At 44.1% G+C, this 115,343-nt stretch carries 116 protein-coding genes and 2 pseudogenes (1 of these 118 running past the window's edge); 93 read left to right on the top strand and 25 right to left on the bottom strand.

Features of this window, described 5'->3' with window-relative positions; all coding sequences use genetic code 11:
* Together GQF01_RS03980 and GQF01_RS03975 are read left to right on the top strand one after the other, a co-directional pair.
* Window positions 1-3,370: the 3' portion of a beta-L-arabinofuranosidase domain-containing protein gene (locus tag GQF01_RS03980; protein ID WP_161405573.1), read on the top strand. The gene continues 605 nt to the left of window position 1, outside the view; the window shows 3,370 of its 3,975 coding nt (coding positions 606-3,975); the start codon falls outside the window, past its left edge; its stop codon occupies window positions 3,368-3,370.
* 26 nt (window positions 3,371-3,396) lie between these two features.
* Window positions 3,397-4,899 (top strand): cohesin domain-containing protein, encoded by a 1,503-nt coding sequence (locus GQF01_RS03975; RefSeq protein ID WP_161405572.1) that lies wholly within the window; start codon window positions 3,397-3,399, stop codon window positions 4,897-4,899.
* Between the two features lie 127 nt (window positions 4,900-5,026).
* Here the strand turns inward: GQF01_RS03975 and GQF01_RS03970 are convergent, their stop codons facing one another.
* Genes GQF01_RS03970 through GQF01_RS03960 form a run of 3 tightly spaced genes read right to left on the bottom strand, consistent with a single transcriptional unit; the run spans window position 5,027 to window position 9,394 of the window.
* Window positions 5,027-6,004: a sugar ABC transporter substrate-binding protein gene (locus GQF01_RS03970; RefSeq protein WP_235958920.1), complete on the bottom strand. Its 978-nt coding sequence runs from the start codon at window positions 6,002-6,004 to the stop codon at window positions 5,027-5,029.
* Window positions 5,988-7,637, bottom strand: a complete 1,650-nt coding sequence (locus GQF01_RS03965) for a response regulator (protein WP_161405570.1) — start codon at window positions 7,635-7,637, stop codon at window positions 5,988-5,990. Before GQF01_RS03965 ends, GQF01_RS03970 begins: the two co-directional genes overlap by 17 nt.
* A complete protein-coding gene (locus GQF01_RS03960; protein ID WP_235958916.1) occupies window positions 7,637-9,394 on the bottom strand; it encodes a sensor histidine kinase in 1,758 nt (585 codons plus the stop codon). Before GQF01_RS03960 ends, GQF01_RS03965 begins: the two co-directional genes overlap by 1 nt.
* Window positions 9,395-9,709: 315 nt before the next feature.
* Between GQF01_RS03960 and GQF01_RS03955 the strand changes: the two genes are divergently transcribed.
* The 10 genes from GQF01_RS03955 (at window position 9,710) to GQF01_RS03910 (ending at window position 20,400) form a co-directional block, all read left to right on the top strand.
* Window positions 9,710-10,744 carry an ABC transporter substrate-binding protein gene (locus GQF01_RS03955; RefSeq protein ID WP_161405568.1) on the top strand — a complete coding sequence of 345 codons (1,035 nt, stop codon included), beginning with the start codon at window positions 9,710-9,712 and terminating at the stop codon, window positions 10,742-10,744.
* 120 nt (window positions 10,745-10,864) lie between these two features.
* On the top strand, window positions 10,865-12,373 hold the full coding sequence (locus tag GQF01_RS03950) for a sugar ABC transporter ATP-binding protein (protein WP_161405567.1): 1,509 nt from the start codon (window positions 10,865-10,867) through the stop codon (window positions 12,371-12,373).
* A 6-nt stretch (window positions 12,374-12,379) separates the two neighbouring features.
* On the top strand, window positions 12,380-13,411 hold the full coding sequence (locus GQF01_RS03945; protein ID WP_161405566.1) for an ABC transporter permease: 1,032 nt from the start codon (window positions 12,380-12,382) through the stop codon (window positions 13,409-13,411).
* A complete protein-coding gene (gene yjfF, locus GQF01_RS03940; RefSeq protein WP_161405565.1) occupies window positions 13,401-14,372 on the top strand; it encodes a galactofuranose ABC transporter, permease protein YjfF in 972 nt (323 codons plus the stop codon). The genes GQF01_RS03945 and yjfF overlap by 11 nt, the downstream gene beginning before the upstream one ends.
* A 169-nt stretch (window positions 14,373-14,541) precedes the next feature.
* Complete coding sequence (locus GQF01_RS03935; RefSeq protein ID WP_161405564.1) at window positions 14,542-15,582, top strand: ABC transporter substrate-binding protein; 1,041 nt, start codon at window positions 14,542-14,544, stop codon at window positions 15,580-15,582.
* A 151-nt stretch (window positions 15,583-15,733) separates the two neighbouring features.
* Window positions 15,734-17,185 (top strand): MDR family MFS transporter, encoded by a 1,452-nt coding sequence (locus GQF01_RS03930; protein WP_161405563.1) that lies wholly within the window; start codon window positions 15,734-15,736, stop codon window positions 17,183-17,185.
* A 172-nt stretch (window positions 17,186-17,357) separates the two neighbouring features.
* Window positions 17,358-17,720, top strand: coding sequence for a zinc ribbon domain-containing protein (locus GQF01_RS03925; RefSeq protein WP_235958907.1), 363 nt, complete (start codon window positions 17,358-17,360; stop codon window positions 17,718-17,720).
* Between the two features lie 63 nt (window positions 17,721-17,783).
* On the top strand, window positions 17,784-18,548 hold the full coding sequence (locus GQF01_RS03920) for an FHA domain-containing protein (RefSeq protein ID WP_235958904.1): 765 nt from the start codon (window positions 17,784-17,786) through the stop codon (window positions 18,546-18,548).
* Between the two features lie 18 nt (window positions 18,549-18,566).
* Window positions 18,567-19,859 (top strand): UDP-N-acetylglucosamine 1-carboxyvinyltransferase, encoded by a 1,293-nt coding sequence (gene murA, locus GQF01_RS03915; RefSeq protein WP_161405562.1) that lies wholly within the window; start codon window positions 18,567-18,569, stop codon window positions 19,857-19,859.
* Window positions 19,860-19,944: 85 nt separating this feature from the next.
* A complete protein-coding gene (locus GQF01_RS03910; RefSeq protein ID WP_161405561.1) occupies window positions 19,945-20,400 on the top strand; it encodes a GNAT family N-acetyltransferase in 456 nt (151 codons plus the stop codon).
* Window positions 20,401-20,660: 260 nt separating this feature from the next.
* On the opposite strand, the gene GQF01_RS03905 is transcribed toward GQF01_RS03910, so the two are convergent.
* Window positions 20,661-21,203, bottom strand: coding sequence for an NAD(P)H-dependent oxidoreductase (locus GQF01_RS03905; RefSeq protein WP_161405560.1), 543 nt, complete (start codon window positions 21,201-21,203; stop codon window positions 20,661-20,663).
* Between the two features lie 251 nt (window positions 21,204-21,454).
* Here GQF01_RS03905 and GQF01_RS03900 point away from each other — a divergent pair, with 251 nt between their 5' ends.
* Window positions 21,455-21,799, top strand: coding sequence for a winged helix-turn-helix transcriptional regulator (locus GQF01_RS03900; RefSeq protein WP_161405559.1), 345 nt, complete (start codon window positions 21,455-21,457; stop codon window positions 21,797-21,799).
* A 118-nt stretch (window positions 21,800-21,917) separates the two neighbouring features.
* Here GQF01_RS03900 and GQF01_RS03895 read toward each other — a convergent pair whose 3' ends face one another.
* Window positions 21,918-22,346, bottom strand: a complete 429-nt coding sequence (locus tag GQF01_RS03895; RefSeq protein ID WP_161405558.1) for a MarR family winged helix-turn-helix transcriptional regulator — start codon at window positions 22,344-22,346, stop codon at window positions 21,918-21,920.
* Between the two features lie 119 nt (window positions 22,347-22,465).
* On the opposite strand from GQF01_RS03895, the gene GQF01_RS03890 reads away from it, so the two are divergent.
* Window positions 22,466-23,053, top strand: a complete 588-nt coding sequence (locus tag GQF01_RS03890) for an NAD(P)H-dependent oxidoreductase (protein ID WP_161405557.1) — start codon at window positions 22,466-22,468, stop codon at window positions 23,051-23,053.
* A 26-nt stretch (window positions 23,054-23,079) separates the two neighbouring features.
* Here the strand turns inward: GQF01_RS03890 and GQF01_RS03885 are convergent, their stop codons facing one another.
* Complete coding sequence (locus GQF01_RS03885; protein ID WP_161405556.1) at window positions 23,080-24,510, bottom strand: hypothetical protein; 1,431 nt, start codon at window positions 24,508-24,510, stop codon at window positions 23,080-23,082.
* Between the two features lie 151 nt (window positions 24,511-24,661).
* On the opposite strand from GQF01_RS03885, the gene GQF01_RS03880 reads away from it, so the two are divergent.
* The 3 genes from GQF01_RS03880 to GQF01_RS03870 are packed head-to-tail and all read left to right on the top strand — an operon-like array spanning window position 24,662 to window position 28,090.
* Window positions 24,662-25,975 carry a spore germination protein gene (locus GQF01_RS03880; RefSeq protein ID WP_161405555.1) on the top strand — a complete coding sequence of 438 codons (1,314 nt, stop codon included), beginning with the start codon at window positions 24,662-24,664 and terminating at the stop codon, window positions 25,973-25,975.
* Window positions 25,972-27,051, top strand: coding sequence for a GerAB/ArcD/ProY family transporter (locus GQF01_RS03875; protein ID WP_161405554.1), 1,080 nt, complete (start codon window positions 25,972-25,974; stop codon window positions 27,049-27,051). Before GQF01_RS03880 ends, GQF01_RS03875 begins: the two co-directional genes overlap by 4 nt.
* Window positions 27,038-28,090: a Ger(x)C family spore germination protein gene (locus GQF01_RS03870; protein ID WP_161405553.1), complete on the top strand. Its 1,053-nt coding sequence runs from the start codon at window positions 27,038-27,040 to the stop codon at window positions 28,088-28,090. The genes GQF01_RS03875 and GQF01_RS03870 overlap by 14 nt, the downstream gene beginning before the upstream one ends.
* 75 nt (window positions 28,091-28,165) lie before the next feature.
* On the opposite strand, the gene GQF01_RS03865 is transcribed toward GQF01_RS03870, so the two are convergent.
* Window positions 28,166-28,438: a hypothetical protein gene (locus GQF01_RS03865; protein ID WP_161405552.1), complete on the bottom strand. Its 273-nt coding sequence runs from the start codon at window positions 28,436-28,438 to the stop codon at window positions 28,166-28,168.
* 187 nt (window positions 28,439-28,625) lie between these two features.
* Here GQF01_RS03865 and GQF01_RS03860 point away from each other — a divergent pair, with 187 nt between their 5' ends.
* From GQF01_RS03860 to GQF01_RS03740, 26 genes are all read left to right on the top strand, one after another.
* The gene (locus GQF01_RS03860) at window positions 28,626-29,381 is read left to right on the top strand and encodes a cyclase family protein (protein WP_161405551.1); all 756 of its coding nucleotides are present in this window, start codon (window positions 28,626-28,628) and stop codon (window positions 29,379-29,381) included.
* A gap of 38 nt (window positions 29,382-29,419) precedes the next feature.
* Window positions 29,420-29,581, top strand: a complete 162-nt coding sequence (locus GQF01_RS35840) for a hypothetical protein (protein ID WP_202556065.1) — start codon at window positions 29,420-29,422, stop codon at window positions 29,579-29,581.
* Window positions 29,582-29,776: 195 nt separating this feature from the next.
* Window positions 29,777-30,301, top strand: coding sequence for a P-loop NTPase family protein (locus GQF01_RS03855; RefSeq protein ID WP_161405550.1), 525 nt, complete (start codon window positions 29,777-29,779; stop codon window positions 30,299-30,301).
* A gap of 101 nt (window positions 30,302-30,402) precedes the next feature.
* The gene (locus GQF01_RS03850; protein ID WP_157320653.1) at window positions 30,403-30,732 is read left to right on the top strand and encodes a PadR family transcriptional regulator; all 330 of its coding nucleotides are present in this window, start codon (window positions 30,403-30,405) and stop codon (window positions 30,730-30,732) included.
* 12 nt (window positions 30,733-30,744) lie between these two features.
* Window positions 30,745-31,611, top strand: a complete 867-nt coding sequence (locus GQF01_RS03845; RefSeq protein ID WP_161405549.1) for a pentapeptide repeat-containing protein — start codon at window positions 30,745-30,747, stop codon at window positions 31,609-31,611.
* Between the two features lie 13 nt (window positions 31,612-31,624).
* Window positions 31,625-32,869 (top strand): serine hydrolase domain-containing protein, encoded by a 1,245-nt coding sequence (locus GQF01_RS03840; protein ID WP_161405548.1) that lies wholly within the window; start codon window positions 31,625-31,627, stop codon window positions 32,867-32,869.
* Between the two features lie 383 nt (window positions 32,870-33,252).
* Entirely contained in the window at window positions 33,253-33,618 is a 366-nt protein-coding gene (locus tag GQF01_RS03835; RefSeq protein ID WP_161405547.1) for a DUF2089 domain-containing protein, read from the top strand.
* A gap of 12 nt (window positions 33,619-33,630) precedes the next feature.
* Window positions 33,631-34,062 (top strand): hypothetical protein, encoded by a 432-nt coding sequence (locus GQF01_RS03830; RefSeq protein ID WP_161405546.1) that lies wholly within the window; start codon window positions 33,631-33,633, stop codon window positions 34,060-34,062.
* Window positions 34,063-34,068: 6 nt separating this feature from the next.
* The gene (locus GQF01_RS03825; protein WP_161405545.1) at window positions 34,069-34,413 is read left to right on the top strand and encodes a hypothetical protein; all 345 of its coding nucleotides are present in this window, start codon (window positions 34,069-34,071) and stop codon (window positions 34,411-34,413) included.
* Between the two features lie 207 nt (window positions 34,414-34,620).
* A complete protein-coding gene (locus tag GQF01_RS03820; RefSeq protein WP_161405544.1) occupies window positions 34,621-35,082 on the top strand; it encodes an MEKHLA domain-containing protein in 462 nt (153 codons plus the stop codon).
* A 31-nt stretch (window positions 35,083-35,113) separates the two neighbouring features.
* Window positions 35,114-36,469, top strand: coding sequence for a dipeptidase (locus GQF01_RS03815; protein WP_161406419.1), 1,356 nt, complete (start codon window positions 35,114-35,116; stop codon window positions 36,467-36,469).
* 180 nt (window positions 36,470-36,649) lie between these two features.
* Window positions 36,650-38,350: a peptidase G2 autoproteolytic cleavage domain-containing protein gene (locus GQF01_RS03810; RefSeq protein WP_235958902.1), complete on the top strand. Its 1,701-nt coding sequence runs from the start codon at window positions 36,650-36,652 to the stop codon at window positions 38,348-38,350.
* 189 nt (window positions 38,351-38,539) lie between these two features.
* Window positions 38,540-38,965 (top strand): NUDIX hydrolase, encoded by a 426-nt coding sequence (locus GQF01_RS03805; protein WP_161405543.1) that lies wholly within the window; start codon window positions 38,540-38,542, stop codon window positions 38,963-38,965.
* Between the two features lie 139 nt (window positions 38,966-39,104).
* A complete protein-coding gene (locus tag GQF01_RS03800; RefSeq protein ID WP_161405542.1) occupies window positions 39,105-39,692 on the top strand; it encodes a TetR/AcrR family transcriptional regulator in 588 nt (195 codons plus the stop codon).
* Window positions 39,693-39,846: 154 nt separating this feature from the next.
* A complete protein-coding gene (locus GQF01_RS03795) occupies window positions 39,847-40,275 on the top strand; it encodes an organic hydroperoxide resistance protein (protein WP_161405541.1) in 429 nt (142 codons plus the stop codon).
* A gap of 55 nt (window positions 40,276-40,330) precedes the next feature.
* The gene (locus tag GQF01_RS03790) at window positions 40,331-40,759 is read left to right on the top strand and encodes an organic hydroperoxide resistance protein (RefSeq protein WP_161405540.1); all 429 of its coding nucleotides are present in this window, start codon (window positions 40,331-40,333) and stop codon (window positions 40,757-40,759) included.
* A gap of 12 nt (window positions 40,760-40,771) precedes the next feature.
* Window positions 40,772-41,224 (top strand): peptide-methionine (R)-S-oxide reductase MsrB, encoded by a 453-nt coding sequence (gene msrB / locus GQF01_RS03785; protein WP_161405539.1) that lies wholly within the window; start codon window positions 40,772-40,774, stop codon window positions 41,222-41,224.
* Window positions 41,225-41,355: 131 nt separating this feature from the next.
* A complete protein-coding gene (locus tag GQF01_RS03780; RefSeq protein ID WP_161405538.1) occupies window positions 41,356-41,880 on the top strand; it encodes a GrpB family protein in 525 nt (174 codons plus the stop codon).
* A 74-nt stretch (window positions 41,881-41,954) separates the two neighbouring features.
* Window positions 41,955-42,242, top strand: coding sequence for a hypothetical protein (locus GQF01_RS03775; protein ID WP_161405537.1), 288 nt, complete (start codon window positions 41,955-41,957; stop codon window positions 42,240-42,242).
* Window positions 42,243-42,693: 451 nt separating this feature from the next.
* On the top strand, window positions 42,694-43,389 hold the full coding sequence (locus GQF01_RS03770; RefSeq protein ID WP_235958900.1) for a YjgB family protein: 696 nt from the start codon (window positions 42,694-42,696) through the stop codon (window positions 43,387-43,389).
* Window positions 43,390-43,569: 180 nt separating this feature from the next.
* Window positions 43,570-44,874, top strand: a complete 1,305-nt coding sequence (locus GQF01_RS03765; protein WP_235958897.1) for an epoxide hydrolase family protein — start codon at window positions 43,570-43,572, stop codon at window positions 44,872-44,874.
* A 168-nt stretch (window positions 44,875-45,042) separates the two neighbouring features.
* Window positions 45,043-47,199, top strand: a complete 2,157-nt coding sequence (locus tag GQF01_RS03760) for a hypothetical protein (RefSeq protein WP_161405536.1) — start codon at window positions 45,043-45,045, stop codon at window positions 47,197-47,199.
* Window positions 47,200-47,285: 86 nt separating this feature from the next.
* Window positions 47,286-47,597: a DUF1806 family protein gene (locus GQF01_RS03755; protein ID WP_161405535.1), complete on the top strand. Its 312-nt coding sequence runs from the start codon at window positions 47,286-47,288 to the stop codon at window positions 47,595-47,597.
* The gene (locus GQF01_RS03750) at window positions 47,594-48,298 is read left to right on the top strand and encodes a PIG-L family deacetylase (protein WP_161405534.1); all 705 of its coding nucleotides are present in this window, start codon (window positions 47,594-47,596) and stop codon (window positions 48,296-48,298) included. Before GQF01_RS03755 ends, GQF01_RS03750 begins: the two co-directional genes overlap by 4 nt.
* The gene (locus tag GQF01_RS03745; RefSeq protein WP_161405533.1) at window positions 48,288-49,166 is read left to right on the top strand and encodes a MerR family transcriptional regulator; all 879 of its coding nucleotides are present in this window, start codon (window positions 48,288-48,290) and stop codon (window positions 49,164-49,166) included. Before GQF01_RS03750 ends, GQF01_RS03745 begins: the two co-directional genes overlap by 11 nt.
* A 53-nt stretch (window positions 49,167-49,219) precedes the next feature.
* A complete protein-coding gene (locus GQF01_RS03740; RefSeq protein ID WP_161405532.1) occupies window positions 49,220-50,125 on the top strand; it encodes an NAD-dependent epimerase/dehydratase family protein in 906 nt (301 codons plus the stop codon).
* A gap of 1 nt (window position 50,126) precedes the next feature.
* Here the strand turns inward: GQF01_RS03740 and GQF01_RS03735 are convergent, their stop codons facing one another.
* Window positions 50,127-51,005: a LysR family transcriptional regulator gene (locus GQF01_RS03735; RefSeq protein WP_161405531.1), complete on the bottom strand. Its 879-nt coding sequence runs from the start codon at window positions 51,003-51,005 to the stop codon at window positions 50,127-50,129.
* A gap of 110 nt (window positions 51,006-51,115) precedes the next feature.
* On the opposite strand from GQF01_RS03735, the gene GQF01_RS03730 reads away from it, so the two are divergent.
* The 13 genes from GQF01_RS03730 (at window position 51,116) to GQF01_RS03670 (ending at window position 68,527) form a co-directional block, all read left to right on the top strand.
* Window positions 51,116-52,396: an adenylosuccinate synthase gene (locus GQF01_RS03730; RefSeq protein WP_161405530.1), complete on the top strand. Its 1,281-nt coding sequence runs from the start codon at window positions 51,116-51,118 to the stop codon at window positions 52,394-52,396.
* A 265-nt stretch (window positions 52,397-52,661) separates the two neighbouring features.
* The gene (locus tag GQF01_RS03725; RefSeq protein WP_161405529.1) at window positions 52,662-53,618 is read left to right on the top strand and encodes an ABC transporter permease; all 957 of its coding nucleotides are present in this window, start codon (window positions 52,662-52,664) and stop codon (window positions 53,616-53,618) included.
* An 18-nt stretch (window positions 53,619-53,636) separates the two neighbouring features.
* Window positions 53,637-54,512, top strand: coding sequence for a carbohydrate ABC transporter permease (locus tag GQF01_RS03720; protein ID WP_202556061.1), 876 nt, complete (start codon window positions 53,637-53,639; stop codon window positions 54,510-54,512).
* Window positions 54,513-54,619: 107 nt separating this feature from the next.
* The gene (locus tag GQF01_RS03715; protein WP_161405528.1) at window positions 54,620-55,444 is read left to right on the top strand and encodes a hypothetical protein; all 825 of its coding nucleotides are present in this window, start codon (window positions 54,620-54,622) and stop codon (window positions 55,442-55,444) included.
* Window positions 55,445-55,477: 33 nt separating this feature from the next.
* Entirely contained in the window at window positions 55,478-57,040 is a 1,563-nt protein-coding gene (locus GQF01_RS03710; protein WP_161405527.1) for an extracellular solute-binding protein, read from the top strand.
* 22 nt (window positions 57,041-57,062) lie between these two features.
* Window positions 57,063-57,974: a hypothetical protein gene (locus GQF01_RS03705; RefSeq protein WP_161405526.1), complete on the top strand. Its 912-nt coding sequence runs from the start codon at window positions 57,063-57,065 to the stop codon at window positions 57,972-57,974.
* 100 nt (window positions 57,975-58,074) lie between these two features.
* A complete protein-coding gene (locus GQF01_RS03700) occupies window positions 58,075-60,372 on the top strand; it encodes a helix-turn-helix domain-containing protein (protein WP_161405525.1) in 2,298 nt (765 codons plus the stop codon).
* A gap of 20 nt (window positions 60,373-60,392) precedes the next feature.
* Window positions 60,393-61,448: a tartrate dehydrogenase gene (locus GQF01_RS03695; RefSeq protein ID WP_161405524.1), complete on the top strand. Its 1,056-nt coding sequence runs from the start codon at window positions 60,393-60,395 to the stop codon at window positions 61,446-61,448.
* Window positions 61,449-61,516: 68 nt separating this feature from the next.
* The gene (locus GQF01_RS03690) at window positions 61,517-62,737 is read left to right on the top strand and encodes a mandelate racemase/muconate lactonizing enzyme family protein (protein WP_161405523.1); all 1,221 of its coding nucleotides are present in this window, start codon (window positions 61,517-61,519) and stop codon (window positions 62,735-62,737) included.
* 289 nt (window positions 62,738-63,026) lie between these two features.
* A complete protein-coding gene (locus GQF01_RS03685; RefSeq protein WP_161405522.1) occupies window positions 63,027-64,865 on the top strand; it encodes a right-handed parallel beta-helix repeat-containing protein in 1,839 nt (612 codons plus the stop codon).
* A gap of 136 nt (window positions 64,866-65,001) precedes the next feature.
* Complete coding sequence (locus GQF01_RS03680; RefSeq protein ID WP_161405521.1) at window positions 65,002-65,640, top strand: GOLPH3/VPS74 family protein; 639 nt, start codon at window positions 65,002-65,004, stop codon at window positions 65,638-65,640.
* A 293-nt stretch (window positions 65,641-65,933) separates the two neighbouring features.
* Window positions 65,934-67,283, top strand: a complete 1,350-nt coding sequence (locus GQF01_RS03675) for an ABC transporter substrate-binding protein (RefSeq protein ID WP_161405520.1) — start codon at window positions 65,934-65,936, stop codon at window positions 67,281-67,283.
* Between the two features lie 122 nt (window positions 67,284-67,405).
* Window positions 67,406-68,527: a glucuronyl esterase domain-containing protein gene (locus GQF01_RS03670; protein ID WP_161405519.1), complete on the top strand. Its 1,122-nt coding sequence runs from the start codon at window positions 67,406-67,408 to the stop codon at window positions 68,525-68,527.
* A gap of 108 nt (window positions 68,528-68,635) precedes the next feature.
* On the opposite strand, the gene GQF01_RS03665 is transcribed toward GQF01_RS03670, so the two are convergent.
* The 3 genes from GQF01_RS03665 to GQF01_RS03655 form a co-directional block, all read right to left on the bottom strand.
* Window positions 68,636-68,854 carry a hypothetical protein gene (locus tag GQF01_RS03665; protein WP_161405518.1) on the bottom strand — a complete coding sequence of 73 codons (219 nt, stop codon included), beginning with the start codon at window positions 68,852-68,854 and terminating at the stop codon, window positions 68,636-68,638.
* Window positions 68,855-69,014: 160 nt separating this feature from the next.
* Entirely contained in the window at window positions 69,015-69,779 is a 765-nt protein-coding gene (locus tag GQF01_RS03660; protein WP_161405517.1) for an AIM24 family protein, read from the bottom strand.
* Between the two features lie 118 nt (window positions 69,780-69,897).
* A complete protein-coding gene (locus GQF01_RS03655; protein ID WP_161405516.1) occupies window positions 69,898-70,386 on the bottom strand; it encodes a DUF6022 family protein in 489 nt (162 codons plus the stop codon).
* 153 nt (window positions 70,387-70,539) lie between these two features.
* Between GQF01_RS03655 and GQF01_RS03650 the strand changes: the two genes are divergently transcribed.
* From GQF01_RS03650 to GQF01_RS03640, 3 genes are all read left to right on the top strand, one after another.
* A complete protein-coding gene (locus tag GQF01_RS03650) occupies window positions 70,540-71,247 on the top strand; it encodes a MerR family DNA-binding transcriptional regulator (protein ID WP_161405515.1) in 708 nt (235 codons plus the stop codon).
* Between the two features lie 46 nt (window positions 71,248-71,293).
* Complete coding sequence (locus GQF01_RS03645; RefSeq protein ID WP_161405514.1) at window positions 71,294-72,100, top strand: class I SAM-dependent methyltransferase; 807 nt, start codon at window positions 71,294-71,296, stop codon at window positions 72,098-72,100.
* 106 nt (window positions 72,101-72,206) lie between these two features.
* Window positions 72,207-72,764, top strand: a complete 558-nt coding sequence (locus tag GQF01_RS03640; protein WP_161405513.1) for a hypothetical protein — start codon at window positions 72,207-72,209, stop codon at window positions 72,762-72,764.
* A 110-nt stretch (window positions 72,765-72,874) separates the two neighbouring features.
* Here the strand turns inward: GQF01_RS03640 and GQF01_RS03635 are convergent, their stop codons facing one another.
* From GQF01_RS03635 to GQF01_RS03620, 4 genes are all read right to left on the bottom strand, one after another.
* Entirely contained in the window at window positions 72,875-73,615 is a 741-nt protein-coding gene (locus tag GQF01_RS03635) for an SDR family oxidoreductase (protein ID WP_161405512.1), read from the bottom strand.
* 145 nt (window positions 73,616-73,760) lie between these two features.
* A complete protein-coding gene (locus GQF01_RS03630) occupies window positions 73,761-74,873 on the bottom strand; it encodes a GerAB/ArcD/ProY family transporter (protein WP_161405511.1) in 1,113 nt (370 codons plus the stop codon).
* Window positions 74,873-75,934, bottom strand: a complete 1,062-nt coding sequence (locus GQF01_RS03625) for a Ger(x)C family spore germination protein (protein WP_161405510.1) — start codon at window positions 75,932-75,934, stop codon at window positions 74,873-74,875. Before GQF01_RS03625 ends, GQF01_RS03630 begins: the two co-directional genes overlap by 1 nt.
* Window positions 75,935-75,960: 26 nt before the next feature.
* Entirely contained in the window at window positions 75,961-77,499 is a 1,539-nt protein-coding gene (locus GQF01_RS03620; protein WP_235958894.1) for a spore germination protein, read from the bottom strand.
* Between the two features lie 169 nt (window positions 77,500-77,668).
* Between GQF01_RS03620 and GQF01_RS03615 the strand changes: the two genes are divergently transcribed.
* From GQF01_RS03615 to GQF01_RS03595, 5 genes are all read left to right on the top strand, one after another.
* The gene (locus GQF01_RS03615; protein WP_161405509.1) at window positions 77,669-79,072 is read left to right on the top strand and encodes an ABC transporter substrate-binding protein; all 1,404 of its coding nucleotides are present in this window, start codon (window positions 77,669-77,671) and stop codon (window positions 79,070-79,072) included.
* 222 nt (window positions 79,073-79,294) lie between these two features.
* Complete coding sequence (locus GQF01_RS03610) at window positions 79,295-79,882, top strand: TetR/AcrR family transcriptional regulator (protein WP_161405508.1); 588 nt, start codon at window positions 79,295-79,297, stop codon at window positions 79,880-79,882.
* 21 nt (window positions 79,883-79,903) lie between these two features.
* Complete coding sequence (locus GQF01_RS03605; RefSeq protein WP_161405507.1) at window positions 79,904-81,136, top strand: serine hydrolase domain-containing protein; 1,233 nt, start codon at window positions 79,904-79,906, stop codon at window positions 81,134-81,136.
* Between the two features lie 40 nt (window positions 81,137-81,176).
* Complete coding sequence (locus tag GQF01_RS36815) at window positions 81,177-81,506, top strand: MazG nucleotide pyrophosphohydrolase domain-containing protein (protein ID WP_328803389.1); 330 nt, start codon at window positions 81,177-81,179, stop codon at window positions 81,504-81,506.
* Window positions 81,507-81,531: 25 nt separating this feature from the next.
* Window positions 81,532-82,443, top strand: coding sequence for an aminoglycoside phosphotransferase family protein (locus GQF01_RS03595; protein WP_161405506.1), 912 nt, complete (start codon window positions 81,532-81,534; stop codon window positions 82,441-82,443).
* A gap of 108 nt (window positions 82,444-82,551) precedes the next feature.
* Here the strand turns inward: GQF01_RS03595 and GQF01_RS03590 are convergent, their stop codons facing one another.
* Window positions 82,552-82,722, bottom strand: coding sequence for a hypothetical protein (locus GQF01_RS03590; protein WP_161405505.1), 171 nt, complete (start codon window positions 82,720-82,722; stop codon window positions 82,552-82,554).
* Window positions 82,723-82,974: 252 nt separating this feature from the next.
* Here GQF01_RS03590 and GQF01_RS03585 point away from each other — a divergent pair, with 252 nt between their 5' ends.
* Genes GQF01_RS03585 through GQF01_RS03575 form a run of 3 tightly spaced genes read left to right on the top strand, consistent with a single transcriptional unit; the run spans window position 82,975 to window position 83,963 of the window.
* A complete protein-coding gene (locus tag GQF01_RS03585) occupies window positions 82,975-83,283 on the top strand; it encodes a PadR family transcriptional regulator (RefSeq protein ID WP_328803418.1) in 309 nt (102 codons plus the stop codon).
* Window positions 83,280-83,627 carry a DUF1048 domain-containing protein gene (locus tag GQF01_RS03580; RefSeq protein WP_161405503.1) on the top strand — a complete coding sequence of 116 codons (348 nt, stop codon included), beginning with the start codon at window positions 83,280-83,282 and terminating at the stop codon, window positions 83,625-83,627. The genes GQF01_RS03585 and GQF01_RS03580 overlap by 4 nt, the downstream gene beginning before the upstream one ends.
* A gap of 9 nt (window positions 83,628-83,636) precedes the next feature.
* Entirely contained in the window at window positions 83,637-83,963 is a 327-nt protein-coding gene (locus tag GQF01_RS03575) for a DUF1048 domain-containing protein (RefSeq protein ID WP_161405502.1), read from the top strand.
* A 20-nt stretch (window positions 83,964-83,983) separates the two neighbouring features.
* Here GQF01_RS03575 and GQF01_RS03570 read toward each other — a convergent pair whose 3' ends face one another.
* Window positions 83,984-84,343 carry a MerR family transcriptional regulator gene (locus GQF01_RS03570; RefSeq protein WP_161405501.1) on the bottom strand — a complete coding sequence of 120 codons (360 nt, stop codon included), beginning with the start codon at window positions 84,341-84,343 and terminating at the stop codon, window positions 83,984-83,986.
* Window positions 84,344-84,447: 104 nt separating this feature from the next.
* On the opposite strand from GQF01_RS03570, the gene GQF01_RS03565 reads away from it, so the two are divergent.
* Together GQF01_RS03565 and GQF01_RS03560 are read left to right on the top strand one after the other, a co-directional pair.
* Window positions 84,448-85,158, top strand: coding sequence for an SDR family NAD(P)-dependent oxidoreductase (locus GQF01_RS03565; RefSeq protein WP_161405500.1), 711 nt, complete (start codon window positions 84,448-84,450; stop codon window positions 85,156-85,158).
* A gap of 171 nt (window positions 85,159-85,329) precedes the next feature.
* Window positions 85,330-86,046: an NAD(P)-dependent oxidoreductase gene (locus tag GQF01_RS03560; protein ID WP_161405499.1), complete on the top strand. Its 717-nt coding sequence runs from the start codon at window positions 85,330-85,332 to the stop codon at window positions 86,044-86,046.
* Between the two features lie 87 nt (window positions 86,047-86,133).
* Here GQF01_RS03560 and GQF01_RS03555 read toward each other — a convergent pair whose 3' ends face one another.
* Both GQF01_RS03555 and GQF01_RS03550 read right to left on the bottom strand, forming a co-directional pair.
* Window positions 86,134-86,604 carry a heme-degrading domain-containing protein gene (locus GQF01_RS03555; RefSeq protein WP_161405498.1) on the bottom strand — a complete coding sequence of 157 codons (471 nt, stop codon included), beginning with the start codon at window positions 86,602-86,604 and terminating at the stop codon, window positions 86,134-86,136.
* Window positions 86,605-86,706: 102 nt separating this feature from the next.
* Window positions 86,707-87,927, bottom strand: a complete 1,221-nt coding sequence (locus tag GQF01_RS03550) for an MFS transporter (RefSeq protein WP_202556059.1) — start codon at window positions 87,925-87,927, stop codon at window positions 86,707-86,709.
* A gap of 399 nt (window positions 87,928-88,326) precedes the next feature.
* Here GQF01_RS03550 and GQF01_RS03545 point away from each other — a divergent pair, with 399 nt between their 5' ends.
* Window positions 88,327-89,367: an NAD(P)-dependent alcohol dehydrogenase gene (locus GQF01_RS03545; protein ID WP_161405497.1), complete on the top strand. Its 1,041-nt coding sequence runs from the start codon at window positions 88,327-88,329 to the stop codon at window positions 89,365-89,367.
* 112 nt (window positions 89,368-89,479) lie between these two features.
* Here GQF01_RS03545 and GQF01_RS03540 read toward each other — a convergent pair whose 3' ends face one another.
* Window positions 89,480-90,355 (bottom strand): LysR family transcriptional regulator, encoded by an 876-nt coding sequence (locus GQF01_RS03540; protein ID WP_161405496.1) that lies wholly within the window; start codon window positions 90,353-90,355, stop codon window positions 89,480-89,482.
* A 114-nt stretch (window positions 90,356-90,469) separates the two neighbouring features.
* Between GQF01_RS03540 and GQF01_RS03535 the strand changes: the two genes are divergently transcribed.
* Window positions 90,470-91,693, top strand: a complete 1,224-nt coding sequence (locus GQF01_RS03535) for a YbfB/YjiJ family MFS transporter (RefSeq protein WP_161405495.1) — start codon at window positions 90,470-90,472, stop codon at window positions 91,691-91,693.
* Window positions 91,694-91,730: 37 nt separating this feature from the next.
* On the top strand, window positions 91,731-92,561 hold the full coding sequence (locus GQF01_RS03530) for an alpha/beta fold hydrolase (RefSeq protein WP_161405494.1): 831 nt from the start codon (window positions 91,731-91,733) through the stop codon (window positions 92,559-92,561).
* Window positions 92,562-92,654: 93 nt separating this feature from the next.
* On the opposite strand, the gene GQF01_RS03525 is transcribed toward GQF01_RS03530, so the two are convergent.
* The 3 genes from GQF01_RS03525 to GQF01_RS03515 form a co-directional block, all read right to left on the bottom strand.
* Window positions 92,655-92,960 (bottom strand): hypothetical protein, encoded by a 306-nt coding sequence (locus GQF01_RS03525; RefSeq protein ID WP_161405493.1) that lies wholly within the window; start codon window positions 92,958-92,960, stop codon window positions 92,655-92,657.
* Between the two features lie 116 nt (window positions 92,961-93,076).
* Complete coding sequence (locus GQF01_RS03520) at window positions 93,077-93,508, bottom strand: hypothetical protein (protein ID WP_161405492.1); 432 nt, start codon at window positions 93,506-93,508, stop codon at window positions 93,077-93,079.
* Window positions 93,505-93,711, bottom strand: a complete 207-nt coding sequence (locus GQF01_RS03515; RefSeq protein ID WP_161405491.1) for a helix-turn-helix transcriptional regulator — start codon at window positions 93,709-93,711, stop codon at window positions 93,505-93,507. Before GQF01_RS03515 ends, GQF01_RS03520 begins: the two co-directional genes overlap by 4 nt.
* Before the next feature lie 223 nt (window positions 93,712-93,934).
* Between GQF01_RS03515 and GQF01_RS03510 the strand changes: the two are divergent.
* From GQF01_RS03510 to GQF01_RS03480, 7 genes and pseudogenes are all read left to right on the top strand, one after another.
* A pseudogene (locus tag GQF01_RS03510) lies at window positions 93,935-94,651 on the top strand (ABC transporter ATP-binding protein); the annotation flags it as partial.
* 56 nt (window positions 94,652-94,707) lie between these two features.
* Window positions 94,708-96,222: an ABC transporter permease/substrate-binding protein gene (locus GQF01_RS03505; RefSeq protein WP_161405489.1), complete on the top strand. Its 1,515-nt coding sequence runs from the start codon at window positions 94,708-94,710 to the stop codon at window positions 96,220-96,222.
* Window positions 96,223-96,344: 122 nt separating this feature from the next.
* Entirely contained in the window at window positions 96,345-97,070 is a 726-nt protein-coding gene (locus GQF01_RS03500) for an N-acetylmuramoyl-L-alanine amidase family protein (protein ID WP_161405488.1), read from the top strand.
* Window positions 97,071-97,319: 249 nt separating this feature from the next.
* On the top strand, window positions 97,320-99,599 hold the full coding sequence (locus tag GQF01_RS03495) for an Ig-like domain-containing protein (protein WP_161406411.1): 2,280 nt from the start codon (window positions 97,320-97,322) through the stop codon (window positions 99,597-99,599).
* Between the two features lie 155 nt (window positions 99,600-99,754).
* Entirely contained in the window at window positions 99,755-100,315 is a 561-nt protein-coding gene (locus tag GQF01_RS03490; protein ID WP_161405487.1) for a TetR/AcrR family transcriptional regulator, read from the top strand.
* 81 nt (window positions 100,316-100,396) lie between these two features.
* Complete coding sequence (locus GQF01_RS03485) at window positions 100,397-101,143, top strand: 3-oxoacyl-ACP reductase family protein (RefSeq protein WP_161405486.1); 747 nt, start codon at window positions 100,397-100,399, stop codon at window positions 101,141-101,143.
* Window positions 101,144-101,304: 161 nt separating this feature from the next.
* Window positions 101,305-102,174, top strand: coding sequence for an aminoglycoside phosphotransferase family protein (locus tag GQF01_RS03480; RefSeq protein WP_161405485.1), 870 nt, complete (start codon window positions 101,305-101,307; stop codon window positions 102,172-102,174).
* A gap of 18 nt (window positions 102,175-102,192) precedes the next feature.
* On the opposite strand, the gene GQF01_RS03475 is transcribed toward GQF01_RS03480, so the two are convergent.
* Window positions 102,193-102,597 carry a VOC family protein gene (locus tag GQF01_RS03475; RefSeq protein ID WP_161405484.1) on the bottom strand — a complete coding sequence of 135 codons (405 nt, stop codon included), beginning with the start codon at window positions 102,595-102,597 and terminating at the stop codon, window positions 102,193-102,195.
* A gap of 201 nt (window positions 102,598-102,798) precedes the next feature.
* On the opposite strand from GQF01_RS03475, the gene GQF01_RS03470 reads away from it, so the two are divergent.
* From GQF01_RS03470 to GQF01_RS03435, 8 genes are all read left to right on the top strand, one after another.
* Complete coding sequence (locus tag GQF01_RS03470; RefSeq protein WP_161405483.1) at window positions 102,799-103,896, top strand: FAD-dependent monooxygenase; 1,098 nt, start codon at window positions 102,799-102,801, stop codon at window positions 103,894-103,896.
* Between the two features lie 186 nt (window positions 103,897-104,082).
* A complete protein-coding gene (locus GQF01_RS03465) occupies window positions 104,083-104,895 on the top strand; it encodes an MOSC domain-containing protein (protein ID WP_161405482.1) in 813 nt (270 codons plus the stop codon).
* Window positions 104,896-105,084: 189 nt separating this feature from the next.
* Window positions 105,085-105,375, top strand: coding sequence for an ArsR/SmtB family transcription factor (locus GQF01_RS03460; RefSeq protein ID WP_161405481.1), 291 nt, complete (start codon window positions 105,085-105,087; stop codon window positions 105,373-105,375).
* A gap of 94 nt (window positions 105,376-105,469) precedes the next feature.
* Window positions 105,470-105,931 carry an RrF2 family transcriptional regulator gene (locus GQF01_RS03455; protein WP_161405480.1) on the top strand — a complete coding sequence of 154 codons (462 nt, stop codon included), beginning with the start codon at window positions 105,470-105,472 and terminating at the stop codon, window positions 105,929-105,931.
* Window positions 105,932-105,949: 18 nt separating this feature from the next.
* Window positions 105,950-107,134, top strand: a complete 1,185-nt coding sequence (locus GQF01_RS03450; RefSeq protein ID WP_161405479.1) for an MFS transporter — start codon at window positions 105,950-105,952, stop codon at window positions 107,132-107,134.
* A 16-nt stretch (window positions 107,135-107,150) separates the two neighbouring features.
* Window positions 107,151-108,416: an ISL3 family transposase gene (locus tag GQF01_RS03445; protein WP_161405478.1), complete on the top strand. Its 1,266-nt coding sequence runs from the start codon at window positions 107,151-107,153 to the stop codon at window positions 108,414-108,416.
* Window positions 108,417-108,479: 63 nt separating this feature from the next.
* Window positions 108,480-109,136, top strand: coding sequence for an FMN-dependent NADH-azoreductase (locus GQF01_RS03440; RefSeq protein WP_161405477.1), 657 nt, complete (start codon window positions 108,480-108,482; stop codon window positions 109,134-109,136).
* 96 nt (window positions 109,137-109,232) lie between these two features.
* A complete protein-coding gene (locus GQF01_RS03435) occupies window positions 109,233-109,928 on the top strand; it encodes an alpha/beta fold hydrolase (protein ID WP_161405476.1) in 696 nt (231 codons plus the stop codon).
* A gap of 135 nt (window positions 109,929-110,063) precedes the next feature.
* Here the strand turns inward: GQF01_RS03435 and GQF01_RS03430 are convergent, their stop codons facing one another.
* The gene (locus GQF01_RS03430) at window positions 110,064-110,900 is read right to left on the bottom strand and encodes an amidohydrolase family protein (RefSeq protein WP_161405475.1); all 837 of its coding nucleotides are present in this window, start codon (window positions 110,898-110,900) and stop codon (window positions 110,064-110,066) included.
* A gap of 216 nt (window positions 110,901-111,116) precedes the next feature.
* Here GQF01_RS03430 and GQF01_RS03425 point away from each other — a divergent pair, with 216 nt between their 5' ends.
* From GQF01_RS03425 to GQF01_RS03400, 6 genes and pseudogenes are all read left to right on the top strand, one after another.
* Entirely contained in the window at window positions 111,117-111,560 is a 444-nt protein-coding gene (locus tag GQF01_RS03425) for a cell wall hydrolase (protein ID WP_161405474.1), read from the top strand.
* Between the two features lie 187 nt (window positions 111,561-111,747).
* A complete protein-coding gene (locus GQF01_RS03420; RefSeq protein ID WP_161405473.1) occupies window positions 111,748-112,785 on the top strand; it encodes a phosphotransferase in 1,038 nt (345 codons plus the stop codon).
* Between the two features lie 18 nt (window positions 112,786-112,803).
* Window positions 112,804-113,313 carry an AAA family ATPase gene (locus GQF01_RS03415; RefSeq protein WP_161405472.1) on the top strand — a complete coding sequence of 170 codons (510 nt, stop codon included), beginning with the start codon at window positions 112,804-112,806 and terminating at the stop codon, window positions 113,311-113,313.
* Window positions 113,314-113,404: 91 nt separating this feature from the next.
* Window positions 113,405-113,683, top strand: a complete 279-nt coding sequence (locus GQF01_RS03410; protein ID WP_235958892.1) for a PQ-loop domain-containing transporter — start codon at window positions 113,405-113,407, stop codon at window positions 113,681-113,683.
* 292 nt (window positions 113,684-113,975) lie between these two features.
* Window positions 113,976-114,320, top strand: coding sequence for a hypothetical protein (locus GQF01_RS03405; RefSeq protein WP_161405471.1), 345 nt, complete (start codon window positions 113,976-113,978; stop codon window positions 114,318-114,320).
* A gap of 21 nt (window positions 114,321-114,341) precedes the next feature.
* Window positions 114,342-115,343, top strand: a pseudogene (locus GQF01_RS03400) (collagen-like triple helix repeat-containing protein); the annotation flags it as partial.

The following is a 115,343-nucleotide window of genomic DNA, read 5'->3' as shown; positions in this document are numbered from 1 at the left end:
CGAAAATACTTCGTTAACTTTGACGCCGGCAAGTCTTGGCGCAACGACAGCTAACTATATTGGGAAAGGACAGTTTGCTGATCCTACGATCAATGCATTGTTCTCAGATTTTCGTATCTATAATAGAGCCCTTGGTGCTTCCGAGGTTGCTGGGTTAATCAATAAGCCTGACAGCGAATTAGTGTCTGCTGACATGGCCGCCCTTCTTGCGGGGGTTAATCTTAGAACCGTGGACACCGATCTATCATTAATAAAAAAGGGGCCATACGGTTCCGATATTGCCTGGCAATCCAGTAATACGAGTGTCATTGCGACAGATGGCAAGGTAACTCGCCCAGCTCCAGGTCAATCTGACGCAGCGGTTACACTAACAGCAACAGTGACGAAGGGAGCTGCGCATGATTCTAAAGTGTTTGAAGCTATCGTGCTCGCTCAATTATCTGATCAACAGAAACTGCAATTAGATAAGGAAGCTATCAGTCTTGGGAGCATAAGCGCAGTAACCAGAAATTTGGATTTGCCAACGGAAGGGCGTAATGGCTCCGTTATAACTTGGCAATCCGGCAATACGAGTGTGATACACAATGACGGAACTGTCGTCCGACCAGCGGCTCGGACTGGCAATGCGGTCGTTAACCTCACAGCTACGATCAAGAATGGGAGCGCGACGGATACGAAAACTTTCGTCGTGACCGTGCTGGAAGAGCCATTCGTGCTGACGTTAAGCAGTATTGAAGCAGTAAACATCGACACGGTTGTTGGCACAGCCCCAGTCCTGCCGAGTAATGTCATTGCAGTTTACAATGACGAGGAAACGACCAGGCAACTGAGCGTAACTTGGGATAATGTTAACCCAACAGAGTATGTTGCTGAAGGTTCTTTCACTGTTCAAGGGACAGTAGAAGGAACAAGCATCAAAGCAGTTGCCCATATCAAAGTGAGATCACTTAGTTTTCAATCAGCGTTCAATATGAGCAGTTTGAATGGCAGTCAAACACTTACTGCAACTGTAACTGGAACAAATAAGGGCAGTACAGATGTTGCTTCTTTGGTAACACTCGCGCTTTATGATGCAGCTGGCAAATTGGTGGATAAAACGCAAGTGAGTAAAAGTGTGACCAAAGGTGATCCCGTCACCTTAACCGCAAATCTGACTTTACCTGCTGATGTAACAGGTTATTCTGCCAAAGTGCTTGTTTGGGATGGAACAGATTTGCAAACTTCGCATTTGCAGCCCCTTAGCGGCGTAGCGGAATTGACAAGCACACCAGGCATTCCGCTGGGATTAACCGCTAAACCCTCAGAGACCATTCCACAGATTGAGATTGCCTGGCAGCCTACTTCCGAGGCAGCAAGTTACGACCTGGAGATGGATGGAACAACCATTAATAATGTTACAAGTCCATTTATCCATCAGGGATTGCTGTATGGCTCCAAGCATACGTACGCAGTAAGAGCGAAAAACAGCACTGGCACCAGCGCTTGGAGCAAATCCATCAGCGCACAAGTGACATCGACTCCAGGTGAAGCAAACCTTATCGTTCAGCCATTTGGTTTAAGTGATGTTACTCTACAAGACAGTATTTTTACAAAGTTAAGAGACAGTGAATATTTATATCTGGACGGCTACAATTTGGATAAATTGCTGTTCGCCTTCCGAGCTGCTGCAGGACTTGATACCAAAGGAGCCACAGCAATGGGCGGTTGGGATTCGGCAGCGGGCAAATTAAGAGGTCATTCCACAGGTCACTTCTTGTCTGCCTTTGCTCAGGCATACGCCAGCAGTGGCGAGGCAAAATGGAAAACGAAAATTGATTACATGATCGATGAATTGGCAAAAGTCCAGGATGCGTTGGCAACACAACCTAATGGCATGGAGAAATCAAACCTCGGGAAAAATAATCCTGCCTTAGTGGGGAATAACTCACCTGGCTACCTAAGTGCTTACGGGGAATGGCAATTCATTTTATTGGAGAATGGTGCTGTATACAATGGGAATGAGTCTGATTTCAACACGATCTGGGCTCCTTACTATACACTGCACAAAATTATGGCAGGCTTACTTGACAGCTACAAAGCGACTGGAAATGCAAAAGCCTTGAGTATGCTTGTTAAAATGTCGGATTGGGTGGATAGTCGATTGAGCAAATTGCCACAATCCACACTAAACAGCATGTGGGGCAGATACATTGCTGGCGAGTTTGGTGGTATGAACGAAGTTTTAGCAGAAATTAGTACAATTACTGGTAACACGAAATATTTGGGAACAGCCAAATTGTTTGATAATTCCAAGCTGTTCACGCCAACGGCCAATAATCAAGATACGTTAAACGGTATTCACGCTAACCAACACATTCCACAAATTATTGGCGCATTGAAAGTGTACGATCAAACAAATGACGCTTCCTACTATAAAGTGGCTCAAAATTTCTGGGGCATGGTGACGAATCATCGCCAATTCAGTAACGGCGGCAGCGGTGTAGGCGAGTTGTTCAAGGAATCAGACAAAATTGGTTCTTATATTGTGGAAGGTGGAACGAGCAAAAACAGTCAAGCCGAGGATTGTGCAACATATAACATGCTGAAGCTGACTAGAGAGCTCTTCTTCCATAATCCGGATGCGAAATATATGGACTATTATGAAAGAGGTCTGTATAACGGTATTCTTCCTTCCAAAGATCAAAGCGCTTCTAATAGTGGTGTGGTCTATTTCATGCCATTAGGTCCGGGCAGCACGAAGGGATATGGCCGTACTAGCTTTACCTGCTGCGCAGGAACGGGATTGGAAAGCCAAACTAAATATCAGGATTCTATCTATTTCCGCTCAAGTGACAAGAAATCTTTGTACGTCAACTTATATATGCCATCAACGTTGAATTGGGCTGAAAAAGGAATATCCGTTGTTCAAACAACGAACTTCCCAAGTGAAGAAGGCAGCACGCTAACCGTTAAGGGCAGCGGACAGATGGATATTAAGCTTCGCGTACCGTACTGGGCTGTCAAAGGCTTCACGGTCAAGGTAAATGGTGTAACGCAAAACATAACGGCAACACCAAGTACGTATGTCACGATAAGCAAAGTATGGGCTGACAATGACAAAATTGAGATTTCGATGCCGTACAGCTTACGTGTAGAAAAAACGCCAGATGATCCTGCAATGGGCAGTATTTTCTATGGACCGCTTCTCATGGTCGGCAAAAACAGCAGCACGAAGTTTATTAATTTGAATTTGAACGAAACCGATCTTTCCCAGTCCATAACTCCAGTGGCAGGCACTCCTCTGAATTTTACAACAAACGGAGTTACGTTAGTGCCTATGTACACGGCTTACAATTTTGCTTATCATGCTTATTTCAAAATTAATCAGTAATGAGTTATCGAGAAGGAGGGGAACGTGTGTCTAAAAGAATCATTTCTGTTGTCGCAACATTGGCTATGCTCATCTGTATGTTGGCTATTATTCCAGCACCTAAAGCAGCAGCTGCCGGCACAACGGCTGAGATCAACCAGGTAGAAACCACGGTCGATCAAACAACACAAAAGGTCACCTTTCATGGAGTAATCAGTCTTGGCATGGGCAAGGATGTCACGATGATTGTCAACAATCCTCAGGGACAACTCGCGTATTTGAATCAAACCAGCAGTGGCGAGGGTGGCCATTTTGCCTTTACGTACGCACCAAACGATTGGCTAGGGGGTACGTACAACTTCAAAATAGGTGGCGAAGGTGTTGCGCTTCCCTATTCCGGAAGCTTCCAACTTTCAAGTACATCATCGCCAGCGGCAACATTGACAGGACCTGCTTCTGTCTTAGGCGGTCAGCCGGTCGATTTGAAGCTGGGTGTAAGTAATCATACATCATCTTTCTCCGTTTTAAATGTCGTGCTCAATTACGATCCTAATCTGTTGCAATTTGAAACAGTGACGGATAATGGACTTATCTCTTTGGCGGATGCGTCTATTGGTTCACTGAAAGAGAACTTTAAGGTGCTAGTTACAGGAGTTAAGCCGGATAAGGGTCAGATTTTAATCCTAATGTCCAGTATTGGCTCAGGGAACGAGGTAGCTGGCGGAGATCTGCTTAGCCTGCATGCGAAAGCAAATCTCGTTACCACTTCCGTTACCAGCAATGTCTATCTGTCTGATGCTGCCGTATCTTCGGGAGGGGCAAAGGTAGATTTGGACGGAGCTTCCTTAACACTTCAAATTCATGCTTTGGATAAAGAAGCGTTAAGCTCCTTGATTGCTTCGGCTCAGAGCTTGCATGATGCGGCTGTTGAGGGCACTCAAGTCGGTCAATATCCAAGCGGTTCCAAACATACGTTATTACTCGCTATTAACGATGGGAAAGTTGTTCGTGACAACGCTGGAGCAACAGAAGCGGAAGTGCAAACAGCTTTGAGCAATTTGGATGCTGCTTTAAGAACATTCATCAAATCGGTAAATACTTCAACGGGTCCTGGTCCAGGTCAAGCAGACAAAGAAGCACTCGGCGCATTGCTTGTTAGCGCTCAGAGTAAGTTGGATGCTGCTGTCATTGGTACTAAGGTTGGTCAGTATGCTAGCGAATCGAAAGCTGCATTGCAGGCATCGGTTACAAGTGCAAAATCCGTATTCAATAACTCGTCAGCTACACAAGGTCAAGTAGATGCTGCGAAAGATGAGTTGGCTGCAGCGCTGAAGCTGTTCACGAACAGTATCATTACCTTGATTCCTGGTGCAACGAAAATTACAATTAATGACTTGTCTATGATTGCGAAATTCTATGGAGCTACTTCGACAGACGCGAACTGGAGTCAAATCGAGAAGGCAGATATTAACGCTTCTGGTACGATTGACATTCAAGATCTGGCAGCAGTTGCTAGAATGATTATCGACGAGTGGCTTACAGAAGAATAAGCATGAAAAAAGCTGTCCCGGCGCTGTATGTGGCTGGGGCAGCCCTTCTTTGCTGCAACATGTTCACCAGCTTATGCTTAACAGCAAAAACATCCCTTCCTGCAGTCTTCTGCGGGAAGGGATGTTTTTATCTTACTTCTAGTGAATCCTTCGTCATCTCTTTATTTCCGGTATCCATGTATACCGGAATCGTTTCTCCACGTGCTGCGCGAAGCAGTTGTGCAATAATATCATCTCCCCATACTTGCTCGTTCTGAGAGATAACAGAGGTTATCTGGCCGTTGATAAGGGCTTCTTTCACATTGGGCATCATCCCGAAAGACAAGGCATTTCGTTTCAATCCTTTGGCCTTCCATAAGAGGATCGAGGCGGAACTGGACAAAATATCAAGGGTGATAAGTGTGTCGAAGTGAGGGTGGTCATCGATCATACGCTCCAAGTCAGACAGAGCTTTATCGGAGGAGCCCTCGTTATAACCTACTTCAAGCACTTGAATAGCCGTATTCCGAGATAAGTAGTCGAGCATGCCGGAAAGCCGGTTTTTCTGAATAGGAGTGCTAGACATTCCCGATTCAACAAGCACCATGCCTTTTCCTTTCATGAGCTTGCTAACGACTTCCCCCATTAAAGCGCCGCCTTTGTAATGATCAGGGCCGATGTAGGATAGGCGCCGGCTTAATGGTGAGTCGGTTTCGAAACACACAACGGGTATCCCAGCTTCGACAGCTTTGTTGATAGCAGGGACAAGAGCATCTGGATCAATTGGAGCAATCGCAATCCCGTCTACCTTTTGTTTAATCATGGTTTCCATCATGCGAATCTGCTGTTCTAAACTAACCTCTTCCGGTGCTTTGACGATTAACTGAACGGAATTGGAGGCAGCTGTTTTTTCAGCTAATTGTGTAATAACTTCATAAAAAGAATGTGCCATTGGATAAATAATCCCAAATGTATAAGCGGGAGGATGTTCACTTTTTTGTGAAGAAGATGGCGTTACCGTAGAGAACAAAGGACCAGTCGTATGATTGGAATCCTGGCAGCCCACGGTTGTAAAGAGTGAGAAGAACACTAAGATTAGAAAGGATTTCCTAAGAGTAACTGACAAAGCCCTTATGCTCCTCTCTCTCAGGTGTAGGCAAGTCTTTGTTATATTGGCCATTTTTGCGGAACTGCCTAGTCGTCATACCGGTTACTCGCTTAAATAGATTTGAAAAATAATGAGCATCGTTATAGCCAACAAGGAAAGCAATCTCATAGGATTTGGCTTGAGTTGTCTGAAGCAGTTCCATCGCCTTGCGGATTCTTGTTTGGGTTAAGTATTCAATGAACGTTTGGCCATTTTCTTGGCTGAACACTTTACTTAAATGACCTGAGCTTAAATTGACATGGTCTGCAGCATCTTGAAGAGAAAAGTAGTCTTTATCATAATGCTCATGGATGTATTTCTTTACTTTAAGCAACATATCTCCATGTTTATCAGATGCTCCTGACCGCCACTGCCAATATTGTTCGGCCAGCTTAATCAAGTAGGAGCGCGCTTCATCCAATGTCCGAATCGATTCTATGTCCTTCTGCAGCTCATAAAGTGTGATATCGAAGTTCGCGATATTAGGGTAAGAATCCCTTGCTGATCGAAATACTTCCAACGTCAAATCGTTTAATATGTAGTAGCCAATAAGTGAAGAGTGCCAATCTGTATGCTGAAGGATGGAGGCAAATGAATGAATGAACGTTTCTGTATGAGCCGGAGAGCCAATCTTCAGAAATTCTACAAATTTTGCCCGGTCTAAGAAGACGGACTGCTCGAAGGAACCGTTTCTTGATTCCAGCATCGCATGGCGATTCTGCCTTGATAAACGGCGCCAGTGCATGTCTTCCATGGCTTCAAGGAATGAAACATGAATGCCCTGCATCCGATCTTGAACACTTCCGATCCCAATGGATATGGAGTAGGAGAGATGCTCCATTGATTGATTTTGAGCTTGCTGAACCGTATCTAATGCCTGTTTGGTTTGTTCTGGTGAGTCAAATTTCAAGATCCATACCCATTCCGTTTTACTGCGTTTGAACACCAAGTGGTTGCTGCCATCTAGCTTGAGATTCAGTTTATGTTCGGCTTGCTTCATGTCGTCTAAGAAGTTCTCCTGAAAGGAATCCGAGAGAGTTAGTTTTCGGAAATCGGCGGTTACGACAACATAGTAACGTGAGAGCAGATTCAAGTTCAATTTGGAACTTAAATGAACAGCCTCGGAAGTTGTAATAAATCCGCTGCACAAATCATTCAGCAGCTTACTTTGGGTTAAACTGGCTTGCCTTCTTTCTTCCAGCTTTAATTGCTCGATCTCCAATTTCTCCTGACGTGCAGCATCTATCTTGTCGCTAACCTGACGGAGTGTTACGAGCAAATCTGCCGAGCTGATCGGTTTTGTGCAATATTCCTCTATGCCAAGACGCAGGGCGGTTCGCGCATATTCGAAATCGCCATGCCCACTTAGGATCACAATTTTGATATCGGGCATATTTTTCCTAACAAATGAACTGAGTTCCAAGCCATCCATGAAGGGCATTTTAATATCTGTAATGAGAATATCAGGTTGATACTGCTCTATCATTGGGAGGGCAACTTCACCGTCTGAAGCATCTCCGCAGTAAATAAAGCCTTCCTTTTCCCATTGGATTGTATCACGAATTGTTTCACGGATTAGAATCTCATCGTCAACCAGTAACACTTTTTTCATTACATATTACCTCCTGTCATGGGTATTCGAATCGTAACTTTCGTCCCCTCATTTTGAATACTGTCGATACTCACACCATATTTATTCCCATAATACAGTTTGATTCTTTGTTGAACATTATGCAGGCCGAACCCTCCGGACACTTCATTGCCGGTTTGCTCAGGAGGTTGATCATTCGTTAAATATTCGCGCATCTGTTCAAGCTTCTCCGGTGACATTCCAATGCCGTCATCTTCTACAAGTAGTACAATGTCTTCCTCGTTCTCAATCAGGCCGATGATTCGAATCATACCTTTTCTGCGCTTGTTCTTTAAGCCATGATATAAAGCGTTCTCGACAATAGGCTGAAGGATCATTTTCAAGATCGGATAAGGGTTCAATCGGGCGTCAATCTCAATCTCATAATCCAAAATATCGCGGTAGCGCATTTGTTGAATGACTAAATAACTATGCACATGCTCGATTTCTTTATTAATAATAATCCAGTCACGTCCCTTGCTTAAAGAAATTCGGAACAGCTTGGATAGCGATTGAACCAACTGAATGACTTGACTATTCTTGCCCGCCTCCGCCATCCATACGATGGAGTCCAGTGTGTTATACAGAAAGTGGGGGTTAATTTGTGCTTGCAGAGCCCGCAATTCCGCCTTTTTAATTTCCTCTTGCTCCTTAATGCTTTGTTCGAGCAGTTTACGAATTTTACTAAGCATGATGTTAAAGCTTTTGCCGAGCAGCGCGACTTCATCGTTGCCCTTTGGAACGACTTTGGCTTCCAAGTAACCTGAAGCGGCGAGCTGCATTTTACTTTTTAAAAGATGAAGAGGATGTATCAAACGGTTTGAAATGAAAAAATGAAGGGAAACGGCAAAGACAAAACTTAAAACAACGGTAATGATGATGAGCTGTCGAATGGAATTCGCTTCTTCAACAATTTCTTGAAGGGGAACGTAGCCTACAATACTCCAGCCTGTCATCAGCGAAGGCGCAACGTAGACGAATTTCGGCTTGCCTTCGGATGAATCTATGTAATTCGTGTCAGTTCCGTTTAGTATGTGTGATAAATCTGAGGGGGGCGGGAGCTTGACAGTTGCTTTCAGTGTTGATGGCTTAAAGATGGGGGTACCGGATGAATCAACAACAAAGTAGAACCCTGACTGGCCGATCGTAACGTTATCGCAAAATTGCGTGACAACTTTATCATCAACATCGATGACGATAAATCCAATTACTTCATGCGTAATCTGCTGCTTCACGGCGGCCATGATGGAGATGACATTCGAGTTACTGTATTGAAAGCCGTCGATTCTGTCCAGCGTAGAAGCTTCAGAAGGAGGGACAATTAACACCTCGTCTGGGTTTTTCGTCAAATACGTCAAGTGCAAGTTGCGCAGCGGATTCTTCTCAAGCTGAAACAACCCTTTTCTTTCGCTAATGCCACGACCGTACAAGTTCACCATGGTTATATTGAGAACGCTATCATATTGGTACGTTTGTCTGTAGGAATCCATGGTTCTTAGGATTTGTTTGGTATCCTCGTAGGTATCCTCTTGGGAAAATAAGAACCGAAGCACTTGTGTGTTTTTACTAATTTCAAGCAGCTTTCTCGTGTCTATAAATTGTGTATCCAGATCTCTGGCAAGCTGATCTGCGGATAACATGGCGGCTGCTTTACTGTTATTAAAAACGGTTTTAAATGATTTCTGGTAGGAGATGAGTCCAACCGAGATAAGAGGAATGCACGTTAGAATGATAAACATTGTGAGCAACTTCGTTTGTAAGCTCGATGAAATCCATTGGATTAATCTCATAAATGTTTAAGTAACCTTTCTAATGCGGAGGTAGTAGTCTCCATCTTACTATATCAAATTGTCTTCCGTGCGGATATGGCAACGTATACATACAACCACAAATAACAATTTTCTCTTATAAAAACAAACTTTTCATGAAAAAGTCAGGGCAAATCACTAAAAAATTTACAAGAATTGAGCGTGAAACTCCGTATAAAAGGTAGGTGAAAGCGTTTTATAATGAGGTCACACCGAACAAGAGGTGAACGATGGGGAGGAAATAACATGATTATTACGAAAAAAATGGGGGTTCTCGTTGTGGCCTCCTGTCTAATGCTGCTCACAGCAGCCTGCGGGGGTAGTACACCAACAGGATCGAGCACGGCAGCTCCGACAACTAACGCAGGAGCTACTACGGCTCCAGCAGCACCTGCTGCTGCAAAGAAAATCTCGCTTGGCTTTGCTCAAGTTGGAGCGGAAAGCGGATGGCGAACAGCGAATACGAAATCAGTGCAAGACTCAGCCAAGGAGGCAGGTTTTGATTTGAAATTCTCCGACGCTCAACAGAAACAAGAGAATCAAATCAAAGCCATTCGTACCTACATTCAACAAAAAGTAGACGTCATTGCGTTCTCGCCAGTCGTTGAATCCGGCTGGGATACGGTTCTGAAAGAAGCGAAAGATGCGAAAATCCCGGTCATTCTGACAGACCGTGCAGTTGATTCCAAAGACACCTCTTTGTACGTAACATTTATTGGTTCTGATTTCGTGGAAGAAGGCAAGAAAGCTGGCAAATGGGTTGCCGATAAGTACAAAGATGCGAAGGAAGATGTGAACATTGTTGAGCTTCAAGGAACAACAGGTTCCGCCCCAGCCAACGATCGCAAAGCAGGTTTCGCTGAAGAGATCAAAGGCAATGCTCACTTGAAAGTGATTGCTTCTCAAACCGGAGACTTCACACGAGCGAAAGGGAAAGAAGTTATGCAGGCGTTCCTGAAAGCTCATAAAGATATCGATGTGCTATATGCCCACAATGATGATATGGCGCTTGGAGCCATTCAAGCCATTGAAGCTGCTGGCCTCAAGCCAGGTCAAGACATTACCATTATTTCCGTCGATGCGGTAAAAGACGGCATGACAGCAGCGAGCGAAGGTAAGATCAACTTTATCGTTGAGTGTAATCCATTACTTGGGCCACAGCTGATGCAAGCAGTTAATGACGTTATTGCTGGCAAACAAATTGAGAAACGGATCGTAACGAAAGAAGGCGTGTTTACTTCGGAAGACGCGAAGAAAGTGCTTGCTGATCGCCAGTACTAATAACCAGTTCGAGTAACCAGTTAGAATAACCAGTACAAATAACTAAAGAGAAAAGAAGAAAGCCACTCCATACAAGTAGCAGGTGGAGTGGCTTTTCTCTATTTGGAGAGGAGTCATTCGATGAGTGAAAATCAGCCGATCTTGCAAATGACCGATATTCACAAACAATTTCCCGGTGTCAAAGCGCTGTCAGGTGTTAACTTCCAGTTGTTTCCCGGAGAGGTTCACGCGCTGATGGGGGAGAATGGCGCAGGGAAGTCTACTTTGATCAAGGTTCTTACCGGTGTGTATGCCATTGACCAAGGATATGTAGAAATGGATCAGGAATCAATAAAGATCAATAGCCCTTTGGATGCGCAACAAGCGGGAATCAGCACGGTGTATCAGGAAGTTAATTTGTGTCCAAATCTTTCTGTAGCGGAAAATATGTTTATAGGCCGCGAGCCACGCCGCTTCGGTCGTATTTTATGGAAGAAAATGAACCTAGATGCTGCTGAACTGCTGAAGAAGAGAATGAATTTGGAGATTGATGTGACATTGCCTCTGCATAACTATTCGGTAGCCGTGCAGCAATTAATCGCGATTGCGAGAGCAGTCAGCATTTCCGCGAAGGTACTTATCCTGGATGAGCCTACTTCCAGTCTGGACCGTGGAGAAGTCATGCAGCTATTTACCGTCATGACGAGACTGAAGAAAGAAGGATTAGCCATTCTCTTTGTGACGCATTTCCTTGATCAGGTGTATGAAATCTCAGATCGAATAACCATTCTTCGTAATGGAGAATTTGTTGGAGAGTATATGGCTGAGAAGCTCTCCCGCATAGATTTAGTTTCGAAGATGATTGGCAAAGAACTGCATTTGCTGGAGGATCTTCCGAAGAGCTCGAACGATAAAGGGTTGAACGCGGAGGTATTAATAGAGGCCTATTCGCTAGGGAAAAAGGGCTCCATAGAAGCCACTGATTTGACCATTCATAAAGGGGAGATTGTTGGCTTGGCGGGGCTTCTAGGATCTGGAAGAACTGAGTTTGCGAGATTGCTCTTTGCAGCAGATCGAGCAGATTCAGGAAAGCTGAAGTTTACGGATTCGAATGAAACGATTCATTCACCGAGACAAGCGATAGACCAAGGTATCGCCTTCTGCTCCGAGAACCGGAAAACGGAAGGCATCATTGACGATCTGACCATTCGGGAGAATATGATCCTCGCGCTGCAAGCAACACGTGGCTGGTTCAATACGATTCCCCGCAAGCGTCAGAACGAAATTGCGGACGAATATATCCGCGCATTGAATATCAACCCTCCTAATCCGGAGCATCTCATCAAAAATTTGAGCGGAGGCAATCAGCAGAAAGTACTGCTAGCCAGATGGCTGCTTATGAATCCTAAGCTTTTGATCTTAGATGAGCCAACAAGAGGAATTGATATCGGTGCAAAAGCGGAGATTCAGAAGCTTGTTCTATCGCTTTCTCAGAAGGGGATGTCGGTACTCTTCATTTCTTCTGAGCTGGAAGAAGTGCTGCGGGTCAGCCAGCGCATTGCCGTATTGCGGGATCGTAAGAAAGTGAAGGAAATGTCTGGCGAGGAAATTAGTCAGCGTAATGTCATGAAAGCAATAGCGGGGGGATGAGGAAACATGGTTAAGCATCATTTATTTTGGCCAGTGTGCATGCTAGCCGTGCTGCTGTTGTTCAATTTCATCTATTCACCAAGCTTCTTCTCCATTCAAATGAAGGATGGCCACTTATATGGAAGCTTAATTGATATTTTGAATTTCGGATCGCCGCTCATTCTAGTGGCTATTGGCATGACCTTAGTTATTGCAACCAAAGGTATCGATCTTTCCGTTGGCTCCGTGGTGGCTATTTCCGGAGCACTGTCTTGTTTAACGATTAGCAAAAGCAGTGATCAGAACGCTGTAAGCGTACTCGTGCTGTCGATTGTGATTTCACTCGTGTTATCGCTGGTGCTAGGACTCTGGAACGGCTTCTTGGTTGCGAACGCGGGTATTCAACCGATCATCGCGACTCTGATTCTGATGGTAGCCGGAAGAGGGATTGCTCAGCTCATTACAGGAGGGCAAATCATCACGGTAACGAGTTCATCATACAAATATATTGGCGCAGGATCGTTAGCCACTTTGCCGTTTTCTATCTTTCTGGTCGCTATCGTGTTTGCCGCAGCAGCAATACTAACCCGCAAAACAGCGCTCGGACTGTTTATAGAATCCGTCGGCTGCAAGCCAACTGCAAGCCGCTTAGCGGGCATTCGCTCACGTACGGTCATGCTCGCAGTCTATATTTTCTGCGGTGTATGTGCGGGGATTGCCGGCTTGATCTTGAGCTCGAACGTGTCCAGCGCTGACGGTAACAACGCAGGTTTGTGGTACGAGCTGGACGCGATTCTTGCAGTCGTCATTGGCGGCACTTCACTTAATGGTGGAAGATTCTATCTGACGGGCACATTGATCGGAGCACTCATCATCCAAACGTTGACGACAACCATCTATATGATCGGTGTTCCTCCTGAAATCACACTAGTTGTTAAAGCCTTTGTCGTGCTTGCTGTCTGTTTAATTCAATCCGAGGCCTTCCGCCAATCCATCGTTGCCCGCTGGAAGAGTCGTCATTATCCAGCTGAACGGGAGGTCAAACGTCATGTTGTTTAATCGCAAATATGTTCCGATTTATGTAACGATCTGTTTATTCGCCTTGATGTATATCGCAGGTTCTTTCCGGTATGCGGGCTTCTTCTCCCTGCAGGTTCTGCTGAATCTGCTTATCGATAATGCTTTTTTATTGATAACGGCCGTGGGGATGACCTTCGTTATTATCTCAGGCGGGATCGATCTATCGGTCGGTTCTGTCATTGCTCTAACGACCATGATTTCCGCTTCGCTGGTGCAAGCAGGCTGGTCGCCAGTTCTGGTTATCCCGCTCGTTCTCATCATAGGTGCGTTGTTCGGATGGGCGATGGGAGCTATCATTTACTATTTCAAAATCCAACCCTTCATCGTCACATTGGCTGGGATGTTCTTAGCAAGAGGGTTATGTTATGTAATCTCCATTAACACAATTACCATTGATAACCCGATTTACACGAGCATGGCTCAGACCAAAATTCCGATGCCTGGCGGCAACTTCATTTCGATTAGCGTTGTCATTGCCTTACTCGTCGTTGCAATTGGCATGTATATGGCTCACTACACGCGCTTCGGGCGCAATGCATATGCCATTGGAGGAAGCGAGCAGTCGACGATCCTAATGGGATTGCCTGTAGCCAAAACGAAAATGGGCGTGTACGCGTTCAGTGGTTTCTGCTCAGCACTGGCTGGTGTTGTATTCACTTTCTATATGTTATCCGGCTATGGCTTACATGCAATGGGGATGGAGCTGGATACAATCGCCGCTGTGGTGATTGGCGGTACGCTTTTAACCGGGGGAGTAGGCTATATTGCTGGCACGTTCTTCGGGGTTCTGATTCAAGGGGTGATTCAGACCATTGTAAGCTTCGAAGGAACACTTAGTTCATGGTGGACGAAAATTGCGATCGGCATGCTGCTTTGCCTGTTCATTTTGCTTCAAAAGGCATTAAGTGAGCGGAAGTGGTTTACCAAGAAAAGCATGTAATGGTGGTTGAAAAGACTTTGAGGGCAATGAACAATTGTCAAGCGAAGTCTTTTTTCCTGCATGCATATTGTTACTTTCTTGTAAGCGTTTTATAATACAAACATAAGAAGTAGAAGGAAATTTTTGCTAAAAGGGGATTCCGATGCTGGGGAGATCATTCAGCTCATTAATGAGAAGCAAACTGTTGATTATCCTGTTTCTGGGTATGATTTTGATTTTATATACGTTTGATTCTGTTCATAATTCCTCTACCCGCTTTACATCTAGTGAGGATAAAACAGCCGCTAAAAACGTTGTGAATCATACAGACCAAGATCAGGGGCTTGTTCGTCCAATCGTATTGGGATTCTCGCAGCTAGGATCGGAAAGCGCATGGCGGAATGCGAATACGATATCCATTAGAGAAGCAGCGGAGGAAGCAGGCATTGAGCTGCATTTTGAGGACGCAGATCAATCACAATCCAAGCAATTTGAAGCCATCCGTTCTTTTATTAAACAAAAAGTGGATGTTATCGCGATCGCGCCGGTTATCGAGTCAGGTTGGGAACCGATTTTGAAAGAAATTAAACAAGCTGGCATTCCGCTGATTATTCTAGACCGTTTAGTAAATGTGAGTGATTCTTCTTTATATGTGACCTATATAGGTTCAGATTTCTATGAAGAGGGTAGAAAAGCCGGGAAATATGTGATTGATAAACTGAGCAGCAAAAAGGAGATCGTTGGCATCGTTGAACTTGGAGGCACGGAAGGCTCAACCCCTTCCATAGCCAGAGGTAAAGGGTTCCGAGATGTCATTAAGGAGCATGAGAATTTAAAGATCCTGAAGAGCCAGGCGGCTGATTTTACTTTTGCCCAGGGGAAGCAAGTCATGAAGTCTTTTCTGAACAAAATGGGTAATGAAATTAACGTTCTGTATTCGCATAATGATGATATGGCTCTTGGCGCAATTGAGGCGATTGAGGAGTTCGGATTGCGTCCTGGGAAGGATATTATCATTGTATCTGTTGATGGCACGAACAAAGCATTTGAGAAAATGGCTGAGGGCAAAATTAATAGTGTCGTGGAATGCAACCCATTGTTGGGGCCTAACTTAATGCAAGCAGTCAACGAACTTATGCAAGGACGTAGCTTGCCCAAAAGAATCGTAACGCCTGAGAGTGTTTTTACGGAGACGATGGCTTTAGAAGAGGTAGGTAAAAGGAAGTATTGAGAAGTGCGGATTAGCCACCATTTCTGGTGGTTTTTTTGTTATTATTGACTATCAGGCATATGGTTGTATAATACATATATTAACATTTAATTGCATCATACAATTACATCCAAAATCGTCCAATTCATTATGATGGAAAAGGGGAAACGAAGTGACGAACAGCTCATCTGAACGATCCTCGTTCTGGTTCATTATTCTGGCCATCTTTTTTGGAAACTTTATGGCTATTCTCAGCTCGACTACGATCAATGTGGCGTTCCCGATATTTATGAAAGATTTCGATGCTGAGCTCGGCAAGGTTCAGTGGATGATTACCGGCTTTTTACTCGCTACGGGAGTTGTCGCTCCGATTGTGGGCTATTTCGGTGACAGATTCAGCTATAAAAGACTCTATATTTTCGCGTTGTCGGGGTTTACGCTGTTCGCTGCATTATGTACGGTAGCTTGGAGTATCAATTCTCTGATCATTTTCCGCACGCTGCAGGGCGTGTTCAGCGGCTTAATTATTCCAACGACTTTAACGATGATTTATCAGTTTATTGAAAAAGACAGGCAGCCATTCGCGATGAGCTTATGGAGCTTATCCTCCATGCTGGCGCCTGCATTCGGTCCAACCTTGGGAGGTCTATTAACGGAGTATTTCGGCTGGCAGTCGTTATTTATGCTTAACGTGCCTATCGGAATTGCAGCCGTCGCCGTCGCGTTCAAATGCTTGCCATATCTGAGCATCAATTCGTCTAAGACGTTTGACTTTCCTGGATTTATCACCGTGCTGCTCAGCAGCTCCTTTATTATTCTCTCTTTTACCGAAGGGAACGGGTGGGGCTGGACCAATTGGAAAACGCTCTTCTTTTTTCTTGTGGGAGTGGCAGCGCTCATCTACTTCATTCGTCGGGAACTGCGCATAGCTAGTCCACTGCTTAACCTTAGCGTGTTCCGAACGCGCCGATTTACGTATAGCTTGATCATCAATTGCATCATTACCGCTTCGCTGTACTCGGGCACTCTATTAATTCCAGTGTTTGTGCAGGACGTTCAACATTCGACCCCGCTGGTCACAGCACTCATCCTGTTACCCGGTTCCATGGTTATGGCGCTCTGTTCCCCCATCGTGGGTAAGCTGTACAGTCGAACGGGACCTTTTCCTCTCATCATGGGCGGTATTCTTCTGTTAATTGTATCCAACTGGGAGCTAAGTCATATTAGCTTGCAGGCCTCTCACGTCTATGCAGCAGGCTGGATGACAATTCGTTATATCGGGATTTCGCTGGCATTCATGCCAGTTATGAACGCTGGAATGTCTTCCATCTCGAAGGAGAAGTCTGGCCACGCCTCATCTGTGACGAACTGGGTGCGGCAAGCAGTAGGTGCGCTTTCAATTGGAGTGTTCAGCTCCCTTCTTGCTGCAAGGTCATTAGCACACCAGAAGGATGTAGGAGTAGATGCGTCGGCAAGCTCCTCTTTCATACGGGATCAGGGCATGACGCTAGCGGTTCAGGATGTATTCCTGATCGCCGTATTTATCTGTATTGTGGCTATTCCTCTTAGTTTCATTCTGAGAGAGAAGCGAAACAAGCGCCGAGCAGTGGGTCTTCAGGGGTAATGATAATCTAATAAAGAGAACGCATGGGAAACCAATTGCGTTCTTTTTTAGTGTTTGGACATCAAAGTTAACGACAAGATTACTTCCAATATGTGTTAAAATTTGGTTACAGAAAGTCAGAAAGGAATGAGAAATGATGATTGAATGCCCTTGGTGTAATCAACTTGTTCACTTGAAAGATAACGTTTGCCCAAATTGTAAGCAAGAAGTTCTTCCAGAGCACTTCGTAGATGAAGCGCATGCTGTAGAGAAGAATTACAGCATGGATGTAGAAGAAAATGTAGAAGAACTTAGCATTGAGGACGCGATAATTCATAAATTCAAATGTGCTAAGTGTGGAACCTGTGAGTGTTCGGTCAAAGAAGTTGCTGTGAATGGGACAGGTTTCAGTAAGATTTTTGATATCGAAAATAATCATTTTTTATTTGTTTCTTGCTTGAATTGTGGCTTTGTGGAAGCTTATAATCCGGATGTACTAAGAGGGCATAAATCAGGTAAGTTAGGAACCATTATGGACATATTATTCGGGGTTTAGATGATCGCTGTTACTGAAATGTGAGCGAGGCGTCAGTGTCAAGAGGTTTTAATCAGACTCATTTTGAGTTACGATAATAATAGAGGGCAATTTCCGTTTGAAGAAGTAAAGCAGCATCAGCAAGAGGAGGGAAGTAAACTGGAAAACTTTGCATGCTTATACATCGTACGCGGTGAACCTTATCGACCGGGCACCTGCGTAAATCTCAGTGAGGATGAGACACTGGTCGGCCGGGTATCCCATCAGTTAACTCCGGATTTGCCCCTTACGAACGCTTTTATTTCCCGGGAGCATCTCGTCATCCGGAAAGAGCAAGACAAGGCGGTACTTTATGATTTAGGGAGTCGTCACGGAACAGAGATCAACGGTGTTTTGTTAACGCCGCACACCCCATATACGTTGAAAAATTTTGATATCATTAAGCTCTCTAAAGGGATGACCGTCATCCATTTTTCTTATATGTTCGCCGATCAGACCTTAGAAATAGAACCGCTCAGCATCACCAGTCATTTGGAAATGCCGCTCATGATTCATTGGGATAGAAGAGAATGTGTCGTGGAAGGCAAGCGAATCCTAATGTCCGAAAAAGAGTATTTACTGATTCGTGTGCTGCACGATAATGCCAATCGGCTCGTGCCGCTCGAGGAAATTAAATCTAGGGTGTGGCCAGAAAGATCTACAGGAGCAGAAGGCTTCTCAGACGTAACATTGGATGAACTCAATGCCCTGATCTATCGAGTTCGAAAAAAATACGGAAAAGCAACCTTTCTGATTAGCGCTGTCCGCGGCAGCGGCTACATGCTCGAAACTGAATTGAAATCGTCATAAGGAAAGTAGGGACACTTCTTGAAGTATATACAGGCAGAATATTCTGGCCCACTTAACGGAACGGTACATATCCCGGGAGCGAAGAACAGCTCCCTTGCTTTACTTGCTGCTGCTTGTCTGGCAGATAATATCGTAACTTTTGAAGGTATCCCACGCATTGACGATGTCCGTGTTATTGCGGAGATTGGGCGAGATATTGGCATGAAGTTAGAACAGCGTGGCGGACAAGTCATTATTGACCCACGTTGGATTCACAGTTCGGTGATTGATCCTGGTAAAGCTTCGAGCTACCGGGCTTCTTATTATTTTGTAGGCGCGTTACTTTCCAAATTCGGTAAAGTCACAATCGGTTTACCTGGTGGCGATGATTTCGTTTCAAGGCCGATTGATCAGCATATTAAGGTGTTTAAAGCGCTCGGAGCGCAGGTAAATCTCTTCAAAGATTATTACGAGGTCGAAGCTGCGGAGCTGAAGGGGGCGGACATTTATTTCGACACCATTACTTCTGGTGCGACGATTAATGCCATGCTGGCAGCTGTGCTGGCCAAAGGGCGGACGCAACTACATAATGCAGCTATGGATCCGGAAGTTTGCGATACGGCAAGGTTCCTCATTCAATTAGGTGCGCGAATCTACGGAGCGGGAACGGAACATATTCGAATTGAAGGCGTCTCGTATCTGGATGGGGGTACGCACACAGTAATCCCAGACAGGCTGATTGCCGGAGCTTTCCTGATGTCTGCCGGGCTCCACGGGGGACAGGTTACAGTCATGGACGTCATCCCGGAGCATCTGGGATCATGTCTAGCTAAGCTGGAGGAAATAGGGATGCATGTGGAATGTGGCGATAGTCAAATTACCGCATATGGAACAAATTCACTGAAAGCTACGCGAATTCGCACAGGGATGTATCCGAGCTTCGCCACCGATTTACAGCAACCGATGACCGCACTTCTGCTTCAAGCCAAGGGCAAGAGCATAGTTACAGATCGTATCTATCCTAAGCGTCTCGCACACGTTCCGCAGCTGCGGAGACTTGGCGCAGAGATTGATTTGCGAAGCGAAAGTGCTTTTATAACCGGAGGACGCCCATTGCAAGGCGGCTGGGTGCATGCCACAGATGTGCGTGCAGGCACTTGTTTGTTGATGGCTGGTCTAGCGGCAGAGGGAAGCACGTTTATTACCGGCGTTGAGCACATCGAGCGCGGCTATGAAGACATTATTGGCAGCTTCAGTTCCATAGGAGCTAAACTTTCGATGCATGAAATGGATGCGCAGGAGTTACCTAGTCAAATTCGTGAATCATTCTGATATAAGAACAACACAAAACATCGCGCTTGGTATGGCGGTGTTTTGTTTTTTGAGAAGTGCTTTTTAGGAAAGGGGTCAGCGAAATATGGTTACTTTAGATGTCATGGATTCAACAGAATTTCAGGATTACCTCATCACTGCCATTAACAGCTATGCAGAAAGCAATGTTCAATCCGGCAATTGGAGCGAACTGGAGTCTATCAGGAAGGCAACAGAACAATACGCACATCTTTTGCCTGATGGTGAGAGAACCGCAAATAATAAATTATTTACGGTTCGTTCAGATGGCCAAGAGGTAGGAATGATTTGGTTAGCATTGAAACCGAACAATAAAGGGTTTATCTACGATATAAAGATTAAGAACGAATTCCGAGGACGTGGATTTGGTAAGCAAACAATGGAAGAGATTGAGAAGCTGGCAAGAGAATTTGATGTGAAGAGCATGGGACTTCATGTGTTTGCTCATAACCAAATAGCGCGTGGTTTGTATGAAAAGCTAGGCTATAAAGAAACGAGTGTTGTAATGGCAAAAGAGCTATAAATAGGAAACGCGCACTTGTTTGACGTGGTAGAATTTTGAAAGTTATCAATATGAACATTTTTCATTATCTAGATTTGATTGTTCACAATTCTTAAGAGTAAAGACTCTTCATCTGCGCTTCCTAATGGGATTTGCGATAACTTATTGGAGATACCAAATCTGATTAATCGGTTATCTGTTTCTCGATCAATCACTTCTCACGAGAAGTAAAAGAAGAAACCCCAATGGACCCTTAAGTCCTCTGGGGTTTACGTGTAAGCTTAATGGACCAGCAAACTTGCTTGAGTTTGAATATATGCAGCATATCTTTTAGCTTCAAGTGAGAGATAGGTATCGTTATCCTGAGCTGTAGCTCCATAGGTTACAAAAGCTGGAAGATAAGTGCCATTACATTTTGTAATTGTTCGTTGGATAGGTTTTAAAAACTCACTGACTGTGAACCAATTGTCTCCGCCTGCCTGGTAGCAGTTCTCCGTACCTCCCGTTGTTGTTGCAATAATAAATTCTTTACCCAGCAAATTATTTCCTCCAGGACCATAAGCCCAGCCATAAGTAAATACATCGTCGAACCATTTCTTTAATAGCGGCGGACAACTATACCAGTACAATGGAAATTGTAAAACTATCCGATCATAAGCTAAAAGTAATTGTTGCTCCTTCTCGATGTCAAACTTCCAATTCGGATGCTCATGATATAGGTTTCGAACTTCTAGGTTTTGGTGTTTACTAATTTCAAGTATAAGTGCTCGATTTGCGCGGGATGTCTCTAAATTTGGATGGGCAACTACGATCATTGTTTTCATTTTTGGAACCTCCTGAATGTTACACAAGTTAGCTTTGCTACACCTCCATTATTGAGTCGAATGAAACTTTTGAAAAGTACGCTCTTTTTTCATACTAAGTCTGGAAATACGTACGAATACAATCTGCTGTACTTCGGAATAGTACGTTTTACCGTACTAAGTACGTAAAAAAATAGTACTTACGAAATTCAGAATACTTTGATAAAGTCGGGGTATGAGCTTCGGAATTTGCGGTATAAGGAGTTAACATTATGGAAACTGATAGAGATCAATCGTATCGAACACAGGGGATTGTGACTACGTTACAAACAATAGGTGGAAAGTGGAAGCCGTTGATCTTGTTTATATTGATGAAAGCGGGGACCAAACGATTTGGTGAATTGAGACGCATGCTCCCCGAAGTAACACAAGGGATGCTTACGAATCAGCTCCGCGAAATGGAGAAAGATAAACTCATCATTCGGCAAGTATTTCAGACAATCCCACCGAAAGTCGAATATTCACTATCTGACCATGGAAGAACGTTAAGTTCTATACTGACCGATATGTGCGGGTGGGGGTTTCACCATATCGAGTTTATAAATGAAAACGAATGACATCCATGAGGCTAACCTGGAAAACGAATAGGTACAGGTATGGTAGGTAGAAAGAGTTCAAAAAAAGAAGAGCCACTTGCAGATGGTTATTTCCCGCAAGTGGCATTTTTGTTGACTTTTAATAAAATACTCTACTCATCAAAACATCCAGTGCACGTTCAATCTCTTTCAATTCTTCATCGGATACGGTTCCGATTCTCTGGGCGAGCTGAGATTCAATACGTTGAAAAACTTCACCCATCATCGCATGACCTTCATTAGAAAGTCGGATAGACTGTTTGCGACGGTCTTCGGCATCAGCAACCTTTTCGCACAAATGTTTCTCGGTCAATTTTCTAAGCTCACGGCTTGTATTCGGCATAGACATATGCATGCAGTCACTGATCTCGCTAAGTGTAACGGGCTGGCTGACAGCAATATATTCTAGAATTTTATATTGGACGGGAGTAAGGGATTCTGATCTCACATCTTTCGTCATATCATGCGTTACTTGGTGCACAGCCGTCGTGAAAGTTATGAATTTCTGAAACAGTATATTCTTGTCCACAGGATCACCTCATACTGAAATAGTAGCAGATTAATTATCAATTAACAATTATCAATTGACAACTAAAAAGGGTGTGTGCTACGCTTTACTTATCAAAAGACAAGTAAAGGAGTGCTACAATGAAAACACTGATCATTTACACGCATCCAAATCATCAAAGTTTGAGTTATGCATTTTTGCAGAAGGTCATACAAGGAAGTAGTGAAAATCCGAAAATAAGTGAAATGAGGGTATTGGATCTCTATGAGGAAGGATTTAATCCGATCCTGGTTTTTAATGAGCACAAGCGTAGGAGAGATATGCACGCGGACCCTGATCTTGCCATCTACAGGGAGCAGCTCAAATGGGCTGACAAAATCGTATTCGTGTATCCGATCTGGTGGGGACGACCTCCAGCGATGCTTATGGGGTATATCGATCAGATGTTTGCTTCGGGATTTGCCTTTCAGGATAAGGGAGGGTTACTTGCCGAAGGTCTTCTGAAGGGGAAGTCGGTGGTGTGTATTTCAAGTATGAAGGGACCTGTCCTGTACCCATTATATTGGCTAAACAATGCTCACAAAGTATTAATGAAAAAAGCACTATTTAGCTATGTTGGAATCAAAAAGGTCAAGTTTTTTGAATTCGGCAGTATGGAGAGTCCGCGAGGAAATCACCAACGAAAATTAGAAAAAGTATATACCTATTTTAAAACGGTCGCTCATTAATTTTCGAGAATTAGACTGCCGTTATTTTAATACTTGCGTTTTTTTATTAGTTGCCGCAAAGAATCAATGGCTAAACTAATTCCGATGAGAATTCCTGAGACAGCAACTACGAAAGCAAAATACTGAAATACCGAATAATCCTTCATTTTTGTCCAGTTAATAGGTCCTTTTAAATCTTCTATTACTTGATTCATGCCATAAATGCCGCTTATTACGGTATAGATCGTTAAAATACGAAGCATATAACTAGCGCGTTTATTCGTATAATTGGACTGATATTCAAACAGATCGGTCAGCGTCCTTTTTACCTCAACAAAAAGCTCATCATTCCCATAGAACTTCCGCAGCTGAAGGAAGATCTCTTTCCCTTGGGACTGGGAAACGACTTCAATAAAATAATATTTTGCAGAAAAATCAGTAATAGACCGAATTAATTCTTCGATTTTACCCTGGTTTTGCTCCAGACGAACTTGGGAGTATTGGTTAGAAATTTTGAGAAGCACGATTTTGTGAAATAAATTAAGCAGCAGACCATAATAATACTCGCCATACATTTTATTGGCTATTTTGACTGCTATAGGATGAGATTGTTTGGTGATACAAGAAAATGCGTTTTCATCTGTGATAAAGTAAGTGTCTGGCCCCCACCTGTCGTAAGAGTGCCGCTCGCTGTACGATTTGATATAATTCAAATTGGTTGCGCCAATGAATGGTTTGCCTTCTTTATCCAACCCGTCGATACGTGCAGCCCGATAAATGTCCACTAAAGAGATTTCTGAACTTTCTACGAATGAATAAAAACATGCTACATACATGCATTCATCCAGAAAGAAAGGCAACTTCTCAAAGTGGGCTTCGTTCTGCCGTCCTTTCTCCAAAAACGCCAAAGTATTTGGCCCTAAAATATGAAATATAAACGATTCACTTTCTTTAAATGTCATCTTGTTATTTTGAATATAAGATTCATCATCTTGCTTATTCATATTCTGAAGGACTCTAAACCGCTTGGCGAATTCCAGTGCTAGTGAATAACTGAGCTCCGCACAATTTAGTTCTGTGCGAATCGTGATAAATCCTAGGTCAAAAGGGCAAAGGATAACGTCAAGCGAATGAATTGTAAAAGCTAAATTGTAATACGGGGAGTGGAGGGAACATTCTAAATTCATTTGTTTGGAATAACGTCGAAAGCCTTCCTCGTTACCTTCCGCATGAGGAAACAAGAACTTGCTTGTGAAAGGTAGATAGTATCGTTCCATCTCCCGGTGAGACACTTGATACCCCGGTCCATAATACCTCTCTTCTTGCTGAGTCTCGTATATAAGAAATGGATTAAATTCATCTTTGAGTAATTGTTCTTTGAAACGATTTTGTGAGGTTCGGTTGATGGAAAAAGGGAAGATGAATTGATGCAGTGCCACATGCATGGTTTTTTCAGATATAGCCAAACGCTGCTCCATTTGCAAACCCCCGTACTTAAGATTTACAAGTAATATTCCCAAATTAAGGTGAAAATATGAGAGTGGATGCTTTTGAAAATCGGTCTTTCCTGTATAAAAATTCCATTCAACGCTCAAACTAGTATCACGTCTAAAACTAGGGGTTTAATTCATGCTAAATTTAGTCCAGGAAATTAAATCCAGATTCGCTGAGCATGATGATTTTTTCATTCAGGAAGAACAATTTCATCAAATTACCGTTTACCTTTTAGGATTAAGCACGCTGATAGACTTCACGAATTCAAATTTATATATTCGACAAATGGCGAAAATGTCGTCCTCCATCACTGAACTATTCACTAATCTTAGTGATCAACTTGATGTTGATGCCGAACAAATCGCCAAAGGAATTGTAGAAGGCAGATTAGTGCTCATATCAGAGAGCAATCGCAATGTCTTACTTGACCCCATCTCCCACAACCTAAGCCGAAACATTGATCAGCCCAAAAATGAAAGTAACATCCTTGGTCCTATGGATGCCTTTGTAGAGAATATTGATACTAACTTAGGGTTGCTTCGAAAGTGGCTGAGTACAGATCGTTTGTGCCATCGTTCCTATCAAGTTGGAGAACTCGGTAAGCGAAGGATTTCAATGCTGTATATTAAAGGAAGAGCTCCAAGTGCTCTAATTGAAAAGGTTGACCAGCAGTTAAAACAAATTGAAATGGATATTGATACGATTGATGACCTTAATAAGCATTTTGGACAACGCAAGTTCAATCCTGTCAGCTGTCTATTCTCGACTGAAATTCCGAATCAAGCCATCGATTCGTTAAAAAAGAACAGAGTCGTTCTTTTTATAGACAATTACCCGTATGCACTTGTTTTTCCTCATCTATTTCTGGATATGCTCAGTACGGTAAACGATCGCAATTTCCCTTATGGGCTGTCACTCATGATTCGAACTCTAAGGGGATTGGGAGCATTAGCCACACTCGTACTTCCCGCTTTATATGTTGCGTTAACATCGGTTAACCCTGATGTTTTGAAAATCGATCTCGCCTTGTTTATCTCAGAAAGTAGAGAAGGAATTCCACTAACACCCATTATTGAAACCCTTACAATGGTCGTGATCGTCGATTTAATCATTGAAGCGATTGTGAGACTCCCGAAAAGTGTAGGTCCTGCTATTACAATGGTTGGAGGGATCATCCTTGGCCAGGCGATGGTTGAAGCAAAATTAGTTAGTAATTTATTAGTCATTGTGATTACCGCGATGTTGATTGCAAGTTCAGCAGTAGTTGGCGTACAAAATTCCTTGTACATTCGTGCACTGAAGTACCCCATTTTAATTTTGGCTTCTGTTTACGGTATTTTAGGTTTATTTGCTGGTTTAACTTTTGTTTGTATATATTTGGCAAGTTTAACGTCATGCGGCATTCCGTATGTGACATTTCGTATAGAAGGAAAGGGCGACACAAAGTGACTTCAAGGTTACAGCTTGGGTTGGTTTTTATTATCATGCATATGGGATTCGGTTATATGCAGTATCCTAATCTCATATATAAGTTAACGAAAACCGGTCATTGGGGAGTGGTTCTTTCTTACGGATTGCTACAATTGATCTTAATGATAGTCTACAAGAAAGGTTTAAATTATTTCCCGCAAAAAGATATGATCGATATTTATTTGAAGATGGGAAAATGGGTTGCGTTCATTTTCCTAATCCCCTGCATATTCAATTTGACTGCGGTGGTTGCGATGAGTCTTCGCCATCATGCTGAAGGCATTGGCTCCATTTTTTTAATTCGGACACCTGGCTGGGCAATATTGATTCTTCTCCTCGCAATTTCAACCTATACAGCTATAAAAGGTTTAGGTACGATATTGCGGTCCTCCGTTTTCATTTTCTTCATTGTTAATTTTATGGTGATTTTTGTCATTATCTCCTCGGTTGTCAATATTGATTTTAAGAACGCTTTACCGGTATGGCCGTCATCCCTCGATTTCTTAACGGATATGAATTTCTTATATCTTATGGGATTCTCATCATTATTAATAGGATTTGTACCACCTGAAACTAATTTGAAGTTCGGCCAACTTATTGGGGTATGGGCTTATGTGATATGTTTCTATCTAGCTGTTGTGTATTTACCGCTCTTCATTTTTGGTCAAGAAACTGTCGTTACATTTCCTTTTCCTACAAAAGAAGCGGCGGATTCCGTAGACATGAATTGGTTTGTATTCAACCAGCAAACGATGTTCTTCGGTCTGTCATTGGTCGGGTTTACAGTGATATTAAATGCTGTTTTACTATGGATGATTGGTCAAATCATACAGAAATTGTTCAAGTGGAGGAGAAGCAAAGCTTCTTATTGGATAAGTGCTTTTTCACTTATTGCATTCATCTTCGCAGTGTCTGTTCCAAGTCTTGCCTGGATTGAGAAATTAGCTTTGTGGGCTGCAGGCTTTAATGTTTTTTTTATCGTTATTATTCCTTTTACCATTTTTATCTATGGCTTCTTTGCTGGTAAGGGGAGGTTGGGTTATGAAAAGAACTAGTTGTTTTAAAATTGTTATTGTTCTTATCGCTCTACCCCTTCTCAGTGGGTGTTGGGATATTAAAGAAATAGATAAACGTGACATTCCGTTAATCATCGGGATTCGCAGGGAAAACGATAATCAATACAAAGTGACCTTGTATATTCCAGAAACGGAAAAAGGCAGTAAATTATCAAGAACAGTAACCCAAAAGGGTACAAACGTTTCAAGCGCTCTGGAACAGCTGAAAACTAATACGAAGGATGCTTTGTACTACAAACAAGTACGATTAATTCTCATCCAAAGCAATTTGGCAAATGACAATGAAGATATCAGTGAAGTCATTCAATTTTTGATGAAATCCAAGGAGTTACCTTCCATTGCATTGCTGGCCATTACAGATGAAAATATCGAGAAAATGTTTTCAAGTATTAACGATAAACTAGATTCCCATGCAACCTCCGTCATTGACTACTTTTATAAAGGGGTTGATTGGGCACCTGAGATTTCGACCACCCGTATTTGGGAGGTTTATCGAAGCTTGTTTTCATATACAAATGATATTGCCGTTCCCGTCGTTAATTCCGGAAAAGATACCTTATTCAGTTTTGAAGGATCCGCGGTGTTGAAAAATGGAAAGATGATGGAAAGAATTAGTCCAAGTGAAAATCAATTCATTCATTTGTTTCAAAACCATCAGACAAAAGGAAAGATAGAGAGTCTTGGCTACGCCAGCATCATGGTAAAAAATAGCTCCTTACAAATTAAACCGTCAATGAAAACGGATGAGTTGATGGTGTCAAGCGATTTATCTATAAAAATAGAAATTCTAGAAAAAAAAGAAGGCGTCTCGCATGCTCAAATACAAAGTGACCTTGAGAAACTGATCGAAAAGCGATTTTACAGTTTGTTCGAACAAGCCCAAATAAACAAAGCGGACATTTTCGGATTTGGCCAACATTTCCGCAATCAAATTCCTTATTCGGAGTTAAAGAACTGGAGAGACGAATATTACCCTCATTTAAAAGTGAATTTTCAGGCTCAAGTAAAAATAGAATAAATAAAAAACAAAGGGGATCACCCCTTTGTTTTTTTATTGCTAGATGTACAAATGTAATATTGGAATTGGAATATCCTAATCTAGGATGATGGATCCTTCAGGCAAAACAGCATCCTTATTGACAGCGATTAATCCTACCCCACCAGGGATATATACAGCTACCGTATCTTCACTGACATTTACATAATAGCCGGGAACATAGGTACCATTCACTAAAGTTTGAACAAATCCATCCTGATACGTGTAAGTTGGCGTATCCACAGTTTCGGTCGCGGCACTTATGGCGCTCGGAAGCATTAAACTCGAACCCGCAAGAAGTAAAATCAATTTGGTTTTGAATGAACTCATCGTGTACCACTCTCCTAAGGTATGATTTATTGTACTGCCTCATCATATCTGTAAACAATTTGGGATATATTTGAAACATTTGCCAAAGAAATATTTGGATATAAAAAAATTGAATATCCTGGTTCCGCATTTTTCATGTTATTATTTTACGGAGACTACCAAGAAGATAAGATGAGGTGTAATAATAGTGAAACTTATTGATTTAAGTGTCCCAATCAGTCCACGAATTAGGGAACCATTGCCTGCAAAAATCGAATACTCCACTCACGAGGACGGAGCACTCCAAGCAGCAGCAGCGCTAGGTCTCTCACCTGAGGATTTTCCTGAAAAGAAGGCGTGGGCCACAGAGACTGTCACATTAAATACGCATTCTGGAACACACGTAGATGCACCATGGCATTACTGGCCTACTTCGGAAGGTGAGCCCTCAAGAACAATTGACGAGCTTCCGCTAGAGTGGTTTTATTCAGATGGCGTGGTACTTGACTTCAGCAGTAAACCGCCGGGTTATGAAATTACCAAAGACGATCTAATCACAGAGTTGAAGCGGATCAACTATACCCTGAAACCACTGGATATCGTACTCATTCGCAGCGATGCAGATAAACGACTTTACAACGAACATTATGCGTTCCTGCATGCTGGCGTTTCACCTGAGGCGACACTTTGGTTGCTCGAATGTGGAATCAAGGTAGTTGGAACGGATGGTTGGGGTTGGGATATTCCGCTGAATTTGCAGGCTGAGGAATATCGCAAGAACCCGAGAGAAGGTGTGCTATGGGCAGCGCACTATTTAGGCAAAGATAAGGAATATTGCCAGATTGAAAAACTTGCGAATCTTGATCAACTGCCACAACCATACGGTTTCAAAGTATCCTGTTTTCCTGTTAAGGTAGAGCGGGCAAGTGCCGGTTGGGCGAGGCCAGTTGCCATTTTTGAGTAAACAAGGTGCAGGGAGATCCAGTTTCGGAGGTATGGCAAATGAGATCTGAAGATCAAATTAAGCGCATGATTAATCAGTTAGAGCAGACAGCGCAGCGACTCAATTCTGCAGACAACGAAGAAGAAATAAATGCGATTCGTTCCAAAATTGAAATTTTGGAGTGGGTATTGAATGCACCCGTAGGAAAATATCACGCGTGAGCATATACAAAATCATCAACCATGCAATTCATGAGAGACCGTGCGGAGTCTGATCCGACGGTCTTTTATCGTTCAGTGAAAATTGAATGCTAAGCAATGCTTTCCTAATTGGTAATCGACCGACTCTGTGAAAACGTTACCAAAATATGTTAATATGGTGAAGAGCAGTTCAGTTTAATGCGGAGGGGAGCTTGAATGATTGATTTTAATGAAATTCCCTTGAAAAAAGTGCATATTATAGGTTCCGTTGGCAGTGGTAAAACAACATTAGCTAGAAATCTTTCAAATAAACTATTAATTCCGCATTACGAATTGGATAACGTTGTTTGGAAGAGGCATCAACCAAGAGACATTAGAAGAACAGATGAAGAAAGAGATCAGCTATTCAGATCAATTGTTCATTCAAATAGTTGGATCATAGAGGGAGCTCATTATAACGAATGGGTATTCCAAAGTTTTAATCGTGCCGATTTAATTATTTTCTTGGATACGAATTATTCAAAAAGAAAGTATCGAATCATTCGAAGATTTATTTTACAGGTACTTAGAATAGAAAAATCCAACTATAAACCGAATTTGGACATATTCAGGAAGATGTTTATCTGGAATGATAATTTTGAAAGTAAGGTCAAACCAAAAGTTATACATAAGTTAGCTGAACATTCTTCTAAGTCCATAACGCTAAAGGAAACAAGTAAATTTATAAGCTCTCTAGATTGACGTATAATCGTTGAGAAAGCGCTCTATCCAGTAATATAATGAGAGTAGTACCTTGACAGTCAGAGTAATATGGCTTATCATACAGTTATGGAGGTGATTGTATGAGCGAGAACAAGATCACATCCGACCTGCTGCGAGGACATACAGATACAATGATATTACGGCTTTTGTCCGAAGCTGATCGATACGGTTACGAGATTGTCAAACTAATCGCTGAGCGTTCAAGCGGTGAGTATGAACTTAAGGAAGCTACGATGTACTCCAGCTTTCGACGGCTTGAAGCAGATGGCGACATTGAGTGGTATTGGGGCGATGAATCACAGGGCGGACGACGTAAATATTTTAGAATAACCGAAAAGGGCAAGAACACTTACGATCGCAACAAAAGCAACTGGGAGTATGCAAAACGCGTGTTAGAGAACTTAGTATAAGGAGTGATTTGAATGAATCCCAAATTGACGAATTATCTGAACAGCGTATTTACACCATACGACGGGGTGAAGAGTGTCACCGAATTAAAGGCTGACCTTCTTAGCGATTTGCAAGAGCGATATCGTGAACTAAGAGAGGAGGGTAAAGATGATGAAACAGCGTTCAAAATGACTGTGGAAAGTATTGGCGACATTGAGCAAACGATTCTGGAGGTCGCTAACCTCTCCCGTTCATTGGAACGGCAAGTATTGACCAATTTCAGTGGAAGCAACCTCACGGATAGTGATTTTGCAGGCGTTACGGCCCATAAGGGGCAGTTTAAGGGCAGTGCGCTGCACGGTTCCGACTTTTCAGGTGCAGATTTGACCGGCAGTTCATTTAAGGCCAGTGATGTGCGCGAAGCCAATTTTGATGGTGCGAATCTGACGGACTGCAGCCTAATCACACTTGATTTGAAAAATGCAAGCTTCAATAAGACGATCCTAGTACGAACAAATTTCAGCAAGTCGGGACTTGATGGTGCCAAATTCACGGGTGTACGACTAACTGATGTTACGTTAACGATGACCGATCTTAGAAAAACGGTTTTTGAAGGTTGTGTATTTGAAGGCGTTGATTTCAAATATACGGATCTGACCGGGCAACGTTTTGATGGGCAGACATTTATCGGGGTGAAATTTGACAAAGCAGCGTTAACCGAAGTCTCATTCAAGGGCGCTACCTTTCATAATGTATCTTTTCAGCCTGGGTTTACTCTCACTAATAAGTACTATCGTATGATCAAAACCGTCATCTTTGACGGGGCAACAATGGATAAACTGACCTATGCGCTGCTCAAAGGTATGGGAGCCGAACTATCCAAAGTTACGATTCGTTAAGGAGGGAAAACAAATGACAAAGATCACAACGGAACAAAGTAAGGGCGGTTTCTCCAAATCAGGGCTAATCAGAATGCGTGATGTACTGGAACGGCACGTTGAATCCGGGAAAATTCCTGGGCTCGTAGCCCTGATCAGCCGGAACGATGAGAAGCACGTGGAAGCAATGGGTACGATGCGCCATGACGGTGGTGCGCCAATGAGCCGGGACACGATCTTCCGGATGGCGTCCACTTCGAAGCCGGTCGCGGTCGCACCTGTAATGATTTTGCTTGATGAATGCAAGCTGCGACTGGATGACCCGGTTGATCCATGGCTGCCAGAGCTTGCTGACAGGCGAGTGCTCAAACGGGTCGATGGACCGCTAGACGACACTGTGCCAGCGCGGAGGCCAATCACCGTAAGGGACCTGTTGACCTCCACGTTCGGGCTCGGCATGGATATAACGCTTCTGGGCTCGCCGATTATGGGTGCGATCTTCGAGCAGGGGCTCACGCCCGATCTGCCGACGCCGATGCCCGAACCGGATGAGTGGATGCGGCGTCTCGGCACACTCCCGCTGATGTACCAGCCGGGAGAGCGCTGGCAGTACCACATCAGCAACGATCTACTCGGTGTGCTCGTCGCTAGGGTGACGGGGCAATCGTTCGAATCGTTCCTGCGTGATCGCATTTTTGACCCGCTGGGCATGAAGGACACTAGTTTCCATGTACCCGATAACAAGATCGACAGGCTGCCACCACTCTACGCTCCCAACCCACAGACTGGAGAGTTCAATGTGTGGGACGAGGCCAAGGGTGGACGCTACAACCTGAATCCAGCATTCCAAGGCGGAGGCGGCGGACTTACCTCCACCGTTGACGATTATCATGCTTACTACCGGATGCTCCTGAATAACGGAGTGCATGGCACCGAACGGATACTGTCCCGGCCAGCCATTCAGCTTATGACCACCAATCGCCTCACGCCGGAGCAGCAAGCCGTCCGATCTGCCATGGCCATCAACAACGTCCATTTGTCTTTCGGCCAAGGTCAGCACGGCGGATGGGGATTCGGCATGGCGGTGCGGACCTACCGTGGTGACTATGCGTCCGTCGGCCAGTTCGGCTGGGATGGCGGGAGCGGCACCTCGACCTACGCCGATCCAGACAACCAGCTCATTGGCATTCTGCTCACGCAGGTCGGGATGTCCACTCCGGATTCAGCGCGGCTTATTCACGATTTCTGGACCACAGTGTATCAGGCAATCGAAGACTAATACCGTTTGTATAAAAGATTAGGCTGTCCCAGAAAGTTCAAAAATAGGCGCTCCCTCTGTCATTGGATGACTTGGGATAGCCTATTTTTTTATGAATCTGAGACTAATAACTGGAAAAAGCCCAGTTAATTCGCTCCTTTAACCCTGTTTCCATACTCAATCATCTGCATGAACAGGAGAAGTTCCAGTTGTTCGTCCCATTAATGTGTTATTGGGAGAATTAGCGGCCTTATTTCCTGTTTATCCAAAGAGATGCTCCCAAAATTCGTGGTGGAGTTAACTCAAAAATTAATATTATTGATATTTAAATTAAAAAAATTAACTTCATGCGTTCATATATTTAATATTCTGAATTATAATATAAATAAAGAAGGGAGTGGAGTATGAAATATCCTATCATCACACAGTGTCCTGTATGCGACCATTCACTGCACGCCGTCAAACTGGCATGCGGACATTGCCAGACAACGATTGAAAACACGTTTGAATTGTCAAAGTTGGCTCTACTTTCACCGGAACAGCTGCATTTTGTGTACACCTTTCTAGTGAATAGGGGCAACATCAAGGAAGTGGAGAAAGAGCTTGGCATCTCTTACCCGACGGTGCGCGGCAAGCTCAATGATATCATCACTGCCCTCGGATTTGAGACGCGCAAGAAATCGGAAGTGGATGAGAAGAAGATCATTTCCATGTTGGAGAATGGCGAAATTACAGCGGATGAAGCGGTCAAAATGTTGAAAGAAGAATAGGGAGGAAAAACGATGAAAGAAGAAATCAGCAAAGTGTTGTCCATGATGCAAGAAGGCAGAATTGATTCAGTCAAGGCTTCGGAGCTAATCGACGCGCTAAAAGAGAAGCCTATGACCCATTCATCGCAAGTCATGCAGGTAATGGGTAAATCTGACTTTTCGAAGAAACTTTCATCGGTATCCAGCCGATATTTAGATAAAACATTGAAAATACGTGTAACTTCACAAGAAAACGATAACGTCAACATCAATTTGCCAATTAAACTAGTGAAGGCTGTTCTCGTTGCGGGGCACAGCATCGCGTCCAATATTCCACAGGCTGCGAAGTATGTGAAGGATATCGATATCAGCCTGCTGATCGATGCCATCGAAAACGAACTTGACGGGCAAATTGTTGATGTTCGCTCTGGTGAACATGATACAGTCACAGTAGTCATTGAGTGATCGCTCATGATGACTGTGAAGGTTAAAACCAATAAGCTCGCTTTTACGATTCCAGTCCCTTATTCAATATTGCACATGGGCAGCGGTATTCTGACTTCTAATTTCGTACAGCGCAAAATGAGGGATTGGATGTACCAGCAAGACCGACAAGCGAGTTGGAACTCAAGCTCCGAAACTGGGTACGATGGGGACAGCAGTCGGTTTGGGATTGAGCTGGTACTTTCAACTCTTGATAACCGCAACACGAAGCTAGTCATCAGTCAGCTAATTAACGAGTTGCAGCGCTGTAAAGGGACGGTTCTGGTTGATGTTCAGGCTCAGGACGGTACGGAAGTGTTGATAATCTTGTAGGTTGGTAGATTGTATATCTATAAATTAAAAGACAGATGGCGGAAAAAGCTAGCTGTCTTTTTTTGTATGTCTAGCAGGGCTATTCGATCTTATAAATATTTTTATATTATATTGATTATTTCATAATTTGTTGTGGATTTAATAAAATTTTACACTGAACATACGAATTAACAACTTAGACAATCAAATGGATAGGGGAACAACACCATGACTATTACTGGAATAGGGGCGACTAACGCCCATGCCCGCTTAATTATTGACAGTTACGAGCGCTTAACAGGGAAGAAACTGTTGGAAGATGAGCCGTTACCTGGAACGGAATTTGAAGCGTTATATCATTTGCCGTTCATCGTCCTTTCCCATGGACACGAACAGGATCCAGTGCTCAATTTCGGCAACCTGGCAGCTCAGAAGTTATGGGAGATGGATGGGGACACATTTACGCAAACGCCATCTCGTTTAACGGCGGAGCCGATGGAACGGGAGGCGCGTGACCATTTCCTGAGGATTGTCAATGAACAAGGCTTCATCGACAACTACACGGGAATCCGGATTTCCAAGTCAGGTCGACGATTCTATATCGTGGATACAACGGTGTGGAATCTGATCGATGAGACCGGTCATAACCACGGACAAGCGGCTACCTTCCGAGAGTACCGGTATATTTAATTCATCGTAAGTTAAAGGAGTCATGTAATTGATAAATTATGAACGCTATTTTTCGGAAAATAAAGATCAACACCTTTCTGAACTCATGGAGATACTTTCTATTCCCAGCATTTCTGCGCTATCCGATTATAGTTCTGACATGATTAGGGCGGCTAATTGGTTTGCGAGTCAGCTTATCCATGCAGGTATGGAGTATGTTGAGATACATCTGACAGATGGATTTCCTATTGTGACGGCGGATTACTTGCATGCTCCAGGCAAGCCGACTGTGCTCGTCTACGGTCATTATGACGTGCAACCTGTCGATCCGCTTCCGTTGTGGACAACGCCGCCATTCGAGCCAGAGATTCGCGACGGCAAGCTTTATGCACGCGGGGCTACAGACGATAAAGGTCAATTATTTTTACATATCAAGGCGGTTGAAGCGATTTTAAAGCAGGAAGGAACACTGCCGATCAATATCAAGTTCTGTATTGAAGGGGAGGAGGAGCTAACTAGCCCTAATCTTCCTTCATTTCTCGAAGAGCATCAACAAATGTTGGCTGCGGACGTGCTGCTCATATCCGATATGGCCATGCTCGAAAAAGGCAGACCGTCAATCACGGTTGGTCTCCGTGGTGTGTGTTCACTTGAGGTGAGTGTGCGAACGGCCAATTCTGATCTGCATTCCGGTCTTTTTGGTGGCGGTGTTCCGAATGCCCTGAATGCATTGGTCAGCTTACTGGCTTCGCTTCACGATAAAGCGGGCAAAGTGACGGTTGAGGGTTTCTACGAAGGCGTGCCCGAAATTACGCCATCGATGAGAGCGGAAGTCGTGGAAATGAACCACGACGAAGAAGGGGTTCGTAAGAGTCTGGGGCTGGACGCCTTGTACGGTGAGGAAGGCTATTCCTTCATCGAACGTGTTGGTGTAAGGCCGACGCTAGATTTTAACGGGGTCTATGGCGGATTCCAAGGTGAAGGTTTGAAGACAGTTATCCCAAGGGAAGCACATGCTAAAATTTCGTGCCGTCTTGTCGGCGAGCAAGATCCGCAAGATATTATAAACAAGATTACGCGCCACTTGGAAGACTCCATTCAACCAGGTGCAAAGTTATTTGTTAAATCCGGTTTTCAGGTCCCGGCATTTCGTCTTGATTCTAAGAATGTCTTTCTGCAGCTTGCAGCTGATGCATATGAGGAGGTCTACGGCATAAGGCCTTTGTTTACAAGGGATGGCGGGACAATACCTGTCGTTGAAATGTTTTCTCGTATTTTTCAAGCACCAGTTGTATTGATGGGATTCGGGCTTCCGGATGAGAATTTGCACGCTCCGAATGAACATTTTAACCTTGAAAACTTTGATAAAGGACTTTTGACCATTACCTCATTTTTGAAAAGGCTTTGAATATTCTTGTGTGGACAAAAATAAATGTGAGACTCACAGCCCGCTGCTGTGAGTCTCTTATTTGTGCCGAAATAGAATAGAATCAGAGAAAATCCACTAGTCGCCACCTCCAAGTGTTGGATGCATTCATTGCCCTTTACAAATAGAATGTATTATTTAGTATTTTTGGGGAGGTGGCTTATGTCACATAAAGATAAAAATAAAGATAAATGTCGACCCTGCCCACCAGGACCTGCGGGACCTAGAGGGCCTCGTGGATTCCAAGGACCAGTAGGACCCAAAGGCCCCCCTGGTCCGCCGTTTACGCCAGGTTGTCATACGCAATCATTGGGTCCATGTTCATTGGCCGAGGGTTCTACTACGAAGTCTATAGGGTTCGCTTCCCATGCGGAAGGGTATTCAACGGTCGCTAATGGTCTAGCCTCACATACGGAGGGAACAAAAACGACTACGACAGTTTCTGGCATATATGCCCATGCAGAAGGCGAAGGGAATACAGCCAGTGGAAGGGCTTCCCATGTTGAAGGAGGAGGTGTGGATTCAGTTGGCACTTCTTTCCCTAATCTAGCTAGTGGAAATTCTTCACATGCAGAAGGTCTTGGAAATACAGCAAGTGGATTGGCTGCACATGCGGAAGGGGTAGTTGTTACGGCAAGCGGGGATGCATCCCATGCCGAAGGCGCGGAGTCAACAGCAAGTGGTTTCGCAGGTCATGCGGAAGGCCAAATTGGAAGAGCTATTGGGGACGCTTCCCATGCGGAAGGGTTCAATACGACAGCCAGCGGATTAGCTTCGCATTCAGAAGGACGGTTAACTACGGCCAGTGGCAGGTCATCGCATGCGCAAGGCTTTAGTACAACGGCAAGTGGAATTGCATCACACGCGGAAGGACAAGGTACAAATGCGAGTTCTGTAGCTTCCCATGCTGAAGGGGAAGGCACTAGTGCGAGTGGAGAAGCAGCGCATGCGGAAGGAAGCTCTACGATCGCCAGCGGTGTTGCCTCACATGCCGAAGGAAATGGAACCCAAGCGACTGGACCTGTCTCCCATGCGGAAGGCGCCGGTACGATAGCAAGTGGGCTAAATGCCCATGCCGAGGGGATTTTAACAATAGCCAGCGGAACGGCTTCCCATTCCGAAGGAGTTCAGACAAGTACCAATGGATTTGTAGGTGCCCACATTATGGGAACAACCGGAAGAGCGGACAGCGACTTTTCCTGGTTTTTAGCCAATGGTCTCAACAACGATGGAACAGGAAACAATTTGGCGGCCAAAATCATTGGTTCAGGCACGAATAATGGGAAGGGCTTTGCAGATGTTGGTTGGTTTGGAGGCGGTGCTGACTTCGCAGAGATGTTTGAAACCATTGACGGCCAACCTATAGATGTCGGTTACATGGTGACTCTGGATGGAGAGGGTGATCGTATCCGAAAAGCCAATTCGAATGATAATGATCTATTAGGCATAACGAGTGCAACCCCATCTTTCTTGGCCAATAGTGGAGAGTTGAGATGGAAGGACAAGTTTATAACCGATGAGTGGGGCAGGGTTCTGATGCATGATGTTCTTATACCCGCAGTGTTCGATCAAAAAGGAAAAGTTATCAGTCCTGAACGTATGGAAACTCGTCCGCGTATTAATCCGAATTATGATTCATCGCAAGAATACATGGCAAGGTCGAAGAGGCCGGAATGGGTCGCCGTGGGACTATTAGGACAAATACTTGTGCGAGACGATGGGACATGTCTTCCAAAAGGTTATTGTAAACCTAATGATGAAGGGATTGCGACTGCTTCAAAAGCAGGATATCGAGTTATGAAGCGTACAGGACCGCATCAAATCTTAGTTTTGGTGCAACCTGTTCAGTTTGCTAAAGAGTAAGAGGTGGGTATGGAGCTACGGCCATATTTGGAACGAACATAAAAATAGCAAAGTAGATTAATTTCTGTTTTGCTATTTTTGCGTTACTCCAGACATGTCGATAGAAGCGATTGCGATTGTCTTCTTGTTCATTTTAGTATACATTAAATGGTAAATTCATATTTTCTATAAGAGTTGGAGGACGATAACATGGTTCCAAAACATATTGTATCCGCAGCAACAATTGTAGTTAATGAGCATAACGAAATTTTATTGATAAAAGGACCTAAGCGAGGTTGGGAAATGCCAGGAGGGCAAGTTGAAGAAGGTGAATCATTGAGTCATGCCGCGATCAGGGAAACAAAAGAAGAGAGCGGAATTGATATTGAAATAACAAAGTTTTGTGGTGTTTTTCAAAATGTAAGTGCTAGCATTTGTAACACTTTATTCTTGGGCAGACCTATCGGAGGAGAATTAACAACGACCTCTGAGTCATTAGAAGTAGGCTTTTTTCCAATTAAAACAGCATTAGAGATGGTAAGTTGGGGGAATTTCAAGCAAAGAATAGAGCTTTGTTTGAATGAAGAGCTTCATCCATTTTACATTGAATTTTCAATTCCACTTAAGGATTGCTAGTGTGATGTAGTATCCCAAAACGAATAAAACCTATACACGATAGAACAGAAAACCATAAAAGAACGTTCGTTCAAAAATATTTCTTGACCGATCGTTCTTTATGTAGTAAATTGTTGTTAAGAAAGGAGGGCACAACGATATGGCAAGGACAAAAGAATTTGATGAAGATGCTGTTTTGCTCAAAGCAATGCTGTTATTCTGGGAACAAGGTTATGAGAAGACATCTATGCAAGATTTGGTTACCTGCATGGGAATTCACAAAGGAAGCTTGTACGATACTTTTGGAGACAAGCACTCCCTATACATCAGAGCTCTGAAGAAATATATTGACATGTTTGACCAAGTGGTTAAGCGCCCGGTTATGCGGCGTATGGCTGATACCAATTCTGCCAAGGAAGCAATTCGATTCATACTTGAAATGATTGTCCAACCAGAATCTGGCATACCTGATGGTTGTTTCATGGTGAATACCGCGACTGAGTTGGCAAAACAGGATCCTATATCAAAGGATTTAGTTCTTTTGGGCTGGGCCAATTTCGAACAGTTTCTTCGTGAGATTATTGAGGAAGGCCAACAATCGGGAGAAATTTCCAAGACGCTGAGCGCAGAATTTTTGTCTTACTATTTTAATAACACATTAGTAGGACTTCGTGTATTGGTTAAGGCTCTAAGTGAAAAAGATAAATTTGAACATATTATCAATATGAATCTGTCGGTACTAGACTAAAACAGTGTGATTCAATTAACGAAGCTGTTTGGAAGTAGCGACATGATTCTGATAATTGTTATTTTATACTTATTTTTGAACGATCGTTCAAAAATTATTTCGGCCTATCAGGCCTTCATATAAAAAAATCAGTATTAAGAGGAGAGATCAGGATATGATAAAAATGGAGAAGAAATTGTATACAGCTACGGTAAATGTTCAAGGTGGAAGAGATGGCAAAGTGGTTTCCACAGATGGCAATCTGAACTTGGACTTGAGATATCCGAAGGAACTAGGGGGTAACGGAGCTGGAGCAAATCCAGAGCAACTGTTTGCTGCAGGATTTGCCGCATGTTTTGAAGGCGCGATGGGGACTATTCTTAGAAAAAAGAATATGAAAACAGAAGGCATAGCCATTAATTCTAGCGTTACGCTTGGCAAAGACGCAGATGATGGTTACGTGTTAGCAATCCATATGGACATCACGATAAAAGGCGTAGAAACAAGTGTGGCTGAAGAAATCGTCGCAGAAGCCCACTTGGTTTGCCCTTATGCCAAAGCAACTCAAGGCAATATTGAAGTCGTAACGAACGTCGTTGGGTAAGAAACGAAACAAGCGTATAAAATAATCCAATTATTATAAAAGGAGTGTTTTGAAAATGGTAAAAGTGGAGAAGAAATTGTATACAGCTACGGTAAATGTTCAAGGTGGAAGAGACGGTAAAGCGGTATCTACAGATGGTAATCTGAACTTGGACTTGAGATATCCGAAGGAGCTAGGGGGTAATGGGGCTGGAACAAACCCAGAGCAACTGTTTGCTGCAGGATTTGCGGCATGTTTTGAAGGCGCAATGGGGACTATTCTTAGAAAAAAGAATATTAAAACAGAAGGTATATCCATCGATTCTAACGTTACACTTGGCAAGGATGCAGATGATGGCTATGTATTAGCTGTGAGTATGGATATCACGATTAAAGGTATAGAAACTAGTGTGGCTGAAGAAATCGTCGCGGAAGCTCATCTGGTTTGCCCTTATGCGAAAGCAACTCATGGGAATATTGAAGTCATAACCAATGTAGTTGGTTAAGCAGAAGTGAAAATGAATGCAAATCAAAGTACCAGCGTCGATTTTAACAAGAAGGAACGGTTGAAGTCTTTAACCAAACTTCAGTACGACGTAACCCAGCATGGCGCGGACGAGAGGCCATTTAACAACGAATATTGGGATAATAGCAAAGAGGGCATCTATGTAGATATTGTTTCGGGTGAGCCCTTGTTCAGTTCGAAGGACAAGTATGAGGCAGGTACAGGCTGGCCAAGCTTTACCAAGCCTTTAGATCAAAGCTGCGTTGTGCTAAAAAGCAAATTCTTCTCTTTTGGTTATGAAGCCAGAAGTCGGGACGCCGACTCCTTCTTAGGTGATGTCTTCAAAGATGGACCGGGTCCAGAGGGATTACGATTCTGTATGAATTCAGCAGCCATGGAGTTTATTCCGAAAGCTGATCTTGAAAAAAGAGGATATGGCAAGTATACCGCCTTATTTAGAGAATAGATGTCAGGTGACATACAAATACCCCTAAAAAAAAAACCGCCTGTATGGCGGTTTTTTTTATCAACTTAACCAAGGGAGGTTTTTCTTGAATAGCATGCTAAAATAAGTGTATAAATAATCAGGAGGAATGTATGGAAAAACCAGTGGTTATTGAACACTATAACGAAAATTGGCCTTTTGAATACATACAGGAAGAAAGAAAAATCAAGGAAATATTTCACCAAAAAGCGATCGCTATAGAACACATAGGGAGCACCTCTGTTCAAGGCTTGGGCGCCAAACCGGTGATTGATTTCATGGTCGGAGTGAATGAATTAACAGAAGTAGAGGAATTTATTGAACCTTTAGCCCAAATAGGCTTTGAACATGTGTATCACAAAGAATTCCCTAATCGAAGATTTTTTAGAAAAGGTCCACGGAAGGCAGGAACACATCATCTGCATGTATACAATTATGGAAGTGAAGAATGGAAAAACCAACTGTTATTTAGAGATTATTTAAGGACTCATCCAGACGTCTTAAAGCAATACAATGACTTGAAGCAAATTCTTGCAGAGCAGTATCGTAATGATAGGACTGCATATACGAATGCCAAAAATCCATTCATCACGGATGTGATTCAAATAGCCAAATCTTCAATTTCCGATACGAAATAAGAAGTAAGTAATGTTGTTTTAAAAACATTAAGGAAGTTTAAATAAGTTGTGACATCTTGTTTTTGGAGGCAAACATGAAACTACTCGCATTTTTTACTCGCACGATATTAGTGCTTGCAACGCTCGCCTCGTTACTTCTTCTAGGCATATCTTTTCTATTCAACGATACCGGCGAGCCAGCGATTAGACTGCTTGTTCTTTGGGGAAAGTATTCACTTATTGGAATCATCCTTATCATTGTGAACGAGTTTCTGTTGCGAAGGGCTTTTGCTGATCGTTCCTTTAGGAAGACATACGGCATTTTTTGGCTATGTGTCGCGGTCGTGGGCGCTTGCGCTTGGGCGATATCCGCCTTTTTCTGAAGCGCTAGCAGTTTCATACTTAGTAGAGAAGAGGCTGTCCTTGATCATTGGATGATTAGGGATAGCCTCTTTATTTATGGAGTCGAATCAAATAGCGGGAAAAACTCCCTGTATATCAAGCAGTTCTTCATAGACACGTCCAATAACTGGAAAAAGTACCGTTAATTACTTCCTTCATCCTGTTTCATAGCTTTATTGACCGCATTAACTGGAGAAATTCCATTTACTCATACCTGTAGCTACGTTTTTGGGCGATTTAGCGGTAGCTTTTCCCGCTCATCTAAAGAGGGTCTACTAAATGTTCAATATGTTACAAGAACGATCATTCTTGAAAGATTGTTTTTGACATGCTATTATTTCTTTGGAAGGAGACAAGAGGTCTGCAACAAAAGTTAACTTTATTTCGTTTATATATTGAAATCACTCAAACACATAGGAGAGAAGACATATTATGAGAAGCAATATGAAAAAAGCAGCAGTGGTATATCCAATGTTAATCGCGAGTATGGTTATGTTCACAGCATGTACATCGACTGAAAAACCTGTAGCGAACGCAGCTACTCCAATAGCAAGCAGCACTCCAAATGTAGTAGCTGAACCTTCAGCTACAGCTAGCGCAAGTCCGACATCTACATCAACGCCGACATCAACACCGGCTTCAACGCCTAGCAGCAACGTTAATGTAAAACCAGTCTCATCGGAAACAACGACGTCCGTTACGAAGCAAATTAAAGATATGTTTGAATTAGCGAAGGCAGGTAAGGTAGCAGGCATAGAATTTGCTGGAGAAACTAGTTTCTTCCAAGATGTGGAGAAGGCATGGGGGAAAGCGGATAGTAAAGATGCGGCTGGAAGTGGCATATATGCGACTTACACGAAGAAGCATGCCGTAATTGGCTTCAATAAAGGTGATCAAATCATTGATATTCGCTCCAATGATCCCAAGCTGCAGACCATAACATTAGCTCAGATTGAGCAAGCCCTTGGAAAGCCAGTAGATACGAAAGTTAATGGGGATGATACGATTTATATTTATAAAGCATCTGATATGTTTCAACTTAAATTCATTATTCCCAAATCAAGCGGAAAAGTAGACCACATCTCTGTTTTTGATACCAAACACTTAGTCAACAACATGGCTGGTTAATAACGACAACGCGGCTGCCGGCTTAGATCGGTGGCCGCGTTGTGCTAACTGGCCGTTTATTTTTACATACATGTGAAAAGATCTTTCTATTCTGTTGAGCGATCTGCGCATAAGAATTGCGTTTCGGATGGAACTTAATGATAGATCGTCACATTGGTTTCCAAAAAGGAGCGTTACTTCATGAAGCTCAGATTATTTTTCTCTCGTTCAGCAATGATGCTAAGTCTGACTGTTGGCTTGACGATTTGCTGCCCAATTACTGGAGAAGCTAATGGCAAGGCGGAAGCAGCCCCTCAGGAAACGACAGCCGACAAGACCGCCATCCGTCCGTTTCACGTGCATTTTCCAGAAAGTGAGCTCGTTGATTTACGCAAACGCATACTTGCGACAAGATGGCCAGACAAAGAGACGGTCTCGGATCAAACTCAAGGCGTACAACTGGCGACGGTGAAGAAACTTGCGGACTATTGGGCGAAGGATTATAACTGGTACAAGTTCGAGGAGAAGCTGAATGCCTTACCGATGTTCACCACCAATATCGATGGGGAGGACATTCAGTTCATTCACGTTCGGTCGAAGCATGAAGATGCTTTACCGATCATTCTTATGCACGGCTGGCCAGGATCCATCATCGAGATGCTAAAAATTATTGACCCGCTTACGAACCCTACGGCCTATGGTGGAAAGGCATCGGACGCGTTCGATGTCGTTATTCCTTCAATGCCTGGTTATGGTTTCTCAAGCAAACCGACTGCAACCGGATGGGGGCCAGACCGAATTGCAAAAGCATACGGTGAGCTAATGAATCGTTTGGGGTACACGCAATATGTCGCGCAAGGAGGCGATTGGGGTGCTATGATCGCAGACTTGATGGGCGTACAGAAGCCAAAGGGATTGATTGGGATTCATACGAATATGCCAGGTGCAGTTCCGGCCAAAATTGAAAAATCGATTATGATGGGCAAAGGTTGTCCCCCGGGTCTCTCGGGTGATGAGAAGCATGCCTGCGAACAACTCGCATTTTTCAACATGCAGCTTGCTTACTCGCAGATGATGGAGTCACGTCCTCAGACATTGACTGGTCTAGCGGATTCGCCTGTCGGCTTAGCGGCCTTCATGCTCGACCATGATGCGAAAAGCTTGGAACTCATGGCAAATGCCTTTGACGGAAAGCAAGAAGGTCTATCACGAGAAGATATTCTTGACAATATTACGCTCTATTGGTTGACGAACACGCCGATCTCGTCAGCACGTCTATATTGGGAGAACAAATATCCCTTTTTTAGTGTCAAAGGTGTCACGTTGCCGGTTGCTGTTAGTGCTTTTCCAGACGAGCTGTATCAAGCGCCGAAGAGCTGGGCGGAGAAAGCATACCCGAATCTGATCTATTATAACAAGCTAAACAAAGGTGGCCACTTCGCGGCATGGGAACAGCCCAAGCTATTCGTGGAGGAGCTTCGAAATGCCTTCAAATCAATGAGATAAAAGGAATGAAGCTGTCGATATCATTGGCAGCTTCATTCCTTTTATGGCTTTCATAATATCCGTACATTTAAGAAATATTTTATTTTTACCCCTCTTATTATTTAAGCATTCCGTCTTATTCTTAGATAAGTCCATTTGAAATGCTCAAAAAAAGGAGGAAAACAGGAAATGAGCAAACCGATTCGAAACACACGGTTAACAACGATTGCCCTCATGGCAACATTATTGCTAGGGATGGTTGCCCCTACAAGTGCTGGTGCAAGTGAGAGTCAGAGTGCCGTCTCGTCTTCATTAAACAAGTTGACCATTGCAGGGAACAGCTATTTCGAAATCAAGCAGATTCATCTTCTGCCAAGTCAAAGTGGGAATATGGCCACATTTATAGTGACTCTTCATAATGAAGGCAGCTCTGAACTCAAGTTTACTGATTACTGGGCACGCTTAAAAAGCAAGTCAGGTATTCCGTTCTCAGCACGTTTATTGCCAGCAGATAAGGATAAGAATATTGTTGCTCCTGGCTCAACAACCGATTTCACATTCTACGCAACGGTTAATGCGAATACGAAATTGCAAGATCTTGTGGTTCAAATTATAAAATGGGATTTCAGTCAGTCCAATTTTGAACATCTTTTAGGCGAAGTAGCTATACCTGATACCTTCACAGACGTAACACCTGCTAACGACGACTCCATGATTTCAGTTGGCGGCAGCGATCTCAAAGCTTCCATTACAAAGTTTACCAGTAATAAAAATGAAAAGTACTACATACCAACGGTGTACTTGACCTTAGAAAACGTTGGGAGTCAAGCTGTGACAATCCCTTCCTATCTTTTTTCGATCCGCACGTCGGATGGGCTGGTTTATCCATTGGATGCAAAGGGAACGAAAGATTTGATATTGAATCCGAAAGAAAGCAAGGAAATTCAACTCTCTGGTTCTGTTCCTGTTTCCGTGGCTGCCAGCAATTGGCAGTTAACTGTAGCTGAAAATATTGAGGAGTTGAAGCTCAATATTCCCATTGCCGCCTTCCAATTACCCACGATTACCGCAGGAGATGAGGGTTCGCTTGGAAAAGAGTATGCTTTCACCAGTAAATCTGGTATCTACACAGCGCAGTTGAACGCGTTGCACCGACTCCCTTGGGATGATCAGGACATTTTGACAGCAGATTTGACGCTGAGCAACAAGGGGGAGGAATCACTCCCTATACCGAAGTTATCAGGCTATTTCTTACTGGATAATGCGGTGAAGATTGCCGCGAATTTGGTGCAAACAGCTAAAGTAATTGGACTTGGTGCAGGTGAAAGTGTACATGCCCAGCTTGTTGGGAAGGTACCCTATTCGAATGAATTTTCGCAGATAAAATTAGTTCTTCAAGAGATTGAAGAGAATGATTCCACTGTTGGAACGGATACTGCGAATGTGAAAACTACAGATGTACTTGAATTTTCAAGTAAAGATGACGTTCAACCGATACCTTTCATTGGAAAAGGCGAGTCCTATACGACAAATGATACCGGACGTAAGTCGCAATTCAAGGTTCTTGGTGTTTCAACATATTGGGATAATACGAATGTCCTGTATTCCGCGATGGTCGAAGTTACTAATCTGGAGAAAAGATTCTTGGCAGTACCTAAGTTAGTCGCCAATTTCCGCTCGGCAGATGGAACTGTATTCCCTGCAACAGTGGCTGAAGTTAAAGATAAAGTTAGCCCGTCAGGTAAGGGATTACTCAACGTATGGGCTTCGGTCCCTAAAGGTTATTCAACATCCAATTTAAATTTAATCTTAGGTGAAGCAGTAACAGACGGTAGACTTGCGGAAGGAGAGAAGGATGTTGTTGATTCCTATGTGAACCCAGCTGCCTACTGGCTTCCAGATGAGAAGACGAATGTTGCGACAACTCTGGCGAATGTCGAGTTGCTGCCCTATACGATTTCAATGAATAAAATAGGAACTTCCATTGAGGATGGCATGTTTACTTTGAAATTCAATTATGAATTAACAAAAGAAAAGTTAACAGAAATGAGTACCGAGGGTCACAACTTATTACTCGTTTTTGAAGACGGCGGTGGCGAAAAGCGATTCGAGAAAAAATTTGATTTCAAAGATTTCGATGTGATGAATGGAGATTCTACAGCTGATGAAGATGATAAAATTCGACTAGGTAAACGAGAAAATTTCAAAATATCAATTTCGGATCCCGGATTAATATATAAAACTCAATTTTTAAAGCAGTACACACTCAGCATTTACGATGAATTCCAAGGACAAAGAAAACTGCTTGCATCACAAAAAGCGGATTGGTTTATTACAACGGATTAATTCATTCTTGTTTCTTTTGAATGATGCGCTGTGATACGATAATGTAGCATGGCCATATAAACCTTTCAGAAAAGAGACTCTAAGCGATGATCAAAATAACCAGGTCGAAAGTTGAAGATGAGCTTCAGTCCCTTATTGGGACGGAAGTTTATATTCACAGTGAAGCAACTTCATTTGTATTCGTGCGCAATTTTAAAGTCAATGTTACACATGCCTTTCTAGCAGGGGAAGGTCCATTTCGTGCCGCACTCCGATTTGATGGGCATGGCTGGCTTCGAATGGAGGCGCTCACGCATTATGAGATCGATGACAACAATCGTCTCTTGTTGGCCGGCTATGACGACAGAGGTCGGATGAATGTTGCACTGCACATTGGAAAGGAGCCGTTTCCAGAATGAACAACACGGATAAAGCACCATTGAAAAAGTTGCTCGCGGTGTTTGCTCATCCCGACGATGAGTCGTTTATATGTGGAGGGACCCTTGCGAAATACGCCAGTGAAGGGGTCGACATCACGTTAGTGAGTGCCACTCGTGGAGAAATGGGACGACGCATGGGCAATCCGCCCTATCTCAACCGTGAATCGATGGCAGCTGCCCGTGAAATGGAACTGCGGAATGCCTGCGACAGTCTGGGCATACGGGAGCTCTTATTTTTGGATATCCGCGACAAGACGGTTGAGTTTGTGGATGAGAATAACTTGACAACACGCATTGCGAATTTCATTCAAGAAGTTGATCCGGATGTCGTACTTACGTTTCACGAGAAGCTGGGTGGCCATCCAGACCACTGTGCAATTGGGAAGGCGACGACGGCGGCTTTTCAAAGAACAGAACAACGAGGGGCATTATATTTCATTTCATTTGGTGAAGCGATGGAGCATCCAGAACGTTATGGGTATTCCCGCAAGGATGTTGTCAAAATCGATGTGCATGCTCATTTCGATGCTAAGCTTGCCGCGTTTCGTGCTCACAGGTGTCAAACCGAAATTGATGAGTGGGTATGGCTGCCTGACCATGAAGCAAAAGCGAGATTTGGCAAATATGAATACTTTTTGAAAGCGGATAGGGCGTCGGAAGTGAAAACCGATGGATTTTGAAAAAAAGAATAGGAGTAATGATCAATATTATTCCATAGGTCAAGCAGCAAAAATTTGTGATTTATCCGTCCAAACATTGCGATATTACGATAAAATCGGATTGGTGATTCCCAATCATACAGACAAACTTTCCGGTTATCGCTTTTACTCTAATCGAGATATTCTAACTATTAAGATCGTCCAGGACATGAAAATGCTGCAATTCTCGTTAGACGATATTGGGAAGATGTTGAAGAACGATAGCTTGGAGAGCCTGTTTACTAAGCTCAAAACCAAACAAACAGAAATGCTAGAAGAGATTAGTAGATTGGAACAGACCGTGAAGTCGATCGAGCAAAGAACGGCTAGAATCGTTCAGCTTCAGGAAATAGGAAGTGGTTTGAAAGACAGCGATGTGCTTGTGGAGTTGAAGCGTTTCACTGACCGCTATGTCATCTCTGATCGAGGGCTTTATGCTTGCGGGATGGAACCCTCGATTGTCAAATTTACTGAGCTATTTGGGAAGGTTGATGTTAGTAGTCTAAACACGAATCAAATTATGACTATTTATCATGAGAACATTATGACCTTCGACCGCGCGGAATCAGACTTGGAATTCTGTATCATTCTTGATCATGCAGGAACGGGAATGGATTATACGCGAATGATTCCTGAAGGTGATTATATTACTGCTCTGTATTCCGGAATCCCTAACGATGTGTCATGCAAACGGATCTATCGTAGACTTCTACAATGGATTGAGGAAAACGGATACGTTGAGAATGGTTCATCCATCGAACAGTATTTGGTGGATGCGGCACAAATGATGAAGCCGGATGAGTTTATTGTTGAGCTGCAAGTTCCTGTAAGAAAAGCATTGACCCTATAGTTGCTATAGGGTTTATTTTGTTATTATCCGGTATGTATATGAGGAGGATAACAATGAATTTAATTTTAGGAACTGGGCCGTTAGGGATGTCTGTGATGAGGGAGCTAATCGCGAGGGAAGAGCCAGTTACAATGGTTAGTTTAGGTGGAAAAGCAACTGTCCCACAGGGGGTAAGGGTAGAAAGAGCCGATCTAATGGATAAAGATCAAGCGAAGAAAGTCATAAAGGGATCAAAGGTTATCTTTCAATGTTCACAACCTCCCTATCAGAAGTGGGACAAGATGTTTATACCTTTTCAGGATAATATCATTTCAGGAGCTGTTGCTGCAGGTGCCAAACTTATTGCAGCTGAGAACTTGTATATGTATGGGTTGGTAAAAGGGAGCATGCACGAGAATTTACCCTATTCGGCTACAACGAAAAAGGGAAAGATCAGGGCAGAAATGTCGCAGATTTTAAAGAAATTACATCAGGACGGAACCTTGCAGGTGGCAATGGGAAGAGGGGCGGATTTTTTTGGTCCGAACGTTCACAATTCTGCCGTAGGTTCAAGGCTATTTCATTCAATCAGAAATGGGAAAGCCTGCACGGTGATGGGTAACCCGGACCGGAAGCATACGTACACATTTATTGAGGATTTCGGCAAGGCGCTTGTTGTGCTTAGTCAACATGATGACGCATTCGGACAAGTGTGGCATGTACCGAATGCTGACACCGTAAGTACAAGGGAATTTGTAGATATGGCGTATCAAATTGCTGGGTTCCCACCAGCAATTCGAACGATGGGAATAGGCATGCTCAGACTAGGTGGGTTGTTCATACCTGAAGCCAAAGAGAGCATTGAAATGCTGTACCAATTCCAAGAGGATTTCACTGTAGACAGTAACAAATTCACTAAACGGTTTGGTATTCAGGCAACACCTTTGCATGATGCCTTAGAGAAAACCTTGCTATCGTAGCTTACGGTAAAAATTCAAGGAGGCGGCTTGAAGCAGCTGAAAGCGGCACACCCTTAAGTGTTGCAATCCCAATGTGGCGCTCAGGAACAGGAGGGGTTAAGGGGATTTCAACCAATTTGCCTGAGCTTAACTCCTCAGTTACGTAATTGCGTACAATAAAGGTTAAGCCAAAACCACTTTGTGCGAATTGTACAAGAAGATCAAGGCTGCCTAATTCAAATTCTGGCTTTAGCTGTATACCGTGAGAAATCGCATAGTTATCAAGAAAGCTTCGTGTACTGCCTCCTGACTCAAGGAGCAGCAAGGGGTATTGATGAAGCTGCTCCAGAGGGAAAGGACTTTCTGCTAGAGCAGCATAATCTTCATTGCCGACGAGACAGTCCTGCTGGGGAGAACTTACACGGAAAATAATGTTCGGATCTGGCATAGGTAAATTCACAATGCCAAAGTCAATTTTCCCCTCTTTTAGAAGCGTGATGGTTTCTGGGGTTGTTCGGTTGGTGACGTGGATCTTGATGTCTGGGAATTGCTTATGGAATTTCTCTAAATGCGGTAGCAGATATTGCTTGCAGAGCGTGTCGCTTGCACCGATGTTAATCTCCCCATGAATAAGTTCATGCATGTCAGAAATTTTTTTCTCCCCAATTTCAATAAAATGCATGGCTTGCTCTACATATTTGAAAAGCACTTCACCTTCAGTTGTTAACGTCACTCCTTTTTTCGTCCGAAAAAAGAGCAATCCGCCAAGACTTTGTTCGAGTTGCTTTAATGTGTGACTTACCGCGGGTTGCGTGATATGAAGTTTCTCTGCAGCCTTCGTTAAACTGCCGAATTTAGCTGTCCAATAGAAAACACGATACCATTCCATATTGAAATTCATAGACATTACTCCTGTTTATGATGATTATTATTTATATCAATTTTACTAATGTTATTACTAGAAATTATAATAATTGATGTAGATAAATTCAAGTGGCGGAGGCGAGTACATTGACAGTTACAGCGATTGTGGGAGCAAACTGGGGAGATGAAGGAAAGGGTAAAATGACGGATGTTCTTTCTGCAGAATCGGCTTATGTTGTGCGTTATCAAGGCGGGAGCAACGCGGGGCATACGATTATTAACGATTACGGGAAATTTGCGCTGCATATGCTTCCATCGGGCGTGTTTTATCCGAAAGTAAGGAATGTGATTGGTCCAGGAGTTGCGTTAGATGTGGATGCTTTCCTAAGAGAACGAGAAGAGTTGCTTGGAAGAGGTGTTCCAGAGCCGCATTTAAGTGTCTCTGATCGTGCTCAAATTGTGCTTCCTGTACATCGTTTATTTGATGAATTGGAAGAGGAGCGATTAGGTGTTCATAGTTTTGGTTCAACCAAACGCGGGATTGCTCCTTTTTACATGGATAAATATGCCAAGCTCGGCATTCAAGTTTCAGACTTGTACGATAAAGATCGACTATTATTTCGACTAAAACAATCGCTTGAGGCAAAAAACGTCCTGCTTGAGCATCTGTATGGGCGACAACCGATGCAAGCAGAGGATTTGCTTCCGGAATTAGTAGCGCAAGCAGAGAAACTCCGCCCATTTGTTCGCGATACCACGATTATGCTTCATAAGGCGTATGAGAAAGGTGAGCCGATATTGCTGGAAGGACAACTAGGTGCACTTCGTGACCCCGATCATGGCATTTATCCTTATTCCACATCATCTTCAACGCTTGCTGGATTTGCCTCTGTCGGTGCTGGGTTGCCACCTTATGCTATTTCGAAGGTTATGGCTGTGGTCAAAGCGTATTCAAGCTGCGTAGGTACAGGACCATTCGTATCTGAGTTGGATGGAACAGAAGCTGATGAACTGCGGCGCTTGGGTGGGGATGCGGGAGAGTTCGGAGCAACAACGGGTCGACCTCGTCGTGTTGGTTGGTTTGATGCTGTAGCTACCCGTTATGGCTGCCTGATACAAGGAGCAACGGAAGTCGCTTTGACAAATCTTGATGTTCTTGGCTATCTAGATAGCATTCCAGTTTGTGTTGGATATGAATTAGAAGATGGGACGATAACAGAGGATTTTCCAGTGACTCCAAAGATGGATAAAGCAAAACCTGTATTACGACAATTAAAGGGCTGGAAATGTGATATCTCACAAGCACGCTCTTTTGACGAGCTGCCTATTGCGGCTCAGCAATATGTCGCATTCATAGAATCTGCCATCAAAGTGAAAATCATGTATGTCTCGGTAGGACCTAGACGTGAACAACTAATAAGCATATAAGAAACTGCAAATAATGGAAGGCTGCCAGGACAAGAGGCAGCCTTTTTGGTTATCTACCATTAAATTGGTAGCTGAAGGACAGAATACAGATCAAGAAATAAGCTTTATAATGATTATCCGAGGTTCTCTGATGATTATTGATTGCTGTAATCCCCCGGATTGTAAGCGTATACAACTGGCTTTCTGATGATTGTATCCGGTTACTCCATACGATGCTATGATCATTCTATTCAAACGCACCATGCAGAAAGGTAGGTCATCTCTCATGAAGGCAACGACGGTGGATGCCGGCGTCAAACGAGTATCTATTTTATCCTCAAACGTACTGAAAAAAAGACTGCTCAAAAATCGCTGGCTCTATTACATGCTTACCCCAGGTGTACTGTATTTTCTTATCTTTAAATATGCACCGATGTGGGGGGTGTTGATCGCATTTCAGGATTACTCACCTTTCAATGGGTTTTGGGGGAGTGATTGGGTCGGCCTTACCCACTTCCGGACATTCTTCAGTGAGCCCGAGTTTGTGCTGCTGTTCAAAAATACGTTTATTCTAGCGATCTACAACATCTTTTTCTTCTTCCCGTTACCGATCCTTATTGCACTCATGCTGAATGAAGTTCGTAAGGAAGTGTTCAAGCGAACTGTTCAAAGCCTCATTTATATCCCGCATTTCATTTCTTGGGTCGTCGTTGTCGGATTGGTCCATATTCTATTTACTACGGAAGGCGGTATCCTTAACGAATTGATCGCTTCATTCGGTGGACAGAAGTTGAACATGCTGCTGGATAAAGACTGGTTTAGGCCGTTTATCATTGGCGAAATGATTTGGAAAGAAACCGGTTGGGGAACGATCCTGTTCCTTGCAGCACTTGCTGGCGTCGACACGCAGCTGTACGAAGCTGCTCGGATCGATGGTGCAGGAAGATGGAAACAGATGATTCACGTGACGTTACCAGCCATCCGCAGTACGATCGTTGTTCTCCTGATCTTAAGGCTCGGTTCTTTCCTGGATGTTGGTTTCGAGCAAATATTCCTCATGCTCAACCCGATGAATCGCGAGGTTGGTGAAGTCTTCGAGACCTATGTATATGAACGCGGCATACAGCAAGGGGATTTCAGTTATTCAACAGCAGTGAACTTGTTCAAATCCGTCATTGGCATTGTGATGGTGGTTGGCGCCAACCACTTGGCTAAAAAAGCAGGTGAGGAAGGCATTTATTAATAAGAAGGAGGAATCGGGATGAAGGAATCACTTGGCGGTAGATTGTTTGATCTTTTCAATTACATCTTTCTGGGATTGTTTGGTTTAGTGACTGTACTCCCTTTTATTTATGTGGTCGGCGGTGCATTTACCTCGCCGCAGGAATATATCAGCCGAAGGCTAGTCTTGTTTCCGCATACGCTATCGCTTGAGGGATTTAAGTATATCTTCTCAACCCCGGTGCTGTTGACCAGCTTGAGCGTAACTATCTTCATTACGGTTGCTGGCACGCTGATTAACTTGGTGTTCACCTGTTTAATGGCATATCCGCTGTCGCGCAAAGATTTGGATGGACGAAAGTTCATTTTGCTCGGTGTCGTATTCTCGATGTTGTTCAGCGGGGGGATGATTCCGCTCTTTCTAGTCGTCAAGTCGCTCGGAATGATCGATTCCTTCTGGTCGCTGCTGCTGCCTGGGGCAATTAGTGCGTTTAACCTGATTGTACTTAAAAATTTCTTTCAACAGATGCCGGATGGGCTTGAGGAAGCAGCAAAAATAGATGGCTGTAATGATCTGCGTATTCTGTGGCAAATTGTGCTGCCGCTGTCGTTACCAGCTATTGCAACGTTCTCATTGTTCTACGCGGTCAACCATTGGAACTCGTTTTTTTCCGCCATTCTTTACATTAACGACAACTATAAATGGCCGATTCAAGTTTGGCTGCGGCAGATCGTTATCCTTTCGTCCGGGGGGCTCGGTGATTCAGCGACGTTTGATTCCAACTACATTGTGCCGCCTGGACAAATTATTAAGATGGCGGTTATTGTCATCTCCACCGTCCCTATCCTCTGTGTGTATCCATTCTTGCAGAAGCATTTTGCAAAAGGGGCTTTAATCGGATCGGTCAAAGGCTAAATCTAAGGAGGTTCTATGCAAAATGGACGAGTGCCAGAACGCTCTCCCCCTGAAGGGATAAGTTGCCAGACTCTGATACACCAATATGAACTTATGGAGGATGAACCATGCTTGAGAGCCTAACTCGGACCGCATTCGTGGATGATTGCTTAAATATGATGAACGCTTCGGATGATATTTGTGAAGCGTTCAAAGAAGTAAGTCGTACTCACCGTACGTTCGCCCAATTCGGCAGCCTAACGCGCTCAGATGATCAGATTGCGTTCGAGCTGCTGGCTCGCTATAGAAACGATTGGGAGTCCCATCGTACAGTGAAGGAGGACGTTGGCTTCCTCTCAGCACCGCTTGTCCCCAAGACACAGGCGGAATCCTCGCTTGCATTAGCGCTTGGGTGGATCGCTCATCGTGCAGCGCGGGCGCATTTGACACCGGAATCAGCTGAGGCGGGACTGTATCAAGATGCTGAGCTGTTCCGCAAGCAGTATGTAGGAGGCTCAGGCATCAGCCGAGAGGAGCTCGCTGAGCTATTCAGTGTGCAACAGCAGCGCTTTTTCATTGAGATGCATACCTTCGTGCCGGACGCTGATGACATCGAGGGCTGGTTTGATCGGTTGGACCAGATGATTCGGGAATGGGAGGGGGACATGGCGCAGTTGGCCATCGTAGTGGTCGATCCCGATTTAGAGAAAGTGCAGCGGTACGTTAACGAATCGAATTTCTATGACGAAGATGACGCTTTGATCCGTCTGGCCGACTCTATTCGTAGTGGCGGGAAACCATCACAAAGTGAGATTGATGCGGCACTTTCGGTTGAACCACGGAGCGGGTACGCATGCGCCTTGCATCAAGCGATTCGCAGCCTGCGCAGTGCCAGTGTATTTTTCACTGGTTCCAACGATCTAAGCTCATTCGAAGAATTCTTGGCAGTATAAAGGTAAACCACAATAAGCTAAGGGGGATCTTTCATGGCTAATCTTTTGGGGAAATCCAGCATAATGGGGATAGTAGGGAGTTTGTTCGTCACCGCCGCTCTTGCGGGCTGCAGCAACACGCCTCCGGAGACGTCCAAAACGAACCAGCAAGGCACAGCGGAGAGTACCACACAGGCGAAAGATGATAAACCCTTTGTCATTACAATGATGAATTTGTCTGTCCTGTCTGAGCCGCCGAAGGAGAATGACCCCATTATTACAGCGGTTGAAAAGCTGACCAATACCGATCTGCAAATTCAATGGGTGCCGAACGGTACATACGAAGAGAAGGTAAATGCCACGATCGCTTCGGGACAATTACCTATGGTTCTGCTTGTCGGAACGCCTGTGCAATCCAATATCAAAAATGCGATGAGAGCTGGCCAGTTTTGGGAAATCGGCCCTTACCTCAAAGACTATCCTAACTTGCAAAAGGCGTTAAATCCGGAAGTGCTCAAGAGCACTGCGGTAGGCGGCAAATATTATCAGATTAATCGGGCTCGCTCATTGGTTGGAGACGGCATGATCTATCGCACGGATTGGCTGGATAAGCTTGTGATGAAAGCTCCGACAAATCTTGATGAGATGTACGAAGTTATCAAAGCATTTGCCACAAAGGATCCAGATGGCAACGGAAAGAACGATACGATCGGTCTGGCCGAAGAGAAGAGCATTCGCGGTTTCAAGTTCATTTTGGCTGCGACCGGCGGAGGGAATGTGTGGGATATTACAAACAATCAAGTCGTACCCTCACATGAAAGTCAAGCCTTTGTGGATGCAATGAACTGGTATAAGCGGCTGTACCAAGAGAAGCTGATTAATCAGGACTTCGCCATTGCTGAGCGGGTTCAGAACATTGATAACGGTAACAAAGGGCTGTTCGGGTTTCGCCTTGGTGACAATGACTTTATCTCCCGTCACTCCGAGCTTTTCAAGATAAATCCGAAAGCTGAGCTCGATACCTCCAGTATTCTTAAGGGAGTGAACGGCACCAAGCTGCTGATGGACAGCGGCCTTTCGGGCAGCTTCGTTATTCCGAAGCAGACGGTGAAAAGCGAAGGGGATTTAAAGCGCATTCTGCAATATTTTGATAAGCTGTCTACGCCAGAGGGACAAAATATTTTCGAATGGGGCGGAGAAGGCATTCATTATACCGTGAAAGACGGCAAAGCAGACCGGACGCCGGAACAATCCGCCAAGTATGCATCGGAGGTTATTCAGTTGCAGCAGGCCATGCAGGTTTCCGACGGGTCTCTCGCGATGGAAGGAACGTACGATAAATATACGGGGAAATTTAAAACGGCCAAAAAAGAGGCAAGTGCCATATCCGGCATATTTGTAACAAATCCCGCAGCCGCTTACAACTCACCGACGTTTGATTCAAAGCGCACACAGCTCGATAAAATTATTAACGATGCTCGCGTTAAGTACATTATGGGTGAGATCGACATGACTGGCTGGAAGGCTGCGCTTGACAATTGGCGTAAATCCGGCGGGGATAAAGTACTGGAAGAGTTGAACAAAGAGTACCAGGCGGACCCTAACAAAGGGAAATAAACCATTATACGGAGGATGAGATATGTCGGAGAATGTAACCCACACCGCGGTAGTGGAAGATTGCTTTAACCTGATGCTTGCATCGGATCACATTTGCAGCGCCTTCAAAGAGGCTGGGAGAGATCATATCCGATTTATCCAATTCGGCAGCGTAACCCGCTCAGGTGATAAATTTACGGTCAACCTGCTGGATAAATACCGGTCAATCTGGGATACAAACAAGGAAAAAGACCGGTTTGGATACAAGCTCGCGTTTGTACTCGGTTGGCTGTGCCATCGCGCAGCAGACCGGCAAATGAAGGTCGTATTCCGCGAGGCGGAGCCGGAATCACGCGAGTTTCCAACCGACTGCAGTATTTATCACGATGCGTTTATTTTCCGCAAGTTTTATGACGGCAACGGGAACACGCCATTCCCTTATCGAACTGCTCATTTCGAGAGGCAGCTCGAGAGTTTGTCAGCAGCAGCAGTGGTCGATGTTAATGGGGTCACGGATGCTTACCGCTCCATATGGCAGCGGTCCTTGTTGGGACTTCAAACGTTCATTCCGCAGACGGAGGATCGGGAGGGATGGCTGAGCAAACTGCATGCCAAGCATCAGGAGCAAGTTATCCACCTGGACCGGTATGCTGAGGCAGTCGTCACGCCGATTCCATCCAAAACGCAGCGGTTTATTATTGAAACGAACTTTTATAACAGTGAAGATGCAATCTTGCAATTATGCGAGGAGATTCGAAGTGGTAAGGTACCTGATCAGAATGAAATCGATAGAGCCTTCGAGGCGGAGCCGACCAGCCATTATGCACATGCCGTTCGGATGGGCTTTGGCTATCTGATGAGCGCTAGCAGCTATTTTACTGGTGCCATTGATGAAGAAACGCTCAAAGACCAACTCGATGTAGGCAAAAAAGGCAGGGACGGCTTAGCCGTATAACTTTTCCCCGAAATTATGATGCACCGGCTCGGCCCACAGGACGGTCCGGTGTAGTATAATTATGGCGTGCAACAAGAGAACGAGGCTGAGGGGGCGGATTATGTTCAGAATTAACCGGTATCTTACAAAGATGATTGTGTTCTCGATAGGTGTAAGCACGCTGCCTATCATTCTGCTCGGGCTTTTCTTTTATGTGAAAACGTCTAGTACGATTCAACAGAAAGTCAACGACGGCAACGTGTTGGTGCTAGAGCAGACGCGTCTTCGGATCGAGCAGGTGCTAGGCGCGCTGGATTTGCAGATCGAACGACTTTCTGAGAGCACCTTTGTGACAGAGGCACTGGAAACTGGCATTACTCCGTCTCATTTTACACTTGTCCAGAATTTACTGAGATCAATGTCCCAAGTACAAACATTCGATGTCGGTGTCAGGGATGTTCATCTGATTGATGTTAGCCGTGGAGGGATTTTAAACTCAGAGGGATACAATCCGCTGACTCCCGAGAAGGCATCCGTGATCGACCACTATCTGCACATCGACCGAAACAAGTTTTGGAACGTAGAGAAGGAAAGCTTGCTTCGCAGTCGAAATACAGACAATGCCTTGACATTTAGTTTGGTTAAAAAGGTTCCAGCTTTCACTGAAAAGCCGCTCGGCATGCTGATCGTCGAAATAAACGGCGGGCAGCTTCGCCATTTCCTAGCCAAAAATAATACACTTGGTGAAGTGATGATTCTAGATGAAGATTACTCCGTATTGGCGACTCAAAGTGAGAATGGGCTGGTCGATACGGCAACTTTGCAGACGATTATAGGGAATTTGCGTGGAAATGAGGAGAAATCCGGCTTGTTTGAATCTTTGGTAGGCGGTACCCAGGTCGGCGTGGCGTTCCAACGATCTTCGTTCAACGGATGGATCTATATGTCCTTAATTCCTATTGAACAGATCAGGTTCGAGTCGCGGAGAACCGGGTGGATAATATTGGCTACATGCGTGATCATGTTATTACTTGCTGTATTGATTTCATGGGCAGGCTCCCAACGGATGTACGCACCGATACAAAGGTTATATCTATCCTTGTTTTCACAGCAGGATCCGAAGCGTAAGCGGATAGATGAATTTCGAATGATCAATGAGGGATTCATGAAAATGCGCAGTGATCAGGTGCAGATGGCAGACCAGCTCAGAAGTCATACGCGCCAGCTAGAGGAATATTACGTGCTAAAGCTCGTTCGCGGTGACTTCAAGCCGTACGAAATCAATGAAAAGCTTGGCGTCATGAACGTGGCTGGCCGGCGCATGGCGGTACTCACGATTCAGATGGATACGCTCAAGGGTACTCGGTATGAGGAGCGGGACAGTGAGCTGCTGTTATTTGCGATCAACAACATGGTCAGCGATCTTATACCTCCGGCGCATCGACTGCTCCCCATCGTCTTGCAGTCATCGCAAGTAACGCTTGTATTTGAGGAACCGGGGGCAACAGAGGACTTCCGCACTTACATATATACGTTAGCCAAAAATGTGCAGGATACGCTTGAGCAATATTTAAAGCTGCGGATTAGTATCGGGATCAGCAGATCCTATGATGGGTTAAGATATGCTAACCAGGCTTACAAGGAAGCGATAGATGCATTGAAATACCGAGTGATGTACGGACAAAAGACGATTCTGCATATCGACGACGTACAGCCAGCACATCATGTGACGACGGTATATCCGAAGGAGTTGGAGAGACAAATTCGCGATTCGGTCAAAATGGCGGACCGGGACAAAGCCCATGAATTGCTAAATGAATTTTTCGAGGAAATCTCCCGCCAGTATGTAAACTATAACGACTATCAGATCGCTGTCACGAGGTTTTTCGTCAACCTGATCTGGCTGCTTCAGGAAAGTGGAGGGGCAACGGTCGATATACCGGAAGGGGAGCTCCCGCTGCTTGAACAGTTGAATGCGCTATCATCCGTGGATGAAGTACGGCATTGGTTCAGAAGCAAGGTGATCGATCCCATCATCCAAGTCTATGACGAACAGCGACGGACAAGACATAAGTCGATTTCGGAAGAGGTCACACAGTTAATTCACAGCAACTTCGACAGCGAAATCAGTTTGGAGTCATGCTCCACCTTGCTCAATTATCACCCAAGTTACATCAGCAAAGTGCTGCGTCAAGAACTAGGTATCAGCTTCAGTGACTATCTACTACAGTATCGCCTGTTGAAAGCAAAGGAAATGCTTGAAGAAACCGACATGAAAGTATCGGAAATCGCCCAGAAACTTCAATATAATAATTCACAGAATTTTATCCGTTCTTTCCGCAAGCTAGTTGGGATTACCCCAGGCGCGTACCGGGAGGAACGCCATAATAACATGCAATATCGAGCATACAAGTCTTAAAACGAAGTGGGGATAGTATCATGAAGCTGTTAGAGGTTGCTGTTATACCGGGAGACGGTATCGGTAAAGAGGTTGTTCCGGCGGCGTTGGAGGTGCTGAATGCTGCTGCGGACGTACATGGTGGAATTTCGTTCCGGTTCGATTCCTTTCCATGGAGCTGCGATTATTATGAACAGCACGGCAAGATGATGCCTGAGGATGGATTGCAAACGCTTCAAAACTTTGAAGCGGTGTTTCTCGGGGCTGTCGGCGATCCTGCGCGTGTGCCCGATCATGTATCATTATGGGGTCTTCTCATTAAGATACGCCGTGAATTCCAACAGGTAATCAACATCCGTCCTGCCAAATATTTTCGTGGGCTTTCTTCGCCACTGCTCCGACCGAACGATTTTGATCTTCTCGTCGTAAGAGAGAACAGCGAAGGCGAATACAGTGAAATTGGCGGTCGCCTTCACAAAGGCGACGATGAAATTGCGATCCAGAACGCCGTGTTTACACGCAAGGGAACCGAACGAGCGATGAGGTATGCGTTCGATCTCGCCCGTAAACGTCGGGGTCATTTGACTAGTGCTACCAAATCGAACGGCATCGTCTATTCCATGCCATTCTGGGACGAAGTATTTAAGGATGTGCACAAGGATTATCCTGATGTGCAGACCACTTCGACGCATATTGATGCGCTAGCTGCCTTTTTTGTGACGAAGCCGCAGGTATTTGATGTTGTCGTGGCCAGCAATCTGTTTGGCGACATTCTGACTGATATCGGCGCCGCCATTATGGGTGGCATTGGCATTGCCCCAGCCGCCAACATTAACCTGAACGGTAAGTATCCGTCGATGTTCGAACCGGTCCATGGTTCCGCTCCGGACATTTATGGACTAGGAATTGCGAATCCGATCGGACAGATCTGGACGGCCAAGATGATGCTGGACCATTTCGGCTATCTGGAGCTGGGGCAGCATCTGTTAGACGTGGTGGAGAGCGTAACGTATGATGGGATCAAAACGAAGGATATCGGCGGTTCGGCTACTACACGAGAGGTAACATCGGAAATTATTCGCAGATTGCAGAAGTGACGAACTTTAAAATGGCGGGTCTGTGAACTAGATTCATGATTTCAATCCAATGGAGGAGGCAACTTCGTATGGGCAAACCATATAGTGATTTATCATATTTGTATCTCGATAGTTCTGAGCGGAGGGCTACAAGCGGTGTTTCCACTGCGGAATTGGAGGAAGCGGCAAATTCGAAGGTGCTTAATGTGGATGCGTTTACAAGTCCTGTGATTATCGAATCGATGGAGTTGTTATTTAACAATGGGTTATATTTTCTGCGGACACGTTCGAAGGATGGCTCCGAAGGGATAGCGGTTGCCAGTGAACGGGCGGCTTATTTGTATCCGCTGCTTAAGCAGCTCATTATCCCTTATTTTATAGGTAAGGATGCTCGCGAACTGGAGAAATTGCTTGATGGCGTCTACGTGTACGAGAGCAACTACAAGTTGTCGGGCCTTGCTTTATGGTGCTGTATCTCCTGGGTGGAGGCGAGTTTGCTAGACATGTTGGGACGCATAGTTAACAAGCCGATCGGCGATTTGCTAGGCGGCGTTATCCGCACAGAAGTGCCGATCTATGTGGCTAGTGGCAATAGGGGCACGACGCCGGAAGAAGAGATCGAGGTGCTAGAGCGGCGAATGAGTGAAACAGGGGCAAAAGCGGTCAAGTTTAAGGTAGGCGGCCGTATGAGCAAAAATGCCGATTCCCTCGCCGGTCGCTCTGAGGGACTGATCTATATGGCACGACGCGTGCTAGGTGATGACATCGCCATCCACGCCGACGGCAATGGCTCTTACGATCCTCCGGTCGCCATCGAATACGGTAAGATGCTCGAAGAGATTGATGCCTTCTTCTATGAAGAACCATGTCCGTTCGAGCATCTGGAAGATACGAAGGAAGTCGCTGACAATCTGGCGATTCCGCTAGCCTTCGGTGAGCAGGAGACGAGCATGCGCCGCTTCCGGTGGATCATTGACAACGATGCTGCCCAGGTCATACAGCCGGATTTGCAATATAACGGCGGTTTTATCCGCAACACCCGCATCGCACGAATGGCAGCGCTTAAAGGTATTCCAGTGACCCCGCATATTTCCGGTGGTTTCGGCTATGTCTATGTGCTGCATTATGCGTCATACATCCCGAACATCGGTAAATTCCAGGAAGACAAGTCAGGCGTCAAGACGACTGGTTTCCTATTCTCTCCGCCGAAGGAATCCAAGAACGGTGTCATCTATGCACCAACAGGACCTGGACTTGGCATGGATGTGGCGTCAGTGAATGCATTACTGCGCAAAGCATTGCGGGTTTGATGAGTTTCAAATGATAAAAGAGGCGATTCCATGGTCATAAGATGACTTGGGATCGCCTCTTTTTTATGGAGCAGAATCGAGTAGCGGGAAAAATGCCATTTATTCATATCTGTAGCTGCGTTATTGGGCGATTTAGCGGTAGTATTTCCAGTTGATCTGATGAATAAAAAACGAAACTGGCTAGTACAGTATAATTAATGTTAATTTCTGGATAAGAGGGCTGTTTGCCACGTACACCGATGAGAAGAACCTCATATTTCCTAATATTTTCAATGTAGGAGGAATTGTGATGAAGGATTCAGAGATGCATGATGTTAATCTTCTAAAAATTGAAACTCAGCTTCAGCCGGAAGAAATCGTTGAGGAGGAAGGCGGTGCCGAGGCTCGGATAATGACTCGCAGAAGCCTACTTACCTTACTGGGAGTGGCGGGATTAACGGCAGTAGCCGGAGGCGCGGTGTTAGGTTTATTAAGATCGCCGACAGCAGTGGCAGCGGCAGGAAGCTCAGTGACTGAGAATGTATACAAGCAGCAGGCTTTGAATTTATTAAGTGGAAACGAGCCGGGCTGGGTGAATGTACTTGACTACGGGGCTGTCGGAGATGGAGTTACGGACGACACGGACGCCTTCCAGAGCGCTGCTGCTACCGGAAAGCCGATACTTGTCCCCAGTCCTTTGTCCTTCTATAAGTTGACAGGTTCCGTGACGTTGACAGCATCCATGATTGGAATTGGTATGCCGGAAATCCGTATGGACACGCCAGACGGGTCTGACCTGAAGCGCATGCTGCTCATTCATAATTATCAGGGTAGCGGACTTCATATAACAGGACTGTACTTAAACGGCGGTTATACGACAGGTACCGCAGATGAGCAATCTCATCTTGTCAGGATCGCCAATTCTGTTCATGTATTCGTTCATAACAATGTATTGCATGCTCCCTATGGTGACTGTGTCTATATTGGCTCTGACTATTTGGCTCCAAGTGAGAATGTACATATACATGACAACGTGCTGAGTAATCCAAGAAGATGCGCAGTTGCAGTCGTTTCTGGACGAAAAGTATGGATAACAGGCAATGTGATCAAGGATCCGTTTTCTTATGTCGCTACGATTGATTTGGAGCCGAACAGCTCTACAACAGGCTCGGATATCGTGGAAGATATCTGGATCGCCGAGAATGAGTATTACAGCGAGATATATTTCATTAACTCCTACAATCCAAATACAGCTTATACGAATAAGCGCATTACGATTACGGGGAACAAAGGCAAAGCGAGGTATTTCTTCCGCTGTAACAGCGCGCCGGCAATTACTGAGCAGGTTACCATCAAGGACAATGATTTTTACGGGAGTGTCTCTGATGCTCGCATGATCCAAAGCTCCAATGTGACCAAAGGACTTGAAATCAGCGGAAATCGCGATTATGCGACAGGTGCTGCTGGATGGAATATTGCGAATTCCACTGGCCCGATTGTCGCAGGCAATCGAATTGAATCTTCACGCGCAATAGCCGTATCATTTACCAATTGCTCTTCTGTACAATTCACAACCAACCTAATCAAGGATATTAATTCGTCAAACGGAGCGGTCCGGTTTGCAGGACCACAAGTGACCGGCCGTCATCTCATTGCGAATAATCAATTGGTTAATATTGGTGCTGTGGGATATTGGTTCGGTGGTGTAGTGACGGAGACACTTTTCGACGGGAATGTGACCGAATGTGTGGGGAAATGCCTACAAATTGATACGGCGGCAGCAGGCTCGGATCTTCGTATTACAACCGGAAACGTGTTTGCAGGTACAGGTACTCCCGTATTCGGAGGTGCGAATCTGAAAGCTTGGGCTTCACCGGAAATTCAGACGAAGGATGCTTTCATAGGATGGGCTGCAGCCCTACCTGTCTCGGGTACATGGAAACGTGGTTCCATCTTGTGGAACGTTCAGCCATCTACGCTGACTCCGGTAGGGTGGGTGTGCGTATCAGACGGCAATCCTGGCGTATGGGAGTCAATTGGCTCATCCGGGGCGCTGAATGCTTCCTCGTTAAGGTTGAAATCTCCGGATGGAAGCTTATATGTAGTGGCTGTTACCGACTTAGGTCAATTAACTGTGACACCTGCTTAAGTGTGAGGAACAAAAGCTTGCACAAGAGGAGCCTGCTTAGCGGCAGCGCTCCTTTTTCGGTGAAAACCCTTTTGCCTTTTTGCGCTTTGTACAATATCATATGTAGTAAGTAAAATTAAGGTGGGAGGATACTACTATGGTAAGAAGTTTATCAATTCCCCAAGAGTTTGTCTTACTTGCGCTAGATCGTGAAACCAATAGACTAAAGTCTATGTTTCGAATGCATGTTGCTTTGTATACGATAATGGCATGTATAGCGGAGCTTTCTATAAGTGGCAACGTTACTTTTGAAGACGATGATACAATTAGAATTGCTAACTCAGCATCCACAGGTGAAAAATATCTTGACAGATTACTCGAAATTATATCTTCGGAGAAACCAAAGAAGTTAGAGAAGTGGGTTTCTTACTTTTACTATAGACAAAAAGAAATTTATACAATGGTTGTAGAAAGTCTTGTAGATAAAGGAATTCTGGAAATTGAAAATACAGAAGTTTTATTCGTTGTACCTGTAAAAAAATATTCAGATGTAGCAAATACACGGAACCACATCGTGGAGAAAATGCGAGCTACGTTATTGGAACAGGAGCATGTAGAAGAACATACAGTAGCTTTAGTGCTATTTTTAAACATAAAAAATATGTTAACCGACTATTTTTCTGATTACGAACACAAAACGTTAAAGCAAAAGCTTGAGATATTGCGTAAAGACGACATGTATAAAAAAATTAGAACGGTTGATCATGCTATCCAAAAGATCGAAGGAGCATATTAGCTTCAAGTGTTGAAAGGAAGGACGATAAAACAAATTAATGAAAAGTTATACTTCGGTGCATTCCCATAAAAATCGGATTTCCCTTAACGAAAAAGGGAACCGATTTTTTTTGCATGGGCACAGATACTTCAACAAAAGATGGAATTAATAACCTATAAAAATGAAATAGCCACCTAATTTATACGAAGTGAATTCATATTAAAGTTAAATCAAGATTTTTGAGAAGCAAGATAGGGAGACATTTTTGTATGAACTAAATCTAAAGCGTTTCCAAATTTGGAGGGATACAATTCATGAAAAAGTTTCTAGCTGTAGTTGCTGCACTAACGCTTTTGGCAGGCTGTGAACAGGGAGGAAGCCCCACCTCGGTCGCAGGGGAAGGAGAAGGAGTAAGCAAAACAGCCGCTGCCGCTCCAAGTAATGAGTTGTTTATTTATACGGTTAATCCACCTTATTTCGCTAAAGAAGAAAATTTCGATAAACAAATCGGCGATTTCCTCAAAAAGAAGTTCCCGGATGTGAAGATCAAGCACGTTCATTGGGATAACCCTGGAAGGCAGTACAAGGATCTTATTGCAGCGGGTACAGTACCCGACCTCATCATTGATAACACGCGTATGAACGTACAGCGTTGGATCTTTGACAATGACCTGGAGTATGACATCAGGGATCTTATCAAGAAGTACAATTTTGACACAACCAAATTAAATCCGTCACTGATGGCTCAGATGGCTAATCTGAGAACGGATGGCAGCATTTACGGGTTGCCGTATAATAATAACGATTTTGTACTCTTTTATAACAAGGACATCTTCGACAAATTCGGTGTCGACTATCCAAAGAACGGGATGACCTATGATGAGATCTATGAAATCGCTAAGAAGTTAACCCGAGTAGATGGTGAAATCACCTATAAAGGTTTTTCTCAGAATCCAGGCCATTATATGAATTATAATCAGCTTTCGTTATCTCCTCTAAGCTTATCGGAGGACAAGGCGAGCATGAGCTCTCCCGAGTGGAAGAACGTTGTAGATAACTTACGCCGCTTCTATGAAATTCCCGCTAACCAGTTTGACACGGTAGAGACTTTTGCGACGAAAGCCAACATTGCGATGGCTGTCGCGACAGTTGATCATTTAGTCAGTTATTATGAGCAAAATAAAAATTTGAACTTTGATATTGTATCCGTTCCAGCTTTTAAGGAGGCTATGGATACGAGGTATCAGCCAAATGTGTATTCCATGTATATTACGAAGCAATCTCAGAAGAAGGATCTTGCTTTCCAGGCAATGGCAGCGCTGCTTTCTGAGGAACATCAAGTCGATCTGGCGAAAGAAGGCGTCATCGTACCCATGGAATCCAAAAGCGTGCAGGAAGCGTTCGGTCAAAACTTGGTGCAGATGAGGGGCAAGAACACAAGCGCTATCTTTTATGGTAAAACGGCCATGCCGCCAGCTGCACGTGCCAATGGTTTAATCTGGTATGATGTTCCGATGCAGAATGTATTTGGGCCCCTGATTTTCAAAGAATCTAAAGACACGGTTACAGCGCTGCGTATGATCGAAGAGCAATCGACAAAAGCAATTGCGACTAATAAAGCTGCGAAAGCCAACACAGATACAGCTGCTGAAACGAAAAAATAATGAAATGGAGGTGGCCTGCGAGCGTTGAGCTTGCGGCGTCCGCCTCTTTTTGGTGGATTTTTGTAAGCGGCTACAATTTTTATGGTATGATATGGAAAAAGTCATGCGGGAGGATGAAAGCGATGGATGCGAGCAGGGGAACACTGCCGGAGGTTTTCGTATGCAGCAATGGCCTGCAGGTTTCGACGCCTGAGGACTGGAGAAGATTCAGACGTCCAGAAATTGTGGAATTATATCGGGAATATGTTTATGGAAGAGAGCCGGTAGGCCGTCCTGATTCTTTACGATTCCAAGTCGTGATGGAAGAGGTGGTTATGCAGGGAACTGCTGTACATAAACAGATCGACATCGAATATACAGGGGTAGGTGGCGACGGTCGTTTTCGCGTACATATCTATATCCCACTAACGAAATCAAAGGTCCCAGCTTTTATCTACGCGGCAATCAAAGGTCAATCTGTGTCAGAGGTAAAATTAGAAGAATGTTCATCTTATTGGCCGGTGGAGGATATCCTTTCCCGTGGTTATGCGGCTGTTTCTTACTCTGTGGAAGATTTGGATCCTGATTTCTTTGATGAAGGCTACCGGAATGGCGTTCATGGCATATTCGATTCGCGAGATCGTTTGCGATCACCGGACGCCTGGGGAGCTATGTCTGCATGGGCCTGGGGAGCGAGCCGTGTAATGGACTATTTAGAGTCAGACTCCCTCATTGATTCAGAGCGTGTCGCAATTGTGGGTTATTCTAGAAGCGGGAAAGCCTGCTTATGGGCCGGTGCTCTTGATGAGCGATTTGCCTTAGTTGTCAGCAACAACTCCGGCTGTTCAGGGGCCGCTATTTCGCGAGGCAAGGCAGGGGAAAGGCTATTGAACATTAATCGTGGAAATCCCCATTGGTTTAACGATAACTACAAGAAGTTTAATGAACGTGAGGATGAATTACCGATTGATCAACATCTATTGCTGTCGCTGATTGCCCCCCGACTACTCTATGTAGCCAGCGCATCAGAGGACAATTGGGCAGACCCTGAATCTGAATTTCTGGGGTTACTGCTGGCGCAACCGATTTATTCGCTGCATGGCTTTAGCGGCCTGGATGCAGACCAGATGCCGCCTGTTAATTCTCCCGTATATGGAGAGAGAGTGGGTTACCACCTCAGAGAAGGAAAACACGACCTTACTCGCTATGACTGGAAATGCTTTATGGATTTCGCGGATAGAAAGCTTAAGCATGCCTATAGCTAGGTAGTGGAAAACCCGGTTTACAAAGAGGTGTACTTGGTCGCTGAAGAAGCTTACACCCACCGGCATAAAGGTATAAAATAAAGTCGTGAGTATGATTATTTACACCTTTTACTGAGGATTCGCCTCGATCTTACCACCCTGCCATTCGAATTGATATTCGAATTGCGCTGTTGAACCGTATGCTTTTGAAGAGTAAGGAATGACGATTGGATTCGTTTCCGTCGGCTGGAGTGGTTGTTCATCGGAGAGTAATCCATTAGCGCTTACACCGATTGCTGTCAGGGAAAACAGGCCAATGCATATCCAAACTATTTTCATTGTTTTCATAGATCCCAGCCTCCGCTTCCGTATGCTTGAAGTTTGTCTTCATTGTACGAAAGATTTGTCATGGGCGAATTAGCAGGATGTAAAAATTACGTTGAAACCAGCATTGATTATAAAAAAAATGGCGGCGAGGGTTTATCACCCAACGCCACCCCTTGTTTATTTACTTGTATGCGGATAACGGTGCTAGCCAAATGAGACCTGTTCCCCGGTACACGTTGACGAGCCCCTCGCCGGAGGCTGCGGACCCGAGCAATGATTTCCCCGAACGTTCCACAGTAAAATCCAACGAGTGCGACCACATCATAGCAAAATTTCCGTCAACTCGAAGCACATCATTCTTCAGTTCCACGATAACTGCCTCTTCCGAAGGAATCGGTGCCTCCACTACTAGCACGCCTTTGCCTCTGGCGCTTAGATTGAACAGACCTTCGCCTCCGAGAGCAGCAGACGACAAGTTCTTGCGGGATACCACTTGCGTTTGGAGTGACGTCTCGCAGGCCAGGAAAAGACCGTCATCCAACACGATATGGTCATTGTCGACATCGATCAACCACAAATATTTGTAGGTTGGTTCCATCATGATGGTCCCTTGCCCTTTATATAAGGGTTTGATTGCACTTTCCCCGGACACAGCGCCTGAAACGAGATTACGAAGCAGGCCGCCCGCGCCTTTAACCCCTGACGTCATCTCAATATTGCCGACATAGTACTGCATCGCGCCTGCGCTCATCATGATCTCACCGTTCAGTTCCACCATGACCTGCCTTTTTTTCATATTGCTCTTGGTCATATAAAAGTTGGCTTGAGCGTCTGCAATGGTAGTGCTGCTCAAATCCTGTTTATATTCAAGCACACTGAAAGGCCCTAATTTCTCTTTGATCACGACGTTGCTGTTATCCGTTAAATTACTTATTGTAAATGCCATTAGAATGCCTCCGTATTATGTAGTGGTGATTATCGCAGCGTCTATCAATTTGGCGAAATCTATCACATTCATACGGATTTCAAGTAGAAAGGTTACACAATACATGCAGAATAACTCATTATTTTTGTTTTTGTGAAATTTTGGACTTAATTTCACGGCGGTCTGTTTCAGCAAGGGCTGAGAACTTGGGCAGTTCGGGAACATCAAACTGAAGGTGAGAGTGAGCGAATTCCAGGACGAGAGTGCCGATAGTCTGGTTATGACCGTTATTCAGCACAATCCAAAAGACCCGGATTTCCCGCCCAGGGCCGCCCCATTCGGCTTTTTCTATCGAATTGCGAAAATTTAGGCATCCGGCAATCACAAAATCCCCTTCGCCAGCAGGCTCAGCCGCCTGAAATCCACAGCGCTCAATCTCCTGCCAGGCCTGAGGAATAAGCCGATCCAAATACAATCCATAAGTGGAGTCCTCTAATTCAGGAAAGAGGGAGGTAAGCTCCTGATAATTCGTCTGAAGCACGTTCTTCCAGTTTAACTCCACATATTCGGACAAAGCTGCGGCCACTTGGCCAATCGACATTTCTGGCTTCACTGTAAGTAATGACATAAACGTATACCTCCAACTTTTTTAAGTTTCAGATTGATTGTATAACATTAAAGCAAATGCGAAGGTTTTGCTTAATTGATGTTGAATTATATGCAAAGAAAATAAAAAACCTTAGAACCTGTGTAACCAATCATCCTTGTCGAGGGGGATTTCATGAGCCGATCTTTACGTCCCGCGGAAATCGCTAATCAGTTAGGCATCAGTACAAGTTCGCTTAGAAATTACGAAGCTAAGGGAATTGTTCCACCTGCCAGTCGGGCTTCCAATGGTTACAGGGTATATACGGATGAGCATGCTGCCTACTTTGCATGTATTGTCGCGATGTCCCCTGGGTTCGGCATGGAAATTACCTCGGCGGTACTTGCTCATCTTCAGCGGCGAGAACTAGAGCCAGCCCTATGGCTAATTAATGACGCCCAGGCAGCAACGCATGAAGACAAGTGTGTCCTAGAGGAAGCAGAGGGATTGATGAAGGGGCTACCCATAATAAAAAGTGACGAAGGGTCAAGATGGATGACCATTGGGGAAATGTCCGCTGCTGCCGGCATCCCGTCTTCAACACTCCGTTATTGGGAACATGACGGATTAATTGCCGCGGCGCGGCATGAAGACAACAATTATCGAGTGTATGACAAGTTCCAAGAGGTGAAGGTGCATGTACTGAAATCGACGCAAAAGGTCATGTATTCGAGCGATACGGTACGCTTGAAACAAGCGGTCCGGAGCCTGCCTGCTTGGGATTTACCTGCCATGCAAGCGCTAATCGAGTCTGCCCGTGCAGTGCTTGCTCTGCGTAATAGAGAGCAGCTAAGAGGTTTGCAGAGTCTGTACAGACTCGCTTCCCAACTGGAACTGGTATGAATGAGACGGTTCGTTGTGATGGTTAATTTGAGAAGGAGTTGTTGGCATGTCGAAAATATTATTTGACCCAATGAAACATCCCGATTGGATACCGCCTCATACGGCAGAGTGGCACGCAAACTTGGCGTTGGAAACCGGAGGATACAAGTATCCGTGGAAGTCAGTTTTCGATGAACCACGAGCCGAATTAGTCTTTGCGGACAAAATTACGGCTTACCTCAATGAGAACACGCGGGTATTGGACGTTGGCTGTGGTCACGGTGAATTCACGAAGTCGTTCACGCACAAAGCAAAAGAAATCTTGGGGATCGATCTCATGGAGGGATACATTGCATCAGCAAAAGAAAACGCAAGCGAATCCATATCATTTCTAGTCGTGGATGCTGATAAACCATTGCCTTTTCCTGACGACTCCTTTGATGTCGTTTACACGAAAAAGGGGCCATGGCTTTTTCACAAGGGAATAGAAGAAGGCCATCGGGTCATTAAACCAAGGGGAATGGCACTGGGATTGTATCACTGCGGAACGGACGGAGGGCTTCGAAGTCACTTCCCCGGGTTGTATTCACCCTTTCCGGACAATTACTTGGAGGATATTAAAGTGAAGTTTGAAGGTCAACTATCCGAAAGCAATTTAGAGAAAGTTGAATTACAGATATTTGAAGAAGTCGAATTTCTCTCGAGACCCGAGGATGTATTGATTAAGAAATGTTTTGGGCAGAAGGAAACTTTAAAGAAAATTGTCTGGCAGGAATGCCTGCAAGATGTGGAAGAAATATTCATGCGGTATGCCACTCCAAGAGGCCTAAAGGTCGTCAACTATCATGCTTTGATGATTGGACAGGCGAGATAGCGAAGTAAAGGTGACTAAAAAAAGCAGCTACCGATTTGCAACAATATTAAGCTAGTTTCGTCTTATTGAATATGGGTATTTATTCCATTTTGGTGAGGTGATAATGATGTGGAAAAGAACAATGGTCATACTGATTTATATGTTCGTGTTCGGTACGTGGTTTGTGGCAGAGCCTCTAACTGTCCATGCATGCTCTTGCGCTGGACCCCCGAGTATAGAAGATCAGTTGAATCGAAAAACGGCAATATTTGAGGGGAAAGTATTGAGTTTGAAAAAACCTGCTATTGGGAAGATCTGGTCCTCCGCAGCTCCAGTAGAGGCGCGCTTCGAAGTGAATACGGTATGGAAAGGGGAGCTGAGTTCTCAAACAATGGTTTACACAGCATTGAGTTCGGCAAGTTGTGGATATGAGGGATTTGAAGTAAATAAAGACTATATCGTTTTTGCTTATGGCGATCCTGATCGACTTGAAACAGGAATTTGTGAAGGAACTAAGACGACTGCTTCGGCGCAAAGTGAACTTATAGCGTTGGGAGAAGGATATGAACCCTCTAAGATAACAACGCCACATGTTAACCGATCTGTCGTAATCGTTTTAATTGTTGCAATTTTTCTACCATTGTCCATCCTTCTGTTTATATCATTTAGAAGGCGACATCGGTGATAACAACAGTGATGGCTATAGCTACGTAATGCCAAACCCTCCCAATTCTAGCTAGGCTAGAGATAGGGAGGGTTTAAATTGTGACTAACAGTGGTTGAAACCAAAAAGTATCAAAACTCCTGCGAGGTAGGGCGCAGAACGATCTCGTTAATATCGACCTCCGCCGGCTGTTCGATGGCAAAGGTGATCGCCCGCGCCACTGAACTGGCAGGAATGGCGGATTTGTAGAAATCCAACACAGTGGACTGCGCCGTGCCCGTGGTGTTGTATTTCAGGTCGCTTTCCACAGCTCCTGGCTCGATCGACGTTACCCGCACCTTGTTGCCGACTTCATGGCGCAGGCCTTCGGAAATTGCGCGCACTGCGAATTTAGTGCCCGAGTAGACGGTGCCGCCTGGCGAGAAGACTTTGATCCCGGCAACTGAACTGATGTTGATGATGTGACCACTACTCTGAGCAAGGAACCCCGGCAGGACTGAGGCTATGCCGTACAGTACCCCTCTGAGGTTAATGTCGATCATCGCATCCCACTCGTCGGTGTTCACTTCGGCCATGGGACGTATCGGCATAAGACCGGCGTTGTTGACGAGCACGTCCAGTTTGCCGAAGTCGGCAATGACCTTATCGACAACAGCTTTGAACTGCACTTTGTCGACGACATCGAGCGGATAGGCGCCAGCCTTGCCGCCAGCTTTCGTGATCTGCGCAACGACCTCGTCGAGCTTGTCCTTCCGGCGCGCGGCCACAGCCACGATAGCTCCCTTAGATGCAAGGAGTCGCGCGGTCTCCGCTCCGAGACCGGTGCCTCCACCCGTGATCAGCACGACCTTGTTTCCAATACCTTCGCTCATAATCCATCTCCTCTGTGAATATAGTGGGCCAATTGGTGTCCGAAGATAGGTTACTCAGAGAGCACTCGGATTATTAGTCCAGTATCATTAACAATTTCTACTAAACCCAGTTTGTCTATTTCCTTTAAGGGATATTAGCTTCTTATTATTCGAATTGTATCGTCTTCGTTTTTCTCTGTGAGATTTTGCCGCGAATCATGGAAAGGATAAAGAGTAGGGGAATATAGACATAAATACAATAGAATCCAAGCTCAACTGCATTGTTACCTAACCACTCAATCCTAACACGATCATTAAACGGTAGATTTGCCAGAAAGAGTGCTACAAGGATCAGGAGAAGTGACAATGTGGGTTTCAGCTTCGTAACTCTCTTTAGTATTCGAGTGCAACTCCAAATCGAGAGACAAAGCATGGGGATAATAATCATTAACCAGATGCATATGAAAATAAATTCAATTCTTGCAATAAATGAAAACTCAATTACTTTAATCATGACCAAGGTTGGCCAGTAGGTATGCCTTAATAGCCCTTTGCTAAAATACATGATGGTTACAAAAATGAGTACGGAGTACTTGAGTGTGATTAAAAATAAACTAAGATGAGCCCATTTTACATTTTTCTCTGGCGATTTAATAAAAGGAAAATAAATCAGCAAACCTTCGAATCCTAGAAACATGATACCGGAGTTTTTAGAAGACATGAGCAAATCTTTGAGTGAGTGATTAAACATGGGCAAGACATTAATGAAATGTCCATATTTAATATTGAAGTACAGTAACAAGGGCAGCAGCCAGGAGAAAATGACCCCAAAAAAGCAAAAGCCAGTTATTACTCGAAATCCTCCAGAAACGACGTAATAAATGACAATGAGCAGTAAGATAGCAAGGACCCACGTTCTAAGATTGGGAAACATCCAAATTTGTATGATTTCTATGTAGCCGCGAAAGACTGCTAAAGCTAAAATAAAATAGTAACCAACGAAAATTAGTGAAATCACGTTCCCTAGGAATTTCCCCAATAAGATGCGATGTAAGTCGATAATATCTTTGGCTGGATTGCCGAGCATCTTAAATATCATCCAAATGATAACATGGAGACTTAGACCCATTAATAGAACGGAGATCCAAGCATCATTGCCTGCAAATTCAAAAACGAAATGTTGAAAACTTAGGGCGCCAACCCCGACTATAGAAGCATGGATGAGGAAAAATACAAAGAAGCCGGAAACTAAGTAGTTATCCTTTACCACGTTCTGCATTATTGCCCAACTCCCAATGATAATATTTCAACTTCGGTACTCACATTAAATTTCATGTTTGGGTATATTTGAGCTGTAAATTCTTGCTCATTCCATTTCTTATGACGAGTACTATACAGATTGCCTATCCCGATTGGATCGACAAGATTCTCTTGGAAATTCTCCAGCATGGCTTTGATTTTAGCAGTTAAGCTATTTTCAATTTGTTGCTTTAAATGAAGCATATCGTTGTTATTTTCAAAAACATTTAAGGCTGCCGGATACGCTCCAAGGTCAATATCTAGTTTAAGCGAGATTGTGACTATTTCATTTTCTACGGTCATTTTTCGTTCTGAATAAATAATTTTGAAAGAAATTTGCTCGTCTTGATCATTTTTGAAGTTATATGTGCTTGAACGGATGTCGTTTTTGTCATCTTTAAGAAGTTTAATAAATAAACCCTTTTCGTTAGTGAGTAAAAGCCTTAATTTATCATCGCGAAAAACACCTACACCATCCATTTGTAGAACATCTTTAGGTCCTTTCACTAAAAGCGGCAAAAAAACATCTTGTCCTTCTCCAAAATATTGGTCAAGAAATATATGGCCATTCGTGGAAGGGATATTCCCATTCTCCATATTGTGTTTGATCAGATTTGATAAATAGTTAGGAGGATATTTCAAAGTTTCTGTTAAGATATCACTGGACTGATCGGTTGTTAAAACAAGTGTAGAACGATTGCTAATAAGGGGATCTCGAACAATAGTGCTGGCAAGCTCTGAAATTCCTTTTCTTGCTAATTCTTCACTAATGACTAAAGTCCGCAATTGACCGACGGCTATTGGGTGATCCGATTGTGAGGTGAATGGTGTAAGGACATCATTCAGCGATTTAACTTCTCCTTCAAGTAAAAACAAGTTTGCTTTCTTCTCATATGCACGATAGGTGCCGCTAACTTTCAATGTATCTCCTTGCATGTCGCAACCGATACTTTGAATGAGTTTGATCCGATCTATGATCTGCTCTTTTGCGCATCCTGATAAAATGATGCAAAAGAAAAGGAGAGTGACATGTCTTTTCATTGCGGCTATTTCCCTTACTTACGAATTTATTCGTTATTGTAGTCATCATTCGTATCTTTTGGTTCACTTGCCTTATATCGTTTGGTCTTGAGAGGGCGCAAAAAATTCGGTCGATTTTCAGTAAGATTTAGAGATGATCGAAGAAAGCTATCTGTGTAATCACGGAAACGAAATGGGTACAAAGGGACTAAATAAGGAGTACCCAAAGATTTTAATCGCAGCAAATGGCCTAAAAGTATGACAATACCAATCATAATGCCTAACCCGCCCCAAGCTGCCGCTAAGACAATCAAAGGAAATCTTAAAAAACGGATGGTATTAGCCATTTTGAATATCGGGGTAGCAAATGATGGGAGGGCAGATAATGAGACAATGATGATCAAGATATTGCTGGTGAGAGCGGCTTGAACGGCAGCTGTACCAAGTACGATACCGCCAACAATCCCCAAAGTTTGTCCGACTTTAGTAGGCAATCTGGCCCCAGCTTCGCGTAACATCTCTACTGTAAATTCCATCAGCAGTACTTCAATAAATGGTGCGAAGGGAACGTTCGTTCTGGATTCGATGATTGGACCAAGAAGTGATTGCGGTATGACGGAATAATGAAACGTTAATATGGCTACATAGGCTGGAGAGGCAAGAATGGATAATAATACTCCCAAATATCTTATACACCGAAAGAAAGTACCCAGAATCCATGGCAGGTAATAATCTTCTGGTGAGGCGAAAAAATCAAATACGGTGGTAGGCCCGGAAATAAAATAAGGGGACCCGCTACTCAATATGACCACTTGTCCGTTCATCAAATTAAATTTTGCCCTGTCTACACGTTCCGAAGACATAAATAAGGGAAATGGTGAATTTGCTCTATCCGCTATGATCTGGTCAAGAATAGAACTGTCGAATAACATATCAACGTCAGCATCTACTATTCTTTGTCTTACTGTATTCACATGCTGGGGGTTGCACACACCATCCAAATAAATAATCGTTACTCTTGTTTGTGAAAGTGAACCTACAATGCATTCCTCGAATCGTAAATTCTCAGAAATAAGTTCTTTGCGGATTAAATTTAGGTTGGTATCGAGATCTTCAACAAAGCCGACTTTTGGACCAATAACGCTGTATTCGTTATCCGCTTCATTATTACTCCGATATCCACGTTTTAGATCTGCAATAGGGATTAAAAGCCCTTCATTCAAATCTGGCTCAAGTTGAACATAGATAAAGCCTTTAACTAAACTTTGTGAAACCTCGTTTGCATTTGAAGATAACGAAACATTTTCCAGTGGAATCAAAGTTTTTAATGTAAGAAGATGAGTAATTTCTGTTTCTGAAATTTGGAGCCGATGCAGTAATTCGTGGTGAATAAGCTTCTGGTCTACAATCGCTTTGCAATATGTAAAGTGAATCCGTTTACCGTGAATAGTATGCACAGATTGCACCAAATCATTCGATTTGATGGTATCTTTCAAAGCCGTGTATATATCTACTGGAATTAGAAACACACCTCTCAGTATTATCTTCATTTTATTATGAGCTTGAGTTGGGGTTGCTATTCCCATGAAACAGCAAAAGCCAGTTGGCCTTTCGTCGACTGGTTTTTTGTTGTGAGTATATAGGTAGATACATTTTATTTGCATCTTGTAGAATTCTCAGCCACATCTTCAATCCCAATACATAGTACGCTTGTACTAAGAAAATATGAGTTCCATACGAATGAGAGGTTTAACTATGAAAAAATTATTAGCAATGCCAATTCTTTGCTTGTTGTTTTTGACTCCAGCATGTAGTAGTGGAGGGAGCGAGGAGACTGCGAATTCTACCGCCGAAGGGCTTAGTAGATCGACTGCCACACAGACTGAAAGCGGTCAACCCGCGAAGGGAAGCTCGATTTACACTATGCCGTCTGACGGCAAGCCTAAGACCATAAAGTTCTCGATGTATTATTACGACGAGTATTATGAGGAAGCTGTGCGGGCGTACGAAGCAAAGCACCCTAATATTACAATCGATCTGACCTATATGGTCAAAGCAGGAGATGACGTGGACACTCAGTTGCAGATGCTGGATAAATTTAGACAAACGATGAGCACGGAAACGCTGACTGGCAAAGGCCCCGACCTGATTGATACAGGCTCGTTAGCCATCGAAGCGTTTATCGGACGTAAACTGTTCGTTAATCTGAACGATGCCATGGCTCAAGATCCTTCCTTCGATAAGAATCAATACTTCACGAACATTCTCGACAATCCGAAGCAGGGCAGTGGCATATATACGATTCCCTTGCACTTTTACTTGAGTGCCCTCGTTGGCGATAAGGGGGCTGTTGAACGCTCGGGTATTTCGATCGACGACAAGAACTGGAACTGGGATCAGTTCACTGACATTGCGAACCAGATGACGGCTAAGGCCGACCACCCCTATGGTTATTTCTTCAAATCGGAAAACACACTTCTTAACGGTATGCTTCAGAACAGCTACGTTCAGATTGTAGATGTGGAGAAACGGGAGGCCCATTTCGATTCGGGTTTGTTCATAAACATGCTGAATAAAATCAAGTCTATGAGCGACAACAACGTGATGACGCTAGATTCCAAGCATGCTAGGGATACTTATTTCATGGATGTAAGTGTTAACTCCCTTGGATCCTATGTGTCTTCCCTACATCAGACCGGTTATAGCAAGCCGGGATACTACCTAAACCCTAAAAGCGAAGGGGAGAAGCCGGGCGGATTCATTTATGGCAGCAGCGGATTGGCAATCAACGCGAATTCGACCGTAAAGGCGGAGACTTGGGATTTTCTTAAATATGTCATGTCCGGAGAATCGGACAATGGCAAGTATGGGTTCCCAATCAATAAGGCTGCTTACCAACTGCAGGCCGAGAAATTACTTCGGAAGGGAACTATCACAGCAATGGGCGAGAGTGGTGAGGAGTCTTATCCGGTGACAGCAGCCGACCTTCAAGGACTCGATACGATGATTGCTAATGCAGTCAATGTCAAATCAAATGTTTCTGATAGGATATCAAGCCTTGTGTTTAGTGAGTCGCAGGCTTTCTTTAGCGGGCAGAAATCAGCGGAAACGGTGGCGAAACTTATTCAGAACAAAGTATCCACATATCTCAATGAATAGAACAAGTTGACGTTCAGTGTCGTCCATTATGAAAAATCGCAATCCGCGAAACACCGTTATTGAAAAGACGGTGTTTTTACGTTGTTTGGTGGCGTTTGACATGATATTCAGGTAATCCATATAATTATGTTAGTTACTACTAACATACATGCAATACCAGTTCAAACAATTATGGAATTGGATTAGAGTAAAAAGAGTTGGTAATAAAAAGTGGGGGTCTTTATGCATGAAAAAGAGATAGGTACTTCTGATCGAATTCTCAATGCTGCTCTACAATTAATGCAAGCAAAGGGATTTAAATCAGTAACCATTAAGGATATTGCCATTGCTTCGGAAGTAAGCGAGATGACGGTATTTCGCCATTTTGAAACGAAAAAGGGGGTGCTTGAAGAGGCGGTTAAAAAATATTCCTATATCCCTAGTTTTAAGATCATATTTGAACAGAAAGTTATATACGAGTTGGAACAGGACTTAAAACTTATTGCTACGTCGTTTCTAGACTTAATGGAAAATAATGCGGCCATTTATTTAATTGCCATTCAAGAGCGAATTACTATGCCTGAACTAATCAACCTAATTGCTGAAAATACGAAGCAATTGCAACGTTTTTTAACAGACTACTTCTTGGCCATGCAGGATCTTAAGAAGATGGTGGTTAGAGATGCTTCCAAACAAGCTATTGTGTTTTTGACCTTGTATTACGGTTTTTTTTCTTCTACTGCCTTATGGCATAGTCGATTCATCCGTGATACGAAAGAAGAATTTATTGAAAATAGCGTGAAGACTTTTTGTGACGGTTTACAACAATGATAGATTGCAGGAGGGATATCGATGCAAAAAACGGGCTTTTCTGAAACACGTCTCCGCCGACTGAGTGAAGTCTTACAGGGTTATGTGGATCGCGAGGAGATCGCTGGGGCGGTCACCATCGTGCATCGTAAGGGTGAGGAAGCCTATAGCGATGCCATCGGTTGGCAGGATAAAGAAGCACGCATTCCCGCTCAGCGAGATACGCTCTTCCGAATTATGTCGATGACAAAGCCTATTACGGCTGTAGCCGCATTGCTGTTGGTCGAAGAGGGGAAAATGCGTCTTTTCGATCCAGTCCATGCATGGCTTCCGGAGTTTGCGAGCCTGGTTGTTCTACGTGATCCGAAAGGGAGGTTGGACGATGTCGTGCCATTGGACCGGCCTATCACTCTTCATGACTTGCTTACTTCACGGTTTGGTACAGGCTGGGATGATCATCAGCTACAATCCGAGGTGATGAAACTGCTTCCTGCTCCAGTCGCAATGCCGCTTGGGGCACAGCATGCAGAGGTGCATCTCGAACCTGATTCTTGGATGAAACGGCTGGCTGAGCTGCCGCTCCTCTATCAGCCGGGTACCCGCTTCCTTTACCACATTGCCCACGAAGTTCTTGGCGTATTAATTGCCCGGGTATCGGGTCAAACGCTGGATGAGTTTTTCCGTGAACGAATTTTTGAGCCCCTTGGGATGAGAGACACCTATTTCACGATTCCGCGGGAAAAACAAGGTCGACTATCAGTCGCATACGCGCCGAAGGATGGGGGAGGGCTCCTCGAACTAGAACGTCCAGAATCGACTGGTTGGGCGGAAATTCCTCTCTTCCTTTCCGGGGGAGCGGGTCTTATTTCCACAGCGGATGATTACCTGCGTTTCGGACGTATGCTGTTAGGCTATGGGGAGCTGGACAAGGTACGCATTCTGTCACGCCGATCCGTGGAGGCGATGATCACCGACCATCTTACTCCTGAACAGCATGCGCACCCTTTTTTCGATGAGACCGATTACGATGGTTCAATGATGTGGACGAACAAAGGATACGGCTATGGCGTCTCAGTCAGGACTAGGCAAATCGGGATCGGGCCAAGTGAAGGAGCGTTTTTCTGGCCAGGAGCTCTTGGATCGACTTGGATTGCAGATCCACGTGAGGAGCTAATGGCGACGTTAATGATTCAGCTCAGAGGGGCCATGCTTCCTAAGAACAGCATGATTGCTCACGATTTCTGGACAATGATCTATCAAGCAATGACCGACTGAACCTGAGATTACTAACTTCTGATAATGAGGGGATGAGAAAGTGGCAACTGAAGCTTTTAATAGTAAAACGCTCAATGACCTTTGCAGTGATGCATTTGAGATTGCAAAGCAAAATGGTTGGCATGAGGAAAAAAGAGATTTTGGTACTTTAATTGCACTTATGCATTCTGAGCTATCGGAAGCCCTTGAAGCATATAGGAAAGATTCAGAAGATGTCATGTGGCCTCATATAACAGAAGAACTGGCTGACGTTTGTATACGGATTTTTAACGCATGCGGGGAGTATGAACTTGACCTTGAAACAGCAATAGAAAACAAGATGGAGAAAAATAAAGCAAGAGGATACAAATACGGCGGCAGGCGAATTTAAGTAGATGGGAAGGAGCCACTCCAGCATGATTGCAATCCCCGATACGTTTATGAAAAGAATGCACGAACTTCACGGGGAGCAAGGTGCAATATGGTCAGAAGCGCTGCCTAGGCTAATTACCGATTGTGCAAGCCGCTTTGACTTTACCCCCGAAGCTCCATTTTCAAATTTATCCTATAATTTCGTGCTCCGTGCAACGCGCAGTGATGGGAAGCGGGTTGTCCTTAAGGCGTCTTTCATGAAGGAGGAGCTTTCTAGAGAAGTAAGTGTTCTTCGCGCTTATGAGGGCCGCGGTGCGATTCAAGTGCTTGATGCAGACAAGGAATGGGGAGTTGCATTGTTGGAAGGTGCAGAGCCTGGCACGCCGTTGTCGACAATTGAGAATGATGCACTTGCGACGCATATCTTTTGCGATGTGTTTCAGCGTCTTCACCTTACGCCATCAGCTGGCTGTCAGTATCCGTCAATGAAGCAGCATTTTGCGGCGATTGAGCGATACCGAGAGCGATGCAATGACATGAATATTGACGATCGATTGCCTACAAGCTACGTGGAGAAAGCTGAAGAGTATCTGGAATATCTCATTGCGACCACTAGAGAGAATCTCTTACTGCATGGCGACCTGCATCATGATAATATTCTTCGCCAAGACGAAGAGAAATGGGCTGTCATTGATCCAAAAGGTATCGTCGGTGACATCCATTTTGATACGATCCAGTATCTGCTTAACTATGAGGATCGTGGTGGCGAGTGTGAGCAGGTGCTGCGTAACCGAATCGCGATTATGGTCGATCAGCTTGGTCTTGACCCTCGTCGAATTGCGATGTGGGGTGTGGCGCGAGGTATGTTGGAGGCGTGCTGGACGATGGAAGATGGGGGCACAGATTGGCACAGAGGCATCCAAATCACGGAACGCTTTGCCAAATGTCTAAATTGAGGTCTAGTGACAAAGGGTAACTGTTTTGGAAAAAGGAGAACGATAGTTAGATCAACAACAGAAGGATTCGCAGCTGCGGATCCTTCTGTTGAATCTTTTTAAACGCGTTTACGATTTTTTTTCACGAACTTTTTGGTTCAACAGGACGGCCACGCCCATAATGACTATACATGCGGCAGTTCCTAATTCGTAACCTAGTTCTTTCTCTCCGAATAAACCTCCAATTACTCCGCCAACAAGTATACACAATCCGCAAATCATACCCGCTTTTCCAATCATTCTGAACACTCCCTCGTTTTTTCTTATGTATTGATCTTACCAGAGCGTATCGCATGAGAGCAGTGACCTTCTTCACTAAAATGATATGACAATTCTCACCTTAATCGTTCACGGGCTGTTTAAAAATCAGTGTCCGCGTAAACACTATTGACACCGCCACTACTACGTGTTACTTTATAGAGGTAGTGAGTGATACTTGATACCAGTCATACAGATTAGCAAGGAGTGATTGTGCTGGAAAATTTAACGGAAATGCTTAAGGGGGCGCTTGAGGGCTGTGTCCTTGAAATTATAAGCCGACAAGAAACGTACGGCTACGAAATAACGCGGCGGCTGAACGCCCTCGGATTCACAGATGTTGTGGAGGGAACGGTGTATACCATCTTGATCCGACTGGAAAAAAACAGGCTGGTGGAGATCACCAAGAAACCTTCGGATATGGGACCGCCGCGAAAGTTCTTCGCGATTAACGACGCGGGGCGCGAGGAACTGCAGAGGTTTTGGGGAAAATGGGAGTTCGTATCATCCAAAATTAATGAGTTAAAGGAGCAAAAACAATGAATTTTTGGGAGAAAATCACGGGCAGCGACATGAATAAAGAAATGAAAAATTTTGAAGCACGAGTTAAAAAGCTGCCAACTGACTATCAAGCCGCATGGGGAGAAATTAATGCCAATCTTTGGCCACACTCGGATTTCACCGGACGCAATCTGATGCCAATTCTTGATGGTGTACTTGGCCTGCTTGAAGAAACGGCAGCGGACGGTCAGAGTGTCCAAGAGGTTTTGGGGGACGATATCAAAGGCTTCTGTTCGGCGCTGGCAGGCGAAGAAGGAGCAAAGTCTTACCGCGACAAGTGGCGAGAGCAACTCAACACTAACATCGCTAAAAAATTAGGTAAATAGGAGGATAAAATGAGAATTCAAGATATGATCAATGGCAAAAAAGAGTGGCGTGCGCACGTGGCGCGTGTCAAAGCACTCCCGCATGATTATCAAGTTGTTTATAACGAGATTCAAAAATATTTCTTTAAGGTCGGGCCAGTAGAGCTTACCGAAGGTACGGGTTTGCTCTCGGGGATTGTCGACCTTTTTGAAGAAGGAGTTTCCTTGGGGAAAGGCGTGCTCGAAGTGACGGGCAGTGACGTAGCGGCTTTCTGCGACGATCTAATCAAAGACTCGAAAACTTACGCTGACGTATACCAAGAATCTGTTGTCCAAGAAAGTAACAAACCAAAGTAAGGACATAGCGGGATGGAATATTAATAGTTTTCACCGCGATAATAACGCTTCAGTTTTTGTTCCAAGTGAACGAGCTGTGCTTCTTTCTCCTTAATATCGTTCAGCAGCTTTTGCTTTTGATCTTCAATTTGTTTGATTCTCTCAGGCAGGGTGGAGGTTCCTTCGTTCACCTTATCATAATACTTTTTGATATCCTCCACACTCATCCCGGTCTCCCGAAGACATTTGATAAAAACCAACCAGTTCAGATCATTTTCCGTATAGAGACGGTTATTCTGCTCGCTTCGGGCAGCAGGCTTGAGCAGTCCCTTTCTTTCGTAAAAACGGATGGCACCAATATTGATCCCGACTTCCTTCGCCACTTCACCAATCGTTAACATACGACCCCTCTTTTATAAAAAAATAAGTGTTGACCTACACTAAGTGTAGCATAGTAACTTAGTAATCGTAAAAGAAAAATCAAATGAGGGAAAGAAGGATTCGTATGAAAAAGACGGCTATGGTAACCGGCGCAAATAAAGGAATCGGATTTGAAATCGTTAAGCAGTTAGGTGAAGCAGGCTGGAAAGTCATCCTGGGTGCACGAAGTGCCGAACGTGGAGAAGCAGCGGTTTCCGAGTTAACTTCCAAGGGATTAGACGTAGAATTTGTACAAATCGACATGGGGGACTTGGAATCCATCGAACTTGCGGCCGAGTCAATCAACAAGAATTATCCGGACTTGAAACTTCTAATCAATAACGCTGGGATGCCTGGCGCTTTCTCCCGCTCATTTATGGATACCAAAGAGGAAAATCTGCGGAATGCATTCGAAGTTAACTTTTTCGGAACGTTCCGTTTGAACCAGCGTTTGTTTCCTTTAATTAAAAATAACGAAGGCACAATCGTCAATGTCTCGACCGATATGGCTTCTCTGGACCATATGCACAATGCTGAGTCTACTTTAAACGCATTCGATTATAACTCGTCTAAAACGGCCAACAATGCCATGACACTTTCAATGGCTTATGAAGTCCGAAACAGCAATGCTCAGGTATTCGCGGTAACGCCTGGTTTCACTTCAACAGATCTTAACGGTAATTCTGTAGGCGGTAAGTCGAAAGCAGCCGCTGCTGCGATTATTGTGGGTTATGCGACTGATGGCAAACGTCATAATGCCGAATTCTTGGATGAGAAGGGCGTTTACGCCTGGTAATTCTGGATGCGCGTCCTACCAACCTCTTTGTAACAAATTTGGTACCTCTTGCAGGCAAGCTTACTTTAAAGTAAGTACCCTACTTAAAAGTGGGTTCTTAACATAATTTTGAAGCGATGCTAAGCTTGAGTTAACCAAATATTGCGAGCTGTCAAAGAGGAGGAGAGAACAATGAAAATTATTGTTTTTGGAGCGACGGGGAATACAGGGAGAAGAGTGTTGGCACATGGGATACAAATGGGGCATGAAATGACGGCATTTGTACGAAATTCTGAGAAGCTTTATGATCAATTAGATGAGCTATCTACAAAGCTTGTGAAGGTGATCGTGGCTGATATAATGGATCCAGTCAGCGTCGGGGAGGCGCTCGCGCATCAAGACGCCGCTATTCTAGCAGCCGGCCATGCGGGACAGGGAGAAGAGTTTGTTCGTATTGTTGATAATATAATAAGCCAATGTGAATTCCAACCTAGTTTCTCTGGAAGGGTATGGATCATGGGGGGAGCCGGCTTACTGGATATTCCCTACACCGATCTTATCGGAAACAATTTACCGGGCTTTCCATCTGAGTATAGAAATCACAACCGGAATCTCGCAAGGCTACAACAAACTCAACTCGATTGGTCCATTATGTGTCCGGGAACGATGATTGACTCGAGAGAACATCCAGATCGGGTTCATCATCTACATCTAACAACGGAAACCTTGCCTATTCCGATTCCGGAGACAATCAAGGAATACTCCGCGGCAGAAATAGCTGGTTACTTGTTCAGCCGACTTCAAGAGCTCAATGTTGCTTATGACGATGTTGCAATATTTATGCTGGAACATATTGAGCTCGGAGGAGCGTTTACAAGGAAAAGAGTCGGTCTAACCTATCAAAGTTGATTCTGTCACACTATATAAGTATACATGAAAGGCCGGCTAGTCTACTATGACTAACCGGCCTTGTATTCTTTAACTATCCTCTATTGACTAATTCCCCAGAAGTATATCCTTTAATACAGAAGTAACCATGTTGTGATCTTCATTACCAGGAAGTCCTGATACCGAAATGGTACCTACAAGGCCTTCATCTTTTAAAAATAACGGAAAAGCGCCACCTTCTGCTTTGAAATCATTCGGATTGAGGCCGGAAGCTTCTACCGTTGAACCAGTCGATTTCAGAAATACGTGCATATAATAGGAACTATGCCCAAAGTGATGGACGACATTATTTTTCCATGTGACCCATTCATCATTATTAGATGATGTGCCATCCAATCTGCTGTAAAATAATAGCTCATTGTTTTTGCGAATATCAACGACAATTGATTTGTTCTCTCTCATCGCTTTTTCTATAATGCTGTTGCCAACTCTGTAAGCAGTCTCATTCGTGAAAACGGAAAACTGGAGTTCGGCTTCTTCCTGCAGCAAAGTCGTTAATAAATCGTCGTAATTATCCAAAGCGAACACGTCCTTCTCTACTAAATTATCTTTTCCTGTTTGATATTATACACACAAATGATAGGTTTTAACTAGAAGTAATCCTTAATATTCTCAGAAAGATTATGAGGAATCGGATAGGGTTCGCATTTTCCGAAGTGATGGAAACAGGAACATCCAAAGACCGGCAATGACAATCGTACCAATACCACCAACTAAAGTTGCCGGAACCGCTCCAATAAATCCAGCTAATGTACCTGACTCAAACTCTCCCAACTGATTAGATGTACCGATAAAGAGGGAATTAACGGCATTGACCCGCCCACGCATTTCATCGGGTGTTTGCAGTTGTACGAGGGAAGAGCGAATAATGACACTAATCACATCTGAAGCACCAATAAAGAATAATGCCAAAAGGGAAATGAATATATTAGTCGAAATGGCGAATAACATAGTTGCCAAGCCAAAGACGGCAAGGGCTCCAAATAGCATGTAGCCAACAGCTTTCTTCAGTGGATAATAGACCAAGACAATGGACATTAACAAGGCACCGATAGCTGGTGCTGTTCGCATGAATCCTAGTCCCCATGGTCCCGTATGAAGGATATCCAGAGCGAAAATTGGCAGTAGCGCAGTGGCACCACCTAACAGTACTGCAAAAAGGTCAAGGGATATCGTCCCAAGAATTATCGGTTGGCGGTAAACGAACATGATGCCGGAGAACAGGGAACGTACGGAAACCGGCTCGGATTTACGCGCAATTGGCTTTGAACGGATGAAGAAGGTTAGGATACCTGCGGTTAGAAGGGCAAGTGAGGCAACTGTATAAACTAGAGTGGCACCTGCCCAATATAGTAATCCTCCCATCGAAGGCCCAAGGATTTGCGATAATTGTCCGACCGAGGTGTTCCATGATATCGCCTGTTGCAGGAACTCCTTTGGTACTAATTGAGGCAACAGGGCGGAGGAGGAAGGACCTTCAAAAGCACGGCAGGCTCCTAGAACGGCAGCCATGATTAGGATATGATGCTGACCTAACGAATCCGTAAGACTGCCTAACAAAAGCAATAAGGCCATTGCGGCCTCTACAATTTGGCATATAAAGACGATGTATCGCCGGTCATAGCGGTCCGCGAAGTGCCCAACGACCAATGTAAGGAGAACCATTGGGAGAAATTGCGCTAGGCCAACAAGCCCGAGACTGAAGGCGTCGTGGGTCAATTCATACATTTGCCAACCGATAGCTACGGAGAGCATCTGGAAGGCAATGGAGGATAACATTCGGGATACCCAATAGTTCTTATAATAAGGAATTTGATGAATTGAACGGCTTGACGGGATCAAGTGCAGGACACATCCTCTCAACTGATTACTTTATAAAATGTATTATAGTCTATTTAGAATTGAAACCTGAAACAATTTTCTAGAGGAGTAATCTACGTAGAAAATAACCAACCCTTCGCGGTTGGTTATTTATTTCTATTTGAGAAAATGAAAGAAAGGGCTAGTAGCTCATGGATAATGGGACATATTTGCAGGTTAAGAAAACAGGATCAAAAAGTATCCTATCATACAAAAATTATCTCTACTTACAAAATTGTGCGTTCTATTCAAAACTTCCAGGACGCGCTAATCTAGAAACGGAAAGGAGATAATCTCGATAATAGATTTGTAATAAAATCATAACATTTTATAAAGTCAAAGCTCTTTACCATTGAAGTTACTGAAAAGGAGATTACACCCATGTGCAAAACTCGCGTTTTAAGTGTTTCAGCAGCCCAAGCACAATTTGAGACGACCACAATAGAGAGACGACCATTACGACCTGATGACGTCTCAATTGATATTAAGTTTAGCGGAATTTGCCATTCCGATATTCATATTGCTCATGGGGATTGGGCAGGAGGCATTTTCCCTATGGTTCCTGGTCATGAAATTGCTGGGATTGTAACGGCAGTAGGTGAGAAGGTAACGAAATTTGCTGTAGGTGACCGAGTCGGCGTAGGCTGCTATGTGGACTCTTGTGGAGAATGTGAGTACTGCCTCCGTGGCGAAGAGCAGCATTGTTTAAAAGGAGCTGTAGCCACCTACAACTCCTTGGACTATGAAGGCAAACCAACCTATGGAGGTTACAGCCAGAATATTGTTGTTACTGAAAGATTCGTTGTGCTGATCCCGGATGGTATGGAGCTAGATGTTGCAAGTCCGCTTTTGTGTGCTGGTATTACCACATATGCCCCGTTAAAACGTTGGAATGCTGGACCAGGAAGAAGAGTAGCGATTCTGGGGATGGGTGGTCTTGGTCACGTTGCGATACAGTTTGCACATGCGCTGGGTGCTGAAGTTACCATGTTAAGCCGCACAAAAGATAAGGAGAATGAAGCGTTAAGCTTTGGGGCGGATTATTTCTATTCAACGCTTGATCCTGAAACCTTCAACACGCTAGCTGGCCGTTTCGACCTGATCCTAAGCACAGTATCCGCCAATATTGATGTGGATTTGTACTTATCGCTGCTTAGAGTAGATGGTACATTGATTAATGTCGGAGCACCGCCGGAACCGAGTCAATACAACGTTTTCTCCCTAATCGCGAGTCGTCGCAGCATTGCGGGATCCTTTGTAGGTGGACTTCCGGAAACGCAAGAAATGCTTAATTTTGCTGCTGCACATGGCATAGTTGCTCAAATCGAGGTCATTGCTGCCAATCAAGTAGATGAAGCCTATGAGCGAATTCTACGCAGCGACGTGCGGTACCGATTCGTTATCGATACATCCACTTTATAGAAAGCCAAGATTAGTGACGATCCATACGAGTCCTAAGACACGGGAATTATTCGTCGCTAAAACAGCAACAGTCTAGGACTTTATTTCTCGTCCATGGCTGCTGCTGTTTCTCCTATTTGAACCTAGATTTGATTGCATCCATTAATAGATTCGTTGCCTTGCCCAAGAACTCTTTATCTTTATAAACGATGCCCAAGGAAACTAGGGGATTCATATCGGCGAAAGGTCTAATTACAAGAGATCCTTCTGTCTCCAGGCCTTCGTAAATCGGAACAATGCCTACACTGGAAGCTTCTTTGATCATTTGCTGAATCACAAAAAAACTTCCAACTTCAAGGTAAGAGAAGGGATTGCCGGTATGAGAGAGTGCTTTCTCCCATAACTCCCGGTAAATGCAAGTAGGTTCTTTCACTAGAACAGTCAGTCCGGCGAGGTCACTTACCGAGATGTCATTTTGATGAACTAGTGGATGATCCGCTCTCATCATTACTCCTAATTTCTCCTCAATTAGTGGTTCAAACTCCAGCATGAAAGCAGCCAATGGGGTGGAGCAGATGCCGAAATCCAATTCTCCAGCCCGAACCCTCTCGGCAATCGACCTGCTGCCGCTCACTTCCATGGTTAATTGCACTTTCGGGCGAGTCGCACAAAAGTCGGCAACTACGGTTGCAAGTCTCTGACTCGCGATAGGCTCAATTGCAGCGAAGTGAATGTTTCCGCCGTCCCCCGCTGCGATATCGGAGACAGTCTGCCTCATGGATCCGACTGTTTTCAGCAGAACGGAAGCCTCACGGTGGAGCCACCGGCCAGCTTCCGATACGATCACACGTTTGCCATCGCGCACGAACAAAGAGACCCCTAGATCAGCTTCAAGACGTTGAATCTGAAGGGTTACTGTTGAAGGCGCGTATTGCAGTTCCTCTGCAGCTTTCTGAAAATGACCAAGACGCACGCAGGCTTCAAAAGTTTTTAGGGCTCGAAGATCCATAGTTATCCTCGTTGCTTTAAGATTTATGAATAATTCATTCATATAATTCAATTTTACAAAAAATACCTCCGAATGTACACTTGGAATATCAAGTCATTTAGGGGAAGATGGGCTATGGGTAAGAAATCGGCTTACAGCTGGACTACACTTTGGGCATCACTTTTGTTTGTCGTCATTCTCGGTTTTTCTAGGCTCTCTTATGGTTTGTTCTTGCCGGGGATACAGAGGGAGATCGGAGGGAGCTACGGTCAATTAGGTGTATTGGGTACTGTCAACTTTATTGGTTATTTGGTCGGTACTTTGTGTCTGTCTCCTTTGATCTCGAAGTTTCCGGAGCATAAGTCAATTATCAATCGATGGTCATGTTTATTGCTCGGACTCGCCATGATCGGTTCATCATGTAGCCAGCATGTTGTTCAACTCGGGTTATGGCGGTTCGCAATCGGTTTGTTCTCCGCTTTCGCGACGGTACTGGTTCTGTCCATAGCGATGGATGCTGTTCGAGCGATGGAACGAGGAGCGGCGTCCGGTCTTATCTGGCTGGGCGGCTCTGCCGGCATTCTAGTGACGGGATTGTTCGCTCCCCTCACCATCGATCCTTCCCGCTTGATGGGGTGGCGGTATGCTTGGGCGCTTATGGGCGTATTTGGCGTCATTGCAGCTTTCGGATTCGAGCTCGTCACGCTGAATAAGAGATCCTCAAGCAAAATTCGCTCACCATCGATTTCACACCACGGAAACGAGAATGTGTATAGTTTCTTGTTGCATCCAAAGAAGCTCTTATTTTTAATCGGATCCTATTTCTTCTTCGGTTGGGGATACATCATTTATTTCACGTATTTGATCCCCTATTTAGTAAGCAAAGGCGTTCCCTCGCTTTATGCGGGTTTGATTTGGTCCGCTATTGGGTTCGCGGGTCTATTTAATGGGTGGATTGGAGGCAGAGCGATCGACCGTTGGCCTAGCGGGTATACGCTTGCGATAGGATTAGCACTAGGTACGCTAGGCGTAATTGGTGTAACCACCAATAGCTTGTTTATTACAGCAGTAGGTGCGATTCTTGTCGGGCTGGTCTCCTTTATTACCCCGCCACTGATGACAACTGCACTACTTCGGAGACAAGTCTCTGATCACATCTATGCGAAATGTTTAAGCCTAGCCACTGGCTTTTTTGCTTCGGGGCAGATTATCGGTCCTATCGTTGGGGGCACGGGTGTTGAACATTTCGGTTTGCAATTCGGCGTCGCGTCCAGTGCGATCTTTATGGCGATAGCCGCTGTGTTGGCAGGTTTATATGGAAAATTACAAAAGAAAAGATCTGAATTTGATCCCTCGTAGGCTGTGGGAGAATAAAGTTGAATAAGGGAGTGACATGATGATGTCTAATAGTAATAATCATAGCTTGGCAGTAAGGAAATTTTTTCAATCTGGCAATCTACGGCTTTCTTACCTGGATTATGGCGGAGATAGCGAGCGAGTGCTTGTTATGTTGCATGGCTATATGGCGAATGCGAGATCATTCTCGGAGTTGGCCGTGCGATTCAGAGGGTGGCGGATTATTTCATTGGATCAACGTGGACACGGTTGGAGCGAGCATCCATCAGAGAAAGAATACACAAGGGAGCATTATGTGGAGGATATTCTGAATTTCATTCATTCGGAGCTAGGCGGACAGCCGCTTACAATCCTGGGGCATTCCTTGGGTGGATTAAATGCTTACCAATTCGCGGCTAGGTATCCTGAATTGGTAAAAACCGTTGTCGTCGAGGATATCGGTGCGGAGATTAACGCCGACTTTTCATTTGCCGACAAACTTCCTTTTCGGTCAGCTTCTCTAAAGGAACTACGACAATCGCTTGCAAGCATTGGGCTCCGCGCCATAGATTATTTTGCCGAAAGCATATTTGAGGATGAACTCGGTTGGGGATTCAGAACGGATCTCAAAGGACTGCAAGTATCCGTTCCCCTGTCCAACGGTGTGTGGTGGGAGGACTGGTTAGGGTCTAGTTGCCCGATTCTGCTTATTCACGGGGGTAAGAGCTTCATTCTTAGTACTGAACATGCGAAACGGATGGAAGCAAGAAGACCGAACACCAAGTTGGTCGTGTTCGAACAATGCGGCCATGGTGTCCACTCTGACGATTTAAACGGTTATTATCAGGTGGTGACTGATTTTCTAGCGGAGCAACATGAAGTGATGAAATGATGAGCATTTATTAATATGTATAAAAAAGCGGCAGTCTAGGACTTCTTCAGGTCCCTGACTGCCGTTATGTTTTATTAGCCCTTAGTCACGCTCTTATTCTTCTTGCAGGGGCTGTTTGGCTTGCTGCTGTTTAAGTGAAGTTTTCTTGGATGCTAACTGCTTGGAGAGATCGGCTTGCATACGATCATTGTTTTTGATTTCTTCGTTTAACTTATTTATGCGGCTCATTTTGCTGCTTAAATCGCTGTGCGATTGACTTAATTTCATATCTCTTTGCAATTGATTAATTTTAGACTGCGCTTTATCTTTCTTTTTCTTCTCGGTTATGATTTTACTTTCTATAGCAGCAATTTCTTGTTGCAACTGATTAGTAATCGCTTTTGTGAAACTAATGGACATCCATGCACCCCATAATCGTTTAGTATAGCTGAGACATTATTCTACTATAAAAAACTCGGTTAAGCGAGTAAAGGAGCTACCCTTCGATTACCCCTCAATGAAGTTCATGCAGGTTATTACATTTCTTTATAGTACTTTATACGGTAATAAGTGCAGTATCCAAGGATAAACAAGTAAGTAAATACCAACAGCAATACCACTATTAAATCTATACCCATCAAGGCAATTGCTAATATTAAAGCTCCAAATACAAAAATCATCATGTCATATGCTTTCGCTTTGGCCCCATTAGCGATTGCCAAATTACGCTCATCTTTCTTCTCAATCTCTAGCTGCTTTGCTGCGGCAGGATGATTCTTCAGAAGGAGTCGATCGATTAATGTTGACAAACCATGCCCGAAAATAGCACAGCCTAGGCCAAAAGAGATATAAAGCAATACTCGAAGCATGCCTTGTGGATCCTCAATTGTTTTGATGAAATACGAACTAACTGCTAATAGTCCTACGCCTACAAAGGTAAGAAAATATGACGGAATCGTTTTTTTCATACATGATCATCCTCCTCATAAATAAAGATTTCTTCGATACTCATATCGAAAAATCGAGCAATCTTGAATGCTAAAAGGATCGATGGGTTATAACGTCCGTTTTCAAGTGAACCGATAGTTTGCCTTGATACTTCAAGAGCCGCTGCTAATTCTTCTTGCTTAATTCCCCGTTGCTTGCGGATTTCTTCTAAGCGGTTGTTCAATGCGTTCACTCCCTTTATGGAAAGTTTCCTTTCCGTAAGAGGAGTATATCGTGCAAAGTAATAAATGTAAAGGGAACTTTCCATTTTTGGGCGAAGTTTTTTGGTTGAGGTTAAGAGTGAGTGAATGCAAGAAATGAGTATAGAATGTTTGGTAAATAACTTCACCAAAAGGAAGCATAATATCAACCATATATAGTTGATTTGTCCAAGTAGGAGGAAGTGCATGATTCGCTTTGAGCAAGTATCTAAACAATATTCGGAAAAGACGTATGCCTTGCAAGGAATCGATCTCCAGATCGAAAAAGGAGAATTTTTCGTTCTTATTGGTCCTAGTGGTTCAGGAAAAACGACGCTGCTGAAAATGGTCAATCGGCTGATAGAGCCGACATCAGGTACAATCATACTTGACGAAAAACCCATCCGTGAGTATAACATTCACGAACTGCGCTGTAATATCGGATATGTCCTACAGTCAATTGCGCTGTTTCCCCATATGACGGTAGAGCAAAATATTTCAATCGTTCCCGAGCTGCGGGGATGGAATGCGAAGGCGATTCGCATAAGGGTAAATGAACTGCTTGAAATGGTAGGTTTAGACCCGTCCACATATAGAAATAGACGACCTGCTGAACTTTCTGGCGGACAACAACAGAGAGTAGGCGTAGTCCGTGCGCTAGCTGCTAATCCAGACATCGTCTTGATGGATGAGCCGTTCAGCGCGCTGGACCCCATTAGCCGAGAGCAACTGCAACAGGATTTGGTTGTGCTGAAAAAAACAATTTCAAAAACTATTTTGTTCGTCACTCATGATATACAAGAAGCAGCATTACTTGCTGACCGCGTCTGTTTGATGCAGGATGGCATAATTATCCAAGTGGGTTCAGCCATGGAACTAAGGCAGAATCCGGCAACTAACTTTGTGAAGGAGTTCGTTGGTTCAGCTTTTGGAAACAGCAACAAGGAGTAAGCAGTTGGAGATGAAGAAGGGATGAGGCAATGAACTCGTTGTATGAAGCTTTTATGGAACGTAAATTCGAGATCATTAAGGCAATTGGTGAACATATTCAAATCTCATTTATAGCTCTAATGATTGCTGTCGTCATAGCTATTCCAATTGCCATTTATGGGACCAGGCGCCCAAGGTGGGCAGAAGGAATAATCGGAGTATCAGCAGTGCTGCAAACAATTCCTTCCTTAGCACTGCTAGGGCTGCTCATTCCTTTCGTAGGAATTGGTAAAAAACCAGCGATCATTGCACTCATTATTTATTCTTTACTGCCCATTTTGCGTAATACTTACACGGGTATTCGGCAAATTGACCAAAACTTGATTGAGGCGTCTAATGCGATGGGCATGAACGGTTGGCAACGCCTTTGGCGTGTCGAGCTTCCGCTTGCGTTGCCGTTTATTATGTCAGGTATTCGCACGGCTATGGTGCTTGTAATCGGGACAACAACACTCGCGGCGCTCGTCGGAGCAGGAGGATTAGGCAAATTGATCCTGCTCGGCATTGATAGGAACAACCATGACTTAATAATCCTCGGTGCTGTACCCGTTGCTTTGCTGGCAATCGCATTTGATTACCTACTACGCTTTGCGGAGCGTACTTCTCTGATTCGAATACGCGTATTTGTCGGTGTCGGCTTGATATGTGCAGCGCTCATTATCGTTTCGTTACTAAGGGGGACTGCCGCCGGAGTCATTGTGATCGGCGGCAAGTTAGGTGCTGAACCGGAAATTTTGATTAACATGTACAAGCTGCTGATTGAACGAGAGTCGAAAATAAAAGTCGAACTGAAGCCTGGCTTAGGCAAAACGACGTTTGTATTTGAGGCCCTTAAATCGGGGGCGATTGATATCTATCCGGAATTCACAGGGACGATCGTTTCAACTTTCCTGAAAGAGAAAGCCGCCAGCACGAATAGCTCTGATGTGTATGAGCAAGCACGAGCAGGCATTCTGCAAACCAATCATATGGTACTGCTTCACCCTATGAAATATAACAATACTTATGCATTGGCAGTAACAACACAGCTAGCAGATCAATATCAGCTAAAGACTATATCGGATTTGGGCCGAATCTCTCCGAAAATTCGTCCTGGCATGACACTTGAGTTTTCCGACCGGGAAGACGGGTATCGTGGCATAGAGAAATTGTACGGACTTCATTTTGCTAATATTAAGACCATGGAAGCGAAGTTGCGTTACACGGCAATCCAAAATGGCGATGTTAATCTCGTTGATGCGTATTCGACGGACAGCGAGATCCAGCAGTATCACTTAACCGTTCTTGAAGATGATAAAAAGCTGTTCCCGCCTTACCAAGGTGCATCGCTACTGAGGCAGGAAACGCTGGAGAAATATCCGGAACTTGAACGGATTCTCAATAAACTAGGAGATAAGATTACGGATGACGACATGCGCAAAATGAATTACCAAGTTAATGTAGAACAAATGTCCGCGGCACAAGTTGCCCAAAACTACTTAAAGCAAACGGGCTTGCTGCCTTAAGATTAACATTTAGCATTTCTATGCGAGATTCAGATACAAAAAGTTAACAAGTTGGCAACGTGCTTGCTATGTGTGGCAGGTATAACTAGGAGATGGAAGTCTAGATCCCTAGGGAGGCCAGCATGAGCACATACAGAAGGAAAAACCGATTCGTCCGATTTACTGTATCCTTAATTTTTCTGCTAATTCTAGGAAGTGCATTCGTTACTTTGGCCAAAAACGTATCCTTGCCCATACCTTACCTGTCGGCAAATCTTGTCACACATGATAAAACATCAGGAATTGAGCAGACGGCAACACCAAATCATAGGATCAAGATTGTAATCGATCCAGGACATGGGGGCAAAGATCCCGGAGCGACAGGGGATGATGGGAAGATGGAGAAAGACTTTACGTTGTCTTTGGGTTTAAAGGTATTTGAATTATTGGAAAAGGACCTCCGATTCCAACCCCAATTAACCCGATCTGACGATACCTTCATCGAATTGGAAGACCGTGCTGGCATGGCGAACGAATGGAATGCCGATGCCTTGGTGTCCATTCACGGAAACACTTATTCGGATCAGAGCGTAGGCGGGACGGAAACTTATTATCGCTACGAGAGTAGCTTTCAGTTGGCCCAATCGATTCATAGGCAAGTTGTGAAGGCGATGGGATTTCGGGACCGAGAGGTTAGGGAAGATCAGCTGAAGGTGCTTACACTTAGCAACATGCCGGCAACATTAGTGGAAGTCGGCTATCTCACGAATCCCCATGAGGAGGGGACCATGTTCGGCAAAGATGGACAAGCTCGTGCGGCCAAAGCAATCGTTGAGGGAATCAAGCAATATTTTTCCGAAAATCCCTAAGCTCGCGTTTCGAGTTCTTCCGATTTCGCAGGCATGGAAGATGCCCCTTGGATGTAGATTTGGATGATTTTGTCTATGCTTCATATAACCTGCGTATCGTCACTGCAGCGTATAGGCGGCACAAGCCTAAAAGTTGTTTCAGAGCTATAGCTTGGCATCCGTCCAGGGGCACATAATGAGTTGACTGCTTGGCGATGAAGCTGCAAGCGATTACAAGTGATCAACTTATTGGAGGAGGACGATGTAGTGATGAAAAAAATGCTCATTTCTGTACTAGCAGCAGTTCAACTAATAGGTTCCGTGCACGTGAGTGCCTCGACAGGCGATACGTCGAATGAGACAAGCATGGTACCTGCATTTCCGGGAGCGGAAGGCGGCGGAATGTATACGAGCGGTGGTCGCGGATACGACGTATACGAGGTCACAACATTGGCGGATTATGGGCTTAATGAAACGCCGATTCCAGGCTCATTACGCGATGGGGTGAGTCAAGGAAATCGAAATCTTATCTTTCGCACATCCGGGACCATCCACTTGAAGCAGCCTCTAAAAATTAAGCAAAAGAACCTTTCGATACTCGGTCAAACAGCGCCGGGCGATGGTATCACTATTGCCGGTTATGGCACTGATATTTCGGGCTCCGAGAATATCATTATTCGTTATTTGCGGTTTCGACCTGGCAGCGCCAACATTGATTCGGAACCCGACGCTTTTGGCGGAAGAGATATTAAAAATGCGATCATCGACCATATTTCCACAAGCTGGTCGGTGGATGAGACATTGTCTTTGTATCGGAATGAAAATACAACCCTGCAATGGAGCATCATAAGCGAAAGCATGCTGTTATCGGGACATGTAAAGGGAAGACATGGGTATGGCGGGATATGGGGAGGCGAGAATGCTACCTTCGCTAATAACTTACTCGCGAGTCACGTAAGCCGCGTACCCGCCCTCGGGAATACTGGCAACAATGTTAACCCTGTCTCCAGTACGGATTTGGTGAACAACGTCATGTATAATTGGGGTTTTAATTCCACCTATGGCGGAAACGATCAAGAAAATAACATGATTAACAATTATTATAAGCCCGGCCCGTCTACACATGAAAAAGTGATGAAACGGGTTGTCAGCCCCGGTCAGGATGGCAGGCTTAGCTGGTTCCACATTTCGGGTAATTATATGTACGGGAACCAAGCCGTTACTGCTGACAATACGCTCGGGACGGAAGAAATCAAAAGCGGAACTTCGTTCTCAGACACGCCATATGAGGTGTTGGGTCATGATACACTCAGCATTAGCACGGCTGAACAGGCTTATGAACGGGTATTGAGTCAGGCTGGGGCAACGTATCCGCGCAGAGATGCTGTCGATGCCCGCGTCGCGAACGACGTGAGGAACGGGACTGGGAGACTGATAAATAATGAATGGGAGGTAGGCGGCTATCCGGAGTTGAAGTCGGCTGAAGCCCCGTTAGACACGGATCATGATGGAATGCCAGATGCTTGGGAAATTAAAGAAGGCTTGAACCATAATGATGCCGCAGACGGTAAACAGATGACTGAATCAGGGTATTCCAACCTTGAAAGGTATGTAAATGGGCTAGTCCGTATCGATTATAAAGCCGAGAATCCAGACGTCGAACTTCAATCACCCGCGCTGAACAGTATTCATAAAGCCGGATCGTCTATTAAAATGAACGCAAAGCTAAAAAATAAAGGAAACATCGCCAAGGTCGAGTTTTATTCCAATGATGTGAAAATTGGCGAAGCGACGAAAGGCTCCTTCGATTTTACGTGGAAAAATGCTCCCGATGGTACTTGGTTCGTTTCAGCAAAAGCGATCGATTACGCAGGCAATGCGACACAGACGACCTCTATGCCGATTCATGTAAATACGGAGAAACAAAGTGGCGATTGGACATCAATGGATGTTGGCAAGGTACCTATTCAAGGAAATACCTCATTATCTGATGGGGTGCTTACGGTCAAGGGAGCTGGCCGGATCGACCAAACGGCAGATTCCTTCCACTTTGCCTCGCAAAAGGTAAAAGGCGATACGGAGCTGGTGGCGAGGATTGACTCCTTAACGAAGGTTGACAATAATGCGATTTCCGGCTTGATGATTCGAGAAAGTCTCGCGGCGGACGCTGCTACAGCTATCATCAGTACGTCGGTTGTAAAGGCTGATAAGCAAAACACGCCATATTCCGTTCATTTTTCAACACGAACATCCCATGGGGAGCCGATCTTGGCGCTTGGTGAGAATGATCGACCGGAAGATTATGGGGTTCCTACCTTGAAAGGCACGACACTGCCTTTTTGGTTGAAGATTGCGAGGAAAGGTGACACCATAACAGGGTACGCTTCGCAAGACGGAATCAACTGGACGGCAGTGGGGCAAAAAACGATCCCGATGAACGAAACCGTGTTTATTGGTTTTGCCGTAGATGCAGCTCAAAATACGAGTCGTATTCACAATTATAATACGGCAACCTTCTCTAATATTGCATTGGTAGGGGAAAAACGATAGTTTTGCAACAAGACAGGCAGCTCTTATCCTTGGAGCTGCCCTTCATGTCAATTGGCAATCGATATATGTAAACGAGTGAATTGGAATGATCGTTTCCGAAAGTATTGACACTGAATCCAAATTGGGATAGGATACTTAACAGGGGATGATGACTAATGTCAAGATTAAAAACATTTCAGATAGAAGAGACTATCGATAAGGCAATTGATATTTTTCGTGAAAAAGGTTACCAGGGAACATCCATGCAGGATCTGGTCAGTGCGTTGTCTCTAAACAGGAGCAGCATCTACCAGACATTCCGAAGTAAGGAAGACTTGTATTTAGTGGCTTTGGATCGCTACGGGGAGAAAACGAGTGATATTACGGCCATCCTATATGAGCCGGGCACTTGCAAAGAAGTCTTATTAAGGTTTTTCAATAAATTGTTCGATCATAATCGTGTTAGAACTTGCTTACTCATTTTTGCATCGTTGGAGATGAGCGAGCATCCGGAAGTTCGAGCAAGAGTTAGTACGAACAATAACCTGAGAGAAAGAGCCTTCTTTCAATTGCTTTCACGCGGTCTTGCCAAAGGCGAAATAAAAGGGAATCCCAATTTACGTGATCTTTCTCAATACCTTGTGAATGTTACGAATGGAATAACCATCACCTCCGCGGGTACCGATCGAAAAACATTGGATACCATTTTAGAGACATCTCTGTATTTCTTACGATAATTTTTTTTGTTTTCATTTGGAATGATCATTCCCTTAAGTGCCGAGTATCAACACATTAAACCTCAAAGGAGATTAAACAATATGAATTCATATAACTTGACTGGAAAAACAGCATTTGTTACAGGCGGTTCTCGCGGAATTGGGGCATCGATTGTCAAAAGGTTGGTGAAAGAGGGCGCGGCCGTTGCGTTCACGTATGCCAATTCTACTGAGAAAGCTACAGAATTGGTCAAGATGATTGAGGCTGAAGGTGGGAGAGCTCTGGCCATTCAAGCCAATAGTGAAAATGCTGACTCAGTAAAGTCAGCTGTTGCTGAAGCGATCAATACTTTCGGTCATTTAAATATATTGGTTAATAATGCAGGGATCCTTGATGTTAAGCCATATGATCAATTTACGATGGAAGAGTTCGACCGCACGGTTGCTGTTAATATTAGAGCGGTTTTTGCTGCCATACAAGCGGCCGGACCCCAAATGCAGAGTGGTGACAGAATCATTACGATAGGTAGTGTAAATGCCGATGCATCCGGTTTTCCCGGCATGAGTCTATATAGCATGTCCAAAGCCGCTGTCGCGGCTATGACTCGCGGTCTTGCTAGGGATCTGGCGCCGCAAGGGGTAACCGTTAATAATATTCAGCCAGGTCCTGTTGATACGGACATGAATCCTGCAGAAGGTTCAATGGCTTCGATCTTAACAAATATGATCGCTCTTGGACGCTATGGTACCGCAAATGACATTGCTAGTTTGGTTTCATTCTTATCGAGCCCAGAATCTGGTTATATTACCGGTGCGTCACTCGATATTAACGGAGGCTTTATGATTTAAATGTGGGGCAAGGGTAAGCTTAGCTTACCCTTGTTTTTTTATTCAGGATAGTTTTATTTTAGTAGAGTTTTACCAGCTTAAATGATTACTCATTTGATACACTAATTAGATAAGTAGACTAGTATTACAAGACTAAAAAGAATGTGAGGAGGAGGCAACGAATGGGTGAGAAGATGCACATTGACGAAATGGAAATAGATGAGGCACTGGTGCGCCGTCTGTTAGTCGCCCAGTTTCCCCATTTGGCAGAGCTGCCCCTGCGACGGATTGAGCCGTCTGGAACAGTGAACGCTATCTTCCGACTAGGAGAAGAATACTCTGTTCGGCTAGCACGGCGGACAGGGCCAACGGCACCAGAAAGTCGCGAGCTTACTTGGCTGCCCAAGATCTCGCCAATGGTTCAGCTTGAAATCCCTGTACCTATCGCTCAAGGGCATCCAAGTAGTGAATATCCGTGGTTTTGGGAGATACATACGTGGGTCGAGGGCGAGACGGTGCCAATAGAAGAGATTGACGCAATTCAAGCAGCACAAGATCTCGCGGCTTTTGTTGCAGCGCTGCAACAAGTCAATTTATCAGGTGGGCCGCAGGGCCGCGGTATTCCTTTGGCTGGGCGGGATGAGGAGTTCCGGTACTGGCTTGCACAGTTCGATGGCGATCCTGCCGTGTTGACGGTATGGGAAACGGCACTTGCTGCGCCTGCATGGAAGGGTACTCCGGTTTGGCACCACGGCGACCTTGACGTACGTAACTGGCTCGTGCGAGATGGACGCATCACCGGTGTGATTGATTGGGGGACAATGGGCATTGGCGATCCTGCATGCGATATCATGGTTGCTTGGAAGTTACATTCTCCAGCTGCACGTGATGCGTTCCGTGAGTATCTTCCAACGGACGATGCTACGTGGGCAAGAGCCCGCGGATGGGTCGTCTCGCAGGCAGTGGCAGTGCTGGCGTATTACACGCCAGAAAACAATCCAGTTCTATACCATGAGGCGAAATCATGGCTCGACCTTGTACTGTCAGAATGATGTTTGATCAACGATACGTCAACGTCTGCCGCTGAACCGTTTGATCGCTTCCTCGGTCACCGGTGTGAATAGATTAATCAGGTTGCCGTCGGGATCGCGAAATAAAATAGCACGGTTTCCCCACGGCATCGTGGTTGGTTCTGTTACCCACTCGTGAACAAAAGGTTTCAAGCGTTCGAACTCGGTGTCGACATCGTGAACGAGGAACTCGAGGATGACAGTTTGATTGTTGGCTGCCACTGCGGAACCTGCTCCGAACAGTTGAACCGTCTGTGAGTGGCCGATCGCAAGGGTGCAAGAGGGCAAAATAAGTTCGGCAAAGACGGGCGCGAGGCGTTCCGCGGAAACACCCATGACTTTCTCATAGAAATCGACGAGACGATCCACGTCGTCGGTAATGATGCGCACAGAAGCAAAATTCATAAGATACAATCCTCTCTATAGTAGATGATACAATTTTGCGATTACTTATACTGATTATAAGAAACGCCACTGACAACAGTATGTCAGTGGCGTTTTAATTTTTTCAACGCAAGGCTTCGCACCAGTGATATATATTCAGTTTATAATCTTATTTTACTCTATACAAAGACAATATATTTGCGGTTTACGGGAGGAACAAATATGAAAAAAAATATCCTAATTAGCGGGGCGAGTTTCGCCGGTCTCTCAACAGCGTACTGGATGAAGAAACTGGGTTACAACGTCACCGTTGTAGAGATCTCCAAAGGACTTAAAAAAGGCGGAACGCCTGTAAATATCGGCAAGAACACCGTCGACATTGTGAAACGTATGGGGTTGCTCGACCAAATCCAGTCGAACAATATTAACATGGGATTGATGGAATTCAAAAATGCAGATGATGTTACTGAAAGAATGGAATTGCGTGAAGAGCACGGAGAAGATGAATATGAAATCGAACGGGATGTATTGCTGAATATGATGTTTGAGGCTGTCAAAGATGATGTAGAGTTCATTTTTGGCGATAGCATCGTGTCGTTGAAGGAAGAAAGTAACGGCGTCGACGTTGCATTCAAAGGGGGGCAAAACCGCTCGTACGACCTAGTTTTCGGTTGTGATGGTATTCATTCGATCGTCAGAAGATTGTGCTTTGGCGAGGAGGCTGAATTTTCGCATTTTCTTAAGACCTATTTCTCGATCACGATCGTGAATAAGTTGTTGATCCAGGAAAATACGACACAGATGTACAATGAGCCGGGCAAGGCGATCATGCTGAACGCCTATAACAATAAAACAGATATTGTCCTTTGCTTTTCATCCCATAAGGAAATTCCTTACGACTACAGAAACGAAGAACAGCAGCGGCAGATCATTCTGGATCAATTCTCTGGGCTAGGCTGGCGGACACCGGAATTGCTGGGAGAAGTGAAGAACTCGAAAACTTTTTACTTTGACAAGCTGTGCCAAATGAAGATGCCGTCATGGACGAAAGGCAGGGTAGCGCTAGTCGGTGATGCCGGATTCTGCGCCTCTCCAGCTGCTGGCATGGGTGGATCGCTGGCCATAGATGGGGCTGCAGCATTGGCCGATGCCTTCCAGAAGTGTCATGGAAATTATGAACTCGCGTTCCAAGAATACAATAAGAGTTTTCGTCCTTTCATCGAGGAAGTGCAAGCAACCGCGGAAATGTCTGTAGAATTTCTTGTCCCCCAAACGGAAGAAGCCATTCGCGAAAGAAATTCGCAAGCACCATTCGCATAGGAAAAGCACCGAGTATTGATCTGTTTTTTCTATCATTTCAATTAGTTATCCAATATTGATCAATTATTCCAATGAAAGTAGACTATTAAAGTGGCAGTGGATGCTGCTTCCTGTAGACTTGAAGCATAAAGTTATAATCCCAGGGAAAAATATGTCATGCTCTGTACCTAAAAAAGGAGATGTTTTATGAGCTATCCTAGTCTGGTTTCACTTTGGAGATATCCCGTAAAATCGATGATGGGTGAAGAGTTGAATGCTACAGATATAACAGAAAAAGGAATCCTTGGTGATAGAAAGTATGCGTTGATCGACACTTCGACAGGCAAACTTGCCAATGCTAAGAATCCCATCAAATGGCCAAATATGTTTGATTATCGTGCTGTGTATATGGATCCTATTGAAGATTCAACCAAACTTCCTCCTGTTCGAATTACTTTCCCCGATGGCAGTTGGGGAGCAACGACGGATGATGATGTAAGTCAGAGGCTCTCTGAAAAACTGGGTCGACCGGTTCAAGTGACGGCAACTTCCGATCAACAAAGTGATGTTCAGTTTGAGGGGTATATCCCTGATTTGGAGGGATTAAATAATAGAAAAACGATTTTTACACGTAGTTCTCCTGAAGGAACTTTTTATGATATTGCCATGGTTCATTTACTAACAACAGCAAGTATTAATAAAATGAGGGAACTAATTCCCGAAAGCCGAATTGAAGTTAGGCGGTATAGAACGAATATTGTAATTGATGTTCCTGATGAATCAGGTTTTGTTGAAAACAATTGGGTTGGTAAAACCGTTCGCATTGGGAATGATGTGGTATTAGAGGTTACACAGCCTTGCGTTCGCTGTATTATGACAACCTTACCTCAAGGAGATCTGCCCAAGGATTCAGCTATCCTCCAAGCTTCCGTTAAGTATAATAATGGGGCTATGGGCGTATATGCGAAGGTCATTCGCACAGGGCGCATTTATCGTGGAGATAAGATTGTAGTCGAATAGCTTAATTTTTCCGTAAAATAAAAAGACAAGAACATGTATCCTTAGAGATCTGCGCGCAGCGCGGGTTTACTATTATTAGGATGTAAGTTCTTGTCTTTTTAATTCCTAACATTTCACTCATAAATCGGAGGATCTGGTGGTTGGTCGTGAAAGTATTGATTATTGCCGATCATTTAGTACAATAGTTTTATGACTACTTTAAAAGAATTAAATGATGATGACAGGGAGAGAATTTTTAAAGCATTAGCTGATGTAACAAGATTGCAAATCATACGAAGTCTATACGCGAGTATGAAGGAAATGAGTTGTGGAGAAGTAGGAGATATTCAGGGTATTTCAAAATCGAATAATTCGTATCATTTGCGTACTTTAAGGGAGGCGAAATTGATCAAGGTACGGAAAGAAGCACAAACGAGGTATATGAGCATTGATATGGAGACTTTTGAAACTTACTTACCAGGATTTCTGGATACGTTGTAGAAAGAAATTCTTTTTTTGCTCATTAGTTCAATAACATTTGAACTACAGAACTAATGGTAGAGGATGAAAAACTTAGAGTTAAAAGGTGATCAAAATGGCCACAATAAATGTAAGAAAAAATATAGATCATCGCCGACTTATGATTGCCGTTCATGTAATTGCATGGTTGGCAAAAAGTGACTGCTTGATGACAAGCTCTAGCATCTCAATTCTGGTCAATGCCCACTCCGTTGTCGTTCGCCGAATTATGCAAGCTTTAATGAATGCAGGTATCGTTGAATCAAAAATAGGACGAGACGGAGGCTACTTCTTACGCGAGCCAGCAGACAAAATCACGCTAGGTGACGTTTACTCCGCAATAAATACTTGCGGAGTCGAACAAGAGGCTGAACTTGATGCCAGTCATTCAGATGATGATTCGTGTATAGACTTCATTTTTTATGAAATTGAACAGGAAACAATAAATATTTTACGAAAATACACCATTTCTCATGTGATGAAGCAGTACGATATTTTTTTGTACAGTAGTTCAAAAACTATTGAACTACTGAAATAATGGCTAGGGGTGAACAACATGAATAAATTAACAGCTTTATTCTTCGTCATCATGTTTCTTATCGGTACAGATACATTTATTATTTCTCCACTCATTCCCACACTTCAGGAATTGTTTCACATCCAGACCGAATATGCCGGTTGGATGGTGGGAGCCTACGCTCTAGGTTATGCCATATTTGCACTCATTGCTGGACCGCTTTCCGATGGATGGGATCGCAAGAAAGTCATGCTTTTTGGGATGTTTTGCTTCTCGATTGCAACCATCTTATGCGGTTTTGCCTTTAATTTTTGGTCGATGTTTATCTTCCGCGCTTTGGCCGGATTCGGTGCTGCGTTTACAACGCCTCAAATTTGGGCCTCCATCCCAACATTGTTTCCTGCGCAGAAGGTAGCCAAAGTACTTGGAATTGTGATGGCGGGACTGGCTTCTGCCCAAGCGTTCGGTATACCTATTGGAGGTTTGCTTGCTGCAACCCATTGGTCTTATCCTTTTTACACAATCGGCGCATGTTCGCTGCTAGTGACGGTATTTATCTTTTATACATTGCCCGCAATTAAACCAAATTTAGACCAAAAAACCAAAACTCCAATTTTTAAAAGATACGTCTTACTATTGAACAGTCGAATGGCCAGAAGATCTTTCCTAGCTCATTTCTTGTTTCAATGCGGATTCATGGCTGCTTTTGCTTTCATAGGAAAATGGATGACGGACCGCTTCGAGCTTTCCGTCGATCATGTGGGGTTCGTGATGTTTTTTCTAGGTCTCGGGAATATGGCAGGAAGCTTTGGTGGTGCTTATGTGACCAAAATATGGGGTCGTCTCAGCACACTGGTTATTGGCTTTGTAGTCTCCATTGTATGTTTTCTTATTGCACCTCATTTGTCGTCGGTTTCGGCTTTCGAAGGCGTATACTTTTTCATCTTCGCTACCATGGGGATTTCCTTTCCGCTAATCATGGGACTTCTTACTTCGTTAAATCCGACGATCCGTGGTACGACAACAAGCTTGGCCAATTCAATCATGTACACTGCGACAGCACTTGGTTCTTGGATCGCTGGTTTGATCTATGCGACTTTTAACGGTTTTACTGCAGTCGGTATATTTGCAGCTCTCTGCATTGCTGGTTCGTTGTTAGCTTTTTTCTCAAGTGGCATTTTTCCAGCTCACGAGAAAACAAAGAACCAGCTTGTCAAATCATAATTGGGAAGAAACTCAAATGGATATTCTAAAACTTACCCATTTCAACATCCTAAGCATTCGAGAGAATGTATCTGATTTTCAAATAGAAGTGGCATCGAACTCTCCACCTTCGACATGCCCTCATTGTGGATGCTTAGCGAACCTACAAAAACACGGTAACAGGGAACAGATTTGTATGGACTTGCCTATTCACGGCAAGCGTGTAGAGCTTCGAATCAAGCGACAAAGATATCGCTGTAGATGCTGCAATCGAACCTTCTGGGAACGCATGGACCACACCATAGATGAGAAGAGGAGCTGCACCAAACGACTATTGATTTATGTAGAGAAGGAAAGCCTAAAACGTACGTTTGTCAGCATATCTGACGATGTTGGATTAAATGATAAAACGGTTCGCAGCATTTTTAGTGATTATCTCAATCGTCATCAAGAAACATTCCAGTTTGAAACTCCTCAATGGCTTGGTATTGACGACATGCAAGTTATTAAACAAAGATGCGTTTTAACGAACCTGGAGGAGCATACTTTGTTAGACGTTTTGCCCAATCGTAACAAAGATACCCTTGTAGCTTATCTCATACGCCTTGCAAATAAAGAACGAATTCAATATGTCACAATGGATATGTGGAAGCCGTATAAGGATGCTGTGAGGGCTGCATTGCCAAAAGCAATGATCATCATTCATAAGTTTTCTGTCCTTTGTTTGGCTAACCAAGCGTTAGAAACCATCCGAAAACAGTATAGAGAAAGCTTATCGCCTAAGGAAAGGCGTGGACTTAAGCACGATCGCCTTATCCTTCTCAAACGCCATAAAGAGCTTACAGAGTTGGATAAGGAACTACTGAGTCATCACCCGTCTCTCGATATTGCGTATAACAGGAAGGAATCTTTTTTTGACTTATATGATAGCGACAGCAGACAAAAGGCATATGTCAACTATCACACTTGGAAAGCTAAGTTACCAATTGAGCTTCATGCAGCTTTTGAACCTCTTACGACGGTTATTGAGAACTGGGAAGAAGAGATATTCGCATATTTTGATCATCGCGTCGCTAGTGCTAATACGGAGTCACTGAATAAACTTAGTGGTATCATGGACCGTTTAGGCAGGATCTGTTCGTTTGAAGCCTTACGAGCCAAAATTCTCTTTTCAGAGGAGCTTGCAAAGCTAAGTAAGCCAAAGTCTCAATGCCGGCCCGAGACCTGTGAATCAGAAGCGAAAATTACACTTGGAATTGATATTTTCGCTTTAATTGAGAAATTGGAGAGGGGCATTCCATAAGTCCTTCTCCACTAATTTCACGATTTAAGTACTCAAAAATAAACCCAAAGGAATGATTATCTAATGTCTAAAATGCTAGTTATCAATGCCCACCCTCGCGTGGAGTCACAACAATCCATAAGTTTGCTTATACTGAACCGCTTCCTAAGTGCATATAAGCAGCTCAATCCAGCGGCAACTGTAGAGCAAATTAACCTGTACGACGAACAGATTCCAGCTGTGGACCTTACGTCACTAAGCGCCAGTGACAAACTTAGTAAAGGAGAGCATCTTTCTGATGCCGAACAGCAAGTTACGGATCGAAGCAATGAAATTCTTAAACAATTTAAAGATTCGACGATATATGTTATTGTCATGCCCATGCACAATTTTAACATTCCTTCTAAACTGAAGGATTATATGGATACGATTATTGTTCCGCGCGAGACGTATAAATTTACTGAAAACGGCTCCGTCGGTTTGTTAAACGACGGCCGCAGCATGCTTGTTATACAAGGAAGCGGATCCGTTTATACGAATAATGATTGGTATTCGGAGGTTGAATATTCGCATAAGTACCTTAAATCGATGTTTAATTTTCTGGGTATCGAGGATTATCAAATCATTAGGGCGCAAGGAACGGCCATCTTAAAATGGGATGAAATACGAGATAAAGCGTACCGTGAAGCGGAGGAAGCAGCTCAGCGTTTAACGGCTGTCAGTTATAAGGTTGTTGATTAAAGAGTACGAGCATCTTGCTAGGAATGGGTCCCTTGTTATCAGATGTGAAACTTAATTTCATTATTTTACAACATTTTATTCAGAGAGGTGATTTCGTTGTCTACTTATCTGCTCATTCATGGCGCCTGGCACGGAGCTTGGTGTTGGGAGAAAATCGTTCCTTTATTAGAATCCGCCGGACATCGTGTAATTACGATTGATTTGCCCGGACACGGAAAAGACCAAACCCCAATTTCAAAGGTATCACTCGCGGTGTATACGGATCGTGTGGTAGCTGCTATTGATGAACTAGATGAGGAGGTTATTCTAGTGGGACACAGCATGGGAGGGATTGTTGTATCCCAAGCAGCAGAGTATCGTCCGAATCGAATTAAATCGCTCGTTTATTTAACAGCATTCCTCTTACAGAATGGTCAAAACATGCTCGTAATTCCGCCTAATCCCAATATGTTGGTCTCAAAAGATGGGCGTACAATTAACGTTGCAGCAGACAAAGCAAGGCAAATATTCTACAATAGTTGTTCGGATGAGGATGCAACTGGAGCTGTATCTCGATTACAGGAACAAGCAACGAGTCCATTCGTGACACCGCTAAGCCTGACGCAAAATAATTTTGGTCAAGTTCCTCGGTACTACATCGAAGGCCTTCGAGATAATGCCATACCCATCGATATGCAGAGGCAAATGCAAGCCGCATCTCCTTGCAAAGAAGTATTTACGTTGGATACAGATCATTCTCCGTTTTATTCAACTCCTGATCAACTATGTAACATTCTGCTCAATATTGGTTAAGGTTGAGAATGTAATTGTTAGTTAACGCAAGTATTCAAAAGCTTAATCTTTCTCACGCAAAACAGACTGTTCGCAAAAAATGCGGCAGTCTGTTTGTTTTCATAGCTTCGGAGAAAGTATGTAATCAAGCTTTAATTATTCTGTTTTTAGCTTATAAAATTGGATTGCATTATTACCAAATACAGCAGCTTTCTCATCTTCGCTCCAATTTGTTCCTAGGCAATATTCAAATAACCCAATGACTTCATCATAAGTTGCAGCGAATAAGCAAACAGGCCAATCGCTGCCGAACATCACTCGCTGAATACCAAACGAACGGATAACACATTGTGCGAATGGAAGGATAGATTCTCGCGACCATGGCGCATCGAGCTGTTCAGGTACCATTCCCGAAAGCTTGCACATTGTATTAGGGTAAGCTGCAATCTGCTCAATAAACGATTTCCATGGTTCGAGTTCTCCACTTTCGATTGGCGGTTTCGCCAAATGATCGATCACAGCCCGCAGATTAGGCGTGTACTTTAGCATTTCCACAATATAGGGCAAATGCCTTGGATTCGCTTGTAGGTCTACAGGGAATTGTTCGCTTTCCAATAACTTAAAATGCTTGAGTACCTTTGGCTTGATAATCCAGTTTGAAGGTAAATCCTGAATCATGGGGCGGATACCGATAAACTTCGGATGTTTTCGCATAAGTACCAGATCAGGTTCAAAGGTATCAGACTCCATGTCCAGCCAACCGACAACGCCTGCAACGGTAGACTCCCTATCCGCTATTTGTAAGAGGAATTTCGTTTCATCAATGGTAGGAGCAGCCTGCACAATAATCGTTTGTTCTATACTATGTCGTACCAGTAAAGGCTTCAGCTGCTCTGGTAGATAATCGGCATATAATCTCCCTAGTGAAGGCTGTAACCACCCATAGTCTGTTCTTGATGTAATCCAGTAATGCTGATGCGCATCGATTCTCATTGTTTGAATGCCTCCAAGCGGAATAGTTTGGGCTTTCCGTAATACGAATAGACTGACTAGCAAGTATAATAATAGCATGATCTAGGCTGTTGAGAGTTGATCAAAAGCACTGTAGTTCATCTTGAGATTATTTTATTTTCGCTCTCTATATTGACAGGGTAACACTTCCGCTTCACCTACAATATAATGAGTCTAGAAATCTAAAGAGGTGAGCCAATGGCAGTCGTAAAAGCGAGGAAACAGGATATAGATATGTTGGCAAGATTGCTTCGAGCTGAAGCTGAGACCGAAGGCGAAAAGGGCATGCTCCTTGTTGGGAATGTAGGTATTAACCGAATAAGAGCGAATTGCTCCGATTTTAAAGGAATTCGAACAATTCCCCAAATGATTAACCAGCCGCATGCCTTCGAGGCGTTGCAACATGGTTTGTACTATCAAAACGCAAGAGAGAGGGAACGCCGTCTGGCGCAACGGGCTGTGAATGGCGAACGGGATTGGCCAGGCAAATTCTCCCTATGGTATTTCCGGCCAGGTACGTTCCAAAATCCCGGGCCATGTCCGTCAACTTGGTATAATCAGCCGATCGCAGGTAGATGGAAGAAGCACTGTTTTTATGAACCTACGGCGCAAGAATGTCAAAATGTGTATAATACGTTTTAAGTTTATTTTAAAGACAAGAGGCTGTCCCGAAAGTCATTTAATGACCGAGGGGCAGCTTTTTTGTGACCTTCTGGGACGGGCTCTTTGGGAATTCGTCCGTATCGAGGAAGTTTTTGACTTAGGGAGGATACTTAATGAATGTAGGAGAAATTTACATATACGAAGCTATTGGGGGGGAGTGAAGAGTTTGGAGGTTAATTATTATATCGAAAATGGTGTGCTTATGATGAACCTTGATCAAGAGTACGGGATAGAGATTGCAAGCGTTCATTTCATTCCGCAGGGGGATTCAGCTTACTCATATTGGGTGAACTGTGCGAACGGAGAAAAATATTATGTGAAATTATTTGATCATCAAAATGACGGACAAAGGACAAGGGTGGAGCGTCTTCAGTTTTACTTACCGTTAACTTGGCAGATGTATCATCAAGGGCTTTTTCGAAACATGACATATCCAATATTAAATCGGGATGGCGGTTTTAAAACAACATTTAATAATGTCACAGTAGTATTATTTAACTTTATAGAAGGGGAGACATTAGCTGAAGCCTATCCTTTCTCAAAGGAGATGCTTGAAAACATCGGTAAATCAGTGGCTGCGATACAGCTAATTACACCTTTTATAGATAGGACAACGCTCTTGGCAGATACATTTGATATTTCCTTTGAGTCTGACTTAGAGAAGTGCATTTCGATGATTGAGAGCACCATTACCTTTAATAATCCTATTAAACAGACTTTACGTCAGGTGGTATTGTCAAAGAAAGAGCAAATATTCGCCTTATTGCATCTTGTGCGCAAACTTCAAGGTATATCCATCGCAGAAACGAAAGAGAAAGTATTATGCCATGGCGATATTTGGGGAGGCAATTTGATTCGTCATAAAAACGAGTTGTATTTTATTGATTGGGAATCGGCCATCTTAGCGCCGCCAGAATATAATTTCGTTAACTATATGGGGGAGGAGTTTGATGTTTTCTTTTCCGCTTACGAAAAAAATATAGGAGAATCTCTGACGTTAAATCTTGACTTATTACGGTTCTACGCTTATCGCAACCATCTTCGTAATCTAACCAATTGGTTAATGAATATCCTCCATCGCAACACGGAAGAAGTCCAGAATGAAAAGGATTTGGAAAAGATTCTTTATCATTGTATGAACCGCTGGGATAGTATTGAAGCAAATGTCAGGGCTATAGATGCTATATTGCAAAAACGAACATAACAGTGAAGGAGGGATCAAATGGCTGTCTTTATTATCTCTGGACCGCTTGGAGTAGGGAAATCCACCGTTTCCAGATCGCTGGCCGATTCAATGAACCAATGTGCTTTGGTCGAGGGAGATCTTCTACTCCATGTATACCGAGGAGAGAACGAACCTCCATGGCAGGAACGACTGCATCTTGCTTGGCTTAATATTACTGCGGTAACCCGTAATTATCTTCAGCATGGGTTAGATGTGGTTATCGATTTCGTCGTTGAAGATGAACTGATATGGTTCTATGAGCAGCTGTCTGATCATAACACGACGTTTCACTATGTGGTGCTGCATGCTGAACCGGAAACGCTCGCCGCTCGACTCAACCAGCGAGGAGATTCTCCGTATATCGAACGTTCGATCTTTCTTAGGAACAAATTAATGGCATCAGCTACCAATGAGCCGTTTCTGCTAGATGCTAACCACAAGTACCCCGGGGAACTCGCTAAGGAAATTGTTAAAGATGTTAGATTTCGGATACATGAACTGCCCTAAGGAATTGAAATAACCGTGAAAGTTCATCCAATATTGATCATCAGCGGCATGCACCGAATATCATATAAATAAAAATCGGTGAGGTGCGTATATGCATGCAATGCTGTTTTCAATCATGCAACTAATTGGTGGCATCATTCTTTCTTTAGGTTGGATTCCTCAGATCATTCAAATTGTGAAAAGTAAATCGGTTGCAGATTTAAGTTTAAAGTCTTACTTACTCATCTTATTGGGAATTAGTCTTATGGAAGCATATGCTATTAGCTTGGCAGTAACGGGTGTTGGTTTAGCTTTTTTGATAACGAATACAATGTCTTTATGTGTTGTTTTACTTGTCAACATCCTTATTGTTCGATATCGAACTCGGTAATGAATGATAATAATGCCGTAACTAAACTATAGCTGAATAGTCACTAAAGAGCAGGTAAGCAGACTGCTCTTTTTTTGTTTTTTTCTTTTTCACTAACTAGATTGATAGAATCTATCTTTTTTTAAAACTCAAAAAATGGTGGAAAATAACTGGTAATTTCTCTATTTAAGTCCAAACCTTCTCTTTAAAAATTGCATAGTTTAGAAGTGAGGTTTACTTATTTACTCTCTAGTAAATTTTTTTTGCAAACCTATGTAAATATCAAACATATGATTAGGAGGGAAAAATATAAATGGCTGTCTTATCAAGCGGACCGATAGAAAACAATGCTATCAGTGGCACGAGGCCCACCCAACAGATAACAGTAATAATGGATAATCGGGATACTGTTAATTCTGCAACTCTGCTCATACAAGGATATATCTTAACTGGCACTAGATCGTTATATGTACTTGAATCTTTGGAAGTCTTTCCAAATCAAGTATTAACCAAAAATTACTTTGCTAATTTTGATAAATTTGAATTTGTTTTTACTACAGGAGGAACCGCTGTAGATCAGACTGGAGTTTCTGCCTGGGGAAAAAATGAATCCGGGCAGTTGGTTGTTGCTCATCGGCTTGTATTGTCTGAACTTTAATAATAGGAGGTTTTCATTTATATGACCATTTTGTCAACTGGACCCATTGATAATAGTTCTGTCGGCGGAGTTAGACCAACTCAGCTAGTGACGATCAATATTGATAATAGGGATACTGTTAATTCTGGAACATTGCTCATACAAGGATATATCTTAAACGGCTCAAGATCGTTATATGTACTTGAATCCTTAGAAGTTTTTCCAAATCAAGTGATAACCAAAAATTACTTTGCTAATCTTGATAAATTTGAATTTGTTTTTACAACAGGAGGCATCGCTGCAGCTCAGATAGAAGTTTCTGTTTGGGGAAAAACGTCTACAGGAGAATTAGTTGAAGCGCATCGGATAGTTTCAAATGAGCTCTTAGGTTCTATCATTGGAGCTACTGGGACTACAGGTGTAACTGGAGCAACTGGAGCAACTGGAGCAACTGGAGGTACAGGCGCAACTGGTGCAACTGGTAATGCAGGCGCAGCAGGAGCAACTGGTGCAACTGGAAATGCAGGAGCAGCGGGAGCGACAGGTGCGACTGGTAATGCAGGAGCAGCGGGAGCCACAGGTGCGACTGGTAATGCAGGAGCAGCGGGAGCCACAGGTGCAACTGGTAATGCTGGCGCAGCGGGAGCCACAGGTGCGACTGGTAATGCAGGAGCAGCGGGAGCCACAGGTGCAACTGGTAATGCAGGAGCAGCGGGAGCAACAGGTGCGACTGGTAATGCAGGAGCAGCAGGAGCCACAGGTGCGACTGGTAATGCAGGAGCAGCGGGAGCCACAGGTGCAACTGGTAATGCAGGCGCAGCGGGAGCTACAGGTGCGACTGGTAATGCAGGAGCAGCAGGAGCCACAGGTGCAACTGGTAATGCAGGAGCAGCGGGAGCCACAGGTGCAACTGGTAATGCAGGCGCAGCGGGAGCAACTGGTAATGCAGGCGCAGCGGGAGCCACAGGTGCAACTGGTAATGCAGGAGCAGCGGGAGCCACAGGTGCGACTGGTAATGCAGGAGCAGCGGGAGCCACAGGTGCG

It is taken from the genome of Paenibacillus silvestris (genome assembly GCF_009882985.1).
In the GTDB taxonomy this organism is placed as follows: Bacteria; Bacillota; Bacilli; order Paenibacillales; family NBRC-103111; genus Paenibacillus_E; species Paenibacillus_E silvestris.
This window is presented reverse-complemented; position numbering and strand designations above follow the sequence as displayed.

What these genes read in the sequence shown, in the direction of transcription:
- GQF01_RS03965 (WP_161405570.1), bottom strand. Translation starts at nt 7,637, where the DNA reads ATGAAAAAAGTGTTACTGGTTGACGATGAGATTCTAATCCGTGAAACA.
- GQF01_RS03960 (WP_235958916.1), bottom strand. Translation starts at nt 9,394, where the DNA reads ATGTTTATCATTCTAACGTGCATTCCTCTTATCTCGGTTGGACTCATC.
- GQF01_RS03955 (WP_161405568.1), top strand. Translation starts at nt 9,710, where the DNA reads ATGATTATTACGAAAAAAATGGGGGTTCTCGTTGTGGCCTCCTGTCTA.
- GQF01_RS03950 (WP_161405567.1), top strand. Translation starts at nt 10,865, where the DNA reads ATGAGTGAAAATCAGCCGATCTTGCAAATGACCGATATTCACAAACAA.
- GQF01_RS03945 (WP_161405566.1), top strand. Translation starts at nt 12,380, where the DNA reads ATGGTTAAGCATCATTTATTTTGGCCAGTGTGCATGCTAGCCGTGCTG.
- yjfF (WP_161405565.1), top strand. Translation starts at nt 13,401, where the DNA reads ATGTTGTTTAATCGCAAATATGTTCCGATTTATGTAACGATCTGTTTA.
- GQF01_RS03935 (WP_161405564.1), top strand. Translation starts at nt 14,542, where the DNA reads ATGAGAAGCAAACTGTTGATTATCCTGTTTCTGGGTATGATTTTGATT.
- GQF01_RS03910 (WP_161405561.1), top strand. Translation starts at nt 19,945, where the DNA reads ATGGTTACTTTAGATGTCATGGATTCAACAGAATTTCAGGATTACCTC.
- GQF01_RS03905 (WP_161405560.1), bottom strand. Translation starts at nt 21,203, where the DNA reads ATGAAAACAATGATCGTAGTTGCCCATCCAAATTTAGAGACATCCCGC.
- GQF01_RS03900 (WP_161405559.1), top strand. Translation starts at nt 21,455, where the DNA reads ATGGAAACTGATAGAGATCAATCGTATCGAACACAGGGGATTGTGACT.
- GQF01_RS03890 (WP_161405557.1), top strand. Translation starts at nt 22,466, where the DNA reads ATGAAAACACTGATCATTTACACGCATCCAAATCATCAAAGTTTGAGT.
- GQF01_RS03885 (WP_161405556.1), bottom strand. Translation starts at nt 24,510, where the DNA reads ATGGAGCAGCGTTTGGCTATATCTGAAAAAACCATGCATGTGGCACTG.
- GQF01_RS03880 (WP_161405555.1), top strand. Translation starts at nt 24,662, where the DNA reads ATGCTAAATTTAGTCCAGGAAATTAAATCCAGATTCGCTGAGCATGAT.
- GQF01_RS03870 (WP_161405553.1), top strand. Translation starts at nt 27,038, where the DNA reads ATGAAAAGAACTAGTTGTTTTAAAATTGTTATTGTTCTTATCGCTCTA.
- GQF01_RS03865 (WP_161405552.1), bottom strand. Translation starts at nt 28,438, where the DNA reads ATGAGTTCATTCAAAACCAAATTGATTTTACTTCTTGCGGGTTCGAGT.
- GQF01_RS35840 (WP_202556065.1), top strand. Translation starts at nt 29,420, where the DNA reads ATGAGATCTGAAGATCAAATTAAGCGCATGATTAATCAGTTAGAGCAG.
- GQF01_RS03855 (WP_161405550.1), top strand. Translation starts at nt 29,777, where the DNA reads ATGATTGATTTTAATGAAATTCCCTTGAAAAAAGTGCATATTATAGGT.
- GQF01_RS03850 (WP_157320653.1), top strand. Translation starts at nt 30,403, where the DNA reads ATGAGCGAGAACAAGATCACATCCGACCTGCTGCGAGGACATACAGAT.
- GQF01_RS03845 (WP_161405549.1), top strand. Translation starts at nt 30,745, where the DNA reads ATGAATCCCAAATTGACGAATTATCTGAACAGCGTATTTACACCATAC.
- GQF01_RS03840 (WP_161405548.1), top strand. Translation starts at nt 31,625, where the DNA reads ATGACAAAGATCACAACGGAACAAAGTAAGGGCGGTTTCTCCAAATCA.
- GQF01_RS03835 (WP_161405547.1), top strand. Translation starts at nt 33,253, where the DNA reads ATGAAATATCCTATCATCACACAGTGTCCTGTATGCGACCATTCACTG.
- GQF01_RS03830 (WP_161405546.1), top strand. Translation starts at nt 33,631, where the DNA reads ATGAAAGAAGAAATCAGCAAAGTGTTGTCCATGATGCAAGAAGGCAGA.
- GQF01_RS03825 (WP_161405545.1), top strand. Translation starts at nt 34,069, where the DNA reads ATGATGACTGTGAAGGTTAAAACCAATAAGCTCGCTTTTACGATTCCA.
- GQF01_RS03820 (WP_161405544.1), top strand. Translation starts at nt 34,621, where the DNA reads ATGACTATTACTGGAATAGGGGCGACTAACGCCCATGCCCGCTTAATT.
- GQF01_RS03810 (WP_235958902.1), top strand. Translation starts at nt 36,650, where the DNA reads ATGTCACATAAAGATAAAAATAAAGATAAATGTCGACCCTGCCCACCA.
- GQF01_RS03805 (WP_161405543.1), top strand. Translation starts at nt 38,540, where the DNA reads ATGGTTCCAAAACATATTGTATCCGCAGCAACAATTGTAGTTAATGAG.
- GQF01_RS03800 (WP_161405542.1), top strand. Translation starts at nt 39,105, where the DNA reads ATGGCAAGGACAAAAGAATTTGATGAAGATGCTGTTTTGCTCAAAGCA.
- GQF01_RS03795 (WP_161405541.1), top strand. Translation starts at nt 39,847, where the DNA reads ATGATAAAAATGGAGAAGAAATTGTATACAGCTACGGTAAATGTTCAA.
- GQF01_RS03790 (WP_161405540.1), top strand. Translation starts at nt 40,331, where the DNA reads ATGGTAAAAGTGGAGAAGAAATTGTATACAGCTACGGTAAATGTTCAA.
- msrB (WP_161405539.1), top strand. Translation starts at nt 40,772, where the DNA reads ATGAATGCAAATCAAAGTACCAGCGTCGATTTTAACAAGAAGGAACGG.
- GQF01_RS03780 (WP_161405538.1), top strand. Translation starts at nt 41,356, where the DNA reads ATGGAAAAACCAGTGGTTATTGAACACTATAACGAAAATTGGCCTTTT.
- GQF01_RS03775 (WP_161405537.1), top strand. Translation starts at nt 41,955, where the DNA reads ATGAAACTACTCGCATTTTTTACTCGCACGATATTAGTGCTTGCAACG.
- GQF01_RS03770 (WP_235958900.1), top strand. Translation starts at nt 42,694, where the DNA reads ATGAGAAGCAATATGAAAAAAGCAGCAGTGGTATATCCAATGTTAATC.
- GQF01_RS03765 (WP_235958897.1), top strand. Translation starts at nt 43,570, where the DNA reads ATGAAGCTCAGATTATTTTTCTCTCGTTCAGCAATGATGCTAAGTCTG.
- GQF01_RS03760 (WP_161405536.1), top strand. Translation starts at nt 45,043, where the DNA reads ATGAGCAAACCGATTCGAAACACACGGTTAACAACGATTGCCCTCATG.
- GQF01_RS03755 (WP_161405535.1), top strand. Translation starts at nt 47,286, where the DNA reads ATGATCAAAATAACCAGGTCGAAAGTTGAAGATGAGCTTCAGTCCCTT.
- GQF01_RS03750 (WP_161405534.1), top strand. Translation starts at nt 47,594, where the DNA reads ATGAACAACACGGATAAAGCACCATTGAAAAAGTTGCTCGCGGTGTTT.
- GQF01_RS03745 (WP_161405533.1), top strand. Translation starts at nt 48,288, where the DNA reads ATGGATTTTGAAAAAAAGAATAGGAGTAATGATCAATATTATTCCATA.
- GQF01_RS03740 (WP_161405532.1), top strand. Translation starts at nt 49,220, where the DNA reads ATGAATTTAATTTTAGGAACTGGGCCGTTAGGGATGTCTGTGATGAGG.
- GQF01_RS03735 (WP_161405531.1), bottom strand. Translation starts at nt 51,005, where the DNA reads ATGAATTTCAATATGGAATGGTATCGTGTTTTCTATTGGACAGCTAAA.
- GQF01_RS03725 (WP_161405529.1), top strand. Translation starts at nt 52,662, where the DNA reads ATGAAGGCAACGACGGTGGATGCCGGCGTCAAACGAGTATCTATTTTA.
- GQF01_RS03720 (WP_202556061.1), top strand. Translation starts at nt 53,637, where the DNA reads ATGAAGGAATCACTTGGCGGTAGATTGTTTGATCTTTTCAATTACATC.
- GQF01_RS03715 (WP_161405528.1), top strand. Translation starts at nt 54,620, where the DNA reads ATGCTTGAGAGCCTAACTCGGACCGCATTCGTGGATGATTGCTTAAAT.
- GQF01_RS03710 (WP_161405527.1), top strand. Translation starts at nt 55,478, where the DNA reads ATGGCTAATCTTTTGGGGAAATCCAGCATAATGGGGATAGTAGGGAGT.
- GQF01_RS03705 (WP_161405526.1), top strand. Translation starts at nt 57,063, where the DNA reads ATGTCGGAGAATGTAACCCACACCGCGGTAGTGGAAGATTGCTTTAAC.
- GQF01_RS03700 (WP_161405525.1), top strand. Translation starts at nt 58,075, where the DNA reads ATGTTCAGAATTAACCGGTATCTTACAAAGATGATTGTGTTCTCGATA.
- GQF01_RS03695 (WP_161405524.1), top strand. Translation starts at nt 60,393, where the DNA reads ATGAAGCTGTTAGAGGTTGCTGTTATACCGGGAGACGGTATCGGTAAA.
- GQF01_RS03690 (WP_161405523.1), top strand. Translation starts at nt 61,517, where the DNA reads ATGGGCAAACCATATAGTGATTTATCATATTTGTATCTCGATAGTTCT.
- GQF01_RS03685 (WP_161405522.1), top strand. Translation starts at nt 63,027, where the DNA reads ATGAAGGATTCAGAGATGCATGATGTTAATCTTCTAAAAATTGAAACT.
- GQF01_RS03680 (WP_161405521.1), top strand. Translation starts at nt 65,002, where the DNA reads ATGGTAAGAAGTTTATCAATTCCCCAAGAGTTTGTCTTACTTGCGCTA.
- GQF01_RS03675 (WP_161405520.1), top strand. Translation starts at nt 65,934, where the DNA reads ATGAAAAAGTTTCTAGCTGTAGTTGCTGCACTAACGCTTTTGGCAGGC.
- GQF01_RS03670 (WP_161405519.1), top strand. Translation starts at nt 67,406, where the DNA reads ATGGATGCGAGCAGGGGAACACTGCCGGAGGTTTTCGTATGCAGCAAT.
- GQF01_RS03665 (WP_161405518.1), bottom strand. Translation starts at nt 68,854, where the DNA reads ATGAAAACAATGAAAATAGTTTGGATATGCATTGGCCTGTTTTCCCTG.
- GQF01_RS03660 (WP_161405517.1), bottom strand. Translation starts at nt 69,779, where the DNA reads ATGGCATTTACAATAAGTAATTTAACGGATAACAGCAACGTCGTGATC.
- GQF01_RS03655 (WP_161405516.1), bottom strand. Translation starts at nt 70,386, where the DNA reads ATGTCATTACTTACAGTGAAGCCAGAAATGTCGATTGGCCAAGTGGCC.
- GQF01_RS03650 (WP_161405515.1), top strand. Translation starts at nt 70,540, where the DNA reads ATGAGCCGATCTTTACGTCCCGCGGAAATCGCTAATCAGTTAGGCATC.
- GQF01_RS03645 (WP_161405514.1), top strand. Translation starts at nt 71,294, where the DNA reads ATGTCGAAAATATTATTTGACCCAATGAAACATCCCGATTGGATACCG.
- GQF01_RS03640 (WP_161405513.1), top strand. Translation starts at nt 72,207, where the DNA reads ATGTGGAAAAGAACAATGGTCATACTGATTTATATGTTCGTGTTCGGT.
- GQF01_RS03635 (WP_161405512.1), bottom strand. Translation starts at nt 73,615, where the DNA reads ATGAGCGAAGGTATTGGAAACAAGGTCGTGCTGATCACGGGTGGAGGC.
- GQF01_RS03630 (WP_161405511.1), bottom strand. Translation starts at nt 74,873, where the DNA reads ATGCAGAACGTGGTAAAGGATAACTACTTAGTTTCCGGCTTCTTTGTA.
- GQF01_RS03625 (WP_161405510.1), bottom strand. Translation starts at nt 75,934, where the DNA reads ATGAAAAGACATGTCACTCTCCTTTTCTTTTGCATCATTTTATCAGGA.
- GQF01_RS03620 (WP_235958894.1), bottom strand. Translation starts at nt 77,499, where the DNA reads ATGGGAATAGCAACCCCAACTCAAGCTCATAATAAAATGAAGATAATA.
- GQF01_RS03615 (WP_161405509.1), top strand. Translation starts at nt 77,669, where the DNA reads ATGAAAAAATTATTAGCAATGCCAATTCTTTGCTTGTTGTTTTTGACT.
- GQF01_RS03610 (WP_161405508.1), top strand. Translation starts at nt 79,295, where the DNA reads ATGCATGAAAAAGAGATAGGTACTTCTGATCGAATTCTCAATGCTGCT.
- GQF01_RS03605 (WP_161405507.1), top strand. Translation starts at nt 79,904, where the DNA reads ATGCAAAAAACGGGCTTTTCTGAAACACGTCTCCGCCGACTGAGTGAA.
- GQF01_RS03595 (WP_161405506.1), top strand. Translation starts at nt 81,532, where the DNA reads ATGATTGCAATCCCCGATACGTTTATGAAAAGAATGCACGAACTTCAC.
- GQF01_RS03590 (WP_161405505.1), bottom strand. Translation starts at nt 82,722, where the DNA reads ATGATTGGAAAAGCGGGTATGATTTGCGGATTGTGTATACTTGTTGGC.
- GQF01_RS03585 (WP_328803418.1), top strand. Translation starts at nt 82,975, where the DNA reads ATGCTTAAGGGGGCGCTTGAGGGCTGTGTCCTTGAAATTATAAGCCGA.
- GQF01_RS03580 (WP_161405503.1), top strand. Translation starts at nt 83,280, where the DNA reads ATGAATTTTTGGGAGAAAATCACGGGCAGCGACATGAATAAAGAAATG.
- GQF01_RS03575 (WP_161405502.1), top strand. Translation starts at nt 83,637, where the DNA reads ATGAGAATTCAAGATATGATCAATGGCAAAAAAGAGTGGCGTGCGCAC.
- GQF01_RS03570 (WP_161405501.1), bottom strand. Translation starts at nt 84,343, where the DNA reads ATGTTAACGATTGGTGAAGTGGCGAAGGAAGTCGGGATCAATATTGGT.
- GQF01_RS03565 (WP_161405500.1), top strand. Translation starts at nt 84,448, where the DNA reads ATGAAAAAGACGGCTATGGTAACCGGCGCAAATAAAGGAATCGGATTT.
- GQF01_RS03560 (WP_161405499.1), top strand. Translation starts at nt 85,330, where the DNA reads ATGAAAATTATTGTTTTTGGAGCGACGGGGAATACAGGGAGAAGAGTG.
- GQF01_RS03545 (WP_161405497.1), top strand. Translation starts at nt 88,327, where the DNA reads ATGTGCAAAACTCGCGTTTTAAGTGTTTCAGCAGCCCAAGCACAATTT.
- GQF01_RS03540 (WP_161405496.1), bottom strand. Translation starts at nt 90,355, where the DNA reads ATGGATCTTCGAGCCCTAAAAACTTTTGAAGCCTGCGTGCGTCTTGGT.
- GQF01_RS03535 (WP_161405495.1), top strand. Translation starts at nt 90,470, where the DNA reads ATGGGTAAGAAATCGGCTTACAGCTGGACTACACTTTGGGCATCACTT.
- GQF01_RS03530 (WP_161405494.1), top strand. Translation starts at nt 91,731, where the DNA reads ATGATGTCTAATAGTAATAATCATAGCTTGGCAGTAAGGAAATTTTTT.
- GQF01_RS03525 (WP_161405493.1), bottom strand. Translation starts at nt 92,960, where the DNA reads ATGTCCATTAGTTTCACAAAAGCGATTACTAATCAGTTGCAACAAGAA.
- GQF01_RS03520 (WP_161405492.1), bottom strand. Translation starts at nt 93,508, where the DNA reads ATGAAAAAAACGATTCCGTCATATTTTCTTACCTTTGTAGGCGTAGGA.
- GQF01_RS03505 (WP_161405489.1), top strand. Translation starts at nt 94,708, where the DNA reads ATGAACTCGTTGTATGAAGCTTTTATGGAACGTAAATTCGAGATCATT.
- GQF01_RS03500 (WP_161405488.1), top strand. Translation starts at nt 96,345, where the DNA reads ATGAGCACATACAGAAGGAAAAACCGATTCGTCCGATTTACTGTATCC.
- GQF01_RS03495 (WP_161406411.1), top strand. Translation starts at nt 97,320, where the DNA reads ATGAAAAAAATGCTCATTTCTGTACTAGCAGCAGTTCAACTAATAGGT.
- GQF01_RS03490 (WP_161405487.1), top strand. Translation starts at nt 99,755, where the DNA reads ATGTCAAGATTAAAAACATTTCAGATAGAAGAGACTATCGATAAGGCA.
- GQF01_RS03485 (WP_161405486.1), top strand. Translation starts at nt 100,397, where the DNA reads ATGAATTCATATAACTTGACTGGAAAAACAGCATTTGTTACAGGCGGT.
- GQF01_RS03480 (WP_161405485.1), top strand. Translation starts at nt 101,305, where the DNA reads ATGGGTGAGAAGATGCACATTGACGAAATGGAAATAGATGAGGCACTG.
- GQF01_RS03475 (WP_161405484.1), bottom strand. Translation starts at nt 102,597, where the DNA reads ATGAATTTTGCTTCTGTGCGCATCATTACCGACGACGTGGATCGTCTC.
- GQF01_RS03470 (WP_161405483.1), top strand. Translation starts at nt 102,799, where the DNA reads ATGAAAAAAAATATCCTAATTAGCGGGGCGAGTTTCGCCGGTCTCTCA.
- GQF01_RS03465 (WP_161405482.1), top strand. Translation starts at nt 104,083, where the DNA reads ATGAGCTATCCTAGTCTGGTTTCACTTTGGAGATATCCCGTAAAATCG.
- GQF01_RS03460 (WP_161405481.1), top strand. Translation starts at nt 105,085, where the DNA reads ATGACTACTTTAAAAGAATTAAATGATGATGACAGGGAGAGAATTTTT.
- GQF01_RS03455 (WP_161405480.1), top strand. Translation starts at nt 105,470, where the DNA reads ATGGCCACAATAAATGTAAGAAAAAATATAGATCATCGCCGACTTATG.
- GQF01_RS03450 (WP_161405479.1), top strand. Translation starts at nt 105,950, where the DNA reads ATGAATAAATTAACAGCTTTATTCTTCGTCATCATGTTTCTTATCGGT.
- GQF01_RS03445 (WP_161405478.1), top strand. Translation starts at nt 107,151, where the DNA reads ATGGATATTCTAAAACTTACCCATTTCAACATCCTAAGCATTCGAGAG.
- GQF01_RS03440 (WP_161405477.1), top strand. Translation starts at nt 108,480, where the DNA reads ATGTCTAAAATGCTAGTTATCAATGCCCACCCTCGCGTGGAGTCACAA.
- GQF01_RS03430 (WP_161405475.1), bottom strand. Translation starts at nt 110,900, where the DNA reads ATGAGAATCGATGCGCATCAGCATTACTGGATTACATCAAGAACAGAC.
- GQF01_RS03425 (WP_161405474.1), top strand. Translation starts at nt 111,117, where the DNA reads ATGGCAGTCGTAAAAGCGAGGAAACAGGATATAGATATGTTGGCAAGA.
- GQF01_RS03415 (WP_161405472.1), top strand. Translation starts at nt 112,804, where the DNA reads ATGGCTGTCTTTATTATCTCTGGACCGCTTGGAGTAGGGAAATCCACC.
- GQF01_RS03410 (WP_235958892.1), top strand. Translation starts at nt 113,405, where the DNA reads ATGCATGCAATGCTGTTTTCAATCATGCAACTAATTGGTGGCATCATT.
- GQF01_RS03405 (WP_161405471.1), top strand. Translation starts at nt 113,976, where the DNA reads ATGGCTGTCTTATCAAGCGGACCGATAGAAAACAATGCTATCAGTGGC.